This window comes from Pseudoalteromonas sp. Angola-7 (assembly GCF_028599255.1).
GTDB lineage: Bacteria > Pseudomonadota > Gammaproteobacteria > Enterobacterales > Alteromonadaceae > Pseudoalteromonas > Pseudoalteromonas atlantica.
In genome coordinates this window covers 1-115343 of sequence record NZ_JAQREL010000013.1, presented here as the reverse complement: position 1 = coordinate 115343, position 115343 = coordinate 1, and the positions used below count along the sequence as shown (strand labels likewise).

Here is a 115343-nt window from a genome sequence, read left to right as displayed (position 1 = left end):
TTTAGAGCGAATTTCTTCTTCTTCCTCATCCGACAGCTCATCAGTAGATAGGCCGAACAGGTAAGTGTTTAAGTCGGTTTCTTTTAACATCATTTTGGTGTGGAACAGGTTTTCTTGATACACGTTCACGTCCATCATTTGGTACGCTTCTTTGGTATCTTCTGTCATGAAGTTTTGAATCGAGTTAATTGCATGGTCAATGTAGTGTTTAACACCGTTTACGTCGCGGGTAAAACCACGTACGCGGTAGTCAATGGTTACTACGTCTGACTCAAGGCTATGAATTAAGAAGTTTAACGCTTTAAGTGGCGAAATAATGCCACAGGTAGATACTTCAATATCAGCACGGAATGTACAAATACCATCATCAGGGTGCGCTTCTGGGTAGGTATGTACACAAATGTGGCTTTTATCTAGGTGCGCAACAACAGAATCTGGTAATGGGCCTGGCGCTTCATCAGCATCGTAATTTTGCTGCTCTTCTACCGGCTCTTCCGAAACCAAAATAGTCACACTTGCGCCTTGTGGTTCATAATCTTGGCGCGCCACATTTAAAATGTTAGCACCAATAATATCAACAACATCACCTAGTATGTCGGTTAGTCTATCTGCACTGTACTGCTCGTCGATATATTCAATATATTCTTTACGTTGTTGCTCGGTCTTTGCGTAGCAAATGTCGTAAATACTAAAGCTTAAACTTTTGGTTAAATTATTAAAGCCATGAAGTTTAAGTTTATCGAAGGGTTTGTTCATGATAAACCAACCTATAAATTAGTGAAATCTGCACCTGCAGAATGAAAAGTTCGCGGATTTTATACGAATTTTCCTCACGGAAAAAGCGTTATTTTACCTGTTCTTGCACAACTTCGTGGCTATGGGTAATTTCTACTGTTTTATCAAGCATTAAAGCAACAGAACAATACTTTTCAGCAGAGAGCGAAACCGCACGCGCAAGGTGTTTTTCCGAGACATTATTGCCTGTAACAACAAAGTGTAAATTAATTTTAGTAAATACACGAGGCGCTGTTTCGGCGCGCTCTGAGCTTAGTTGTACTTGCACATCAGAAAAATCTTGTTTGGCTTTTTTTAAAATACTTACAACATCTACCGACGAGCAACAACCTACCGACATAAGTACCATTTCCATTGGACTTGGTGCAGCGCTGTCGTTGCCGGCATCAAAAACTACATTGTGATTAGAATTAGAACGGCCAATAAAGGTGTCGCCTTCAACCCATTTTACATTTGCTTGCATGTGTTTATCTCTAAAAAAATTTTGTTGATTGTATAACAATCTGCAACGATACGTGAGCGCTGAGATTAAATTTAGTGGTGTTATTAATAAGGCGAGAAGTAATAGGAGCGCAGTTATTAGGTCATACTGCGCTGTGTTAACGGGTAACGTTAAGAGGTTTGTGTTACCGCGTTATCAAATAAGTTTTTAATAAGCCCAGCAAACTCATCTATAAATGCGTGTTGTTCAACCGTAACGGGTTGTGAGGTTATGCTGCTTAGCACTTCTTGTAAGTCGTAAACAATACCGTCTACCTCGCGCACTATTTGGCTGCGTTGTTCGGTATTAAGATTGGTATGTTGTTCACAAATTAGCATAACGTTATGCGCTATTACGTCTTCTATGAGTTCCATAACGGTAGGGGCACCGGGTTTGATTTCGCCTGGCTTCTCAAATAACGCTAAATTTTGAGTTAGATACATGATCAAGTCATCGTACCCTTGCCTGTCTAAAACCATTGTGATTTTCACCTTTGAATAACTAATTGCATAGATTTAAGCAGAAAGCGCCACTAATTACTAGCTTTGCGCGTTACCAATACAAAAAAAGCAGCCTAAGCTGCTTTTCTCATTCTTTATAACTATAAATAGAACAGTAATTAATCTATTTTTAAGCCTGGGCTTAGTGTTGCTGGCATCGTTACTTTTTCAAGTTCTACCGAAGCAACAGGGTATGCACAGTAGTCGGCTGCGTAATATGCGCTTGCTCTGTGATTTCCTGATGCGCCAATACCACCAAATGGGGCTGCACTTGATGCGCCTGTAATTGGGCGGTTCCAGTTAACAATACCGGCACGAATACGACGTAAAAAGTGATTGTAGTCGGCTTCGCTGTCGCTTAATAAACCTGCTGATAAACCAAAGCTGGTATCGTTTGCTTTATCTATAGCGTGGTCAAAGTCATCAAAGCGGAACACTTTTAATAATGGGCCAAAGTGCTCTTCATCTGGGAAGTCGCTAATCGCTGAACACTCAATAATACCCGGTGTTACAAAACCAGTATTGGCTGTGTGCTCAAGCTCTACTAGTACTTCACCGCCAAGCTCAACAAGCTCGTTTTGTGCTTTTACCATGCCTGCTGCAGCCGCAGATGAGATCATAGAGCCCATAAATGGCTGATCTTCATCATCGTAGTTGCCTACTTTAATAGCTTTAGTTGCAGTGATAAGGCGCGCTAAAATGTCATCGCCTTGCTGGCCTTTAGGTAAAAATACTTTACGAGCACAAGTACAACGTTGGCCGCTTGAAATAAACGCCGATTGAATAATATCGTGTACCGCGGCTTTAGTATCTGCCACATCTTTAATAATCAGTGGGTTATTGCCACCCATTTCAAGCGCTAAAATTTTACCTGGCTGGCCTGCAAACTGCTCATGTAAAATATGACCAGTACGCGAAGAACCTGTAAAGAATAAACCATCTATGCCTTTATGCGCAGCAAGGGCTTTACCTGTTTCTACTTCACCTTGAACAAGGTTAATTACACCTGCAGGTAAACCGGCTTTTTCCCATAGTTTAAGCGTAAGCTCTGCCACCATTGGCGTAAGCTCTGATGGCTTAAATACCACGGTGTTACCAGCTAAAAGCGCTGGCACAATGTGCCCATTAGGTAAGTGCCCAGGGAAGTTATATGGGCCAAATACGGCAACTACACCATGTGGTTTATGACGGATCATCGCACGCCCTACTGGCATAGCGTTTTCAACGTCGCCAGTGCGCTCTAAAAATGCTTTTTCAGAAATGGTAATTTTACCTACCATTGCGCCCGCTTCTGTACGCGTTTCCCACAGTGGCTTGCCGGTTTCTTGGGCAATCGCAACAGCAAGTTCTTCGCTGTGCTCTTTAAGTGTTGCTGCAAAGGTTTTAACTATCTCTAGGCGCTCGTTAAAGCTTTTATCTGCCCAGCTGTAAAATGCTTCGCGCGCCGAATTTACCGCGCTATCTACTTGCTCTGCAGTCGCTGAAGATGCCTGCCAAATAACGTCGTTATTTGCAGGGTTTACTGAATTAAATGCGTTGCCTTGGCCTTGTGACCACTGACCATTAATAAATTGTGCAGGATGAGTCATTATACTTCCTCCTTAATTAAACTGGGGTTGCGCTTACGGTGTCGCCCGATTGTAGCTGTAGGGCATCGGCTATTTGTTGCGATAAAATAAGGCTGCTTGCACGCTCATCAAAGCTAAGCGCTGCAACCGTTGCACGGTAATCTTCTAACTTGCCGTTAGCAAGCAGTACCATGGTATCGCCCGATGCTTCGCCTATTTCTACTTTAAAGTCTTTTGCATTACGAATAGTGGCAATGTTATCTACTTTTGCTTCTACTGTAGGGCCCGCATCAAAAATATCGACGTAACCGTTGAAGGTAAATCCTTCATTTTTTAATAGCTCAATAGCTGGGCGTGTGTTGTCGTGTACTTTACCAATCACCGCTTGAGCGTCTTTGCTAAGCAAGTTTACGTAAATTGGGTACTTTGGCATTAGTTCAGCAATAAACACTTTTTGGCCTATACCTGTTAGGTAATCGGCGGTAGGAAAGTCCATTGAGAAAAAATGCTCTTCTAGCCACTGCCAAAACGGGCTGCTTCCGTTTTCGTCAGACACGCCGCGCATTTCTGCTATTACTGTTTGTGCAAAACGCTGCTCATGTTGTTTTATAAACATAAAGCGCGCTTTTGAAAGAAGTTTACCGTTACAATTTTTACGATAGCCATCTTTCAAAAATAAGGTACATAGTTCTGTCGCGCCGGTGTAGTCGTTACATAGGGTTAAAATATCAACCGCTTTGTATACATCTAACGTGCGTGATGAGTGAATTACTTTACTTAAGTGGTAATGATAAAACGCATCATCAAGCCCTACTGCAGCTTCAATAGCTGAAGTACCGACTACTTCACCGGTTTCGGTATCTTCAAGAACAAACAGGTAGCCTTCGTCACCAGGTTGTGACGTTTGTTTAGCAAATGAACTTACAGAATGGTCAATTTTCTTTTGCAGTAACTCTTCGTTTAACGGCAAAGATGTAAAACCATGGCCCGATTCGTGGGCAATTTTTAATAACGCTGCGTAATCATTTTGCTGGATTGGGCGAAGGATCATCATGAGTCCGCTTGCTCCCTTATCAATAACGGTAAATAGAATATGCAGGGCAAGCAGGCTTGCCCTTAATAAGGTGGTTTAACGCGCTTAAGCGTTTACTACGCTTGCTACTGCTTTTTCAAAACGCGCCATACCTTCGCGAATATCCGCTTCGGTGATTACTAACGATGGCGTAAAGCGTACTACATCAGCACCCGCTACAAGCGACATAAGCCCTTGCTCGGTAGCTGCTACTAAAAACTCTTTAGCACGGCCTTTGTATTGCTCGTTAACGGCTGCACCAATTAATAAACCTTGGCCACGAATTTCGCTAAATACGTTGTATTTTTCGTTTACCGCGTTAAGAAGCTCGTTAAATAATGCTGCTTTTTCTTTTACGCCCGCCAGTACTTCAGGGGTATTTACAGTATCAAATGCGGCTTCAGCTACTGCACACGCCAGTGGGTTACCACCGTAAGTAGAACCGTGAGTCCCTACTTTTAAGTGCTGTGCAATCTCAGTAGTAGTTAGCATAGCGCCAATAGGGAAACCGCCGCCAAGTGCTTTAGCTGACGTTAAAATATCAGGCACTACGTTTAAACCTTGGTATGCGTATAGCTCACCAGTACGGCCTACACCTGTTTGTACTTCATCAAAAATAAGCAGTGCATTGTGTTTAGTACATAGCTCACGAACGCCTTGTGCAAATTCGTCAGTTGGCGAAATAATACCGCCCTCACCTTGCAGTGGCTCCATCATTACGGCACATGTCTTGTCGCTAATTAGCGCTTCAAATGCAGCTAGGTCATTGTAATCACAATGTACGATGTCGCCTGGCTTAGGACCAAAACCATCTGAGTATGCAGCTTGCCCGCCTACGGTTACGGTAAAGAACGTACGACCGTGAAAGCCTTTGTTAAATGAGATAATTTGTGATTTTTCAGCACCAAATTTATCAAGTGCAAAACGACGAGCTAATTTAAGTGCTGCTTCGTTTGCTTCTGCGCCTGAGTTTGCAAAGTAAACTTTTTCAGCAAAGGTCGCATCGACCATTTTTTTAGCTAAACGCAGCGCAGGCTCGTTAGTCATTACGTTTGATAGGTGCCAAATTTTTTCGCCTTGCTCTTTTAATGCACCTACTAATGCAGGATGGCAATGGCCAAGACAGTTAACAGCAATACCACCGGCAAAGTCGATAAATTCTTTACCTTGTTGATCCCATACGCGAGAGCCTTCGCCTCGAACAGGAATAACGCTTGAAGGCGCGTAGTTAGGAACCATTACGTGATCAAATAATTCGCGATTGACTGTCATTTTTTTTCCTCTTAATTGTGAGCAACACAAAACATCAAAATAGGTGTTTGGTTATAAATGTAACCAAGATATTTACGCACTAAATAGCAAAAGGTTGAGCGTAAAACTGCCTTGTGGTTCAATTTTCAGGCGCTCATTATTTCAGATATTTGTGGTGCTGTCTCGTTAAAAACTTTCATGCAGGCCTTTAAAATAAAGGCCTTGGGATATTATTTCATAGATAGTGAATAACTATCTGCATAGAAAATAAATGTCATTTTTTAATACTTATGCGCCTGCGCAGTGAGTCGCGCCTTACATTAAGTGCTTAAAGCGAGGTGTGCTTGGGGAGATGTTAATGAATGAATAGTCGCAAAAAAATTAACAAAAAATTCAATAGTTAATGAAAATTTGCCGCCACCAGCGGCAAATTACCGATATAAGGACCGGCGAGTAAGCTGCTTTTTAGTCAATTTGAATAGCAAGGTTGGTAAAATTGCTTGTTTCGAGGGCTTTTAGCTCATTTTTAGTGAATTGGTGATACGAAAACCATGCCTGCACTTCATCTTGTTCAATAAGTTGGTGTTGTTTTAGATTTAAATACTGCGAATAGCATCGCGCTTTAAGCATGACTTCACTCATAGGGAAAACATCACTACTTTGCTCAATACCATGAACAAGTTGCGCCATAACATGATTAAACGGCAAAAACTTAAAAGCCATTTTTCGAATAACTTTAGCACTTAACTCAAGCGACTTATTACTTAACAACGTGGTTAAAAATAGGGGATCTGGCTTTAGCTCCATCAATGCCGTGTGTAAATCTTTTTGCTGTGCTTCGCGCGCTATTTGCACTTTGCGTTGCCATACCTGTTCAAAGGTTTTTAAGTACAAACGTACTAAGGCAATACGCCCAACATCTATAAGCATGCCCAGTGTAAACGCATGTACGGGGTTTACATCGTTAAGCTCTGCAATTTTTTGCGCCGCAATTGCATTGGCCATGGCGGCATCGCGCAAGCGGCGCTTTAATAATGGAAATGGCTCTGTGCTGTGTGGCATCCAATGGCGCATAGCAAAAGTAGGAATTACCAATTGTAAGTTATCAAGGCCAATATAGCGCAGTGCAAGTGCGGGGCTGTCTACTTTGACTGAGGTACTTTTGCTGCGCTGCTTTCGGTAGTAAGGCAGGTTTACCAATGAGACTAATTCGCGGCCAAGCCAACTAGAATCATTTACCAATGGCTCTAAACGCCCAACACTTGCCGACTTAACCGCCAGTATATCTAGCATGGTAGCAACGCTATCTTCTATGCCTATGGTGTTTTGAATAACAGCATCCATATCTTCTAATTGCTTAAATATGGCTGTTTCTATTACTTTATGGAGTTGTTTGCTCGCTTGTGCTCGGTACTTATGATGCGCGGTGCTACTTTGCTGGCGTTTATGCTGTGCGGCAACTTCTACTTCTAATAAAGTGCGTTGCTTCATTGGTTCGCCATAATCAATTTCCAGCGTATGAATAAAGCCAATTTGTTGATGTGCAAAACTATGGCCAAGCAGCAAGTCGTGAGCACGCTGGTCAAGCATTGAGGCTATTCGCTTTTGCGACGCAAGTTCAGTCATAAAGTCCATTCAGTATAAGTATTACCATTCGGTGGTTACTGTAAGGTTAGAAGCGAGATAAAAAGTTAGCAAGCAATTCGAGCCCTTGAGTTGTTAAAATAGCCTCGGGATGAAATTGCACGCCTTCAAGAGCAAGCTCTGTGTGAAGTAGCCCCATAATTTCGTCAAACTCACCTTGCTCGGTTTGGCTCCATGCGGTAATAGCTAACTCACTCGGTAAACTGTGTTTTTCTACCACCAGCGAGTGATAACGACACACAGTAAGCGGGTTTTCTAAACCGGTAAATACCCCCTTATTATTATGAACAATAGGTGAGGTTTTACCATGCATGACTTGCTTAGCACGTATAACCTTGCCCCCTAGCGCTTGCGCTATAGTTTGATGCCCTAAGCAAATACCCAAAATAGGGTAAATGCCTTTTAGCTGCTTAACGACATTGAGTGACACACCCGCTTCGTTTGGCGTACATGGCCCCGGAGAAATAACAATATGCTTGGGGTTAAGTTGCTTAATTTGCGCAACAGATATTTCGTCATTACGCTTTACCAGCACCTCTTGGTTTAAGCGCTGAAAGTATTGTACTAGGTTATAAGTAAACGAATCGTAGTTGTCGATCATCAACAGCATTACACAACGACCTTATTTAATAATGTAGTGCTCTTTGCTCACATGTGTGGCTTGTAAAATGAGCGATAGAAGCTTTTATAGGGCCATTCTATCACTAATAATTACCCAACATACATTAGCAAAACGCCTTAAAAACTTACGCCTTTAGCTAAAAATGCTTCAAATTCGTTTGCTGGTATTGGCCGGCTTAACAAGTACCCTTGAATTAGGTCGCAGTTATACTCTTTTAGTTTTTCAAGTTGGGCATGCTCTTCTACGCCTTCGGCGATAATATCGAGCCCCAAGTTTTTAGCTAATTGGCAAATACTCAGTACTAAAGCCTGATCCCGTGTGTCAGTGGCCATATTGCGCACAAACGACTGATCTATTTTTAATTTATTAACCGGAAAACGCTGTAAGTAACCCAGCGACGAATAGCCCGTACCAAAGTCATCAATTGATAAGCTAATACCCAGTGCACTCAGCGCCTGCAGTACTGAAATACCAAACTCTTCATCGTCCATAATGGCGGTTTCGGTAATTTCTAGCTCAATTAAATGCGCGGGCACGTTAAAGTGCGCCAACCGCTGTTTTATGCTTTGCACAAAGTCTTGCTGTGTAAATTGCCTTGCCGATATATTAATAGCCAAGCGGATATTTAAGTTTTGCTGATGCCATTTTGTAGCTTGGGCAAAGGCACTATCGAGTATCCATTCGCCTAATGGCAATATAAACCCGCTGTGCTCGGCAATAGGAATAAACTGCGCCGGAGAGACAAACTTCCCATCATCAAACCACCTAATTAAACATTCGCAGCTGTTTATGGTTTGCGATTTAAGATGCATTTTAGGCTGAAAATAAAGCTCAAACTGCTGCTTTTCAATCGCGGTATCAAGGCGCCGAGCAATATGCAGCTGCTGGGCGTGCTTAACTCCGCTTTCGGTATCAAAATGAGCGTAGGGAATATTACGTTTCACCGCCTCTTCTAAGGCAATATTGGCGTGCAATAGCAGCGTTTTATAGTTATTACTAGTTGGGTAGCGAGTTACACCGCAGTTAAAGCTCATGCGCATTTCACCGTACGGTGTGCTAATAGCTTGGCTTAAACGGCTTTGGACGCCTTTGAGTAAGTCATCTAGGGTTGTTGAGCAATCTTGCTCGGTATAAATAACCACAAAGTTTGCATCGCCAATGTGATAAAAGGTCAGTTTGTTTTTGCTTTTTAACTGCTGAGAAAATTTATTAGCGCTGCGCGATAAGTGCATAGCAAAGGCATTTATACACTCGTTAGCGCCCGATAAACCATATTGCTCAAGCAATAGCTTAAAGTGGCTTACATCAATCAGCATTAAACTAAAAGGCTGCTCAAGCGAAATTAGCTCATTGGTGTATGTTTCTAAACTGGCTTGGTTAGGCAACTTTGAATACGGGTGATGAAAGGCTAAATACTCTAATGAGCGCTCTGCCTCAAATTGCTCTGTTACATCGCGTATGTGTATATCAAAGGCATCTATTTCTTGCAGCCAATGTATTTGGTAAGTGAGGTAATGGTTATCTAGCTGTGTATAAAAACGCTCAACATGACTAGCCGACTGCTTAGTGTCTATTAGTTGCTGCTTTATATTAGGGCTTAGTAATGCAATGGGCGTACTGTGTTTATCGCTTACATACGCTTTATGCATAGCAATAGCGGCAGGGTTACAGTAGTTAAGCTCAAGGTTGGCGCTTAAACTCACAATTGGGTTAGGGTTGCGCGTTGGAAATAGCGCTAAACGTTCGTTACGGGCACTAAGCTTTATAAATTTAGATGCGTAACGCCCTGTATAAATGCTTACCAGCACTATGGCAAACGTAAACAAAAACACAATATTGACTGTGGTGTGCAGGTTGCTTTCGGTGTCTTTGTAGCCGCTATCAACCGCATTTGAAATAACCGTTTCTGCATTTGTTAAGTGCCCCATCACTTGGGCTTGCAGTTCGGTGAGTTGCTCTAGTTGCTCTCTGGCTAAATCCCAACTAGTGCGGCTGCTTGATAAGTTTTCGTGTAATTTAAGTGCTAAGTCTAAACCACTTTTAAACTCATCACTTAAGCTGCTTTCTAGCGCTAATGTGCTGTGGTTTTGATCTAGGTTTTTTATCAGCGCAAGTATACGTACATGGTTTTCTAAAAAGTCGATTAAATAAAGTTCACGCTTACTCGTTGCGTAATACTCATATAATAAGCGCTCTTGCTTTACTAGGTAGGTTTCGATTAATCGAATATCGCGTAGCGCCGGAATTTGTTGTTCCATTAAGGTCGATGAGGTGCGCTTAATGGTTTCTGCCTGATAATAAACCATCGCAGACAGTACACAGCCTACCAGCACAATACCGATATAAAACTGCTTAGCTTTACTGGCAAATTTATTAGTGAATATTTTCATATAAACGCTTGATCTGACCCTAAAATATTAACAACTCATTTTAAAGCGTAATTATATACGATTAATAAAAGCACTATTGTTTATATTTGGTTATAAAAAAGGGTGCGCAAACGTTAATCAGGCGGGCATAAAAAAGAAAGAGGCCGGCGAGAATGCCGGCCTTAATGATACCAATCCGCAATAATACTTAATCATTTTCAGGGGCTAAACGTGTCGCTATCTACGTTAAAAAATTCTCATTTAGAGCAACTAAATAGCGAATTTTTTGCCTTGCTATCAACACGCTTTTCCATCCTCAAAATAGATCACTTAATTATGCGGATTGGTATAATTTATTGTACAGAAATAACAACTTTACCCATAGCTTGGCCACTTGCTAAGCGGTCATGCGCTTTAGCTGCTTCTTCTAAACTAAAGTCTTGCTCATCAAGTACTGGGCGCATACCGCCTGCTTCAACAATTTGTGCCAGTTTAGTAAGTTTGTCGCCGTGGTCTTGACGGTTAAAGTCGTGGATCATTGGAATAAGCATAAAGATTACGTTTAACGATAACCCTTTAAAGTGTACTGGGCTTAAATCTACTTCTAATAAAGAAAGCGTTGTAGATACCTGTGCATTTAGCTTTGCTGCAGCAAATGAGTTAGTCAGGTTACCACCACCTACAGTGTCAAATACCATGTCAAAACCAACGTTGCTTGTGTGTTTTTCAACGTACTGCTCTACGGTTTCGTCTTTAAAGTTTATGCCTGTAGCGCCAAAGCTTTCTATTAGTGCTAGTTGCTCTGCGTTACCGCCAGTTGAGTAAACATCAGCGCCAAAATGCTTAGCTAGTTGTACTGCTAAATGGCCTACACCACCTGCGCCGCCGTGTACTAATACTTTTTGGCCTGCACTTACACTTGCACGTGTTAAGCCTTCAAGTGCTGTAATACCTACAAGTGGAATAGCGGCTGCTTCTTTCATGCTTAGGTTTTTAGGTTTGTGAGCGATTAAGCGCTTATCAGCAAGAATAAACTCAGCAAGTGCACCTGGTAAATCGCCTAGGCCACCAGCACAACCATATACTTCATCACCTACTGCAAAGTCTGTTACGCCTTCGCCAACAGCTTCAACGGTGCCTGCAAAGTCCATCCCTAAAATGCCCGGTAGCTTTGGAGCAAAGGGTAAGTCAGCACCCATTTGACGAATCATCATATCAATTGTATTTACGCTTGTTGCGGCAATACGAACTAACACATTACCTGCTGTTACTTGTGGTTTTGCAACCTCAGCTGCTACAAACTCTTCAGTGCCACCAAAATTATTAATTGTCATTGCTTTCATGGGTATTGCCTCTGTTATCTGTTGATAAGTAATTGTGTAATGAAGCTTCATTGTAGACACACCCTTTACAAATGATAATAAGGCTAAACATACAATCAGTTTCAAAATAATATTTATAATAGAGTTTAAAAATCACTCCATCACTGTTTAAAAGTAGGCGTTAAACAACATCCTACTAGTCGCTGCGCTATATCAATTTAAACTAGCTATGGTTGATTTATTATTGCCTAAACCCCAGAGTAATATATGAAAAGGTAGTAATTCACTTAAGTAACTCATTTATCCTACTAAGGAGCGAATATGTTAGGCGAAGACCACTCACTTACCAATGACTTTCCACAGTACCTAAATACCATTGCAGAGCTAAATAAAAGCGACACAGAATTTGCCAAAAAGGCAGATAAATACGACAAGCTAGATAAAGAGATTCGTGTTTTAGAGCTTAAAGATGCGCCCATTAGCGATGAGCAAATGAATCAACTAAAACATGAGCGTTCAGAATTAAAAGATTGGTTGTACGAGCGTTTACAACAAGAGTAATGTTGCACACAAAAAAAAGAGTTCACCGTTAGGTGAACTCTTTGACGATCAACAAAGGGTAAAACATTTAAAGCACATATCGGCTTTATAAAAAACAACTAGGCCTTATAAGGCATGAGTAAAATCTTTTCGCGTTAAATTGCTACTAGCTATCAGCATTTAGCTGAGCAAGCAGGCTATCTAACGTATCAACTAACTGCTGATTTTTAGCAGGGTTAAGCGCATCTGGATGTGGCGGTGCAAAGCGCTCTGCATCGTTATCGAAATAAAGGCCAGTGGCATCTTTAAATTCGTCACTTAATGCGGCGCGGCAAAAAATATCAGCGCCTAGTTTTAAGTCGCCACCAGCAAGCCCGTAGGCATCTTTTACCATTTTACTACCTAGTAAGGACTTAGGGTTTACCGCAACAACTAACGGCCCACTGCCTTTAAGTGCTAAACCTAAATGACGCGACCACATAGTAATAGCCAATTTGCTTTGCGCGTAGGCTGCGCTATCTGATAGTGGCTTGTTGCCCACTAACGAGTCAAAGTTAACGCTGGTTTGTGCAGCCGATGACACGTTAACCACACGTGATTGCGTGTTCATTACAGGCAGTAACGCTTTAGTAAGTAAATAAGGCGCTAACGTATTAACTGCAAACCGTGCATCTAGCCCATCTACAGTAGTGATATTTGCCAATTTATAAACACCGGCGTTATTAATAATTACATCAAGTATTTTATTCGCGTTTTGTAAGTCGGCTAACACTGACTGAGCCAAGGTATTTACTTGCGCCATATCGCTTAAATCGGCAATGTAGGTGGCTGTGCTTGCTTGCGGGTAATCAGCGTTTAAGCTTGCTTGTACAGTATTTAACTTGTCCTGGTTGCGGCCATGTAATAATACAGTATGCCCTTGCGCTAACAACATTTTAGCGGTCTCTAGGCCAATACCGTCGGTGGCACCGGTTAATAAAATTGTTTTTTTCATGTTGAACGTTCCTTTTTGTATTAAGACTTTGGCCATTGCATTAACGACAAATTACACACGCATTAGCTCACTGCTATTTATTAATAGTACCACCACTTTTAGCGACTAATAATTAGTGGCTCAGTAGAATCAGTTTATAGAATTAATTGATAAACCTATGCGCCCTTATTAAGTAGGTATAGCCATTGTGCCTTTGCTTGGGTGAATTTTAAGCTTTTATTTGAAATAACGGGCAATCATAACTATTGTTTTTAAATTACCTTAATAGTAGTATTTATCATATAAATACACTTTTCGAGAAAACACATGAAAGTTTTAGTTACAGGCGGTATGGGTTATATAGGTAGCCACACATGTATTGCCCTTCATGAGGCAGGCATTACCCCAGTTATTTACGACAACTTATCTAACGCAAGCCCCCGTGTGCTTGATCAACTCGAAAAAATTACCGGCACCCGTTTTGAGTTTATTTTAGGTGACATTCAAGACGAGCAGCAGTTTAAACTTGCCCTTAAACACAGCCAAGCTGAGGCTGTATTTCACTTTGCAGCACTTAAAGCGGTAGGTGAATCAACCGAGCAACCACTGCGTTATTACCAAAACAATGTGTCGGGCACATTAAGCATGCTACAAAACATGCAAGAGGTAGGCGTTAACCATATTATATTTAGCTCATCGGCCACTGTGTACGGCGAGCCAGACTACCTACCTATTGATGAAAAACACCCTATACGCGCTACTAACCCATATGGTTGGACTAAAGTGATGGTTGAACAAGCCATGCAAGACGTATGCAATGCTAACAGCCAATTTATGGGCATTGCTCTTCGCTACTTTAACCCTGTTGGTGCACACCCAAGCGGCTTATTAGGCGAAAGCCCAAATGGTATCCCAAATAACTTAATGCCGTTTATTGCTCAAACTGCGGTAGGTAAACGCGAAGTGGTTAATATTTTTGGTGACGACTACGACACCAAAGATGGCACCGGCGTGCGCGACTATATTCACGTTTTAGATTTAGCTAAAGGCCATGTAGCGGCCTTTATGCAACACAAAACAGATACCGCCTTTCATGCTTACAACTTAGGCACAGGCCAAGGGTATTCGGTGCTTGATATGATCAAAGCATTTAGCGCATCAGCCAATAAAGATATTCCGTATAAAAGTGCACCGCGCCGAGCAGGCGATATTGCCTGTAATTACGCCGATGCCACAAAAGCGCAAACCACCCTTAACTGGCACGCAGAACTAACACTGAGCGACATGACTAACGACACATGGCGCTGGCAAACTAATTACCCAAGTGGGTTGGAGAGTTAACATGGCTTTATTAGAAAGTACTCACAGACGTAAAAACCCGCTAACGGGACGCTGGGTATTAGTATCACCGCATCGTAATAACCGCCCGTGGTTAGGCGCTACAGAAGCAGTAAACGAGAGCGTACTACCAAAACACGATGAAAGCTGCCCACTTTGCCCAAGCAACACCCGTGCAAATGGCGACAGCAACCCAGATTACAAATACACCCATGTATTTAGAAATGACTTTGGCGCACTTACCCCTAATGAGAGCGAGCAATCGCAAAGCTTGGACTCAGACAGCGACTTATTTATTGCTGATGAAGCAAGCGGCGAATGCCGTGTAATTTGTTTTTCGCCAGAGCATAACAAAACACTGCCAGAGCTTGAGCACGATGCCCTACACGAAGTAGTAAAAACCTGGAAAGACAACTACACAGAACTTGCACAACACTATGAATGTGTTCAGGTATTTGAAAATAAAGGCGAGATCATGGGTTGCTCGCAACCTCATCCACATGGCCAAGTATGGGCGCATTCGCACTTATCAACCGAAATAGAAGCCGAAGATACGCAGCAGCTTGCTTATTATAAAAAGCATGGCAGCGCGATGCTTGCCGATTACGTGCAAAAAGAGCAAGCAGATAAAACCCGCGTCGTATTTGAAAACGAGCACTGGCTTGTTGTAGTGCCTTTTTGGGCAGCGTGGCCGTTTGAAACACTGCTTGTAACTAAAGATAACATTCAAAACTTTAGCCAGCTAAACGATGCGCAAACAGACGCCTTAGCACACGCGCTTAAAGTATTAACCACTAAATACGACAACGTATTTAATTGTAGCTTCCCGTATTCTATGGGATGGCACAATGCACCGGCTAATCGTGGCTCAGATGAGCAACATTGGCGCTTACATGCCCATTTTTACCCGCCGCTACTTCGCTCTGCCACCGTTAAAAAACACATGGTTGGCTACGAAATGCTAGGCGAAAGCCAGCGCGATTTAAGCGCAGAAACAGCTGCCTCTATTTTACAAGCAGCCAGTACCACACACTACAAAAAAACAGCAGGACACACAGATGACGCTTAACGATTTTCAACAACAATTTTTATCACTGTACGGTGCGCCTGCTCAAGGTATTGCTGCAGCTCCTGGGCGTGTAAACCTAATTGGCGAATTTACCGATTATAACGACGGCTTTGTATTTCCGTGCTCGTTAGAGTTTCGTACTCAAGTTATGTTTAAAGAGCGCGACGACAACATCATTACTGTGCATTCGTTAAATTACCCAGGCGAAAAAGACAGCTTTAGTGTTGATGAAGACATCAGCGAAGGACAATCGCAATGGGGTAACTATATCCGTGCCGTGTCATTTGTTTTAAAGCGCGCGGGCCATACTTTACGCGGCGCCGATTTACTTATTGACAGTAACTTACCGCAAGGCAGTGGCTTATCTTCATCGGCGGCATTAGAAGTGGCCATTGGTGGTATGTTTAACCATATTGCACAGCTTGGTTTAAGCGAAGAAAAAATTGCCTTACTAGGCCAAGAAGCCGAAAACGACTTTATGCATTGCCAATCGGGCATTATGGATCAGCTTATTTCGGCAAAAGGCGAAAACGGCCATGCGCTTTTAATTGACTGTGAAAACCTAGCAACTGAATCAGTAAAAGTACCCGATGATTTAAACATTGTTATTGTTAACTCTAACTACCCACGTAAATTGGTAGATAGCGAGTACAACCAACGTCGTGTTGACTGTGAGCAAGCAGCTGCAAAAATGAATGTAGCCACGCTTCGTAAAGCCACCATGGACACGCTTGAAGCAACTAAAGATGCACTAAGCGAAAACGAATACAAACGTGCACACCATGTAATTAGCGAAAACGAGCGTGTAATTGCAGCAACTAAAGCGCTGCAAAATAACGACATTGATACGCTGCGCGAGCTAATGGCGGCATCGCACCAATCGCTTAAGCATTACTTTGAAGTAACCGTACCAGCAACCGACGGCCTAGTAGAAATTTGTAAAGAAGCGATGGGCGAACGCGGTGCAGTACGTATGACCGGTGGCGGTTTTGGCGGTGCGATTGTGTGTTTATGCCGTGATGCAGAAGTACCACTTATCAAAGCAGCGGTTGAGCAGCACTACTTTGAACGTTTTAATTTAAATGCCGACATTTACGTATGTTCAGCAGGTTCAGGATTACAAATTACGTCTTTTTAAACATCATTAAGGAATAAGCATGGCAAAGGTTAATTGGGGTATTATTGGGTGTGGCAATATTGCTCACACCTTTGCTAAAAGCATTGCGCATTGCGCTAATGCACAGCTTATTGGCGCTGCATCGACCAGCGAGCAACGCGCAAAAGAATTTGCCACACACTATTCAGTTAAAGGCTATGAGAGCTACCAGGCCCTTATGCAATGCCCACACATTGACGCCATATATATTGCTAATACCCACGAGCAACACTTTAAAACTATTGCGCAATGCTTAGTGCACGATAAGCATGTACTCAGCGAAAAGCCCATTACTGTTAATGCACAGCAACTCATAACCCTTAGCCAGTTAGCCGAGCAACAAAACTGCTTTTTAATGGAAGGTGTATGGATGCGCTTTTTACCTGCCATAGTAAAACTGCAGCAGTTATTAAGCGAGGGCGTAATAGGCAAAGTACACAGTGTTAATGCCAACTTTAGCCTAGCGGGCAACTTTGCTGACTCACACCGTTTAATGAACCCTGCGACTGCAGGTGGCGCATTGCTTGATTTAGGTATTTACCCTATATCAATTGCCGATGTGGTATTTAATAAAGCCCCTGAACAAATTAAATCATTAGTACACAAAAGCACGACCGGCGTAGATGAGCGCAGTGTAACCCTTATAAATTACGGCCAAGGGCAATTTGCGCAGCTTAGTAGCGCGTTACAACAAAATGGCCCTACCGAAGCCTGTATTTTAGGGGAGCATGGGTATATTCGCATTGCTGAATTTGTTGGTGCACAGTCGCTAGAGCTTCATTTAAACACCCAGCAAGTGCAGCAGTTTGATTTTAGCTTTAATGACGATGAAAACTTTAAATTTGAAATTGCTCACGTTAGCGAATGTATTTTACAACAACAAACACAAAGCAATGTATTACCGCTCAGCACAAGCCTGCGGGTAATGCACATAATGGATACGCTTCGGGCGCAGTGGCAGCTTAAATACAGCGATAGCGTTGAAGCCCATCAGCTAGATTAATAATAAAAAATACACAACAAGGATACACAATGACAACCACACACACGTTAAAGGCGCTTTCAAAAGCCTTGCTGCTAGCAACGGGCTGCTTAACAGCAAGTACTGTTTTTGCAGATCAAACAACGCCAGAGCAACTCTACCCACCTTTAACCAGCGAAGTACTTCCTGAACTTGCTGCTAAAGGTAGTTACAGCGTTGGCGTACAAACGCTTGATTTAATAAATCCCGCGCAGTTTGACCCTGCAACCCAAGGGGAAAAAGATCGCCCTTTAAAAGTAGAAGTGTGGTACCCAGCAGCAGACAGTGCAAACGTACCCTTAACCAGCTACAGCGACATAACCCGTACAGGTAAAGCGTTTACCTTACAAGCCGATGCCATGCACGATGTAGCCATTAATAACAAAGAGCACTACCCTGTTATTGTGCTCTCACACGGTTATACCGGCTATCGTACAATTATGTATTACTTGGGCGAACATTTAGCATCGCATGGGTACATTGTGGCAGCCATAGATCATACCGACTCAACCAATGCAGATGTTGATTTTAAAAATGCGCCGTTTTCGGGCTTTTTTAGTACCCTTATAAACCGCTCACGCGATCAACAATTTGTACTTAACTACTTTAACGAACAAAACAACTTTGCCAGCAAGCAAGTAGATAACAAAAGCGCAGGCATAATTGGTTACTCTATGGGTGGTTTTGGCGCGGTTAATACAATTGGTGGCTGTTATGACTTTAACGAGCAAACCACTGCAATGTTTACCGGTATAAAAGATTCGGCGCAAACTAAACAAGTGCAGCAATTACTTAATAGCTGTGCGGGTGGGCAATATAAAAACCCACAAGTAGATACACGCATTAAAGCCATGGTGGCCTTTGCGCCTTGGGGCGGGCAACATAACTTATTTAATGCCAGTGCTATGCAAAACATTAAAGTGCCTTCGCTTTATGTAGCGGGTAGCTTAGATGATATATCCGGTTATGAAGGCATTAAAAACCTATATAACCAAACGGGCAGCCCCGACAAGTACCTGCTTACTTACAAAAATGCGCGCCATAATATTGCGCCGCACCCTGCTCCTGCTATTGCCAAACGTAGCAGCGAATTAGATATAGGCCATTACTACGAGCCATCGTGGTCAATGCGCACCCTAAACGAGACCAACAAACACTTTGTACTTGCTATGATGGACTGCCACGTAAAAGGCATTACCAGCCAATGTGAATACCTAGACTTACCACAAAATGGCGACCAAGCTGTGGTTAATGGTAAGCCACTACCAGCATGGCATGGGTTTGATAATCGTTTTTCTACTGGTATGGATTGGCAACAAGCTAAACCGCGCACCAAGTAACACAAACTTTGGCGGCTATTTTTATATTTAGCCGCATACGCACTTAAAATAATGCTGCTATAAAACACCTGTTATTTAAAAGAGTTAGCAAATAAAAACAGCGTGCTTATTTTTTAAACGGCTATTTTAAGAAAAAATCATTGCCATTAATGTAAGTTAAAGGCAATCTAGTCATATATAAGATAAGATAAATAACACAAATATCATGTCAAAATACATACTCTCAATTGATCAAGGAACCACAAGCTCTCGGGCCATCTTGTTTACAAAAGATGCAGACGTTTTTGGCTCAGCACAACAAGAATTTTCGCAGCATTTTCCACAAAATGGTTGGGTAGAACACGACCCTAACGATATTTGGCAAACCGTGCTAAGTACCAGCCGCGAAGTATTAGCAGATAAAAACGTTAAGCCTGAAGAAATTATTGCCATTGGTATCACCAACCAACGTGAAACCACTTTAGTGTGGAACAAAAAAACCGGCAAACCTATTTATAACGCCATTGTGTGGCAAGACCGCCGCACCAGCGATTACTGCGAAAGCCTAAGCACTGACGAGCTTTGCCAAACCATAAGCGATAAAACCGGCTTACTGCTAGACCCGTATTTTTCGGCCACTAAAGTGCGCTGGATTTTAGACAACGTTGAAGGCGCACGCGAACAAGCCCTTGCAGGTGAACTGGCGTTTGGTACCGTTGATACCTACTTACTATGGCAGTTAACCGGTGGTAAAGAGCACCGCACTGACGCCACCAATGCATCACGCACTATGTTATTTAATATTCATACTCAGCAATGGGATCAAGAACTACTCGATTTATTCGAAATTCCTGAATCTATGCTGCCCCAAGTGATGGACTCAGCCGACGAATTTGGCTCAACCTGCGATGATATTTTTGGCGCACCAATACGCGTATGTGGTATTGCCGGCGATCAGCAAGCAGCCCTTGTAGGACATGCATGTTTTGAGCAAGGTATGGCAAAAAGTACTTACGGTACGGGCTGTTTTTTAATGCTGAATACCGGCGAAAAAGCACTTACCTCTGAAAACCGCTTACTAACCACCGTGGCTTATAGGCTAAATGGCAAACCAACATATGCCATTGAAGGCAGCATTTTTATGGCAGGCGCCACGATGCAGTGGATTGTTGAAGGCTTAAAACTATTAAGCCATGCCGGAGAGAGCGAATCGTTAGTAAAAGATGTGCCGCTTGATCATGGGGTATTTTTAGTGCCTTCGTTTACAGGTTTAGGCGCGCCCTACTGGGACCCAAATGCACGTGGCGCTATTTTAGGTTTAACCCGCGACTCGGGCATTAGCACCATTGTTGCTGCTGCGCTGCAATCGGTTGGGTATCAAACCAAAGACTTACAAAAAGCAATGGAGCGTGATGGCTTACGCCCAAGCGTGTTACGGGTAGATGGCGGTATGGTTAAAAATAACTGGGTACTGACCTTTTTATCAAACATTTTAGGCGCAACGGTAGAGCGCCCAACAGTGACCGAAACCACCTCTTTAGGCGTAGCATACTTAGCAGGCTTACAAACCGGTGTGTATGAGTCAACTGAGCAATTAGCAAAAATGTGGACCTGCGACCGTCGCTTTGAGCCAACAATGAGCGCTGACGAACGTAACGATTTATACGCAAAGTGGCAGCACTGTGTAGCGCAAGTTTGTCTCTCTAGTGACGATAGCAAACAAGCGTAATACGCCTAGCCGCTAATTAAAATTAGCGGCTTACAAAACACCGGCAACAGCGCTTAAATGGCGCGTTGTACGCTGTATGTTTTAAAAGATCAGGATTAAAAATTAACAAGCAAAAAGCGCGGTTATCTATTGTCAAATAAGAGCCACAGCTTTATGATGCTATATGTCTTATTTATATTACAAATAAAAAGGTTAGCTCGGTGGAATTAGCAGATAACGAATACGACCTACTCGTCGTCGGTGGCGGTGTAAACGGCACTGGAATAGCAGCTGATGCAGCAGGCAGAGGATTAAAAGTTCTATTGTGTGAACAATCAGACCTTGCCAGTGCAACGTCTTCAAATAGTTCTAAGCTGATCCACGGCGGTTTACGCTACCTTGAACATTACGAATTTAGATTAGTAAAAGAAGCCTTGGCTGAGCGCGAAGTGCTGCTTAAAAATGCCCCGCATATTATGTGGCCGCTTACCTTTAGGCTACCGCACCAATCGCACCTACGCCCAGCATGGATGATCCGCATTGGCTTATTTATGTACGACAACCTAGCTAAGCGCGAAACACTTGCTGGCTCGCGTGGCATTAAGTTTGGTGAAAACAGCGTATTAGAACCTTCAATTACCAAAGGGTTTGAATACTCAGATGGCTGGGTTGATGATTCACGTTTGGTAATTTTAAACGCCTTAGCTGCCCAAAACAAAGGCGCGACCATTGCTACGCAAACCAAGTGCGTAAGTGCAAAACGCATCGATAACCAATGGCAGGTAACGCTTGAGCAACAACAAACTAAGGCACAACAAACTATTAAAGCCAAAGGTATTGTTAATGCAGCAGGCCCGTGGGTTGCAAAATTATTTGACGAAGCACTGATAGAAAAGTCACCACAAAATATTCGCCTTGTTAAAGGCAGCCATATTGTGGTGCCGCGTATTCACGATGAAAAACAAGCCTACATTTTACAAAATAAAGATCAGCGCATTGTGTTTGTTATACCGTTTGAAGATGACTACTCGCTAGTAGGCACCACCGATGTTGAACACAAAGGCGCAGCGCAAGATGTAAAAATTAGTGATGAAGAAATCGATTACTTAATCGATATTACTAACAGCTACTTTAAAAACCACATTAAACGCGAAGACATAGTGCATACCTTTTCGGGTGTGCGCCCACTGCTTGATGACGAATCAGTGAATGCACAAAAAGTAACGCGTGATTACAAGTTAGAGCTTTCAAGTGAAGGCAAACACACACCACTGTTAAGTGTGTTTGGTGGCAAAATTACCACCTACCGTAAACTTGCCGAAGCTGCGGTAAATAAACTTGAAGAATTTTACCCGCAAATGAGTGAAGCGTGGACCAAACACAGCGCCTTACCTGGTGGCGATTTTAGCTCCGTAGAAGCGCTGACCAATGAGCTTAAAGCAACTTATAGTTGGTTACCAGAAATCACTCTTAAACGCTTTGTACGTACCTACGGGACTCGTGCAAAGCTAATATTAGGCAGTGCAACCCAGCTCAGTGATTTAGGCCAAGACTTCGGTCATGGCTTATTTGCAGCAGAAGTCGATTACTTACTAAATGAAGAGTGGGCAGGTAACGCTTACAATATTTTATGGCGCAGAAGTAAACTAGGGCTGCGCTTTAATGAAGCACAAGTGGCAACGCTTAATCATTATATTACGCAAAGCCAAGCGGCTAAAACAGCTTAACAGCAGCTTTAACTCTTACTTAATTTAAGAACTAGCCCCCAATAATTGCACAATCAATATTGGGGGCTTTTTTATGTTTGCTTGGTTTTATTACTATTAAATAAGTAGTTAAAACCACTTAACGTAGCCTCTTTCACGTCAAACTCTAAACATTGCACACCAATGCAATTTAACGCATGGGTAAAGCAGGTATTTAGTTGCTCTGTGCCAATAACCACTACTTTAGAATTATTCACTAATTGCCACTCACTGGCATGGCGTGCAGCGCGTACATCGCTACCAATAAGCACGCCCGACAAGTATGCCTTGGCTTGCACTGGTGTTAACTCTTTTGAAAGCTGGCGCGTACGGACACTAAAAATACCGTGCGCCAAATTACCGCTGTCACTGCCTAACGTGAGTTCACAGCCTTGCTCAAATGCATGCCAATCAAATTCCCCTGCTTCACAGTCGTTAGGAATAAGTACACTTTGATGACATAGCAAGTCGTATAATTCGCCGGTCATTGCGGTTTTAAAACAGATAATTTGGCCATCTTTTAACAGCACCCATTTAGTATGGGTACCGGGTAAACAAATGAGTACGTTGCCGTGCTGATAGGCCGGATTTTGCTTTAAAAAACCTAAAATTTGCAGCTCTTCGCCGCGCATTACATCAAATAAATTGTTTTGTAATGTGCATTTTGTACCAGGCAAAGCACTGACTTTATTACCTGCACAATCAAAATTAATTGCGCCACTAAGCAGGCTTTCGGGGTTTATGGGGCACGCTAAATAAGGGGTTTCTTTCCAGCCAATACTTGAGGTGATTTGCCCTGCCATATAAATAGGTAAAACGCCGTATTCGCTGGTCCATGGTGCAACGACACCAATTAAAGTATGTTCAAAGTTTTGTTTATCTCTAATCACACCTGGGCCGTCGCGCTGAGCAATTAAAGTTAATTGCCCTGTGGTATTTACGCTGCATAAATAGGCGCGTAAATGACTCGTGCCCCAATCTACGGCTATAAAAAGGTTTAAGTGCTGCAACTTAGAGCCTCCCACCGTCAATTTTAATACCTTGGCCGGTGATCATACTGCTTTCGTCGGCAGCTAAAAAAAGTGCCAAATTAGCTACATCTTCAGGGGTTACTAACTTTTTAAGTGCCATGGCTTCCATCCACTTCACTTGCTCTTGCTCGGTAAACCAACTGGCTAATTGGCGGTCGGTGGCAACCCAACCCGGTAAAATAGCATTCACCCGAATACCAAACTCACCATAATCGCGTGCCAGTGCTTTAGTCATGCCGATTAAACCGGCCTTTGCCGTTACATAACCCGCCATTTGTGGCTGCCCCATGATGGCATTGATAGAGCTAAAATTAATAATGCTCCCCGCGCCTTCGCTTTTCATAAAAGACATAGCGACTTGCGAGGCAAAAAACGCCGGATTTAAGTTAATTTGTAGGCATTGATCCCAATCTTGTACTGTAACGTCTTCACTGGCTTGGCGGCGGTCATTGGCTACATTGTTTACCAGTACATTAATAGCGCCTAGTTCAGCACATGCATCTACCAAAGATTGCTGTAAAGCATTTGAGTCGGTTACATCAACCTGCCTAAACCATAATTTAGCATTAGGCAGTGAGGCTATAAGAGATTGGGCAGCCTCGTTATTAATATCTATAAAGGCAATTTTGGCAGCTTGAGCGGCGAACGCCTTTACCATTGCACGGCCAATGCCTGAAGCGCCCCCGGTAATAAAAACAACTTTGCCAGAAATACTGGGGTAGTGAGCGTGATTATTCAAATGCGTTTCTCCATAATACAGACTGCCCCTCTTAATATTTATAATTATTTGCTAAAGAGGATTACTGTTACAGCTGTGTTAAAATACTTGCCTTTAACAAAGTTTATAACATATCCTTTCGTACATTAATATGATATATGATATATAATAAAGCAATAACTCATTCGGATAACGCTCAATGAAAAGCCAACCTCGTCAAAATTTAACACAACAATTAACCCATGATTTAGGCTTTGCAATTGTGCGTGGCGTTTACCCTGTTAACGAAGGCCTGCCCTCAGAAGCTGACCTATGCGTAAAATACGATGTGAGCCGCAGTGCAACACGCGAAGCTGTAAAAATGCTCTCTGCTAAGGGCTTAATATCTTCTCGCCCTAAGCAAGGGATCCGCGTACTGCCAGAAAGTAGCTGGAATATGTTTGACACAGATGTACTGCGCTGGATTTTAAGCAGTAAACCGTCGCTTTCTTTATTAAAAGAGTTTACGCAAGTACGTGTCGCACTTGAGCCACAAGCCGCTGCCCTAGCAGCTGAAAATGCCAGCGCCGAACAACTTGCTGAAATAGACAACGCACTTGCCCGCATGGCCGATGCAGACCAAGGCTTAGACGATCCGCTTGAAGCCGATATTGCCTTTCATACCAGTATTTTAGTAGCCAGTAATAACCGCTTTTTTGTACAGCTCACTGAATTTATTAGCACCGCGCTGCGCGTAAGTATTCGTTACACCAACCACATTAAAGGTGTGCCAGGGGCCGACGTTGCAAAGCATGCTGATATTTTAGATACGATTAAATCGCGCAATCCAGAGCGCGCTAAAAAAGCAGTAGAAACCATTTTAGAAGAAGCGCTTGAGTTGATTGAGTCTAAACTCGACTAATAGCTTAAAAAACATTATTAAAAAAGGGAGCTAATTAGCTCCCTTTTTACTGCTTGCTATATTTTAAGCTTTGTTAAGCTCAAAAATAAGCGATGTTTGCGGGAATGAAATTGGCATTTGTAGGCCAAATTCCATCAACGCTTCACCCGTAAAGGTTTGCCCGTTAACGGCGGCAATAGACGAAGGTCGGTATTCTTCAAATTTAACAGGCCACACTAAATTAAGTGTGTACTGCGTATCTGCATCTAAACCAACAAAACGAAGCTTATTAGGCGCAGTACGCGGTGTTTCGCGTACACTGTTATACGCAAATAACGCTTTTGATTTTTGCTCGTCGATTAAACCAAAGTTAATTGATAAATCGTCGCTATCGAGGCGGTACAAATCGGCAGCATGAATAAATTCACGGTGCTCTTTGTGCAGCGCAATAGCCGCTTTAAGCGCATTGTATTCGTGATCGGTCAGCTCGCGTGGGTCCATTTCAATACCCATATGGCCAAACATAGATACCGCAGCACGCATTTCAATACTGACATTACGACCTGTGATATGACAATCACGAGGGCCTACGTGTGCACCCATAACCGACGATGGGAAGAAGAACGAACAGCCGCGTTGAATTTCAAGACGGTCAAGTGCATCGTTAGAATCTGACGTCCATACACGGTCTGTGTGTGCAAGAACACCATAATCTACACGGGCACCACCTGACGAACAGCTTTCTATTTCAAGGCCAGGATGCGCCGCTTTAATACGGTCGATTAAGCGATACAGTGCCAGTGTTTGCTGATGCACCGCAGGCTTGCCTGAGAAGTTACCCGCGTGGTTTATATCGCGGTTCATATCCCATTTAATGTACTTAATTGTTGGGTATTCAACTAAAATGTCATCAATCGCTTTGTATAGGTATTCAACAACCTCAGTGCGCGTTAAATCAAGCACTAGCTGGTTTCTAAAGCTAAGTTGCTCGTTATTTTCTGAGCCTAATACCCAATCAGGATGAGCGCGGTATAAGTCACTATCTGGGTTTACCATTTCAGGTTCAAACCAAATACCAAACTCCATACCTAAGCTGCTTACATGGTCAATCACTGGCGATAGGCCGTCTGGGTAAATTTCGTAATCTACGGTCCAATCACCTAGGCCTGCATAATCACCACGGCGACCTTTAAACCAACCGTCGTCCAGTACAAAACGCTCAATACCTAATGGCGCTACTTTATCGGCTAACTGCTTTAGCGTATCTACATCGTGATCGAAGTAAATACCTTCCCATGTGTTGTAATGCACTGGGCGTGTTTTTTCGCGCTGCGCCTGGCTAAGTAAGTTAGCTTTAACAAAACGATGAAAATTACGCGACAGTGCACTAAAGCCATCGCTCGAAAACGAGCCATAAATACTTGGGCTTTGATACGTTTGGCCTTTAGCAAGGGTTAGCTCGCCCGGTAATAATAACTCACCCATTTGCACATAACGGCGCCCTTCTGGTAGTAGCTCAGCGCGTAGCTTGTTGTTACCGCTCCAACCTAAATGAAAGCCATAACACTCGCCTTGTTGCTCGCCTGCGCCTTCGCTATGAACTAATAAACCAGGGAATACGTCGTGCGATGTTTTACCTTTGCGGTTTTCGCGTACAAAGCTGCCTAATACTAAATCAACCGATTGGCGTTGAAACTCGTTAGACCAACGTCCTTCAAAGCTCACTAGCTTGTTCATGCTATCGGGTAGTTGGAACGTGGGTGCGGCGCAAAAATTAACGCTTAGCGGTGCATCACTTAAATTAGTTAATACGGTATGCGCACTTAGCACATCGGTGTTGCTATCAAGTGTGATGCTGTGCACTACTTCAATACCACGCAGCTCATCAACACTTACAAATTCTAAACTAGAAGGGGTTGGCTGACGAACATCTTGAAGAGCAGGCCCAACTGACCAAGCTATGGTGTCGTTTGACAGCTCTAGCCCTGGCGCGCCTGTAAAGCCTTCACCTAATAGCGGAGAAAGAGAAATAGGTGCTTCTTCAACCACGGCACATTTTACTTCCTGACGAGTCGCAAGCTGAGTTAGCATTGTTTCAGTTGTTTGCTCAGATAGGCGCTTACCAAAATAAAGTAACGCTGGGGTTTTGCTCTGGCAGTCGAAAATAACGGTGCTGTTTGCGCTGTCTAATCGAAAGAATGGTTTAATATCAGCCATGATTCTCCTGTCCTCTTTAATGAAGATGAGTTTAATACGCGAGTACATTATATGTGTGCTTACTCGCCGCTTACTGCATCAAATTGCAGTCAGTGATTTTAAAATAATAGTATATATCATACAAATTACTTTTAGATAGTGTTTACGGTGTAATTTAGCCAATATTATTACTGGCTATACCAGTAATTAACTCAAACAGCGGATAAAAAATTTAATACCACCTTGAGCAATATTATATTTAGTGGGCTTTTAGTCTGGGGTAGCCTGCAAAACCCCAGCAGGTAGTCACACGTTTAGCCACGCAAAATGATTAAGTATTATTGCTCATGGGTGTTATCTGCAGTGTCGGTTAATTGAATAAATAAAAATCGGCCTAAGTTACCTTAGGCCGATTTAGTAATGTGTTAACTGGCTAATAAAAAGTGACTTAACTTTTTATTGCTGGTTATTTTGGTGCGTGCACTGGTGGCGTATCTTCAATAGCAGGTGTTTTGCCTGCCCACTGTGCATTTAAACCAAACACTACTTTATTAACGATTAACGCAAAGGCTACACATACAATAAGTGTAATTGGCATTAAGTGAATATAGTGTAGTTCAGTATGTAGCGGCGAATTTTCAAACGTCAGCATGCCATACATAACCACGCCTAAAATTACCGCGGCAATACCTGCACGCGCATCCACATTTTTAAACAATAAGCCCACTACAAAAATTGAGAATATAGGCATACTTAATAAGCCGTTTAACTGTTGTAGTAAGTTAATAATGCTGTCGGCTTGCTGATAAATTGGCACAAGCACAAGCGTTAAGCTAGTAAGTAACAACGTAACGTAACCACTTAGCTTTACTACACTTGGCTCTTTATTAAAGTAAGCTTCGTGAATATCACACACGTAAAGTGCCGTAGCCGAGTTTAACAAGCTGTTATAAGTAGAAAGCACTGCTGCCGCCATTGCTGCGGCAAATACACCTGTTAACCATGCAGGCATTACATCACCTACAATTCGACCATAAGCTGCATCGCCAATGTCGCCATACAATTTGTACGAAATAATACCCGGTAGCACCACAATCGCCGGTACAATTAAAAAGCGAATACCTGCTGCTGCAAATATCCCTTTTTGTGCTTCTTTAACGTTTGGCGCAGCCATTGCACGCTGGGTAATGGTTTGGTTAGTACCCCAGTAATACATTTGAATAAAGATCATACCGGTTAAAAGCGTAGGCCAAGGGATTGGCGAGTCAGCGTCACCAATTAATGTTAAGCGCTCTTGTGGAATACCGCTAAAGTCGTAATCAATCGCGTTAAGCGCTAAAAATACGACCAGTATTGCCATACCTAACACTAATAAACCATTGTAGGTATCGGATACGGCAACCGCTCGTAAGCCACCAAAAAATGCATAAATAGCGCCTACTAAAGCGAATGCGGTCGCTATGTACATTAGCGGAATATCAACTTTAAACATGGTTTGCATAAATAGCGCACCAGAATAAATAACCGCAGGCATGTAAATTAGCGCATTACCTAAAAAGAATAAGCCACCAATAACAGCGCGAATGTGCTTGTTGTTGTAGCGTTTTTCTAACAGCTCCGTGGTGGTTGTACAGTTGTACTTGTAATAAACAGGAATAAATACTTTGGCTAAAATAATAAGCCCTAAAATAGCCGCCAATTCCCACCACACAAGCAGGGCCATTTGATTGCCATTCATGCCCACCAGCTGGTCGGTACTTAAATTTGTGAGCGTAATTGAGCCTGCTACAAACATCCAAGTAAGGCCACCGCCCGCTAAAAAATACTCTTTTGTTTGATTATCACCACTATTACGGTTTTGGCCTCGGCACTTCCAATATGTAAGTCCACCAATTAAAGCGGTTACAAAGAAAAAAACCACCAACTGCAAAATGTTGTCTGACATGTGTGTGTCTCCAGCGCGTTAAACGCAATGTCTATCTATGTGAACGTATTAACCTATAAAGGCTAATTAATAAATTGCACCTTACAGTGCGTGTGCATCTCGACTTAGTTCTAACTTAATTTGCTTTAATGGCATAAGTTCAGGATGCTGGTTGTGACGCTTTACTAACGCATTTAACTGAAACAACGAAATAAGCATGCTGTTAAGTACGCTCAGGTAACCTTGTTTGTGTAAATTGGCAATGGTATCGCTGTCTAAAGTTTGCAGTTTATCTTCATCAACAGTGCTCAAACCTTGAATAGTTTGCGCCTCGCCTTGTTCAAACTGCAAAACAATATCTATGTTTTTAATAAGCCCTAAGCGGGCAATTTCTTGGGTAAATTGGTACGTTTGGTAATCATTTTTTAAATCGCTTTCTAGTAGCTTTTGCTGCGTACTTAAATACAGGCTTGGGTTGCCTTTGGCATCAAATAACGGCTCGCCTTGCTGGGTATTAACGGCTGAGCTTTGCTCATCAATAGCAATAAAGTAATCACTGCTATTTGCCTCACGAGTGAGTAAATAAAGCGGCTGGGTTTGCATGCACACAGGCGTGTACAGCGCTTGCCATTGATTGTTACTCACAAATAAACTTTGCTGAGCACTAAAGCTGGTTAAACCCGAAATGGTGTAGCTGCCGTTGTGTGCGTTACGCGCTAAAAAAATAGGTAAATCGCAGGCCGCTTTTGCTACTTCGTTTGCACGTAGATTAACTAAATGCTGTGTTTTTGCGTATTCAACACCCGCATTAGGGTTAATTTTTATTGCTTGGTGTTGAGTATTTGATAGTTCACTAATTGCCATAGTTACACATCCTTAAACTGGGTTAGCCGCAAGCCACTGTTCAATATAAGCACGGTGAGGCGGCAACGTTTGCAACATCTGCTGTGTAAGCTGGCTGTTACGTTCAATTATTTGATTTGCTTGCGCATCGTTTGAGTACAAATACGCTTGCTTAGTAAAGTCGGGCTTAAAGCCCATACCGTATAAAACATACTGGTAACTGGCGGCAGGAAATAACTCTAATGCGCCATGAAAATCTTGAATAAGTGGGCCACGCGTCCCCCAAAGCAGTAAATCTTCTTGTAAACTTTGCGGAATGCTTTGCGGTTGTACGTGCGCTTGCCAATAAGGCTCTGGGCGCTTAGTTAACATGTAATGTAGTTTTAAAAAGTCGATAATACGCTGCCAGCGATAATCCATTTGCTCATTAAAGCGCTTTGCAACAATGGACATTACTTGGGTATCGGCTGGCATATGCTCTGCAACAAAGCGAGACGAAATTTCAACCAACATAATGGCGGTTGCCTCAAGGGGCTCTACAAAACCTGCCGACATTCCCACTGCAACACAGTTTTTGTGCCAAAATTTTTCGCGATAGCCTGACTCAAAACTTATTTTTCGGGCAGTTAAGCCTTTAGCGGCATCACCTAAATAGTTACGTAAGTTTTGCTCGGCTTCTTCATCTGATAAAAACTTGCTTGAATATACATGCCCTACACCACGGCGATGCGTTAGGCCTATATCCCAAATCCACCCAGCATTTTGTGCGGTGGCAATGGTATGACTGGCCAGTGACTCATCACCTTCGTCGTAGGGGACTTGCATAGCTAGGGCGCTGTCGTTAAATAATACGTGATCCATTTTTTTAAATGGCACGTTAAGGGCTTGGCCTAGTAACAGCGATGAAAAACCCGTGCAGTCTATGTATAAATCAGCGTTTATGGTGCGGGTTTGATCGGTTAAGGTAAGGGTGTCTATAGCCCCGCTTTCATCAAGCTTTACCTGATCAACGGTGCCAATAATGTGCTCAATGCCGAGTTTGCTCTTACAATGTTGCTTTAATAGCTCAGCAAAGGCACCGGCATCTAAATGGTATGCGTAATTACAATTTGCTTGATACTCGCCTTGCGCAATGCCTCTCGGGGCTAGGTTTGCTTCGCAAATATCGTGCTGAAAATTAGTTTGCTGAGCAAAGCTTTCAACATTATCTAAATAGGGGGCTAAATCTATACGGCCGTAGCCTAGCGGTACCGTAAAGGGATGGTAGTAAAAATCGTTGTTGCCATGCGTCCAGTTTACAAATTTACCGCCTTGTTTAAAGGTGGCATTACAGGCTTTAAATACATCCACTTCCCGCAAACCAATTTGCTGAAGCGTGTTTTTCATAGTGGGCCAGGTACCTTCACCTACACCAATTGTTGGAATATCAGATGATTCTACCAACATCACTTTTAAGCCATCACCCTTATTACCTTGGTGATACGAAGCGATAATTGCAGCGCTCAGCCATCCTGCTGTGCCGCCACCAATTACGGCGATTGTTTTTATTGCTTTATTCATAACGGACTACTCTTTGAGTACTTTATTGATAACCGGTTAGACAACAAATGCCCTTTCGGGCATTTGTTTAAATTAGTCTCATTTTGTGCAAATTAGCTACTAACTTTATTAGTAACAGTACTTATAATGCACTGCAATGAAAACTAAGAGGCAATCGCTGCCTCTGCTATCAATTAAAACGTACCGCGAATACCAAACGCGTAACGTGAGCCATTATCTTCTACAGAGTAGATTTGATTAGCAAAACGGCCCGTTTGCACTAGCTCTTCTTCAGTAATGTTGATGCCTTCGGCAAAAATAGTGAAGTTTTCGTTGATATCGTAGCTTGCACTAATATCCCATTGACCGTACGTTTCTACGTTCACTGGTTCGCCGTTAAAGCCGTTATCAACTAAGCGTAAAAAGCCCTCACGGTTGTTAAATGCAACACGTGCCTGCCAGTTATCTTGCTCGTAAAACAGCACTAAGTTTTGTGAATCACCTAACCCTTCAAGCGCAAATGTTTGGCTTGTATCGCCATCAACACTAATGTCGCTATCTACTACCGTGGCATTAGCAATAAAACCAAAGCCGTTTTCAAACATATGAGTTACACCGATTTCGTAACCCGTTACCGTTGCAGACTCGCCATTTTGCGGGCGGCTTACAGTGTAAACTTCTGAGCTACCGTTAAGTTCGGCATCGGTTTGATCAGTACAGGTTGTACACGCAAAATCAGGGCCTGTACGGTCAGTCATGTCGAATGTTTCGTCGCCGGTTAGGGTAACAATAAAGTCATCCACTTCTTTACTAAATACGGCAAAGCTAAATAAGTTAGCGTCGTTGTAGTACCACTCGTAAGAGATATCCCAGTTTTCAGATTGGAATGGCTTAAGTGCAGGGTTACCACCACTTGCTGTTAAGTTTTGACGACGAGGCTCGTTAAACGTGGTCGCAGGTGATAACTGTGACATAGTAGGACGAGTAATACTGTCGTACGCTGCAAAGCGTAAAATCATGTTGTCTTGCAGTTCAAGCTTAACGTTAAAAGAAGGAAGTAAGTTTGAGTAGCTCGTCCCTTCTTGAATGTCTGTTGCCGGGCCAAATACGTTTTGGAATAAAGTGGCATCAGAGGTAGGAATAACATCGCTGATAAAGCTTTGTACAGCCGCTACTTCAATATCAGTTTCTGAGTAACGTGCGCCCATGTTAACCGTAACTGGCATATCAGCTAGGTCAAAACCAATGGTAAAGTCCATGTAAAGGCTAGTGATATCTTCATTAATTGTGTAACGGTTATTTTGTAGTGTTGGCTCTACAGGGAAACCTTGGTCAGCAAGGTAATCAAGCATTTTGTCGCCGTCGTAGCTATAAAATGTATCGATTAAACCTGGGAAGTAGTTACTTGCTGAGTAAGCTTCAAAATCAATTTCATCAAGTGGTGCTTCAGTGCCGTAACCACAAAATTGACATTGGCTACCAAAAATTTGGAAGCTTGATTTTTCACGTTCTTGACGATAAGCACCAAAGTTAATGCGATCAACTGGGCCTTTATCTGGTACGTATTCAAAATCAGCTTTGATTTCGGTAATTTCATCTTCATCTGTAAACTGGTTACCAATTTCGTTGTAGTGAAGACGCGCAAGGCTTGCATCTGGCAGCGAGCCATTTTCAAAACCATCATGCTGTACGGTAGGAACGCTACCGGTGCCGTCAAAGCTGTAGCTGTTAATAATACCCACTACGTTAAAGCGGTCATTACCAGCACGGTCGTTTTCAGCTGTTGAGCGAGATACGTCAAATTTTGCTTTTAATGACTCGTTTACTTGCCAGTCAACGTTAATACCAAATGCTTTGTTAGTTACATCACGCGAGTTACGTGTGTGTGATACAAAGTCGGTTGCAGGGTTGCCACTGGCGTTACCTAAACCTACTTCTTGCGTAAAGGTAAGCAAGGTACCCGTTTCTGGATCGATTGTTGCGCTACCTACGCGGTCTGGTTCAAACCAAGAAGCTAAATCGCGTACTGATGAGTCCACTTCAAATTTTGAAATTAAACCATCTACGGTAATAGTAATATCGTCAGACGGTGCATATTGTAATACTAAACTTGCATTAGTACGTTCACGGTCTTGCTCATCTACAACTTGGTCCCAGTTACGTGGGATGTATGCATTGTCGTACAATACGCCATCTTGTGGATTTGAAATAGTTTGTCCACCGCGCCAACCAGCCGTTAAAATTTGGTTATTTTGCAGCTTACGTTGTTGGTTAGTGATGGCAAAAAGCACACCGAGCTTGTCGTCGTTAAACGTATTACTTACTAAAAATGAAGCCGATGGCGATACTTCTTCAGAAAGGCTTTCGTACATACCTTTTACTGAACCAATCACATGTAAGCCACCAAAATCGAATGGACGAGCTGTGGTTACGTTAACCGTACCACCAATGCCGCCTTCTTGAAGCGTTGCACTGTTACTTTTATAAATATCAGCGCCGGTGATTTGGTCTGCCGCTAATACATCAAAATTAAATTCACGCCCTGCACTGTCAGTCGCAATTTGACGACCATTTACAAGTACCGTGTTAAATTGTGGACCAAAACCACGAATTGTTACTGCTTGCCCTTCACCGCCACTACGGTCAATGGCTACACCTGTAATACGTTGCAGAGACTCTGCTACGTTTAAATCAGGAAATTTACCAAGATCTTCTGCTTTAATCCCATCGGTTACAACATTAGATGCTTTTTTATCTAACATTGATGAACGTAAGCTGCTGCGAATACCCGTTACTGCGATAACCTCAACATCTTTATCTACTACTGTCGGTGTGTCGCCTTCAGCGCCTTGAGCTGCAACGTGGCCGCTTGCCAATATGCCTGTAATAGCAATACTGAGTGCGGTTTTCTTGTTGAACGATAACTTATTGTTAATTATCATTTTTTAAAAACTCCTGATTGTGTGTAGTCATTTTGTCGTTGTGTGGTGTGTATAGCTTCAAATACTATTTATAATATAAATACTTTAAATTGAGCAAGAGTGCAACCTTTTCCTTAATTATGGCTATCTTTTTGTTACGTGTATTTTTCTTTTTGTTTTCTTTAATTTAACAGTGGAATTAGTACGTTATTGCGAAAACACAAAAATTATTTGCTGATTATATTCTTCATCCGGCAATAAATTAGCTTTTGGATAATCGCTTCTATTTGCTGCATTGGGCCAGTTTTGAGCTTCTAAACACACCGCTTGGCGTGCTTTAAAAGGAGAACCTACAAAATTTGCCGTATAAAGCTGCATACCAGGTTGGGTACTTTTAAGGGTTAAATTAACGCCCGTGTGTGGCGAGGTTAATGTAGCCATTGTTTTTAAACGATTGTCATCACTAAAAATATAGCAATGATCAAAGCCACTACCGGCATCAAGTTGTGCATGCTGTGCGCACAGTGCATCGCCAATGGGCTTAGGGTGAGTAAAATCAAAGCAGCTGCCCGAGCCATCTTCATGATGGGCAAGCGGTATACTGTTACTATCGATAGGTAAATACGTTGCGGTATTTATTTGCAGCAGGTGATTATTAATGCTCTCACTGCCTTCAAGATTAAAATAGCAGTGGTTGGTAAAGTTAACGAGGGTTTCTTTATCAGTAATGGCTTTGTAACTGAGGATTAGCTCGCCATTGCGTGCAATGATTGTTTGCCAAACTTGTAACTGCCCAGGAAAGCCTTCTTCTCCATCTGCCGAGCAGTAATAGAGCTCCACTTCATTATTGCTTTGTTTAGTGACTTGCCACAGTACTTTATTAAAGCCTTTTTCGCCGCCGTGTAAGCTATTTGGGCCATTATTTGCTTTAAGTTGGTACTCTGTGCCTGATAATACAAAACGTCCGTTTTCAATACGATTTGCGTAGCGCCCGACTGTTGCCCCTAAATAAAATGGGTTTTCTAAATAATAAGCAGGTTCGTTAACGCACAGTGTCATCTCTTGGTTATTAAACTTTATACTTTTGATAATAGCGCCAAATGGCAATATTTCTGCAGTTAAGCTTTTACCATCGCTAAGCGTTATTACCTCTAACGGTTTATTGCCAGTTGTAGATGCCACATTCATTCTCCATAAACTACCAGCTCAACAGTACCTGTCATAGCGGTGTAACAATATATAATATAAATAGTATATAAGTGAGAAGCGTAACTCAATCAAAATGCGTTAAAATAACGCTATAAAAATTCACAGCTGTCGCTTGTGGTTTACATCAACGCTCCTCGTTGCTTGGAGTAAATGCACCTAGTTAAACTAGGTGTTCGCTGAGTGCTGCGACTTCTGCTTCGCTTAAATTTTGTTTAGCTTTGTTTTTAAAGTTATAACGCACTAATACAGTTTTACCCACAACACAGCATTTACCTTGCTGCCACGCCTCTTGCTTAATGGTAAAAGAGCTATTTCCTACATGCTCAACAGCTGTTTTAATCGTCACTTCGTGAGCATAAAATAATTCCCCTACAAACGATGCTTCTATTTTAGCAATGATCAGTTTCCAGTCGTGTGGGTTTAGATCGGGGGTAAAAAATTTAAAAATAGGGACGCGTGCGGCTTCAAACCACACAGGTAGTACGGTATTGTTGATGTGTCCGAGTGCATCTGTTTCGCTAAAGCGCGGCATCACTTTTTCAATAAACATAAAAATCCAAATAATAACTAAATAAAAAGGTAAATCATGACGGACTTTATCCACGTTATTGATAACGCGTTAAGCGATGATTTTTGCGATAACTTTATTACCACATTCTCTAACAGCCCGCATGTAAAACAAGGTGTAACCTCTGGTGGTGTGGACTTAAAAAAGAAAGACAGCCACGACCTGCAATTAAACAGTTACCCAGAATACGCCCAACAATTAAAGCATATTCAGCAAACCACTGCACAGCATGTTTTTAACTATGTAGAAGCACACTTTTTTATGCTAATTGGCGCATTTGGCTTAAAAGTTTATCACCCAAAAACGGGGGATGTGGTGGATTTAACACAGGATAACTTTGACGAAGTGGGCAAACCACAGCTCTCTGTGCTGGTGCAGCAAATATTTAGACTTGGGAACATTCAGGCGCAAAAGTACGAGGTAAATAAAGGCGGCTACCCTTACTGGCATAGTGAAGTGTATCCACAGCTACAACACAATGAAGCGCTGCACCGTGTATTATTATTTATGTTTTATTTAAACGATGTAGAGGAAGGTGGCGAAACAGAGTTTTACTATCAAAAACGTAAAATTGCGCCTAAAAAAGGCACTATGGTCATTGCCCCTGGCTACTTTACGCATACCCATCGAGGTAATAAGCCAGTATCAAACGATAAATATATATTAACTTCATGGGTGCTCTTTAATCGCGCAGAGCACATATACGGCACACCTAAAAGCTAAAACAGTCAGCGGGCAAAAACTAACTAACCGCTGACAACTTTAATGCATTTGAGCTTTAAAAAGAGTTATTCAAAAGCGCAGATTTGTATTCATACCAATCCGCGATAATACTTAATTATGCGGATTGGTATAATCTGTCAGTTTCAAAGAAGTTGATCAAACAAATCAAATAACTTATCTAGCTCTTCGGTGGTGTTGTAATGCATACAACCAATGCGCACTACACCGCCTTTATCAAGTACGCCTAACTGCTCACATAAGCCTTGTGCATAAAAATTACCATCCCACACACAAATATGCTGTTTGCCTAAAAACTCAGACACCTCACGCGGCTCTAGTCCTTCAAAGGTTAAAGCAAATGTAGGCGTACGCTCGTTTAAGCGCTCTAGGTCATCAATGCCAAATAGCTTAATGCGCGGGTAATTAACTAAACGCGTTAAAAAGTACTCACTAAGCGCCATTTCGTGCTGCTTTGTTTTAGCAAAAGCCGCAGTTAACTTTTCACGGCGCGTGTGGCCTTCATCAAGCCCGCTAATTGCAGCAATGTAATCAACAGCGGCAATAAAACCAGCTAAGGCTTCGAAGCTTTGCGTGCCTGTTTCCCATCGACCAGGTGCTACATCTTTAGCTGGTTCTACTTTGTAAGGCCTAAAACCTTCAAGATGCTGTGTTTTACCGTACACCATGCCTAAGTGAGGACCAAAAAACTTATAGGCAGAACAAGCCAAAAAGTCGCAATCAAGGGCCTGAACATCAACAAGCTCATGCGGTGCATAATGCACGGCATCAACGTACACTAATGCGCCTACAGCATGGGCGAGCTCTATAATACGTTTTATATCGTTAATAGAACCTGTGGTATTTGAAGCGTAAGTTACCGCAACCAGTTTAGTATTGCTGTTTAATAAACTTTCAAACTGCGCCATATCTAAGCTGCAATCAGCCTCGTTAATTAAAGCTGTTTGAACTTTAACACCTTTATCTTGCGCTGCTTGCTGCCATGACGATACATTTGAGAAGTGATCAGCGTTAGTCACAACAATCTCATCACCGGCTTGCCAATCGCGTGAAATAGCACGGCTAAAGCTAAAGGTAAGGCTGGTCATGTTAGGGCCAAACACTATATTTTGTGCACTTGGCGCATTAAGCAAATCGGCTGCTGCTTGGCGCGCATTTGCCATTAACTCAACGGTTTTATCACTTGAAAAAAACGCACCGCCTAAGTTTGAGTTGTAGTGCCCTAAATAAGCAGTCATTGCATTTAGTACAGACTGCGGCACTTGAGAGCCACCAGGGCCATCTAAAAATATTGGCGATTTACCATCAACGGTTTGTATTAATGCAGGAAACTGCTCACGTAGTTGCGCTATGTTCATGAGCATTCCTTAAGAGGTAAGTACAAAACAATCCAGGTAACCTGGCTTGTTTGTATCTACTTTGTTCATTGGCGTTGCATTGTGCCAAACTTGACGGTCGTTTATTAGTGCAAACATTCCGTCTTTAATTTCCATTTTAAAACACGGTTCTGCTTGCTTGTTTTCGTATACAAGCAGCTCGCCGCCTTCTAAGTTTTCGTGAGAAACACCACATACACAAACATGGTCAAACCCATCTTGATGCACACCTTCAGGTGCTGCGGGCGTATCGCTATCAATGGCAAGCATTCTAAATTGGTGAATTTCAATATCACGGCCTTCATCAATGCCGGTAAGCTCACAAAACTCACTTACAATGCTTTTCATACCTTCGGACTCAAGTAAGCTTTGCTCTAAGTTTTCATAAGTACGCTCAACATTACCCTGAAAGGTATTAATAGAATCGTCTTGAACAAACGCTTTGGCAGCTTGTAGTTTTAGCTCACCATTTTGAAATTTAATTACCGAGTAACGACGCTTACGAAATTCACCATCTGCATACGGATTAGCAGGTAGGTTATCAAAAGAAGGCTTAACCAAGTCAATATTTGCTTGGTTAATAAAACGAAGTTGCAGTAAATTCTGGTTGTTTAATGCAGTCATAAAATCTCGCTTAAAATAATGAGAATATTGAAAGAGATTTTAATGCATGTAGAAAGGAATATTTGCTTTATTATTTATATAAAAAGTGGGTAATGGTTATATTTAATTCATTTAAAACTTATTACAGCATGAAATATTCAATTTTATTTTAGCCAATAAAAAACCCGCCTAAGCGGGTTTTTTTAAAACAGCTTTAAATTATACAGCTTGCTGAATAATTACGTTGTCTGCTTTTTTAGTGTACTGAGGCATACGGTGGAAGTTCAAGTAACGGTATGTATCTGCAGCCGTTGCATTGATTTTCTCTGCGTATTCTTGGTACTCAGCTGGTGTAGGTAATTTACCTAAAATTGCCGCTACTGCAGCAAGCTCAGCTGATGCTAAGAATACATTTGCGCCTGTACCTAAACGGTTAGGGAAGTTACGTGTTGAAGTAGAAACAACCGTTGCTTTATCAGCAACACGTGCTTGGTTACCCATACACAGTGAACACCCTGGCGTTTCGATACGCGCACCAACACGACCAAAGATACCGTAGTAACCTTCGTCAGTTAGTTGGTCTTTATCCATCTTCGTTGGTGGAGCTACCCAAAGTTGAGTTGGGATACGACCAGTAAAGCCATCTAGTAATTTACCCGCAGCACGGAAGTGACCAATGTTAGTCATACAAGAACCGATGAATACTTCGTCGATTTTCTCGCCAGTAACATCAGAAAGTAAACGCGCATCATCTGGGTCATTTGGAGCACAAAGGATTGGCTCTTTAATTTCTGCTAGGTCGATTTCTACAACGTGCTTGTACTCTGCATCAGCGTCAGCTTCCATAAGTTCTGGGTTAGCTAACCACTCTTGCATTGCATTAATACGACGTTCGATTGTACGTACATCGCCGTAACCTTCAGAGATCATCCACTTAAGCATAACAATGTTAGACTCAAGGTATTCGCTGATAGACTCTTTAGAAAGCTTAACAGTACAACCTGCTGCTGAACGCTCTGCTGATGCATCTGATAATTCAAACGCTTGCTCAACAGTTAAGTGCTCAACACCTTCAATTTCTAGTACGCGACCAGAGAATTCGTTGATTTTACCTTTTTTCTCTACTGTTAATAAGCCTTGCTTAATACCGTAGTAAGGGATTGCGTGTACTAGGTCACGTAAAGTGATACCTGGTTGCATTTCACCTTTAAAGCGAACCAAAATAGACTCAGGCATATCAAGTGGCATAACACCTGTTGCTGCTGCGAACGCTACTGCACCTGAACCCGCAGGGAACGAAATACCTAATGGGAAACGTGTATGTGAATCACCACCAGTACCTACAGTATCTGGTAATAACATACGGTTTAACCAAGAGTGAATTACACCATCACCAGGGCGAAGTGAAACACCGCCACGGTTCATGATGAAATCAGGAAGCGTATGGTGGGTGTTTACGTCAATTGGTTTAGGGTAAGCAGAGGTATGACAGAATGACTGCATTGTTAAATCTGCAGAGAAACCTAAGCATGCTAAGTCTTTAAGCTCATCACGTGTCATAGGACCTGTAGTATCTTGCGAACCTACAGTGGTCATTTTTGGCTCACAGTATTGGCCAGGGCGAATACCTGCTACGTTACATGCTTTACCAACCATTTTTTGCGCTAGTGTAAAGCCTTTATCAGACACTTCTGTTACTGCTGGTACTTTAAATACGTCAGTAGCACCTAAACCTAAAGAGGTACGTGCTTTGTCTGTTAAACCACGACCAATGATTAGAGGAATACGGCCGCCGGCACGTACTTCATCTAAAATTACGTCTGATTTAAGCTCAAAAGTAGAGATAACGTCATCAGTACCGTGGCGCTTAACTACACCTTCGTATGGGTAAATATCAATTTGATCACCCATGTTGAACTCATCAACATTTAACTCGATTGGTAACGCACCTGAATCTTCCATTGTGTTGAAGAAGATAGGCGCAATTTTGTTACCTAAACATACACCACCAACGCGCTTATTAGGTACGTATGGGATATCATCACCCATAAACCAAAGCACAGAGTTAGTTGCAGATTTACGAGAAGAACCAGTACCTACAACGTCACCTACGTATGCAAGCGGTAAACCTTGAGTTTTTAATTCTTCAAGTTTAGTGATTGGACCTACTTCACCCGCTTTGTCAGGAGTGATACCGTCGCGCTCATTTTTTAGCATTGCTAAAGCATGAAGTGGGATATCTGGACGTGACCATGCATCTGGTGCAGGTGATAAATCATCAGTGTTTGTCTCGCCGGTTACTTTAAATACAGTAACAGAGATTTTTTCAGCAACAGCTGGCTTGTTAGTAAACCATTCAGCGTCTGCCCAAGATTGAATAATCTTTTTAGCGTGCTCGTTACCTGCTTTTGCTTTTTCTTCTACGTCGTAAAATGCATCAAACATTAATAATGTGTTTGATAGACCTTTTACAGCGATAGGCGCAAGGGTTTCGTCATCAAGTAGCTCAATCATTGGGGCGATGTTGTAACCACCTAACATTGTACCTAATAATTCTGCTGCTTTTTCTTTAGATACTAATGGAGATTGTGCTTCGCCTTTAGCAACTGCCGCTAAAAAGCCTGCTTTGATGTATGCTGCATCATCAACGCCTGGTGGTACGCGGTTGATTAGTAAATCTAAGATGAACTCTTCTTCACCCGCTGGTGGGTTTTTAATTAGTTCAATAAGATCAGCCGTTTGCTGAGCATCTAATGGCGCTGGTACGATACCTAACGCGGCACGTTCTTCTACGTGTTTACGATATTCTTGTAGCACAATATTGCCCTCTTGGTGACGTGAAAGTATTCGGTAGCGCCTCATGCGCAAAAAAAGTAACCCAATACTTATAGTATTCTAACGCGGGATTATAAAGCTTTTATGTATAGATGAAAATCCATCCAGCTAAGCAACTGATTATACCGACTATAAATGTTATGAATAGTGGTAAGCGTAAATTCTATTTTCGTGAATGTTTGTTAAGTAATAATCATTCTTGTTTAATCAAATTAATACTGCATATGCTGTTTTAAAGGCATAAAAAAACCCAGCACTAAGCTGGGTTTTTAAAATAAAGTAAGTAACTATTAACGCTTAACTTTTACACGTTCAATAGATTTTACATGTGCTTCTACACGACGGTTTTCAGCGTGAGCTTCTTTCGTGTTAGCTGTGTTTTTAAGACGTTCTTCACCTAGACCAACAGTTGTAATGCGATCTTCAGCAATGCCATCTTTAATTAGCTCTTGTGCTACATCATCAGCACGCTTTTTAGAAAGCATCTTGTTGTAGTTTGCGTTACCTACCGCTGACGCGTGGCCTTCAAGTAGTACAGTTGTATCTTCGTGCTCTTTTAAGAACTCAGATACTGATGCAATGTCGTCAAAGTAACGTTGACCAACTTGTGCAGAATCATGTGGGAAAGTAACTAATAAGCTTGTTGTTACTTCACGGTCTTCGTATAAAGTACAGCCATCGCCATCAACAGCGTCTGTCATTGGCGTGTTAGGACATTTATCATCTTTATCTAGGATGTTGTCGTTGTCGCTGTCTTTAGGTTCTACAGGTACTTCTACTACTGCTGTAGGCGCTGGCTCTACAGGCTGTGCAGGCATAGAGTTTTGGCCAAATAAGTAGTTAATACCAATTTTAGCACCTACATCTGTGTAACCTTTATCAAGACCTTGGTATACCGCAGTTTCAGCGTTTACGAAAAAGCCATCAGTAATAAAGTGTTGGTAACCAACACCTGCGTTTAAGAATGTGTTGTCATCTACTACGTCCATTTCTTTAATACCGAATAGACCGTAGAAAGGACCGCCGTCAAGGTGGTAAAGCGCATCAATACCGTAACGCTCGCCGTCGATATTATTACGATTGCCCGCAGCTTTATCGAACGCGTTAAAGTCCATATCTGCATACTCAAGGCGTGCGCTCCAGTAATCGCTGAAACGGTAACCTGCTTCTACACCCCAACCAGTTGACTCGTTTACGTCAAGGCCAGCTTGAGCGCGCATGTTTTCCCATGACGCATCATAGTAGTCACCAAATGCACCAATGTAGAAACCTTCTTCTTTATCGGCAGCGAATGTAGACGCGCTAGTTGCAGCTAACGCAATTGCAATTGTAAGTGATTTTAATTTCATTGTTTTCTTCCCATTTTAACAACTTAGAAAATTGTAGCTAATCAATACTAGCTCAACCAGTTTTGTACACACTACCCGAGCTTTTGTTAATCGATACTTAACGAAAAATAAAGTTTATAAATTTTTTCAACGATCTACAGGCATTCCAACCACCAATTGTAGGTTAAGTAAAAATTTTTACCTAATCTGCAATTAATAAATTATGGTAATTTATAAATAGTTACTTTTTATGAATGCGCACAATAACACCGAGCGAGTAACTGCTCAATCATTGTACACTGCATTATTTAAAAATGACTATTTATAATCAAAAACTTACAATTAATTACAATACTTAAGTACCGCAAAAAGTTTGATAGCCCTTGTCATCTTTACCTGTCTCTTGAAAGCGGGCTAAGTTAGCTGTTTTATCATATGGGTTACTCATCACCATTAAAAAGTCGCTTAGCAGCTCGCTCTCGCCGTGCTGATTATATTGCGCAAGTATTTCTTCGACGATGTGATTACGCGGTATAACCCTTGGGTTAGCCGCTCTCATTAGGTTATAGCTGTTTTCATCACATCTTTTTTGCCATAACTGGGCCCATTGCGTTAATTCATCTGGCACTTTGCCACCCTCTAGTGACTCGGTTAGGGCATCAAAGGTATTGGTGTAATCGAGCTTATGCTCTTGAAATAACAATAATAACTTACTTACAAGCTCTACATCGTCTTCTTTATAACCTGCTAAGCCTAATTTTTGTGCCCACATTTGATTATATTGCGCGTTAAATAACGTAGAAAACTGATTAATTAGCGGCGTCATTAAACTTACAGCTTGTTCGTCATCTTCATCTATTAGCGGGATTAGGCTCTCAGCTAAACGCGCGCAGTTCCAACTTACAATATTTGGCTGATTACCATAGGCATAGCGACCTTGCTTATCAATTGAGCTAAACACGGTATCAAAATCAAAGGTATTCATCATTGCACACGGGCCGTAGTCGATAGTTTCGCCGCTTATCAAGGTATTATCAGTATTCATAACGCCATGAATAAAGCCTACTCGCATCCAGCTAATAACCAGCGCTAGCTGACTATTTATAACGGCTTCTAAAAAGTCTAAATAGCGCTGAGCCCCTGTTGATTGAATACTTGGGTAATGGCGTTCAATGGCTACATCAGCTAATTTTTTTAATCCCTCTACATCACCTTGAGTTGCTAAATACTGAAACGAGCCAACGCGAATATGACTACTTGCTAAGCGGGTAACAATTGCGCCTGGTTGCGGCGGATTACGATAAACAGCTTCGCCTGTGCCGACAACAGCTAAACACCGCGTGGTTTTAATTCCTAAGCCATGCATAGCTTCGCTCATAATATACTCGCGAATAGCGGGGCCTAGTGCACATCGTCCATCGCCTCCTCTTGAAAAAGGCGTGGCGCCTGAGCCTTTTAACTGAATATCCCACAGCTGATTTTTATCATCGCTGATAGCACCCAGTAAGTGCGCTCGCCCATCCCCCAAGCGCGGCGAAAAGTGCCCAAACTGATGCCCAGAATAGCCAAGCGCTACAGCATTTACCGGTTGTGGCTCGTTACCAGCAAAAGTACTGGCCCGCAGCGCTGGCTCAACATCTATATTAAACTGCTGTGCTAACGCTTCGTTCCACAAAAGTAATTGCGGGGCTGCAACGCTTGAAGGACTGTCCTCTATTGCGAAGTTATCTGCTATGTCAGTGTATCTTGGCACTAGTTTCATGGTTAATCCTCTGTTTGTTGGCTTATGCCTACGCGATTGTCGCCCACGCTGTAAGCCACAATTAAGCTAAGTTCTTGCAGGCTCAAACCACTTTGCTTTTGCATTTCGTTAAAAAACGCCTGTGCGGCAGTGAGTGATTTTTTAGTTTGCAGGCCGCCATCGATAATTTTGTGCGCTCTTAGGTAACTTTCTACATCTCGCGAAAGTAAAAAAGTATCTTTACCAAGCGCTCTTAAGGCATACGGGCCTGTATTGCCGCCCAAACGGGCGCCGTGTTTTTTTAAATGCGCCCATAAACCAATAATGTCATCGTTTGGCCAGTTAGCTACAAACTTGCTAAAACTGCCATGTTGCTGTGCTATTTCGTGGATCATGTAGGCATTTTCAGGAATTGTTTTTACCTTTTTATAATTACGAATAATACGCTCATCAGTTGCTTTTTGCTCGAGCATATCGGGCGGCATCATAAGTAATTTATCAACACTAAATTGCCAAAAAACCTCTCTGAAACCGGGCCATTTACTGTTTATTACCGACCAGTAAAACCCGCTTTGAAATACTTTTCGGGTAAACTCTTCAAGCCAGTCGTCGTCACTTAATGCGCTTAATGCTTTTTTAGATAAGGGTTTTGCGAGTAATAACTTAAGCATTTTTTCAGAACCTTTTCGCTCTACTGCTCGCTTATAAATATCGCTAAATTTTTCCATACTTATTAAATACCTCATCACTGCTCATAGGGTTAGTTTACGAGAAAAGCAGCTAATACGTAACCACCCACATTTTCGATGAACTAATCTGTATCCTGCAACTTGACACCTAGACGGCTAAAATGTTTTAATCGCCGCAATTACCCTATTTAAATTGTATTTTGTTAAACCTTTTGCGGTTAAACAAAATACAAAGGGCTAGAAGAGGTGCGTTATTCAGGTAGCGTATGTTAGGAGCGCAAACTCCAGTGAGCATATGTGAGGGGAATACCGCCGAGAGGTAAACGCTTTTGCGAAGCAATTACTTCGGGCGACTAGGTTGAATCCTAGCGACTGTCACCAATAGCTGTTTTAGAGCAGCTTATTAGTTTGGTGGAGAGCTTCTGGTCTTAAATAATAAGGCCGTGCGCCCTATTATTTTAAGCCCATTCGCTCTTCGAATACTGTTCGAACGACGTTAATGCGGCTCACATCATACAGCCTCCTTAATATCTCGAACACCTTATAGGTTCGTAAGAGATGATTCACAACTTCAATTTAGACGACTACGCACTGTGGACAGCGCTTGTTACGCCGTTTGATCAACAAGGTAATGTTGACTACGACACGCTCACAACACTTGTTAGCGAACAAGAAGCGGCACACAACGGTATTTTACTGCTCGGTAGCACAGGTGAAGGCTTAGCCCTTACACTTAAAGAGCAGCAAGGCATTGTTGAGCACGTGTGCCAATTAAAACCAAGTGTACCGCTTATGGTTGCTGTTGGTGGTAGTAACTTGGCCCAACAAAAAGAGTGGGTTAGCTACTGTAACCAATTACCTATTCACAGCTACTTATTAGGCTCGCCTCTTTATGCAAAACCAGGGGCTGTAGGTCAAACACATTGGTACGAAAGCTTATTAAACGAAAGCGCGCATCCGTGTATGTTGTACAACGTACCTGGGCGCAGCGGTGTAAGCATTCCTATCGAAACCATTGAAAACTTAAAAGCGCATCCAAAACTGTGGGCTTTAAAAGAAGCCAGTGGCAACATCACCCAATTTGAAGCATACCGACAAGCCGCGCCTAATTTAGCGCTATACAGTGGCGACGATGCACTTATGCCCTACTTTGCCCAAGCAGGTGCAAAAGGCTTAGTTTCGGTTGCGGCCAATGCATGGCCTTTGCAAACACACGAATTTGTAAAGCGCAGCCTAAGCGGTCAACACCCCAATTTATTTGCTCAGTGGACTCGCGCTATTAATAGCCTATTTGCTGTAGCAAACCCTATTCCCGTTAAAGTGCTAATGCACCAGCAAGGGCGTTTAAATAGCCCACTGTTGCGTCCACCTTTAACGCATCTTGAGTTAACGCAAACCGATTGCATTACCACTGCAAACGACACCATTTTATCTTGGCATTAAACACAGGTTTTTATAATGAGCTGGTTAGAACTACTAAATAATTTAGAATCGGGCGCAGTACGCGCAGCATCACAAAACGAAAGCGGCCAATGGGAAGCTAACGTAGAAGTAAAGCAAGGCATTTTAGAAGCCTTTAAAAATGGCACTAACACCGAGTTTGCAGGCGGGTTTGTAGATAAACACAACCTTGCACCACAAGAATTTAGCACTGAAGATGGCGTGCGTATGGTACCAGGTGGTACCAGTGTTCGCCGCGGTGCCTACGTAGCTAAAGGCACTATTATTATGCCACCAGCGTACGTAAATATTGGCGCATACATCGACGAAGGGACTATGGTTGATAGCCACGCATTAGTGGGTTCGTGTGCACAAGTTGGTAAAAATGTACATTTAAGTGCAGCTGTTCAACTTGGTGGTGTACTTGAGCCAATTGGGGCAAGCCCAGTCGTGGTTGAAGACGATGCGTTTATTGGCGCAGGTTGCGTGATTGTTGAAGGCGTAGTTGTTAAAAAAGGTGCAGTACTGGCACCAGGCGTACGTTTATCTGCAACCATTCCGGTATACGACTGCGTTAACGAGCGTCAGCTAGATAAAGGCGAACCAATCCCAGAGTACGCTATTGTAATACCAGGCTCTCGCCCTGCGTCTAACGAATGGGCTCGTGAGCAAGGCCTAAGCATGTCGTGTGCACTCATTGTTAAATACCGCGACGAGCAAAGCGATGCATCGTTATTGCTAGAAGAGGTTTTACGATAATGAGCTTTTTGAGCACGCCTATCAAGGCCGCCGTAAATACACTTACTCAGCAACTTGATACACCTTTTTTTGTTTACGACTTAGACAAACTAAACGCACACCTTACCCGTTTAGTTGCGCAAACCGATGTAAAGCTTTGGTATGCGGTAAAAGCCAATCCGCTTTCTAAGGTTATTCAATGCCTAGACAGCGCCGGATTTAACTTTGACGTAGCAAGTAAAGGTGAGCTTGAACAAGTCCTTGCACAAGGTATTAGTTCACAGCGCGTGCTCAACACAGGGCCTGCAAAGAGCCCTAAACAAATTAAACACTTTATTGAGCGCGGCGTGCGTATTTTTGTTGCCGAAAGCCTCAATCAAGTACGTTGGTTAAACCAGCAAGCGCAGCTGCAAAATACGCAGCTGCAAGTATTACTGCGTGTGCAATTACGCTGGCCAGAAGGTGAAAAAAACCCATTAGGGGGTGACAGCCTTACACCGTTTGGGCTTGGTTGCGATGAATGGCAAGCGCTCAATACTGGCGATTACCCAGCACTTAATTTTGATGGCCTACATATTTTTCAGTGGGGCAACATGCTTAGCACGCAAAAGCTAAGCGAGCTGTGGTCGCAAATGATTGCACCGCTTACCACCTTGGCTAATAACTTAAATATAAACCTGAAAATTTTAGACTTAGGCGGCGGTTTAGGTATTCCTTACACACCAAACGATGCAACACTTGAGTGGGATGGATTAATCACCGCGCTGGCAAAAATTAAAAAAGATGCGGGTGTAGACGAGCTTTGGATGGAGCTTGGCCGTTACGCTGTAGGCGAATGCGGTCATTACGCTAACCCCGTCGTTGAGTGCAAACAAAACTACGGCCAACAGCAAGTTATTTTAACCGGTGGTATTAACCACTTATTGCGCCCTGCTGTTACAAGCCAAGATTTTCCTGCGGCGTTACTGCGCGAATCAACAGCGCCAGAACAAGCAATGAGCTTATATGGCCCATTATGTACTGCCCTTGATTGCTTAGGCGAGCATACCCTACCAAGCGATTTAAACGAGCAAGACTGGCTGGTGTTTAGCCAATGTGGTGCCTATGGTTTTACCGAAAGCATGCCCTATTTTTTATGCCATGAACTAGCTGCAGAATACGTGTTACAAAATGGCGAGCTCACGTGTGTGCGCCAAGCAGAAGATGCCAGTCACTACTTAAGGTAATAAACATGAGCATAACAACACCCATTAGCCAAGAAAACATTGTAGTAGGGGAAGTAGCAAACGGCTTACCCCTAACTATTCCGGTGTATCGCTTAAAAGGCGATGGCAGCGGGCCAAGCGTGTATATTCAAGCCAATATGCATGGCGCCGAGGTACAAGGTAACGCGGTTATTTTTCAGCTGCTAGAGCAGTTAAAACAGCTCAATTTAAAAGGCGACATTACCTTAGTACCTTATGCTAACCCTATAGGTTGTAATCAAAAGTCAGGGGAATTTACCCTTGGCCGATTCGACCCTATTACTGGCACTAACTGGAACCGTATGTATCACTACAATAGTGATTTAGTTACCCAGTTTGCACACGAGCATAGCCAGTACGACGATGCAGCTTTAAAAAGTAATTTTAAAAAAGCCCTGCTTGATGAAATAGATGCCAAACTTAACGGCCCAGCTTATTTACTCAATACCGGTAAACGCATTGCGCTTAACCTACAAAAGCTGGCGCATCAAGCCGATATCGTGCTCGACTTACATACGGGCCCTATTTCAAGTAAGCATCTTTACTGTCCAACGTATGCCAGCGACAGCGCACGTTATTTTAATATTGAACACGTACTGCTTATTCCAAGCGACTTTGATGGCGCAATGGATGAAGCTAGCTTTTGCCCATGGTGGCATCTAAGTGATGCACTTAGTGCGCAAGGCAGGGACTTTAATGTACAGGTTGAGGCCTTTACAGTAGAGCTAGGCAGCCAAGAAAAAATAGATTTAGCAGCCGCCTTTGACGATGCAAACAGCATTTTAAGCTATTTGAACCATAAAAATGTATTGGTAGATGCAGCGTATCAACCTAAGCAGATGACTCGTTATGCGTGCCATTTAGATGACTACTTTGCTTATTATGCGCCGATTGGCGGCATGGTTGAATATGTTGCCCCGTTAGGCGCACACATAAAGGCAGGTGAGCCAATAGCCCATATATTACGCATGGAGCGCTATTTAACTGAGCAACCCCTACAAACATTAAGCCTTGATTGCGATGCAATTGCTATTTTGCATTTTGCCTCAGCAAGCGTAAACCAAGGCACTGAACTTTATAAGTTTTTTACTAACGTATTTGAGTTATAACGCACCGCGCTATAACTCCCCCTTCTCATTGCGTGAGAGTAAGTTAACTAACTTACAATATAAGCGGCTATATGCCGCTTTTTTTGATCTGTGATAACGGTGTAAACGTAAGGTAATCAAATAAGTGTAAATTCAGTGAAAGTTCACCGTTACAAATGTAAAAACACGTTATAATTTATAAATCTACCTTACTCTCAAAGGAATAAACAATGAGCTGGCGTTATTGGATTGCAGTTACGGCTTTACTAAGCACACCCTCTTTTGCCCAACAAGAGGTTAAAAAAAATGAACAAGACAACGACATAGAGCTAGTTAAGCAATGTATTTTAAATGAAGTAATTGGTGGCGATGGTAAGCAAACCTTAGACGAGCTGCGCACAAAGTGCTCCGCCCTTGAAGAAAACAAACAACTTACCGCACTTGATAAACGCAAGGCTCGCGAAGAGGTAAGCAAAAAAAATCGTAACGTAATTACGCCGCATAAACGTAACTACATTTTACCTTTATCGTATGTCTCGCACCCTAACGATCGCCCGTTTGATGGCTTTGACGAGCTAACAGATGAAGAAAATGGCGAACCCCTTGATAACCTAGAGGCTAAATATCAGCTTTCTATTAAAGTGCCACTGTACGATGATTTTGCAGATGACGACCAAGCCATATTTTTTGGCTTTACCTTGCAGTCGTATTGGCAAATTTATAACTCAGAGATTTCTTCTCCGTTTCGTGAAACCAACTACGAACCAGAAATATTTTGGGTAAACTACCTAGACCAAGAAAACGTACTTTGGGGCGACGAAATGGCCATAGCGCTGGGTATTTCGCACCAATCTAATGGCCGCAGCCAGCCAAACTCTCGTTCATGGAACCGAATTTACGCCGATTTTATATGGGAAAAGAGCGGTTTTGTATTTAGCTTTAAACCTTGGTATCGCATTGCCGAGGATGAAAAAGACAATATATTAGAAGCCGATGGCGACGACAATCCAGATATTTACAAATACATGGGTTACTTTGAATTTGGCGGGGCGTATCGTTATCACGATCACGAGTTTAGCTTTATGACTCGTAATAATTTAAATTCAGATAACCGTGGTGCACTTCAACTAGATTGGTCATTCCCGCTTTGGGGTCGTTTGCGTGGCTACGCGCAGTACTTTAACGGTTACGGTGAGAGCCTAATTGATTATAACGCCGATGTAGAGCGTATTGGTGTAGGTATATTACTTACCGATTTACTATAATTTATTAATACACCATAAAAAAAGCCAAGCCCTTTTATAAAGTGCTTGGCTTTTTTATTAAAGCGTTACTCGTTATTTTTTAACGGCAAACACCCCTTCAAACTCTGCAACAACATCGCTGCCATCAAATATAGTAACAGGTACTACGTAGCTTGCTTTGCCTGTTGTTTCCAGCTCACTGAGCTTACCTTTACAGGTTTGCACATCAACACAACCGCGTGGGTCGGTATTAAGTGGTTTTAAGTATTTTATAGTGGCATCGGCTAATACAATATTGCCCTCAAGCCCTGCCTCTTTAAGCGCTAAGTACGTTGCGCCCCAACCTGTTAAGGTTGCTAAGCTGTATATAGAGCCTGCAAACATGGTGTTGTGTAGGTTTAAGTTAGCGTCTAAATCAGCACGCGTTGTAAACTGCCAATCAGTGTAGCTTTCTACTTTTATACCCATTGCATCACTAATTGGGATTGATTCACGCCAAATATTTTGCAGTACTTGCGTCCAATCAGGGTGGCGAAACCAACCCGGCTCACTAGGCTTTTGCTTAATCATTTTGAAATGTTGTACATCGCCATACGCTAAGTGGGCTTTTTCTTTTAGCTCGTAGCCGTGGCGCTTATAAAACTCAAGCGCACGCTCGCGAGCAAATAACACTAATTCGCCTGCGTTTTGCGTCCATGCTATTTTTTCAAGCTCGTGTAATAAACGGCTACCAATATGCTGGTTACGGTTGCCTTCGGCTACGGCCATGTAACGTACTTGCGCTTGTTCATGGTTGTTAAAGTGTAAACGGGCCACACCAAGCACATCACCGTTGTTATTTTTAATAAAGCGATGCTCTGAGTCTTGTTCCATATCATCTTGTTCAGAGCCACGAGGCTCATTCCAAGGCGCACGTAGTACTTCCCAACGTAATTGATAGTACGCTTGCCAGTCTTCGCTGCTCTGCGGTGTCGTTACTTGAAACATATATACTCCTGTTGTTTTGCCGTAAATAAAAAATAAAGGCTACGGCATGTAATCCAACTGAATAACTCTTTAACCTGCACATTGGTTTTTACATTAGAAAATTAAAGATTAAGTTGGTTGGAATTATTATGGCAAATACCATACTCCATCTTTTAAACACTGCCAATACGACTTTGGTAAGCAAGCGAAAAAATAACTGTTTTACCCATAGCATCAGCTAGTTTATGCTGGGCCTTTAGAGATTGAACATGCACTGAGCGAAGAGTTCTGCCTAGAGGAAATTAACTCTTTGTTGCCTACATGGGTGTAAGCCAGTAGAGTAACGCAGGAGCAGTTACCGAGCCCACTAGGTTACAAATCTCGCGCCGCGATTAAATCGCCCCTAGATTGAACAAACTTTAATCCTGAAAGGTCAACAGGCCCTTAATGTTATGAGCGATTTTATAAACCCTTTAACGGGTGTAGTGAGTAGCCACTTTATTAGTCACAGCCAAGAAATTGGGCAACTAGTTTACTGGCATAAATATGCAGGCGATCACATACAGGTTCGCCAATTCGGGCAGCTTCGCTGGCTGCTGATTAACGATACGTTGCAATCGGTGATAGAGCTTAACAATCCACAGCGCTTACTATTTCCACATTTAACCTATTTAGCTAAGCAGTGGCAAACCTTAGCACCGCCAAATCATGTGTTAGAACTTGGTCTTGGCGGTGGCGCTATACGTAATTACTTACAATACACTTACCCGCAGGCACACGTAACATCAGTTGAAAAAAATGCAGATATAATTGCCTGCTATACAGATTTTTTCGCTCTTAAAAACCAAAGTGACGTGCAGTGTGATGACGCGCAAAATGTACTTAGCAAGGCACATAGCCATGACTGGATTATTCTTGATTTATTTAGCCAGATAGATGCACCACGATTTTTGTTTGAACGCGCTTTTTATCAAAAAATATACGATGCGCTAAACGCAGGTGGCACGTTATTTATTAACTTTTTATCGCAACATGAGTCGCAGTTAATTCAGTTACAGCAATTACTATTTAATGTGTTTGGCGTAAAAGTAAGCCCGCATAAAATTGCGGGCTTTGTGAATCATATTATTATTGTTACTAAAGCTGGTAATTAAACCGATAAGTTAAACGTAACAGGCCCATCGTTACACAAGCTCACTTGCATATCGGCGCCAAACTCTCCCGTTGCCACACTAATACCTTGCGCTTTAGCTTGAGTTACAAAATACTCGTAAAGCGCGTTAGCTTGGCTAGGTGTGGCTGCCGATGAAAAGCTTGGGCGCATGCCTTTTTTAGTATCAGCCGCTAATGTAAATTGCGACACCACGAGTAACTCACCGCCTATATCTTTTAGGCTTAAGTTCATTTTGTCGTTTTCATCGGTAAATATTCGGTAATTACTTACCTTATGCAATAGTTTGTCGGCGGTTTGCTCATCATCTGGTTTTTCAACACCGAGTAACAATAATATACCTTGGCCAATTTCACCTATAACTTGGTTATCAACTTCTACTTTGGCACTTTTTACACGTTGTATTAAGCCCTGCATTTAACTGCGTTCCTCTGTTTTTAGTTCTTCATCAATGTCTATTTCTGGTGTTTGTGGTACATGATTAGGGCTTATACAGGCGGTAAATTCGGCCCCTAATAGCACCACCACCCACGACAAATACACCCACACAAATAAAATAGGAATAGTCGCAACAGCGCCATAAATTACTTCGTACGATGGAAAGTGGCTAATATAAAGCGCAAAGCCTTTTTTAGTCAGCTCAAATAATACTGCCGCAAAAAGAGCCCCCGGTAGCGCAGCCCGAATAGATACAGGCGTGTTAGGCACTAAAGTGTATAACATTAAAAAGCCAATCATCGAAAAGCCATAAGGCACCAGCTTTAACAAAAAGCCACTAAACCCAGGAATGCCCTGATCGGCAAACGACACTAACGAAACAATATACGATGTAACACCAATACTTGCGCCTAGCAGTACGGGGCCTAAGCTCAATACCATCCAATAAACCGCAAAAGAGATCATCATGGGGCGTTTTTTCTTAATACGCCAAATGCGATTAAGCGTGGCATCAACATTACGTATAAGCAGCAATGCAATCGCCGCTAAAAAGCCAATACCCACGGCGGTCATTTGGTTCGCATTGCCAGCAAAGGAGCTTATATGCTCTTTAATAACATCAGATGAGGTAGGTACAAAGTTAGTAAACAAAAAGCTTTCTATGGCTATGCGGGTCGACTCAAACCCCGGGAAGGCCGAAAATATTGCCACGCCTACCGCTATCAAAGGCACTAAAGAAAGCAAAGTAACATAGGCAAGGTAGCCTGCATTCACTGTAATTTGATCGTCTATACAGCGGTTAACGTACTGCATCCACCAGCTTGGCTGTTGCCTTAAAAAGGAGATAGCTTGCTGTTTATAAAGGGAGAGCTTATCATTCATACAATTGACTTGTGCTAATCGAATTTTGATTATGATAGCAATCAGCACCATAATTTACAGCACTTACTGGTAAATAGGGATCCAAATGAAAAAACAAACATTACTTAGCGCCTCGGTACTGGCCATTACGCTTACTTTATCGGGCTGTCAGTCGGCCTATTATTCTGCAATGGAAAAAGTAGGTGTACATAAGCGCGACATTCTTATTGACCGCGTAGAAGAAACCAAAGATTCACAAGAAGAGTCGCAAGAAGAATTTCAATCAGCACTTGAGCGCCTAACAACTTTAATTAATTTTGATGGCGGCGAGTTACAAGATGCCTACAATCAACTTAACGATGATTATGAGTCGAGCTTAGCAGCCGCTAATGAAGTGTCGAGCAATATTAATAAAGTTGAAGATGTAGCAGAAGCTTTATTTGACGAATGGAGCGATGAGCTTGAGCAATACAAAAGCGCGTCGCTTAAACGCGAAAGCAGTAAAAAGCTAGCGGCTACACAACGCCAATTTAGCCAGTTACTTCGCTCTATGCGCAGTGCAGAAAGCAAAATGGAACCAGTGCTATCGTCGTTACAAGATAACGTACTGTACTTAAAGCATAACTTAAACGCACAAGCGGTTGCCGCTATTAAAGGCGAATTCACTAATTTAAAGCGTGATATTCAAGTGCTGATGAACGACATGAATAAATCAATTGCCGATTCAAACAAGTTTATAGAGCAAATGAATAGCGCTGGCTAATCAATTAAAATCTGCCTAACAAAGCCTGCTTATTGCAGGCTTTTTTGTTGTTACGTTTTGTTACCTTTGAACTATTTGTTAATCTTTTGATGTTGTTATACTTTTATAAAAATAATAATAGATAGCAACAATGAAACTAAAAACCACCAGCCTTGTATTTATTTGTGGATTGCTTAGCGCTTGCGAAACCGCTAATCGCATTGAGGTGATTGCAGGGGAAAGCACGCTTACCCCGCAACATCAAACAGGCGAGCGAAAAGGACGCTTTTATAACCTCTACCCTGGCAAAAAAACCTACCCCACCACCTGCGAAACCGGCTGCTACCCGCCAAGCCCTAAATTACAATGCAAACAAGACGCTGAAGATTGCCAATTTATTGCTGAGCAAAAGCCAATTAATTTAAATACGGGCTTTACCGTGCGCTGGTTAGGGCACGCTGGGTTTATGATCCGCACACCTAACGGACAACACGTGCTATTTGACCCTGTAAAAGAGCAGTTCGACTCACCTGTTGATTTAGCCTTTAGGTTAGCATCAGGGTTTTACAGGCAACCCGGCGATTGGCTTACACAAAACGAGCTTAAAAACCTAAGTGCAGTGATGTACTCGCATATTCATTACGATCACTTTAATAAAGCCGATATAGAAGAGCTTGGTAATCAACCTCGCTACTTAACGCCATTAGGTATGGCCGACAACTTCCCTACTGGTGGCTATAACATTAGCGAAATGGCCTGGTATGCAAAAACACAGCTTGATGATTTAACGATTCATGCCCTACCAGCGCACCACTTTAGTAGCCGTGTATTGGTGCCCTTTATTTACGAAGATAACGATAAAGACCTATGGAATGGCTGGTTGCTTGAGCAAAACGGCAGTACCGTGTTTTTTGCAGGCGATACCGGCTACTCAAAACACTTTAAAGACATTCAGCAAAAGTATGGCGATATAGACATATGCCTACTGCCCATAGCCTCGTATTACAGTGAAGACAGCCCTACTTGGTATCGTTATGTACACACCACACCAGAGGATGCTGTAAATGCAGCTAGTGACCTTAACTGTAAAGTAATGATACCGTGGGGCTATGGTAACTCAAGCTGGAAAATGGGCGACCGGACAAGTCATTCAGCACTGCTAAGGTTACTACATATGCACAATAAAATGGCTTCAACCACACCTTTATATATTTTAAACGAAGGCGAAAGTATTTCACTGTAACTCATTGCTGAACTGTTTTAGGATGATTGTAATATCTAAATACATATTAACATTGAGAAATTAATGAAAAAACACGCATTAGCTTTAAGCTGTTTATTAAGCGCCCCAGTAATGGCCATTGATGTAGCGCACACATCGACCCCTATTACTATTGATGGCGTATCTGAAAGCGCATGGGATAAAGCAACGTGGCATGATATGCCGCATTTAATGGATGGCACCTTGCCCTCATCAGATGCCGACTTTAAAGGCCGCTACCGCCTGCTGTGGGATAAAAACTACCTGTATTTACAAGCTGATATAACTGACGATGTACTTATTGATACGCACCCAGACCCGACCGTAAAATATTGGGATGACGATGCGCTGGAAATTTTTATCGATAGCGACGCCTCAGGTGGTATTCACCAGTTTAACCATACCGCGTTGGCATATCATATTGGCCTTGATAACCAAGCCGCCGATTACGGCCCCGATAAAAAAGCCCATTTATACACCGACCACTTAACAAGTAACTGGAAGCGTAATACCCAAGCCCCTTATAACATCACCTGGGAAGTTGCTATAAAGCTCTACCCTAACGATTACCAAGAAGGCGCTGTAAACACGCCCATTACGCTTAATGAAAAACAAGTCATTGGCTTTATGCTCGCGTATTGCGATAACGATGGCAGCGAAGTACGCGAGCACTTTATGGGCTCTCACGAAGTACAACCAGTCAATGGCGACAGAAACCGTGGTTTTATAGACGCAGATGTCTTTGGCAAAATTACCCTGCTGCCAAAAAGTAACCACTAATAAATAGTTGAGAAGTAGGTTGGGTTGAGCGTAGCGAAACCCAACGAAAAAATACCCTACCAACAATGACAGATGCTTTGCGTTATCGATTGATTAAGCTTTGACTCTTTTACTTCTCTTTGTGCAAATATTTTTTAAGTGAATTATTCACAAAGAGGATAAGAGGCGCTGCGCTTTTAGAGATAAATACATTGCTGCAGTTTCACTATAGAACGAACTATAAACACAGACGTATTTGGAAAAGCCGCTCTACTGCCAAAAAGTAACCACTAATAAATAGTTGAGATGTAGGTTGGGTTGAGCGTAGCGAAACCCAACGAAAAAATACCCTACCAACAATGACAGATGCTTTGCATTATCGATTGTTTAAGCTTTAACTCTTTTGCTTCTCATTCCCTCCTCCTTGTGCAAATATTTTTTAAGTGAATTATTCACAAAGAGGATAAGAGGCGCTGCGCTTTTAAAGATAAATACATTGTGGCAGTTGTTTCACCATAGAACGAACTATAAACACTGACGTATTTGGAAAAGCCACTCTACTGCCAAAAAGTAAGTACTAATAAATAGTTGAGAAGTAGGTTGGGTTGAGCGTAGCGAAACCCAACGAAAAAATACCCAACCAACAATGACAGATGCTTTGCGTTATCGATTGATTAAGCTTTGACTCTTTTACTTCTCATTCCCTTCTCATTCCCTTCTCATTCCCTTCTCCTTGTGCAAATATTTTTTAAGTAAATTATTCACAAAGAGAATAAGAGGCGCTGCGCTTTTAGAGATAAATACATTGTGGCAGTTTCACTATAGAACGAACTATAAACACTGAGGTATTTGGAAAAACCACTCAACCGCCAAAAAGTAACTACTAATAAATAGTTGAGAAGTAGGTTGGGTTGAGCGTAGCGAAACCCAACGAAAAAATACCCTACCAACAATTATGATGCTTTGCGTTATCGATTGTTTAAGATCTGACTCTTTTACTTCTCATTCCCTTCTCCTTGTGCAAATATTTTTTAAGTGAATTATTCACAAAGAGAATAAGAGGCGCTGCGCTTTTAGCGGTATGATCACAGTTCGTACAACTTACAACTCTTGTTTTAACCCACAAAAAAGCCGCTGTATTTTGCAATACAGCGGCTTTTAAACCATTACTCTAAATTAATAGATTATGATTTTGGAGCACGACCCGCACGCTTACGCTCACTTTCAGTTAAGTGACGCTTACGAATACGAATGTTCTCAGGTGTTACTTCTACTAACTCGTCATCATCGATGAACTCAAGCGCTTGCTCTAGTGTGTAGTTCAATGGTGGCGTCAATGTTTGTGCTTCATCTGTACCAGATGCACGAACGTTAGTAAGTTGCTTACCTTTAAGGGCGTTAACTGTAAGGTCATTATCACGGCTATGAATACCGATAACCATACCTTCGTAAACTTCAACACCGTGACCGATGAATAATTTACCACGCTCTTGTAAGTTAAATAATGCGTTAGTAAGTGCTTTACCTGTAGCATTTGCAATCATTACACCGTTCTTACGAACACCTAGCTCGCCACCTTTGTGCGGACCGTAGTGATCGAATGTATGGTAAAGTAAACCAGAACCTGAAGTTAACGTCATGAACTCAGTTTGGAAACCGATTAAGCCACGGCTTGGGATCATAAAGTCTAAACGCATACGGCCCTTACCATCTGGTGCCATATCAGTAAGCTCACCTTTACGAAGACCAATTTGCTCCATGATAGAACCTTGGTGCTCTTCTTCACAGTCAATTGTTAGTGTTTCATACGGTTCTTCTAATACGCCATCAACAGTACGTAAGATTACTTCTGGACGAGATACAGCTAGCTCGTAACCTTCACGACGCATGTTTTCGATTAAGATACCAAGGTGTAATTCACCACGGCCCGATACGCGGAAGCTATCTGGGTTGTCAGTATCTGCAACACGAAGTGCAACGTTATGTACTAATTCTTTGTCTAAACGCTCACGAATATTACGTGATGTTACAAACTTACCTTCTTTACCACAGAACGGAGAGTTATTTACAGAGAACGTCATCGTTACTGTTGGCTCATCAACACTTAGTGGTGGTAATGCTTCAACGTTGTTAGGACAACAAACAGTATCTGAAATCTTAAGCTCGCCAAGACCTGTTACCGTCACAATGTTACCAGCGTAAGCTTTATCTGTTTCGATACGCTCAAGACCTAGGTAGCTTTGTACTGAACCGATTTTGCCGTTACGCGTAGAGCCATCAGCACTAACAATCGTTACTTGCTGGTTAGGCACAACAGAACCACGTTTGATACGGCCAATACCGATTACACCTTTATAAGAGTTGTAATCAAGCTGAGAAATCTGCATTTGGAAGTCACCTTCAGGATCTGCATCCGGTGGTGATACTTCGTCAACGATCATTTGGAACATAGGTTCCATGTTGTCAGACGGCTCGTCTAAATCTAGTGTAGCCCAACCGTTGATTGCTGAAGCGTAGATTACTTTAAAGTCTAGCTGTTCGTCAGTTGCACCAAGGTTGTCGAATAAATCAAAGATTTGATCCATAACCCAATCAGGACGTGCACCTGGCTTGTCGATTTTGTTGATAACAACAATTGGCTTTAAGCCTTGCGCGAATGCTTTTTGCGTTACGAAACGCGTTTGCGGCATTGGACCTTCTTGAGCATCAACAAGTAATAATACTGAGTCAGCCATCGAAAGTACGCGTTCAACTTCACCACCAAAATCGGCGTGTCCCGGGGTATCTACGATATTGATATGGTAGTCTTTCCAAGAAATGGCTGTGTTTTTAGCCAAAATGGTAATACCACGTTCTTTCTCAATGTCGTTTGAGTCCATCACACGCTCTTCGTTACCGCCGCGTGTTTCTAATGTACCTGATTGCTCAAGTAGTTTGTCAACCAATGTCGTTTTACCGTGGTCAACGTGCGCGATAATCGCTATATTTCTTAACTGTTCGATGCTCATATTTTTACTCAGAGAAGTTTATTCTCATTGATCCTGCAAGATCTACGCACTCATCTGCGTTTTCACCAGATGTCCCAGCATAGGATTTAAAAGGGCGCATATTATCCCTCATTAATGACATGGATGAAAGTTTATCCAATACAATTTTAAAAACTTTCTTAATACTTTTACTAAGTATCTGTTTTTTATATGACAATTATATGAAATAAATTTCGACAAATTACATAAATTGTCGTTTTTTAGCTAATTTGTTGATTGCTTTGGCACTATTTACTATTTAAGTTAAGCTGATTTAGGTGATTAAAATACGTGCAGAATCGAGCGTGAAATTTTTGCACCAATGTGGATATTTTACGCACCACAAAAGTGCAAAGCCCGTGACCACTTTTGTGCAACCATAATTTTTAACTTAATAAACAGCAAGTTAAAATAATGGCATAAAATCGGCTTACTAAAAAACCAAAGCATTTAATGCAGCAATAATAAAACCCAACAGTTGGAGGACACATGTCACAATCGGTTTTAGATTTTATTAAAGAAAATGACGTTAAGTTCATTGATTTACGCTTTACTGATACTAGAGGTAAAGAACAACATGTTTCTATTCCTCATCACCAAGTAGATGAAGATTTTTTTGAAGACGGCAAAATGTTCGACGGCTCTTCAATTGCAGGTTGGAAAGGCATTAACGAATCAGACATGGTACTTATGCCAGTAGCTGATTCAGTAAAATTAGACCCATTCACAGAAGAAGCTACGCTAATCGTACGTTGTGATGTTGTAGAGCCATCTACACTACAAGGTTACGAGCGTGACCCTCGTTCAGTTGCTAAACGCGCTGAAGAGTACATGAAATCTACCGGTATCGCAGATACAGTTTTATTTGGCCCTGAGCCAGAATTCTTCCTATTTGATGATGTTAAATACAAGTCAGATATGTCAGGTTCTATGTACAAAATTGATGCTGTTGAAGCAGCATGGAACTCAGATAAAGACTACGAAGGCGGTAACACAGGTCATCGCCCAGGTGTTAAAGGTGGTTACTTCCCATGTTCACCAGTTGACTCTTCACAAGATTGGCGTTCAGCTACTTGTTTAGTACTTGAAGAACTAGGCCAAGTAGTAGAAGCGCATCACCACGAAGTTGCAACAGCGGGTCAAAACGAAATCGCAACTCGCTTTAATACAATGGTATTAAAAGCGGATGAAATCCAAGAGATGAAATATGTTATTCATAACATGGCTCACCTTTACGGAAAAACGGCCACATTTATGCCTAAGCCTGTTGTAGGCGATAACGGTTCTGGTATGCACTGTCACCAATCTTTAGCAAAAGACGGTGTTAACCTTTTTGCTGGTGATAAGTACGGTGGTCTTTCTGAAGATGCACTTTACTACATTGGCGGTATTATTAAGCACGCTAAAGCAATCAATGCGTTTGCAAATGCCTCAACTAACTCGTACAAACGTTTAGTACCAGGTTTTGAAGCACCGGTAATGCTTGCATACTCTGCACGTAACCGTTCTGCATCAATCCGTATTCCAGTTGTACCATCTGAAAAAGGTCGTCGTATCGAAGTACGCTTCCCAGATCCAACTGCTAACCCATACCTTGCTTTCTCTGCAATGCTTATGGCTGGCCTTGACGGTATCAAAAACAAGATCCACCCTGGCGATGCTATGGATAAGGATTTATACGACCTACCAGCAGAAGAAGCAGCAGAAATTCCACAAGTTGCATCTTCACTAGATGAAGCGCTAGAAGCACTTAGTGCTGACCGTGAATTCTTAACGCAAGGTGGCGTATTCACTGATGATTTAATCGATGCATACATTGCACTTAAATCTCAAGAAGTTGAAAAACTTAACATGACAACTCACCCAGTTGAGTTTGAAATGTACTACAGCGTTTAATACGCCGTAGACAAAATTATCGATAAGATAATAAATGTGTGTTCTCAAGCCCGCTTAGCGGGCTTTTTTTTATGGTAAATTAGGGTTATCTCCACTAAAGTTATGTAATTACAAAATATGCAGGGTAGCAATGTGAATTACAGGATATTATTACTATTTTTTGCTTTAGGATTAAGCATTTATAGTTATGCAGGCAATAAGAAAATTTATGCTTGGAAAGATAAAAATGGTGTTTTAGTGTTCTCAGATACACCACGTAGTGGCGCGCACGAAATAAAACTAAGCAGCCAAGATCTTACCCTGTCTGAGACCGATAAACACCCCCCTGGTTCACCACAACCAACACACCCTAACCGTTTTCAAATTATGATATCGTCGCCTACACATAACCAAACCGTACGCGAAAACACCGGCTCGGTGTACGTAACAAGCCGCATAACACCGCGTTTTGAAGCTGGCTTTACCATACAGCTATTTTTAAACGGTAACGCTTATGGGCCCGCAAGCGATTTATCAACGTTTGCTATACGGGATGTAGAAAACGGAGCTCATACTTTGTATCTCAAACTTTATAATAAACAAAATCAAGCCATTGCTATCAGTCAGCCCAGTACCTTTGTGATGCAAAGAAAGGCTGTAAACTAAGTACAATGTCTCATGAAGCAAAATTAGCGCAGCAGTATTTACTGATTAAAACTTGCTTGCAAATATTAACGCACTAAAGTGGTGCAAAGATGTCAAACGAACAAAATTTTAGCCCTGAACTTCTCAATGCCATTTGGCAAAATCAAACTACATCGGTCATGTTACTTGATAAAAGTTTTACCCTTGTTTATGCCAACACCAGCACCAGCGAACTACTCGGCTTGGGTAAAAAGCGCATTATTGGGCAAACCTTTAACAGCTTATTTAATTACCATTCTGTGGATTTAGAGCGCATAGCCCAGTACTCACTTGTGGATGGTGTAGATTGCAGCCAGCACAGAGCTGACGTGGTCTTTATAGATTCTCGCCATGCAAAAATAGCCATTACATCGCGCCAAGTTAAGTTTAAAAACGAACGCTATATTTTACTTGAGTGTCGTAAAACCGATGAAGAAATAAAACACGACAAAGCCTCTAACCAAATGCATCAATATCAAGCTGCACGAAATTTAATTAGAGGGCTTGCTCACGAAATTAAAAATCCTTTAGGGGGAATACGCGGAGCGGCGCAGTTATTGCAGTATGAGGTAGATCAACAAGAAAGGGACGAATGCGCTGAGCTTATAATTGAGCAAGCCGACCGATTACGCGAATTAGTTGATAGGCTACTTGGGCCAAATCAGCTTCCGCAAAAGTCGTATGGCAATATTCACCAAACACTTGAGTCGGTTGTTAAATTAAGCACATTAGATAATTGTAAAAATATTAGTCTAGTTAAAGATTACGACCCAAGTATCCCTGATGTGTTTATTGACCAAGGCAAAGTTCAGCAAGTTGTACTTAATATTGTACGCAATGCTCAACAGGCGTTAGTTGATGGCGGTGAAATAAAAATAAAAACCCGCATTAATCATCAGTATCGCCGCCCCGGAAAAGCCCCTAAAAAAGCCTTGTTGATCCAGGTTTCTGATAATGGACCAGGCATAGACCCAAGCGTTCGCGAAACATTGTTTTACCCGATGATCACCAACAAGGAAGGTGGCTCAGGGCTAGGGCTTTCAATCGCACAAACGCTCATAGATCAGCACGACGGTTATATAGACTGCGATAGCTGGCCTGGCCATACTGAATTTAATATCTATCTGCCTTTTGCAGATTAATGTTTTGGAGTTGGCATGAAAACAGTTTGGCTTGTAGATGATGACGCATCAATTCGCTTTGTATTAGAAAAAGCGCTGACACGCGCAGGGTTTGAAGCAGAAAGCTTTGCAAATGCGCAAGACGTGTTAAGCGCGCTAAAATTTAGCCAGCCAACCGTGTTGGTATCTGACGTACGGATGCCAGGCATGGACGGCATGGCATTGCTTGAACTCATAGCAGAGCAAAACCCAGGGCTGCCGGTTATTATAATGACCGCCCACTCAGATTTAGACTCAGCAGTTAACGCATTTCAAAAAGGCGCGTTTGAGTACTTAGCCAAGCCATTTGATTTAAACGAAGCCGTGGCATTAATCGAAAGTGCCTGTAGAGCAAATTCAACTAAAAAGACTAAGCGTAAACAAGTTCCACCTAAAAGCGCGCACATTATTGGCGAAGCCCCTGCGATGCAGGAAGTGTTTAGAGCGATAGGTAAACTGTCGGCTTCAAGTATGAGCGTACTAATTAATGGTGAGTCTGGCACAGGTAAAGAGCTTGTTGCCAGCGCTTTGCATAACCACAGCCCACGTAAAGAAAACCAGTTTATTGCATTAAACATGGCCGCTATTCCAAAAGAGCTTGTGGAGTCTGAGCTATTTGGCCACGAAAAAGGCGCATTTACTGGTGCCGATAGCGTTCGTAAAGGCCGCTTTGAACAAGCCAATGGCGGCACACTGTTTTTAGATGAAATTGGCGATATGCCACTGGATGTGCAAACACGTTTATTACGTGTACTCGCCGATGGTGAGTTTTACCGTGTGGGCGGGCACCAGAGTATTAAAGTAGATGTACGCATTATCGCTGCAACGCATCAAAATTTAGAAGATTTAGTAAAACAGGGTAAATTTAGGGACGATTTATTTCATCGTTTAAACGTTGTGCGCCTTCGTTTACCGGCTCTTAGAGAAAGAACTGAAGACATTGAACGCCTAGCGCAGCACTTTTTACACAAAAGCGCAAAAGATCTGCAAGTAGAAAGTAAAGTGCTAAGCCCAAAAGCCACAGAGCAGCTTAGGCTATTTAGCTGGCCTGGTAATGTGCGCCAGCTTGAAAACACCTGTCGCTGGTTAACCGTTATGGCCCCTGGTGAATTAGTAAGTGAGCAAGACCTACCACCAGAGATCATTGATGCAGCACCTGTTCAACAAGAAGGTGATTGGCTTGATGCGTTTCAGCAATGGCTCAATCAAGAGCTTAAGCAAGGTAAAGAAAACATTTGGCCTGATATTCAAGCTCAGCTTGAAACTCGCCTTATAAAAACAGCACTGGCTAATTGCTCTGGCCATAAACAAGATGCAGCCATAAAAATTGGCTGGGGGCGCAACACGTTGACCCGCAAATTAAAAGAGCGCAATATTAGCTAGTTTCTAACCGTTACTCGTTGGCCCTAGGATGAAATTAATAGAACACATTCCATTATTTAAACAAATGGAAATAGTGAATAGATTGCACTTTTTTAAAGACTTCACCCTTGCTGAACGCCAAGTGCTACTAGAGTCGTTTGGGTTATTGTATTTAGTTAACCAGCATCAGTTTTTATTTAAACAATACGATAACGACAAACGCTTATACATTGTATTAAGCGGTGCGTTACTTGTTTTTAAACATAACCACTTGCTGGAGCTTGGCACTATAGAGCCCGGTGAGTTTATCGGTGAAGGCGCATTTATTAATAACCGCGAGCGTAGTACGAGCGCTCGCGCTAAAACCGACACCATAGTACTTGCCATTACCCCAGAGGCACTTACTCGCTTGCCTAATGTAATACGCGAAAAAATTAAAGATAGAATCATAGAAGGTATGAGCCTGCGTATTGCAAAGCTGAGTGAGCACATAGAAACCCACGGTTAGCTCTATCACTCAGTCCATATAAACAATTTGTAGTGAGCAATCAAGCCAGCTGGGGTGATTAACATGCGCCGTAAATGTATACGTATCGGATGGCTTGGCGCCAAAGGGCGTCGCTACAAGCGGCTGTGAGTGGCTATATGTTTGCGAGTAGGTTTTATAATAAATAACAACATAACCATATAAAAACTCCCAACCTAACCTTACAACAGCGCCACTGGGTAAGGTAAAGTCAGCGTGTTCATTTGAAAATCTAACCGCTAAATCATTGTATTTATCTTCGCTGCAATGGGTTGTTCTTAGCCGAGACGGCATAGTAAAAGCGTCTTCTCCATCAGTGCTCTTTAAATAAAAGCCTATATTGCCATCACCATAAAAATGATTTGATCGTGTCGTGTAGTTAATTTCGGGCTGATAACCTAGCTCTTGCATAATAATAGCTAACTGCTCAGTCTCTTTTGGGTAAATTTTATCGCTTGATAAGAGTAACGTAGCCTCACCAAAGGTAGATGGGATTTCTAGCGCTACGTATTCATAAGGAAGATTTTGTGCTTTTAGCGCAGCATCGAGCTGCTTGCGCTGCTCATCTTGCAAGTTTTCACTAAAAACATAAACGGTAGGTTGTTGGCACGCAGTTAATAATAGCGCCCACATACAGATTAAAATGCCATTTTTCATAGTTACCCCCAATGATTACAATTGTAGTCTATTGGAGGTAACTATCTATAGCAACTTAATACTCATGTGCTTAATTAAGTATTATTGTACGTTGGTATAATTTGTTTGGCTGTCTAACCAGGCATCTACACTTTGGCGCGTATATAAAACTTCATTAAATAAGCGATGACGTTCAAATTCCAGTTTTGATTTTTTAAGTGGATCACCACTAATTAGCCGACTGTGCGTATCGTTAAACTTAGAAATAACCGAAAAGCCGCGTTCATCTTGCTCTTTTTGTGTTTTTACCGAGTTAGCTAAGTGAGCTCTTACATCATCTGCTGTCAGCATATCTGAATTATCTAAGCCCATTAGCTCTTTTTTCATTGCTAATCTTATGCCCATTTACTGCTCCAATTATATGCAGACCTAAACAATTAAAACGGTGAAATAATTACCATGTTTTAGGTACGATTTTTTATTTGCCAAAGCAATAGCAAATAGCACACCAAATTTTTGCTAGAGCATACGCATCAAATGCTGCAGTTTTTTTAAAGTTGAAAAAAGTTTTATATTTATCACTCTTTTTTATCCCACTCGGGCGAGCTTGCTAGGTGCAAAAAACAGTGCAAGCCTTTATACTTGCTGCTTATGCGCCACCAACAGAGATAACCATGTCAGAAGAATACATTGAAATTGAACTTGAAGAAGAACCTATAGAGCTTTGTAAATTACTAAAAGTACTCGATTTAGTAGAAGGTGGCGGCCAAGCTAAAAACCTAATAGCGCAAGGCTATGTTGGGGTTAACCATGAAATATGTACAATAAAACGGAAAAAATTATACAGTGGCGATGTACTTGAATTTGATGGCGAGCTTTTTCAACTCACTTTAAGTGAAGATGCGACTCCTGTAGAGCGCCCAGTGGCAACAACCCAGCCACAGCCAGAAAAAACACCTAATGAAACAGCTCAAAAGCCGGCAAAAAATAAAAGAAAGCGCACTAAAAAGCCAAAGGTTGATGAAAATACAGGGCGTCGCCCTATCTCATTTGGCTAGCCATTAGCGCTTTGTGCCATTTTTATTATATGTATAGGCTAGCTTGAACAGTTAGCCTTTTTGCTCTTTAATTACCTCGTAAAATACAATAAAAACAAGGTAATAATATGACAACCTCAGCCACACCCAATTGGTTTAAACCCGCCCTGTGGGCAGCACTTATCTGGAATTTATTAGGTGTGTTTGCATTTATAATGCACCTTATGATGACCCCCGAGATGATAAGTAAACTTCCGTTAGATCAACAAGCTGCATATTCAGACGTGCCTTTGTGGTCTACCATTGCATTTGCTGTAGCGGTATTTGGTGGCACCCTTGGCTGCATACTACTATTGGCCAAAAATGCATTTGCAACGCCTACCTTTGCGTTATCGTTGGTAGCGATATTTATTCAGCAATTTTATAATTTCATTGTGATAAATAGCATTAAAATGCTGGGGATAAGCGCGGTGTTTATGCCTATTTTAGTGATTGTTATTGCGTTTTTGCTTTTATATTTAAGTATAAAAAGCAAACAACAAGGTTGGTTGAACTAACTTCCCCCCCTTTTGTAAACTCATTATTTTGCTACTTGAAAAAACAATTTTAGGTAGCACTTCTATACTTAGTACTGTCTAAAAAACATGCATTGCGCTACCTGCTTTTTAGCCTGATTTGTCATATTTATTATCTCTGGTATGCACTTTGCAAACTATTGGCAAATAAACACGTTATTTTATCAAGGACATAATCCTAACTATCAAAGGGGCAAAAAATGAATAGTTTCGACACCCAACAACAATTAACGATTAATGGCGAGCAATACCATATTCACTCACTTAAAGGATTAGGCGACAAAGCAAAGCGATTGCCCTTTTCTCTCAAAGTATTACTAGAAAACCTATTACGCAATGAAGATGGCGTAAATATTAAAGAACAAGACATTCAAGCCCTTCTTGATTGGGACCCTAAAGCAAAGCCCTCAGCTGAGGTGGCCTTTACGCCGGCACGTGTTGTAATGCAAGACTTTACAGGTGTTCCCGCCATTGTTGATTTAGCTGCCATGCGTGATGCAATGGAAAAGCTAGGTGGCGATCCTGCAAAAATAAACCCGCTTTCTCCTGCTGAACTTGTAATTGACCACTCAGTACAAGTAGATGGCTACGGTGACGATGGTGCGTTTGATTTAAATGCCAAGCTAGAATACGAACGAAATAAAGAACGCTACGAATTTTTACGCTGGGGGCAAACTGCTTTTGATAATTTAAAAGTAGTGCCACCAGCTACAGGTATTGTGCACCAAGTAAACTTAGAGTTTTTAGCGCGTGTTGTTTTTAACGACAGTGAAAACGGAAAATCAATAGCCTACCCAGACACCCTTGTAGGGACTGATTCGCACACCACCATGATTAATGGTTTAGGTGTGTTAGGCTGGGGCGTAGGTGGTATTGAAGCCGAAGCAGCCATGCTTGGGCAACCAATTAGCTTGCTTATTCCTCAGGTAGTGGGCTTTAAATTAAATGGCCGCTTACCCGAGGGCACTACAGCTACCGATTTAGTGCTCACCGTTACCGAAATGCTACGTAACCACGGAGTAGTGGGTAAATTTGTTGAGTTTTATGGTGACGGCCTAGCTGATTTACCGCTCGCCGATAGAGCAACCATTGCCAACATGGCGCCAGAGTACGGTGCAACATGTGGTATTTTCCCAATTGATGATGAAACAATTAACTACCTGCGTTTAACGAACCGCGATGAAGATCACCTCAAACTGATTGAAGACTACGCTAAACACCAAGGCTTATGGCGCCATGAAGGCGACGAAGCGCATTACACAGACACCCTTGAGCTTAAATTAGACGATGTAGTACCTAGCCTTGCAGGCCCTAAACGCCCACAAGACAGAATTACACTTGATAAAGCCGGTGATGTGATAGGCCAGCACCTAAAAGGTTTCCAAGATGAGCGTATGGCTCGTCGTGATAAAAGCGATATTGAAGAAGCGCGCATTGAAAGTGAAGGCCCAACAACCAACCCAGATGAACCGGTAGACGAAGCGCAGTTTATGGGTGCAGCCAAAGTGAAGTTTAAAGGCCAAGAATTTGAACTAAACGATGGCGCCTGTGTTATTGCCGCTATTACAAGCTGTACAAATACCTCTAACCCCAGTGTTATTTTAGCCGCAGGCTTAGTGGCTCAAAAAGCTAAACAGCTGGGTATTAATGTAAAACCATGGGTTAAAACATCGCTTGCACCCGGTTCGCAAGTGGTAACCGACTACCTTGAAAAAGCAGGCCTAATGGATGACCTAGAAAGCTTAGGCTTTAACTTGGTCGGTTATGGTTGTACCACGTGTATAGGTAACTCAGGCCCGCTTGCAGATGAAATTAGCGAAGCTATTCAAAAGCATAAGCTAGTTGTAAGCTCTATTTTATCGGGTAACCGTAATTTTGAAGGGCGTATACACCAAGACGTTAAAATGAACTTTTTAGCCTCGCCTCCACTTGTGGTAGCGTATGCCATTGCAGGACGTACAGACATAGATGTATACAACGAGCCATTAGCGCAAGATGAAAACGGTAACGATATTTACCTGAAAAATATTTGGCCAAGCGTGAGCGAAGTCAGCGAACTAGTACAGAAAACGGTAACCAGAGAAATGTTCGAAAAAAGCTATGCCAACGTATACGAAGGCGACAGCCGTTGGCAAAAAATTCAAATTCCTGATGGTAAGCTCTATGATTGGGATGATGGCTCAACTTACATTAAAAAAGCACCATTCTTTGAGGGCATGAGCGTTGAACCACCAGGCGTGCCAACAATTGAAGGGGCGCGTTGTTTAGCTAAACTTGGCGACTCAGTAACCACTGACCATATTTCTCCTGCGGGGGCCATTAAAGCTGAAGCGCCAGCCGGTATTTACTTACAGGAAAAAGGCGTAGAAAAAGCGCAGTTTAACTCGTACGGTTCACGCCGTGGTAACCACGAAGTGATGATGCGAGGCACATTTGCGAACGTTAGGCTTAAAAACTTACTCGCACCAGGTACAGAAGGTGGCGTTACTCGCACCCAACCTGATGACAAGCTTGCCAGCATTTACGATGCCGCAATGGAATATGAAAAGAGTAACACACCATTAATTGTGTTAGCTGGTAAAGAATACGGTACCGGTTCATCACGCGACTGGGCAGCAAAAGGCTCACTCTTATTAGGTGTAAAAGCGGTGGTTGCACAAAGTTATGAGCGTATTCACCGCTCTAACCTTATTGGTATGGGTGTGCTGCCTTTACAGTTTAAAGAAGGTGAGAGCCACGAATCATTAAATTTAACTGGCCAAGAGCAGTTTGATATTGAAGGTTTGTACGACAAAACGAATGAAGTGAGCATTATTGCCACGAATGCTGAGGGCAAAAAAGTCAGCTTTAGCGCCGATGTACGCATAGATACCCCTAAAGAGTGGGATTACTACAAGCACGGCGGTATTCTGCAATACGTTTTACGTAATATGCTTGACTAATCATACACTTAAAAATAAAAAGCCTAGCAGTCGCTAGGCTTTTTTATGCGCTAAATAATTAACGAGTATTGCAACTTGGTATTGCTTTTAACTGGCTGTAAGCCCTTAGCATAACGAAGGCGCAGTAACTCAGCTCACAAATTACAAACCCCGCACGATTAAAACCCCTCATATTGAGTAAGTTTTAATGCTAAGCGCACAATAAAATTTAGTACCCACCTATACTTTGCATCTCTTTACTGCGCTGCTCTAATTTTTGCTTTGCCTTTTCGGCATCTTCAAACAGTTTTTGAATAGATTCAGCGTTGTAAACGGTAGGCGTAGGTGGTTGAAAACTCTTTTTTGAGGTACTTGCACTGCTACTCAAAATTGAGGTGTCTTCTGCGGCTACAACAGTGACATCACGGGCATCAAGTTTTACCTCAATACTTTTGCCATCTGCATTAGGCGTATCTGAAAAATGCCATTGGCCGTTTTTATCTTGCCACTTATAAATTTTGCTACCTGGTTTAATTGTCGCCGCATCATTGTTTACACTCTGCGCAATTTTATCGCCTGCTTGTTTTGCGCCTTGCACTGCCTGATTAAGCGTATTGCTAGATAACGCGACCATTTTTTCTTTAATTTTGTGAGATTCAGCACTAATAGATGAACTAGAAAGCCATGTTTGGCCATCTGGCTTTTTTAGGTAAAACAAAGAGATAACAGCAATGATCATGACTGATATTGCCAAGTAGGTGAAGTATTTCATAGCGTTCCTGCTTAAAAATGAATCCTTGAAAGGCAAGTCTAATAAAAAATACTTAATCAGGCAATTTTTTTGCAATAAAAAACGCAACCTAAGTTGCGTTTAAATAGTTGTTTAGCATTCGCTTTTTTTAAATACCATCGCCGTCAATATGCAGCCCGCATTCGCGGTTTAAACCAAAAAAGCGCGTTTCTTCTTCGCTCATACCTGGCTCAAGTTTACGCGTAGTATGCACATCACCCATCGACACATAACCTTGCTCCCATAATGGGTGGTAAGGTAAATCATGCTTGGTAAGGTATTGATATACATCGCGGTTTGACCATTCAATAATCGGGTACACTTTTACCGTACCTCGGCTTATCTCAACAAACCGTTTATCTGCACGGGTCGACGATTGGTCACGGCGCAGGCCGCTAAACCAGGTACCGGCACCAATTTCTTTTAATGCGCGGGTCATGGGCTCTACTTTATTAAGCTGATTATATTGCTTAATACCGTCCTCGCCTTGTTCCCATAACTTACCGTATTTAGCTTCTTGCCATGCAGGGCTTAGCTCAGCTTTATACACCTGTAAATTAAGTGATAGGCGCGCTGTCATTTGCTCAATAAACTGATACGTTTCTGGAAATAAATAACCCGTATCGGTTAATACCACAGGAATATCAGGACGCTGAGATGTTACTAAATGCAGCATGACCGCCGCTTGAATACCAAAGCTTGATGATAAAAAAGCTGTATCGGGTAAGTTCTCTAGTGCCCATGCAACACGCTGCTCCGCACTCATTGGTGCAAGTATGCCGTTTGCATCTGCAAGCAATGCCGCTTGGCTTTGCTTATCAAGCTGTAATATGTTTTTAAATTCACTCATGGTCAATTTTAAACCTCACCCACGCTCCGCGTGGGTATTTAATTAAGCGTGAAAATCGGTTACTGATACTTTTACTTCAGCAACAATGCCTTTGCGAATAACAAAGTCACCAAAACATTCACCGTCGTTTCGCTCACTTGCCCACTGGCCAATCAGCTTATCAAACGCGTCTAGGTAAACATCTTCACCTACGTTTTCTAGGTACAGTTTAGGAATGCGTGTACCTTCTAAATTACCACCTAGGTAAACGTTGTATTTACCAGGGCCTTTACCTACTAAACCAGCTTCTGCAAGCATTGCGCGGCCACAACCGTTAGGACAACCTACAACACGCATAATAATGCTGTCATCAGGTATGCCATGCTTAGCAAGTAGTGCTTCGGTTTTTTCAATTAAGCTTGGTAAGTAACGCTCAGCTTCGGCCATAGCAAGCGGACACGTTGGCAATGCTACACACGCCATTGAGTTTTTACGTTGCTCAGTGTCTTTGTCATCAATTAGGCCGTGGTTACGGGCAATTTCTTCAATGACTGCTTTTTGATCGGCAGGCACACCGGCAATAATTAAGTTTTGGTTAGCCGTCATGCGCATATCGCCTTGGTGCACTTCTGCAATTTTACGACAACCTGTTTTTAATGGCTTACCTGGGTAGTCTAAAATACGGCCGCTTTGTATAAATAGCGTAAGGTGGTGCTTGCCATCAATGCCTTCTACCCAACCGATACGATCGCCACGGTGAGTAAACTCATAAGGGCGGCTTGGTGCAAAGCTTACACCGGCACGTTTTTCTACTTCCGCTTTAAATACGTCAGACCCAACACGGTCTAGGGTGTATTTAGTTTTTGCATTTTTACGGTTAGAACGGTTACCCCAATCGCGCTGCACTGATACAACGTGCTCAGCAATTTTTAAGGTGTCTTCTAGGGCAATAAAACCAAAGTCGTCAGCTTTACGCGGATACGTAGCCGTATCACCGTGGGTCATAGCTAGGCCACCACCTACAAGTACGTTAAAGCCAACAAGCTTGCCATCTTCAGCAATAGCAACAAAGTTTAAGTCATTCGCATGCACATCAACTTCGTTGTTAGGCGGAATGGTAACCGTGGTTTTAAACTTACGCGGTAGGTAGTTAGAACCTAAAATTGGCTCTTCTGTAGTTTCTGCTTTTTCGCCATTTAACCAAATTTCAGCGTATGCTTTCGTTTTTGGAAGTAAATGCTCAGATATTTTTGCCGCCCACTCATACGCTTCTTGATGTAACTCTGACTCAACAGGGTTAGTCGTACATAGTACGTTACGGTTTACATCGCCTGCGGTGGCAATAGAGTCAATGCCAACGCTATTAAGCATTTGGTGCATGCCTTTAATATTTGGCTTTAATACACCATGAAATTGAAACGTTTGACGTGTTGTTAAACGAATACTGCCGTAGCTTGTTTTTTCATCGGCAAATTTATCAATTGCTAGCCATTGCTCAGGCTTGATAATACCACCAGGCATACGTGCACGTAGCATTACATTGTGCAGCGGCTCTAGCTTTTGCTTTGCACGCTCAGGGCGTATATCGCGGTCATCTTGCTGGTACATACCGTGAAAACGTATAAGTTGGAAGTTATCGGCTGTAAAACCGCCGGTAATTTCATCTTTTAAATCTTGCTCTATGGTGCCACGTAAAAAGTTACTTTCTCTTTTCAAACGTTCGTTATCAGAAAGTTTTACGTTTTTATCTTGTTCGCTCATTTTAAATCCTAAATTTGTTACAGTGACGGCTGCTAGCTGTTAATAAAATAAGAAACGTGATTAATACACGTCTTTCTGATAGCGGTTAGCGCTACGTAAGTCTTTTAAATATTGCTCTGCGTCTTCGTAGCTTTTACCGGTGTTTTCGCTGATGATATCAACTAAGGCGTTGTGTACATCTTTTGCCATGCGGTTTGCATCACCACACACATAAAAATGCGCTCCTGCTTCTAGCCACTCAAAAATTTCTTTTGAGTTTTTGCGTAGTTTGTCTTGTACGTATACTTTTTCGGCTTGGTCACGGCTAAATGCAACGTCAACTTTGCTTAATAGGCCTGATTTTAAATAACCCTGAATTTCTACTTGATACAAGAAGTCTTGTGTAAAGTGTGGGTTACCGAAAAACAGCCAATTTTTGCCTTGTGCTTCTCGCGAGTCACGCTCTTGTAAAAATGCACGGAATGGCGCAATACCGGTACCTGGGCCAACCATAATAATGGGGGTATTATCATCGCTAGGTAAACGGAAGTTGTCGTTGTGCTCACTAAATACTTTAACTTTACACCCTTCTTCAGCACGGCGTGCTAAATAACCAGAGCAGCCACCTAAATGTTCGCTGCCAAAGGCGTCAAACTCAACTAAACCTACCGTTAAGTGCACTTCCTCTTCAACCTCGCTTTGGCTTGAAGCGATTGAGTATAAGCGCGCTTGTAGTTTACGTAGGCAATCAACTAAGGTTTGTGCGTCTATTTTTGCAGGGTTTTGTGCCACTACATCAAAAATTTGACGAGGCTCAATGTACTCACGCATAGCGGCTTTATCTTCTACAAGCTTTAGTAGCTCTGGCGTGCCCGTTGCAACTGCGTATTTTTCTACAAAGCCTGGGTATGACTGAGTAAGCTCTAACTTTTCGATTAATGCATCGCGAATAGGCAATGACTCTTCGCCCACTTTTACAAGTGTGCCTGAATCGATTTGCGTGTGTGTTAGTAGCTCATCTACGCGGGCTTCATCATTTAAAAAGTACACGCCTAATGAATCACCAGGTAAGTAGGTGATGTCTGAGCCTTCAAGCGAAATCTCAACATGGCGTACATCTTTAGTAGAATCGCGCCCTGTAATTTTTTGTACGGTAACAAGCTCTGCCGCAAATGGGTTTTGCTTAGTGTATTGGCTTGCTGCCGCTGTTGGCGCGCCAAATGGCATTGATACAACTTGGCCGCCCGCAGCATCTTGCTGCGCTTTTAGATCAGGTTCGAATGCATCAAGTGCACCGGTGATCCAAGTGGCTGCTTCATCATCGTAATCAACATCTAGGTCGGCACGTTGGAAAATAGTTTCTGCGCCAAGTTTGTTTAAACGCTCTTCAAAGTCTTTTGCTGTTTGGCAGAAAAACTCATAGCTAGAGTCGCCTAAACCCAGTACCGCGACTTTAACGCCATCTAACTTAGGTGCTTTTTTGGTAGTTAAAAATTCATACAGTGTTTCAGCATCTTCAGGTGGCTCACCTTCACCGTAGGTAGATACAACAACGGTTAAAAACTTTTCTTTTTTCAGGGCTGTAGGTTTGTAGTCAGACATGCTCACAAGTTTTACAGCTAGACCGCGCGACTCTGCTTGCTCTTTAAGCTTAGTCGCCACACCTTTTGCATTACCTGTTTGCGAACCATACAAAATAGTAAGTGGCGCAGCATCGCTTGCAGCCGCTGTAGGCGCTTGCCCACCAAGAGCCGCAGAATTAGCATTTGCAGCTAAGTAACCACTTACCCACGCTTGCTGAATCGGATTAAGTTCTGCTACTAAGCCTTGCAGCTTTTGTACTTGCTCTTGCGATAGCGGGCTTGCCGCTGCGTTAAGTTGACCTAACAACATGAATTTGTTCCCCATAACCCTGAAAATTACATACAGCCCACATGATGCGCTGTTCAAAATGAGTTTTACCTCACCCAGAGTAACTCTGCTGAGGTTTTATTAGTGTGCAGGATAGCGGGCTATGCGGTGAGAAAAAAAGAATAGAATCTGCTTTGTTATTCCATTTAGTTATTAATTTATATAAAGACCTTCAAAAACAGCTTAAAGGCTTATTATTGCTATTTTATTAATTTTGTATTTAACAAATTTGTAACCTTGTGCAGATAGTGTATGTTATTTACTCAACTATAAAAAATAGGAACAATCATGTCACACGGGACATACAAAAATAAGTTACTTAGCACGGCATTACTGATTGCCGCCACCCCAGCAATGGCCAATGTCGCTAATGGCGGCTTTGAGCAGTGGACAGGCAATACGCCTGACGCGTGGACCACAATTGATAGCGGTATTAATGTATCGCGCTCAACCAGTATCGTAAATAACGCAAGCAGCGCGGCGGCTATTAATGTGACCACCGGCTCGCAAAGCAATACCGACTTATTACAACAAGTCAGTGTGGAGGCTGGCAAAACATATGATTTTTCAGTGGATGTATATCACACTGAAGGAGGCATAAGGGCCCGCCTGTATGTAGATGGCTACCAAGGGTACTCTAACCAAGCGCAAACTAACCAGTGGCAAACAATTAGCCACAGTTATACGCCTAGCAGTAATAAAACCATTAATGTTGGTTTACGTTTTTACGATATGAGCGGCTTTGATGGCAATGAAACCGTTTATGTAGATAATTTTTTGCCTAATACAGACGGCGGCGCTTCAGGCAGCTGTAACGGCCATAGCCTTACTTTAACACTTAATACCGATAACTACGGCAGCGAAACCAGCTGGGTGGTTAACAACAGCCAAGGTAGCAGCGTAGCCAGTGGTAGTGGTTATGCCTCTAACACACAATATAATGAGCAACTCTGTTTAACTGATGGCGCATACACCCTAGTTATAAGTGACAGCTATGGCGACGGTATGTGCTGTAACGTAGGTAATGGTAATTATGCGCTCACTCAGGGCAGCACCACACTTGCCAGTGGCGCAAGTTTTAATAACACAGATAGTACAACTTTTGAATTAGGCGATAGCTCTGGTGGTGATACTGGCGGTGGCACTAACCCAACACCAACAGGTTATTACGTAACAACTCAGGGTTTATCTGGCTATGCATTAAAAACTGAGCTTTATAACATTATCAAAAATCACAGCTCGCAAGGTTACTCGGCTATTTGGAACTTTTACGATTCTTCAGCACGCGATAAATACTTTGAAAACGATAACAGTATTTTAGATATGTATAGTGAAAAGCCAAATGGTAGCGACAGCTATACTTACACCGCGGTGAGCGATCAGTGTGGTACTTATAACAGTGAAGCAGATTGCTATAACCGTGAGCATTCGTTCCCTAAAAGCTGGTTTGGCGGCACAAATGAGCCAATGAATTCAGACGTGCACCACATTTATGCAACCGACGGTTATGTAAACTCAAAACGTAGCAACTACCCTTTTGGTGAAGTGGCTAGCGCATCATTCACATCAACAAACGGTAGTAAAGTCGGTTCAGCAGCAAGCTCTATTAATTACTCAGGTACGGTGTTTGAGCCAATTGATGAGTTTAAAGGTGACTTTGCCCGCGCTTATTTTTACATGGCAACCCGCTACGAGAATGTAATAGGCTCGTGGCAAAATAACACAACTGCCAGTAATGCAGTCCTCAATGGTACAAGCAATCAAGTATTCGAAAACTGGGTAGTAGCTATGCTACTTAACTGGCATAACGCCGACCCTGTTAGCCAAATGGAACTTGACCGTAACCAAGCAGCTTATGAGTTTCAAGGTAATCGTAACCCGTATATCGATCACCCTGAATTTGTTGAGATGATTTGGTAATAGCTTGGTTATAACTTTTTAGCCCCAGCATTAACTGGGGCTTTTTAATAACTGTACTTTTTGTTTGGCAATAAGTGACGCTACATACTGCTTTTCTAAATCCCACGGATGACGCTTCCAGCCCTTAAAACCAAAACCGATAATATGCACTTGTGCTTGCTGCTTTAAAAAGTGCTCAATGGCTAACATTCCCGAACTGGGTGTTTTAGCTTTAAAAGCAGGTTTGCCAAACGTATATAAGTGTTTTAATAATGCTGTTTTATCGTGCTGGGCGATTCGACTCACGTTTGCATACGGGCTATATTTACGTATTATTTCATCGCCATGGTCAATACAGCCCCTGCGGTTAATTAGCTTATAAAAAGGTTGAGTAAATAAGTTAGGTTTTGGGTCAGTGATCATGACATTTTTCAGCTGTGTTATATCTATATCTGGAAACGCTGCGCAAAGCATTGCGCCTTGCTTACCTCGTCCCACTAGCCATAAATCAGTACATTTACGGCCTAAGTATGCAGGCATGTTTGCACACATATTGAAGCGCACCACTCTATCAAAGCTATTTAGGGCTTTACTTACATCCTTTTCGACGGGGCCATTACCTATAATTAACACTGTTTGCTTAGCCATACTACGCTCCTTGTACCTTTATTAGCGCATACTAACGTGCCCGCCACACTTTACCAGCAAACTTATATTAAACTTTTTTTGCAGCCACACACTGTACGGTAAATTAACAGGCGTTACTTTTGATTTAAGGCCTGCTCTGCACGCTCTATTGATTCGTAGCGTTTACCTGTAATTTTTATCAGCCATACTTTATCTGTAAAGGTGCGACTTAAATACACTGTTTGCCCATTTGGGATTTGCGGCATAAAGGAAGAAATAGATTCCCACTTGCCATCAACCTGCTCTTTTAGCTTCAAACTAGCGTTAAAGTGCGACCCCTCTGCGTTAGGCTTTACTTCAAGCGCCGTCATTTGCGTATCATCACCAATTTCTATCATTGCACTTTTATTTAATAGCGTGAGTAGCTGAGGTTGATGCGTAGGGCTTAGATTTTTTAAAGCCTGCTCTATTTTACTATCTACGGTAATCTCATTCTGTAATTTATAAATACTGGCCTTAATTGCAAAAACAGGCTCTGCGTAACTGGGGTTTATAAAAAACAGTGAACTGATAAGCACTAACATAGCGCTAGTAAATTTATTCGACATATTATATCTCCTTATTAAAATCGAATTGAGCATACCTTATATTTTCTTAAATTGAATATAAGCTATTAATATTCATAATATTCTTTATATTAATAAGCATGAATATACGCTTTTAGACTATTTATAAATACTAATTTTAGCGATAATAAAACGCTTAACTAATCAAATAAGAGCAGAGGGTATGCAAGCGTTAGGAATGGAGTTAAAACGCCTTAGAGCAAATAAAAAGTGGACTCAGGCTTATGCAGCGCGTGAAATTGGAATTCAACAGTCGTACCTTTCAAAGCTTGAAAATGGACAGTTTATCCCCTCAACTGAGGTAATTGAAAAGCTTAAACTTTGCTATGGCGAAGACTGTATTGATAAATGCCTACCTATAAATACAGCTATACATAAGCCCTCAAACATCACTTTAATTATGAGCCTGACTTTATTTATATGTGGGCTGATAGCGTGGTTATGTGCAACATATGAAATTTTTTATCCACAAACCTACTTTACCTATCAAGCAAAGCTAGGTGACTTTTTAGCATTTAACGTCACTCAGCAATACCAAGGCGAACGCTTTATTGAGGGGGATGTGACCTATCAAATTGTAGGTGAAAGGCAAGTCAGTCGAATCGAGAACCGCTTCCTAGTGGTAGGCTCTGCCGTGTGCATATTAATATCTATTGTTGCAGCTTTACTCTCGCAAAGGCATAGGTTTGGTAAATTATAGAGCTGTTATTTAGTTGTTCTTGGCAATTACTCCAGTATTACTCTACCTTAAACATCTATACAGTCGTACATCAGAAATTTGTATCTGTCGCTATAAATGCCTAATAACTTAACACGATTGGTATTATTTTCGATTAGAATTAGGACTATTACGTATTCGTGGCGTGCTTTTTTCTCAAGTGCTCTAGTCTCAACCCAAGCTACGGCGCTTCACTCCACTGCGAGCAGCTGAGGACTGAAAGCTTCAAACTTACAGCTTTTTTAAACGTAAACAAAAAGCCCCGGCTAATGCCAGGGCTTTTTTTACAAAACTTACTTAATTTAAAAATTAAGCTTGTTTTGGACTAGAAACAACGTCTACTAAAGTCCAAGATTTATTCTTAGAAATTGGTGCGCATTCACGGATAGTAACTACGTCACCCGCTTTTGCTGTGTTGTTTTCGTCATGTACGTGTAGCTTAGTAGTACGTTTGATGAATTTCCCATAGATTGGGTGCTTCACGTAACGTGCGATAGCAACAGTGAAAGATTTTTCCATCTTGTCGCTTACTACACGGCCTTGAAGAGTACGAATTTTATCGCTCATTATTGACCTGCCTTCTGGTTAATAATTGTTTTTACACGCGCGATATCGCGACGTACTGTTCTTAGCGTGTGTGTCTGAGCTAACTGACCAGTGCTTGCTTGCATGCGCAGGTTAAACTGCTCACGAAGAAGTCCTAGAAGTTCAGCATTTAGCTCTTCTACGCTTTTGTCTTTTAGTTCGCTTGCTTTCATCACATTACCGTCCGAGTTACGAAAGTTGTTTTGAATGGCAGTTTACGAGCTGCAAGGTCAAACGCTTCACGAGCAAGCTCTTCAGAAACACCTTCCATTTCGTAAAGTACTTTACCAGGCTGAATTTCAGCAACCCAATATTCAACAGAACCTTTACCTTTACCCATACGAACTTCAAGAGGCTTTTCTGTGATCGGCTTGTCAGGGAAGACACGGATCCAGATTTTACCTTGACGTTTCACGTGACGCGTCATAGCACGACGAGCTGCTTCGATTTGACGAGCAGTCATGCGGCCACGACCAGTAGCTTTCAAACCGAAAGTACCGAAGCTTACTTTGTTACCGTTTTGCGCTAAACCGCGGTTGCGGCCTTTGTGCATTTTACGGAATTTTGTACGTTTTGGCTGTAACATTACTCGCTACCTCTACTTAGCACTTTTCTTGGCTTTCTTTGGTGCGCGTTTAGCTGGCTTCTCTTGCTCTTGTACTAGTGGTAAACCACCAATAACTTCGCCTTTGAAGATCCAAACTTTAACACCAATGATACCATAAGTGGTTAAGGCTTCAGAAGTTGCGTAGTCGATATCAGCACGAAGAGTATGTAGAGGTACACGACCTTCACGATACCATTCTGAACGTGCGATTTCTGCGCCGCCAAGACGACCGCTAACTTCAACTTTGATCCCTTTAGAACCGATGCGCATTGCATTTTGTACCGAACGCTTCATAGCGCGACGGAACATAACACGACGCTCTAGCTGAGAGGCAATGCCGTCTGCTACTAGTTGTGCATCTAACTCTGGTTTACGTACTTCAGAAATATTAATCTGAGCAGGTACACCTGCGATCTTAGTTACCGCTTGACGTAGCTTTTCAACGTCTTCGCCTTTTTTACCGATAACAACACCCGGACGAGCCGTGTGAATTGTTACGCGGATCGATTTTGCTGGACGCTCAATAACGATTTTAGACACAGAAGCCGCTTTTAATTCCTTTGTAAGGAAAGTACGTACTTTGTGATCGCCAAAAAGCTGATCAGAGAAATCTTTAGAACTCGCGTACCAGGTAGAAACCCAAGGTTTAGATATACCTAGGCGAATACCAGTAGGATGAACTTTTTGTCCCATTACTTATACTCCTAGCTATCTGAAACCACAACAGTGATGTGGCTTGTACGCTTAAGGATGCGGTCTGCGCGTCCTTTAGCACGTGGCATAATACGTTTCATTGTAGGACCATCGTCCACAAAAATCGTAGTTACACGAAGCTCATCAATGTCAGCACCTTCGTTATGCTCTGCGTTAGCAATAGCAGACTCAAGTACTTTTTTAACTAATACAGCCGCTTTTTTCGGGCTGTACGCCAGGATTTCTAGAGCGCGATCGACAGGTAGTCCGCGGATCTGATCTGCAACTAGACGAGCTTTTTGCGCCGAACCAGAGGCGAATTTATGTTTAGCTAATGCTTGCATTTATCATTCCCCTCTTAGCGTTTCTTCGCTTTCTTATCCGCAGCATGGCCACGGTAAGTGCGAGTTGGTGCAAATTCACCTAGTTTGTGACCGATCATTTCGTCAGAAACGAAAACTGGTACATGCTGGCGACCATTATGGACAGCAATGGTCAATCCGATCATGTTAGGTATGATCATTGAACGACGGCTCCAAGTTTTAATTGGCTTCTTTTCACCGCTTTCCAAAGCTTTCTCTACCTTCTTCAGCAAGTGTAGGTCTATAAAAGGACCCTTCTTGAGAGAGCGTGGCATGGCTATTCCTCAATATTACTTAGTACGACGACGTACTATAAATTTATCCGTACGCTTGTTCTTACGCGTCTTAGCACCTTTAGTAGGCTTACCCCATGGAGACACAGGATGACGACCACCAGATGTACGACCTTCACCACCACCGTGTGGGTGATCTACCGGGTTCATGGCAACACCACGAACTGTCGGACGAATACCACGCCAGCGATTTGCACCTGCTTTACCAAGTGAACGAAGCATATGCTCAGCATTGCCTACTTCACCTAGCGTTGCACGACAATCAGATTGTACTTTACGTACTTCGCCAGAACGAAGACGTAATGTTACGTATTGACCATCACGCGCAAGGATTTGAACGTATGCACCAGCAGAACGTGCGATTTGAGCACCTTTACCTGGTTTTAATTCTACGTTGTGAACAGTCGAACCTACAGGCATGTTACGCATAGGTAATGCATTACCAGGCTTGATTGGTGCATCAACACCAGACTGGATTGCATCGCCAGCTTTTAAGCCTTTAGGTGCGATAATGTAACGACGCTCACCGTCTGCATATAATACAAGAGCGATGTTTGCGCTACGGTTTGGATCATATTCCAAACGCTCAACAGTGGCTGGAATGCCATCTTTAGTACGTTTAAAATCGATTAAACGGTAATGATGCTTATGACCACCACCGATATGACGAACCGTAATACGACCATTGTTATTACGACCACCTGATTTAGAATTTTTCTCTAATAGTGGTGCGTAAGGTTTACCCTTATGTAAATCTGGGTTAACCACTTTAACTAGGTGACGACGACCCGCAGAAGTTGGTTTACACTTTTGAAGTGCCATAATTCTAACTCCCCTTATTACTCGGCGCCGCCGACAAAGTCTAGCTCGCTACCTTCTTTAAGAGTAACGTAAGCTTTCTTCCAGTCGCTACGACGACCGAAACGCATGCCAGTACGTTTTGTTTTACCCTTAACGTTAAGTGTGCGAACACCCGTTACTTCTACTTCAAAAAGCTTCTCAACTGCTGCTTTAATTTCAGCTTTAGTTGCGTCATTTGTTACTTTAAAAACAATAGTATTGTTTTCTTCAGCAGCAATTGTGCTTTTTTCAGAGATATGTGGAGCAAGGATCACTTTTAAAAGACGTTCTTCACGGATCATGCTAGCGCCTCCTCAAGTTGCTTAACAGCAGCAGCTGTAATAAGTACCTTGTCGAAAGCAATTAAGCTTACAGGATCGATACCAGCTACATCACGCGTGTCAACCTTGTACAGGTTACGTGCCGATAAGAAAAGATTTTCATCTACTTCTTCAGTCACGATAAGAACATCTTTAAGCTCAAGTTCTTTAAGCTTAGAAACTAGTTCTTTAGTCTTTGGTGCTTCAAGACCAAAGCTTTCAACAACGATTAAACGCTCTTGACGAACTAATTCAGATAAGATGCTTTTGATCGCACCGCGGTACATTTTACGGTTTACTTTTTGGCTGTGGTCTTGTGGTTTAGCTGCGAAGCTAACGCCACCTGAACGCCAAATTGGACTACGGATTGTACCAGCACGTGCACGGCCAGTACCTTTTTGAGCCCATGGTTTTTTACCACCACCGCTTACTTCAGAACGTGTCTTCTGAGCACGAGTACCTTGACGAGCACCTGCTGCGTATGCAACAACTACTTGGTGTACTAATGCTTCGTTAAACTCACGTCCAAAAGTAGCTTCAGAAACTTCAAGAGCGCCAGAAGCGTCTTTAATTGCTAATTCCATCACTAAATCTCCAGGACTTATGCTTTAACAGCTGGTTTAACGATAACGTCACCGCCGATAGCGCCAGGTACTGCACCTTTAACTAAAAGCAAGTTACGCTCAGCGTCAACGCGAACTAGTTCTAAGTTTTGAGTCGTTACACGCTCAGCACCCATATGACCGGCCATTTTCTTACCTTTAAACACCTTACCAGGTGATTGGTTTTGACCGATTGAACCAGGAGCACGGTGAGATAGAGAGTTACCGTGAGTAGCGTCTTGCATGCTGAAATTCCAGCGCTTAACACCACCTTGGAAACCTTTACCTTTAGAAGTACCGGTTACGTCAACTTTGTTGATTTCGTTGAATAATTCAACAGTAAGCTCAGCGCCTACTTCAAAATCGCCTTCACCACCATTTAGGCGGAATTCCCACAGACCGCGACCCGCTTCAACACCAGCTTTAGCGAAATGACCCGCTGCTGCTTTGTTTACACGGCTTGCTTTTTTAGTGCCTGCGGTTACTTGAAGCGCGTTATAACCGTCTGTTGCGTCAGATTTGATCTGAGCAATGCGGTTAGGAGTCGCTTCGATAACTGTCACAGGGATAGATACACCATCTTCAGTGAAGATACGTGTCATACCCACTTTACGACCGACTAGACCTAATGCCATTTTCCTATAACCTCTCTAATCTTTCGATTAACCCAGGCTGATTTGAACATCAACACCAGCAGCAAGATCTAAACGCATTAATGCGTCAACAGTCTTGTCAGTTGGTTCTACGATGTCGATCAGACGTTTATGGGTGCGGATCTCGTACTGATCACGCGCATCTTTGTTTACGTGCGGTGAAGTTAGTACAGTAAAACGTTCAAAGCGTGTAGGTAGTGGGATTGGACCACGTACTTGTGCGCCTGTGCGTTTCGCAGTTTCCACGATTTCCGCCGTTGATTGGTCAATCAAACGGTGGTCAAAAGCTTTTAGGCGAATACGAATGCGTTGATTTGACATTCTTAAACCTCAATATAAAGAGCATTTAAAGAGCATAAAAAAACGACCGAAACAATCTTAATAATTAAGATGCCGGTTGTTGATTTATATCTACGATGAGTTCCAAATCGGAACTCCTGTTTATTAGCTTGAAATCCAAGCTTAATTTATCCCTTCAAGTTCCAGAGGAATCTTGAAAGCCTGCGTATTATAGTGATATTGGTGATAAATGCAACAACTAATTGCAAATTAATTACGGGTGTAAGGCTGCCCAAATAACCGCCACTGGTTATTTATAGCTATAATTGAACTGCTCAGCGCCAAATTAGTCTTATGTTTATAATTTAACCGATTACGCAAATTACAGGATTTTATAGATATTATGGTATCCTATGCGCTAATTTTGCTTTTAATACTCTCAATATGGTGAGTCGATGCGTTTATTAAATTATTGTTTGAATTTTCTTACTAGCTGCGTAAGCCGTGTTTTGGTAAAAAGTAAGGTCCTTCCCCAAAGCCCAATAGAACAATATGACCTTAATCCTGAACACCCTACTTTTTATATAGTACGTTTAAATTCGCGTTTCGATTTAGCTGCGCTTACTAATGTATGTAAAAAGCATGGTTTGCCTAACCCATGCGAATATCAAACGTTAGGAAACCAAGAGCTGGCACGCTTTATTGGTATTAAAAATCCGCCACCTTTATTTGGCGATACCGCGAAACCGACCGCCGCTTTATCACAGGGTAAGCAAATAGTTGAACATTTATTAAATAGCGGGCAAAAGAATGTACAAGTGGTGCCGGTAACTATTTTATGGGGGCGCGACCCAGGTAAAGAAAAGCCAGGTATTCGTACCTTAATTACCCACTCTCTTACGCCTAGTTGGTTTAGAAAATTTTTCGTTGTGCTTTTTTCTGGGCGCGATAACTTTATTCGCTTTAGCCAGCCACTCGATTTATCACTTATCGTGAACGAAAAAGCCGACGTAAATGAGCTACCACAAAAACTATTGCGTGTTGCTCGGGTGCACTTTAAACGTCAAAAACTGGCCGCTACGGGCCCTAAAATGCCCTCGCGCGAGCAATTATTTAACTCACTTTTGGCTTCGCCGACAATAAAAAAAGCAATTCAAGATGAAGCAAAGTCAAAAGGAATAAGCCAAACAGAAGCCCGCCAAAACGCGTTAAAACTACTAGATGAAATTGCCGCTAATTACTCTGAGGCAATGATACGTGTAGGCGACAGAATTTTAACCTGGCTGTGGACTAAGCTTTATAACGGTATAGATATAAAATACACCGAGCAGATTCATGAGCTAACAAATAAAGGCCACGAGATAATCTATATGCCGTGTCATCGCAGCCACATGGATTACTTGTTACTTACCTATGCTATATACCATCAAGGTTTGGTGCCGCCGCATATTGCCGCGGGCATTAATCTTAACTTTTTCCCTGCCGGTGGTATTTTTCGCCGCTCAGGGGCGTTTTTTATCCGCCGCTCGTTTGCCGGTAATAAACTTTACTCAGCCGTATTTAAAGAGTATTTAAGCCAGCTATTTATTAAAGGTTACTCAGTTAAGTTTTACACTGAAGGCGGGCGCAGCCGTACAGGCCGATTACTACCGCCAAAAACCGGTATGCTCGCCATGACGTTGCAAGCAATGCTACGCGGCATAGACCGCCCGGTTTCTATTGTGCCGGTATACATTGGCTATGAGCATGTAATGGAAATCAATACCTACTTAAAAGAGCTTGCCGGTAAAGATAAAAAAGGCGAGTCCATTTTTGGTATTTTTAAAGCCATTAAAAACCTTAAAAATTACGGCCGTGGTTACTTAAACTTTGGCGACCCTATTTCTATAAACCAATACTTAAACGACAACCAACCTGATTGGCGCGATGCAATACACCCTACCGATGTGCAAAAGCCGCAATGGCTAGGCCCTCAAGTAGCCGCATTGGCCGACCAAGTAATGGTAAAAATTAATAATGCCGCAGCACTTAACGCTGTGAATTTACTGGCTATGATTTTGCTAGTTAACGACAAACACGCGTTAAGTAAGCCTAAGCTATTAGCGCAACTAGATTTTTACTTACGCCTACAACGCGATGCAAGCTATAGCGATAAAGTCACGGCCCCCGATGAAACACCAGAGCAACTATTAACACACGCCATTAAGCTTAATAAATTTGATGTTATTAGCGATGAATTTGGCGAAATTATTGCAATTAACGATAAAGAAAAAACCCTGTTTAACTATTATCGTAATAATATTTTGCACTTATTTGCTGTGCCAAGTCTTATTGCTTTGCACTTATTTAAGCAACACAGTAGTACGGTTGAGCAATGCCAAAAGCTTGTTTCTGCTTTTTACCCTCTGTTTGCAAAAGAATGGTATTTACAGCCGCTAGATGAAAACTACATAAGCCGTATTTTGGCTAACTTTAGCGATCAAAACTTAATTGAGCTTGATGGCGATACCATTCATGTTACTAACACGAATGATTCGTTAGCCAAACTTGAAATGCTAGGAAGGTCGCTTAGCTTTACGTTGCAACGTTATGCCATTGTTGTGGGCTTTATTCAAACCAGTAACGGAATTGAAAAAGCCGAACTAGAGCGTGAAAGCCAAGTACTGGCGAACCGTTTAGGCACCTTACACGGCATTAAAACCCCGGAGTTTTTTGATAAAAAAGTACTGGTAAGCTTTATTGATAATTTACGCGGTGAGCTGCTAATTACTGAAGGTGAAAATGGTATTCACGGTAGTACACAACTGTGTGAAATATACATGTACTTAAAAACCTTATTACCTGCGCGTATATGGCAATCGGTTAGCGACATAGTGCAAGATCAATGTAATTAGCCGAGCTGTTATAATTTAAGCTTTAATTAAACACCATTAAAAAAGCTTCAACATTTAACATGTTGAGGCTTTTTTGTACGTTTAGTTATTAAACAGCAACGCTACATAGAGGCGCTTATCTCTTGGTAAAACCTTTAGCGAAAGCACTGCTAATTTGCGCTTAACAGCCAGTCTGTTGCCAGCAAGTCTAATCAAATTAACGCTGGCGCATCACCCCTTCTTGAATCGTTGATGCGACTAAATTACCTTGGCGGTCAAAAAACTGGCCTCTTACCAAGCCTCGCCCAGAACTAGCACTTGGGCTGTCTATGGTATATAAAATCCAATCGTCCATTCTAAATGGGCGGTGGAACCACATAGCATGGTCAATCGTTGCCACTTGCATATTTGGCTGCATAAACGATACGCCATGAGGCTGTAATGCCGTAGGTAAAAACTCAAAGTCAGAGGCATACGCTAATAAGTAATTATGAATGCGTTGATCGTCGGGCATATCGCCATTGGCTTTAATCCAAATGTGCTTTACGGGCTCAATAACCTCTGGCTTAAACGGGTTATGAAAAGTAACCGGGCGCATTTCAATGGGCATTTCGCGTATAAACTTATTACGGATCACCTCGGGTATGTGGTGGGCGTTTTCTTGATAAAACTCAAGCGACGAGCGAAGCTCCTCTGGTGGCGGTACATTAGGCATGGTTGCTTGATGCGATAAGCCTTCTTCTTCACCCTGAAACGACGCAGTCATATAAAAAATAGGTTTACCGTATTGAATAGCGCTTACTCGGCGGGTGCTAAAGCTTTTACCATCGCGGATGGTTTCTACGTCGTAAACAATCGGTTTTGCGGCGTCGCCGGGGCGTAAAAAGTAAGAGTGTAATGAATGAACAACACGTCCTTTTGGTAGCGTTTCTTTTGCAGCAGACAACGCCTGCCCCATTACTTGACCACCAAATACCGCTCTAAACCCTAGATCTTGGCTTTGCCCACGATATAAACCTTGTTCAATTTCTTCAAGTGACAATAACGATAATAAATCATCTAATACTTGGCTCATTTGCTGTTCTCTCAATCCCCAGATAAGCTAATGATACTATACAATGCAGCTATGTAAATCTAACTAAATGAGTAACGCTATGAATTATTGGCTATTTAAAACTGAGCCCGATGCTTTTTCGATTGATGATTTAAAAACAGCGCCGCAACAAACCACCCTGTGGGAAGGCGTGCGTAACTATCAGGCACGTAACTTTATGCGTGACGATATAAAATTGGGTGACTTAGTATTTATTTACCACTCTAGCTGCAAACAAGTAGGCGTTGTGGGTATAGCCACTGTTACTAAAGAAGCCTACCCCGACCCAACTCAGTTTGATTTAAATAGTGACTATTACGATGCGAAAGCCACGCCCGACAAGCCACGCTGGTTTGTAGTTGAAGTAACCTATAAAAGCCATTTAAACAAACGCGTAAGCTTAAAAGACATTAAAGCTAACGAGGCGATTAACGAATTAGCCCTTAAAAAAGCAGGTCGCCTTTCGGTAATGCCTGTCACACAAAACGACTGGGAGCAAATAATAGCCATGAGCAATTAAGCTCATTAAGCAAATATCAAGCTGTAATAGTAGCTAATCATTAACGGGCTAAAGCTTGGCTATGTTTGACCTCATTTGGCCGTGTTTGATACGATCCCCCGCGAGTTATAATTGGGGGATTAATGAAACTACTGTATTGGTTAGATGAATGGTTAACGCTTTGCCGTGATGAACAACAAACTAAGCTGCCTATGTGTGGCGGCGACCTACTCGGCGATGTGTATGTAAAATACGAATTTGTTGATTTAAATAAGCCCCTGCTTTTTACTTTTTCCCCCGCGGGCACCAACGTCCAAGAACACGACCTAACCGATGACTTTGCCCCTTGGGGCTATCACTTAGCGCAAAAACAAAATGTTAATGTAATTTCGTTCCAACATTTAGGCAAAAGCAATTGGTTTAGAAGCCGTAATTTAATCTTCTTTTTGGAGCAGTTATCAAGCTTACTTTCACCATTTAAGTGCCGCTTAGGCTATGGCCTTAGTCGCGGTGGTTTTGCTGTTGGTGCGTTTGCAAAATTACTTAAATTAGATCAGGTTTTATTTTTTCATCCTGTTAGCACCAAAAACACCGAAACAGTTCCGTGGGACACCCGCTCCAGCACAGAGCTTGCGCAGCAATTTGATTGGCAAAGTGAGTATAACGACCTCGATTTAGGCCATGCTAAGGGGTATATAATTTATGACCCCACCAATAAAATAGACCGCCTACATGCTAAGCGGTACCCACAACTGACTCATTTAAGAGTGTTTGGCATGGGCCACGGTACCCACGCAAGTTACCTCACCAAATTTGGCTTTTACAAACAAGTGGCTGTTGACTTTATACGCCACCAGCAAATTGATATAGCGCAGTTTCGTTTGCAAACCAAAACCTTGCGCTTAAAAGAAGAGTATTATCAAAGCCTAAATAAGGCAAATGCGAGTTCGCCTCACCGCTTGGCATTATTAAGTACAGCACATCAAATTTTAGCAGATGAAAAAGAAGTGCATGTGCAAGAACATCAGGCCAAAATAGATATTCAGCCGTTAATAGATGTCGCACTTAAACATCAAGATGAACACCCAAATGATGCTATTCAGTTATTAGAAGTTGCCCAACAAATAGTGCCAGATGATCCGCTGGTTGAGCACAAGCTCAAGCAGCTAGAATAGACCTATGACGGTTTATTCTTCTTTCTTTTTTTGTGACCATGCTTGGGCACAATCGTAAAATACATAAAAAGCCCCAGCCACGAAAAAATAATTACGCCTAATAACCAGCCGTTTTTTTCGTGGCCTTGGGTGCGCTTACTATTAACCACTATCACCACGGGTAATATATAAGCGCTTAAAATAATTATTAAAAATACTACTTCATTCATTATTTAACCTAAGCCTTGGTTATTTGGCCAAGCTTTGCCAATCTACTTCATTTGTTAGCACACGCTCAAGGGCAATGTAGTGCAGGATATCGCCCGCATTTACCTTGTAATCAAGTGGCGGATTTAAATCCATATTTTGTGCACTTAAGTTATGCGCCACCCCTAACAAAATAGCATTATAGTCATGCTTAAAATGGTGAAATAAAGTGCCAAACTCCATCTCTTCGCATTCACTTGGAATAGCTAGGCTAAACTGCGTGTCGCCGTGCAATGTAGATAATAGCTCTTCTTGTACTCGACTCGAGCCTGGATCTTGCATTGAGCGTACTAAAATCTCAGCCGACTTAGCGCTACTACACTCTACATTTTGGCAATGCTCAAGCAACATATCGACCTTGGTTTCATCTAAAAAATGCGCGCTAATGTGGCACTCATCTTTAACTAAACGGCTAATACGCAGTGCAGTTGTAAGTGTTTGGTCGTCATCTTGCCCATCAATAATAACTTTGTCGGCACGGCTTATAGCTACGCGCTCAAGCTCTTCTAAATCGGTAAAACTTGTTAGGCGGGCAAAGTCGACATTTTCGTTAGTTAAAAATGGGTGATCCATTTGCTCGGTCACCGCCAACAAAATACGGCGGTCGGTACGTTTGGTATCGGCAAGGATATAATCAATCATTTTTTTTGTTCGGGTATCGTGCCAACCAAAAATAATAATGTGGTTGTTACTGTGAGCAAAGTTTTTATCACCAGTCATAGCGCGCCTAATTAAGTAAGTCACTGTTTGCCCTGTTTTTCCTAACAGAACGCCAAATAAAGCTAATCCAAACGGAATTTGTATTAAAGCCACAACCCAACGCCCCAGCTCGCTGGTTGGGCTAAAATCGCCGTAACCCACTGTTGAGGTAGTTACTGTGTAGTAGTAAAAAAAGGTCGTAAACGAGGTAAGCGCTTGCTCATTTGCAATAAATAGCAGCCCCCAAGTCACTAACATATGAGCAAGTATTGCAAGCACCACGGCTTGCCAGCTCAGCTGATCGATATGAGCACGAACAAGTAGCGCTAGCCTCTTAAATATTACCGGCATGATACAAAATCTTTGTTAGTAAATTATCTATAAACAGTACGTTACTGTAAGCCATGCTTTTAAGCAACGTTTAAGCCTTTAAGTAAGGCCTGTTACCCTTTTAGGATTAAATTTTGTTCAACCTATAAGATGCTCAGGCCTTAAAATATAAGACTAAATGCGGGTTTGCTAATGTGCTAAGAGCATGATTAATTATAATAAGACTAAAAAACACACAGACACATTATGCTTAATAAAATTGCCACACCGTTTACCAAATTAGTAGAGCGCTACTTACCTGACCCTTTTATATTTGTCATATTGCTGAGCTTAATTACTTTACTCTCTGCCAGTATTTTTACCCCCGCAACACATATTGAAGTTATTAACGCATGGGGGAGTGGTTTTTGGAACCTGCTTAGCTTTGCCATGCAAATGCTGTTGGTGCTGATTACAGGTTACATGCTAGCAAGCACGCCCATTATCAATTCGTTATTAAACAAACTGGCGGCGCTTGCTAATTCAGCGCCAAAAGCGATTATTTTAGTCACGCTTATTTCGCTATTAGCCAGCTGGCTTAATTGGGGGTTTGGCTTAGTTATTGGGGCTTTATTTGCCAAAGCAATTGCAAGGCAGACACAGGTTGATTACCGCCTATTAGTTGCCAGTGCCTATTCTGGCTTTGTGGTGTGGCATGGCGGCTTAGCAGGCTCAATTCCGCTTACGATTGCTACCGAAGGGCACTTTTCACAAAATAGCATTGGCATAATTAGTACCGAGCAAACCCTATTTGCTGGTTTTAACATAGCAATATTAATTGGCTTATTTATTATTATGCCGTTGGTTAACCGCTACATGCTACCCAGTGATAAAAACAGCGTATATGTAGACCCAGCACTTATTAAAGAGCCCCCGCCCGCACATGAAAAAATTACTCGCCCTGCTCAGCATTTAGAACACACAAAGCTGCTTGGCATTTCGATTGGTTTACTTGGCCTTTGCTATTTAGGGTATTACTTTATAGTTGCAGGCGGTAGCCTAAACCTAAACAGCATTATTGCTGTGTTTTTGTTTTTAGCCATTACCTTGCACCAAACACCCTATAACTTGCTTAATAGCTTGCAACAAGCAATTCCCAGCGGTGCGGGTATTGTCATTCAATTTCCGTTTTACGCGGGCATAATGGCAGTCATGGTCGACAGCGGTTTAGCACAACAAATATCGCGTGGTTTTATAGCTGTTGCTGACGCCGATAGCTTGCCATTTTTTAGCTTTATAAGTGCAGGACTCGTTAATATGTTTGTACCTTCTGGCGGCGGCCAATGGGCAGTACAAGCACCTATTGTTATACCCGCAGCGCAAGAGCTGGGCGCCGATATATCACGTGTTGCTATGGCGGTTGCCTGGGGTGATGCGTGGACCAATTTAATTCAACCCTTTTGGGCTTTACCGGTATTAGCCATTGCAGGGTTAAAAGCGAAAGACATTATGGGGTTTTGTGTAGTGCAGTTATTTGTAACGGGGGTATTTATATCGCTAGTGCTGAGCTTTTACTAACCCTTAATTACGCGCAGTATTTAAGTATACTGCGCGTATAGCGATTAGCTCGATAAAATCGTCATCGGTAAACTAAGTATTGGGTTTTCTGAATCTGCAAAGTGCATCATAACCGCTACATGCCCAGCTACTACAATGGCGTACATAGCGGCTGAAAAGCCTTGGCCGTATTTATCAAGCGGCAATAAATGCGAGTAATGTCGGCCGCGCCATTCAAATACAATTTCCAGTGCGCCAACAAACAAAAAGAACACCAGCAACATTAAGCCAAATGTATAACTAAGCCATAATCCAAATAGCACGCCCAATAAGCACACACTTAAACCGACCCAAGAGCGCATTGAAAAGCTGATACTTTTTAAAACATGCCCACCATCAAGCGGTAAAATGGGTAGTAGATTAAATAAGTTAAGTAGTGCGCTTAATACCGCAACACCTGCAAATATATCCATTTCAGTGGCGTAATATAAAACCACACCCAGCACTGAGGTAAATAAACCAAACGCTGGCCCCATGAGGGATATAACTACATCTTGCCAGCGCGTTGTTATTTTATCGTCACTTACAGCCAATCCACCTACAAAGGGGATAAGGTAAATCCCTTTGGTTTTTATGCCAAAGTATTTCATGGCTCTAACGTGTCCGTATTCATGTACCACTAAACAGGCAATTAGCATTAGTGCAAATTCAATACTAAATAGCCATGCATAGCCGGCAACCGATGCACTCGCTAAAGCCACCTTAATTACTTTTGCACTTTTAAATAATTTAAAACCCAATGCCGCTAGCCCTAAAAAGCCTTTTTTGGGCTGGCTATTTACCGGCGCAGGTAAAGCTAGTTCAGTAGCAAACACACCATCAACAAATAACGATAAAGACTGCTCATGAACATGTGAGCTATCAATCCCTATTTGCTTATTATCTAAAGTAAATTCGGCGTAATGCTCTTTGGGTGTTGTAAAGCTTATGGCCTGTTGATTATGAAATATTTGTACTATTTTATGCCCAGATACCATTAGCATTAATGGTTGCTCTGCAAGCATGAGATCGATTTTTATCATGACTAAAACCAGTTAAAACAATGGCGCTAGTATACCGATGAATTTAAAAAACACGAATTGCCTTAAATCATAAGCGCAAAAGCACTTAGAAGATAAAAAATAATATAAAACTAAGCTGACAAAAGGCTGATCAGGCGCTATTTTTACAGTACTAATATATTAAGCAGTTACAAGGATAGAGCATGTCGATTTCGGTACCCAATATTTTAGTTGTGGATGACTCAAAGGCGATTTTAATTGTTATGGAGGCCATTTTATATGAGCTAGGAGTCTCGAATAAAGTTACAAAATGCCTGAGTGCTCAGCAAGCGCTAACTCATGTAACCGACGATATAAACTTTTACGATATTGTATTTACAGACTTAAACATGCCTGAAATGGATGGTATGGAGTTTATAAGAAAACTAGGCGAGCTTAATTTTACAGGCGCAGTAGTTATAATTTCGGAGATGGATCATAAGGTTATTAACCTAGCTGCCAATTTAGCGCGCCATAGCAATATTCATTTAGTCGCAAATTTAGCTAAACCCGTGCAACTTAGGCAAGTAAAAACCGTTTTACAAAAAGCAAAGCACTTAGCAGTACATAACGACCTTTCTCATGCCTCTATTTCAGAAAAAGCATTGCATGAGGCAATCAATTTAAACGAGATAATCCCTTACTATCAGCCAAAAATAAATTCTCAAACCAGTGAAATAGAAAGTATTGAGGTGCTAGCGCGCATCGTTAAAACGCATACTGGCGAAATCATCTCGCCCAATCGGTTCATTTCGTTATCGGAGCAATCGGGGTTAATTAATCAAATTACCTTTAGCTTATTTGAGCAAGCCACCAGCGATTTAAAAGCTATACGTACAAACATTACGGCGCATCTAAAACTGGCTTTTAACCTATCTCCCACTCAACTAGATGATTTAAGCTGCCCCAACAAGCTGATGCTTATATTGCAGCTCAATGAGCTATCACCTAGTGATATAATTTTAGAGATTACCGAGCAACATGCGCTGTCTAGCCTTTCTCAGCTAGAAACCTTAAACAGATTAAGAATGCATGGCTTTGGCATATCATTGGATGACTTTGGTGTTGGCTTTACCAACATGAACCAGATTAAGCGCCTGCCTTTTACTGAAATAAAAATTGACCGTACACTTATTAGTAATATTGAAACAGATCAGTTTTCGCAAGTGGTGGTCAGCTCACTGGTTGATATTGCCAGTCAAGAGCAACTAGCCCTTGTGGCCGAAGGCGTAGAGCGCGCCGAAGAATCGCTCTACTTAAAAAACTACCGCACTAATTTAGCCATGCAAGGATTTTTGTTTACCTGCCCTAAAGCCAAAGACGATTTTATAGAGTGGGCACTAAACTGGGTAAATACGACGGGGGGCACAATTAAACGCTAACCTTCAACCCCGTCGTAATTATTTATTATCTCAGGGCGTGTCGTCATCTTCACTAACTATGTGCTCGCTGCTTGCTAAACGCTGGCGCCAGCGCTGCTTGGCAACCATACGCATATTGGTCGATTGGTCGCGCTCATCAACAATTTCAAGCCCCATAAGGGCTTCTATCATATCCTCGAGGGTTACAATGCCTTGAACATCACCGTATTCATCAACAATTAAACATATGTGAGTACGTTGTTTAAGTAAGGTTTGTAGTAGCGATGACACATTATGCCTTTCGGGTACCGTATGAATAGGCTTAACTAATTTGCTAATTTTATAATCGGTACCTAAGCGGTGATAAGCCAACATAATGTCGTTTTTATGCACAAAGCCAATTATGTCATCGGCGTCTTTATCAAACACTAACACGCGCGAAAATGATGACGAGCCGTGCTCGCTCATGTACTGATCGACCGTTAACCCTTTATGTACTTTATACAGCACAGTGCGCGGCGTCATTAAGTCGGTTAATTTCGCATGCCTAAAATGTAAAAGGTTGCGGATTATTTCTGACTCATCGGCATGGATTGCCCCTGTTTCGGTGCCTATATCTGCCATGGCTTCTATTTCTTGGCGAATATAAAAAGCCTCATCGTGCTTGGCCCCCATTAAATTAGTAAGCTTTTGAGCAAGCCACACAAATGGTTTTAGCGATATCACTAAAAAGCGTAAAGAATAGGTCACGCTAGGGGTTAAGGCACGCCAATAATTGGCCCCTAAGGTTTTTGGAATAATCTCTGAAAGTACTAATACTAAAAGTGTCATTATGGCAGAGGCAATTCCTACTGCCGCATCTGAAAAAACCACAGCGGCTTGTGCACCCACACCTGCAGCGCCAGCGGTATGGGCCACTGTGTTAAGCGTTAGTATTGCAGCAAGCGGTTGATCTACATTATTTTTTAGTTTTTCGAGCTGCTTTGCAAGTTCAGGCTGTTTTTTGCGTAATAGCGCCACATAGCTGGGCGAAATACTTAACAGTACAGCTTCCATTACAGAGCATAAAAAAGAAATAACGATGGCAGCAACCATGTACACAATCAGTAAAGTCACTTTTTCTCCGATGAGTTGAACATATGGGCATGGTAACAATACATGCTATATTTGGCCAAATAACTATCAATAATAGGCACAAATATGAGAATTAGCTCACCTTGGACCACAAAAAATAAATTACTAAAACAAGCAGCTACCTTTTTTGCTCTTGGCAGCTTGAGTTTGACAGCAATAGCAGCCCCGCTTGATAAATCAAATATCGAGTTTATTGGCCCTTTAGGCGAAAACATGCAAGTTAAGCCATTTCAAACACCACACGGCCAAGTCATTATTAATAACTTATTAGAGCAGTTGCAACGTAATACGCAAAGTGTGTCTGTATTTGGTAAAAAGCATAGCTGGCAGCCGTTTAATAAAGTAAACGCACTTACTTTAGGTGGCCTACAAGCGCTTAAGTTCAATATTGAAACAACCCGCTATAGCCAAGGCACATTAACTATAAAAGGGATAGAAAACGCTCAGTTGTTTATTGATGCCAAGCTTCAAAAAGGCGATAACCACACATACTCTTTATCGTTAACTAATGGCTCTCATAGTGTGATTGTAGTGGCGCAACAAGTGGCTAACTGGAACAACGTTTCTCTCGATTTTGAACCCAAAGCCGACACTGACAACATTACAATTAACACCTCTACAACTAAGCGACTTTCAGCCGAGCAACTTTTTGATGCACCCACCATTAGTGGACTTTCTTTAGCGCCCGATGCTAAGCAATACGTTACCAGCACACGCAGCTATTCAAATAAAACGGCCAACCAAGCAAACGTGGTAACTGAGCTTAAAAATAGCCAAAATCAAACCTTGTATCGCTTTGAAGGCCAGCAACCAAGCAATATGGTATGGAGCCCCAATAATCAATTTTTAGTTTATATGTTAGGGAGTGAACTAAAACAGCTAAACCGTAAAAACCTCAGCATTAAAACATTGGCCAGAGAGCTTGAAGGCGCAAGTAACTTTAATTTTTATAATAATAACAGCCTTATTTTTAGCTGGTCTAAAACCCCCGAAGACAACAACAGCTTAACTAAGCACTACAAAGGTCTTCAAGATAGATGGTCATACGCACGCAACGTAAGTCAGCTCTATATGTTAGACACCCACAGCGGTTTAACCAAAGCGCTTAGCCAAGGCCCTATTTCGCATAGCTTTGAAGATGCAAACACTAATCGTGGCAAAGTATTAATGAGCCGCCAAGTTATGGTTATGCAAGCCACCACCCACCCAGAAACTGAACTGGTGGAACTTGACTTACAATCGAATAAAATAACGTCTTTTGGTAAATTTAAAACCTTTAACCATGCAAAGTACGCCAACAAAGATGTGTACGTTGTTGCTGGCCCAGATTTTAAAAATGGCGCAGGCCGTGCACTTCCAAAAGGGATGTTAGCTAATAATTACGACGGCCAATTGTACTTACTTAGCGATAACGGTAAGAATGTAAAAGCGCTTAGTAAGCAGTTTGACCCCGCTATAGGTGAATTACATGTGCTTGATAATGGCGATGCGCTTATAAAAGTAACCGAGCAAGATACCCAACCTTTGTATTTATATGACTTGAGCAAACAGCGCTTTAAAAAACTTAATACGGGTTTAGATATCGTTGAGCAATTTAGCTACTCGCACGAGAGAAACCCGCAAGTGCTACTAAGCGGTACCACAGCATCCACCCCTCAGCAGCTTAAACGCTTAAATATAAGTAAAAATAAAACAGACCTAATCTGGGACTCTAAGCCGCTTGCCTACGCTAATACACAAATACCGACTCTGGAAGAGTTTAACTTTACAAATAAAGACGGCGTAGAAATTACAGGCCGTGTGTACATACCTACCAACTTAGATAAAACTAAAAAACACCCTGCACTTGTCTATTACTACGGTGGCACCTCACCGGTTACCCGTGGTTTTACAGGGCGCTACCCATTTAACTTGTGGGCAGCAAATGGCTATGTTGTTTATGTATTGCAGCCAACAGGGGCAACTGGTTTTGGGCAAACATTTTCTGCTCAGCACGTTAACGCCTGGGGCGATTATACCGCTAGCGATATAATGCAAGGTACACACGCCTTTTTAAAAAAATACGATTTTGTTGATAGCAAAAAAGTGGGTAATTTAGGCGCCTCATACGGAGGCTTCATGACCATGCTACTTGCCACCAAAACAGACATGTTTAGTGCATCTATTGCGCATGCGGGTATATCAAACTTAACCTCGTATTGGGGCGAAGGTTGGTGGGGGTATTTATACTCAGGCGAAGCATCAAAAAATAGCTTTCCGTGGAATAACGCTTCGCTTTATAGCGATCACAGCCCTGTATTTCATGCCGATAAAGTAACGACCCCTTTACTGCTGTTACACGGCGATAGCGATACCAATGTACCTGTTGGCGAAAGCTTAACCATGTATACCGCCTTAAAGCTTTTAAATAAAGACGTAGAGCTTATTGAATATAAAGGCGCCGACCATCAAATTTTTGCTCGTGATAAACGCTTTGATTGGTGGAACACCATGCTCGCTTATTTTGATAAACAACTAAAAGGCGAACCACAGTGGTGGGACGCAATGTATTCAGATAAGTAACACAGCGCTCAGCACATTTTTAGCTAAATGTGCTGAGCTTACTCACATAAACAGCAACCTTAGGTAAGCCGCCTTTTATATCTGAAACATAAAGTTACCGAAAAGTTACACCGCCCCCTTCTCAGCATTTAACGATTGGTGCTACCATACAGAGCTATAAATATACAAAAATAAGTCCTATGGCAATTAACGTTTTATTGGTTGAAGACGACGAGCTACTCGTTAAGCGCATCCAAAATCACTTTACAGACACCGAATTTTCGATAGAAATAGACCCCACAGGTGCCGATGCCCTAAACATAGTTAGGCAACGCGTAAACCTGCGCAGTGCTATTTCTCTTGCCATTATTGATATTGTATTACCCAAGCGTGATGGGTTGCAGCTTGCCAAAGAGCTCAACACTTTGACCGATATTGGCGTGATTGTTTTATCTAGCCGCGACTCTCAAGCCGATCGTATTGCCGGGCTTGCACAAGGTGCTGATGACTATATTTGTAAGCCTGTTGATTTATTAGAACTTGAGCTGCGCATGCGCGCACTTTATAAACGTATTGCAATTAATCAAGACGATGATGAAAGCGAAGAGTTTATAGAATACGCCGACTTTAAGCTCCACCCCGATAACCGCACATTAATTACCTCATCAGGTATTGAATCGCGCTTAACCGAAGCCGAGCACAAAGTGCTAATTTGTTTAATTAGCAACGCAGGTAAAGCAACCTCGCGAGAAAAAATATCAGAAGAAATAGGCCAACCAGATTGGAGCCCAAATGACCGTACCGTGGATGTTTTAATTGGCCGTTTGCGTAAAAAACTATACGATGAAAAAGACCAAAAACGCATTGTAACCGTGCGCGGCAAAGGTTACATGCTCTCAATTTAGCGCATTAAAATTTTAAACACAGAAAAACGCAGCAGGCTCCGAGCTTGGCACCTTAAAATAATTAAGCATTGTTGCGGTTCGGTATTATTTCCAGCAGCGTTTAGTTTATTTAGTTAACTGCGCTAGTAACCGCTCAAAAGCGCGATAATTTAGCGCCTCTTTTAGCTCTTCTAAACTAATATGCTCTGCACCTTTTAAGTCACTAATAGTACGCGCCACTTTAATAACCCTATGGTAAGAGCGCGGCGATAACGACAGCTTTTCGCTAGCGCGTGCTAAAAACTGCAACTCAGCCGGAGCTAAAGTGCAATGTATATTCATTTCTTTATTATTTAATCGTGCATTAACCTTACCTTGGCGCTTTAGCTGTGCACTGTAGGCCGCTTCTACTCGGGCTCTTACTTGGGCGCTGGTTTCTTCAGGCTCGGTACTTTGTAGTTCAACACTTGTTAGTCGCGGTAGCTCTATTTGTAAATCGATACGATCGATAAACGGGCCTGATACGCGCGATAAATAGCGCATCACTTGGTCAGGTGTTGCTCGCTTATCATTATGACACCCGGTAGGGCTTGGGTTTAGTGCGGCTATAAGCTGAAACTGCGCCGGAAACTCCATTTGCCTTGCTGCCCGCGAAATAACCACCGAGCCGGTTTCCATGGGTTCACGCAGCGAATCAAGTACCTTACGTTCAAATTCCGGAAGCTCGTCCAAAAATAACACCCCGTTATGCGCAAGTGAAATTTCACCCGGTTTAGGGTTTGAAGAGCCACCAACTAAAGCGACTGCCGAGCATGTGTGGTGTGGGTTTCGAAAAGGCCGCTGGCGCCAATTATTTAAATCAATTGATTGGCCAATAATAGAATACAGTGCAGCCGTTGATATTGCTTCATCGTCTGACATGGTTGGCATTATCGTCGCCATACGCTGCGCTAGCATAGATTTACCCGTACCAGGTGGACCTAAAAAAAGTAGGTTATGGCCTCCAGCGGCGGCTATTTCTAGCACTCGCTTAGCACCGGGTTGGCCTTTAACATCACTTAAATCGAGTAAAAAGTCGGGAGACTGGGCGCAATCTGGGTATTCAATATTTAAAGGTAGTGGCTGCTGATTTAATAAATCCCCCCATACTTCTTGTAACGAGTTAACCGCTTTACGCTTAACGCCGTTCACCAAACTTGCGAGGCTATCGTTGGTAAAAGGTAAAAAGCAGCAACGGTTTTGCTCTTTTGCAGCAAGTACAGAAGGCAAAATGGCATTAACTCCCCGCACTTCACCATTAAGGGCAAGCTCACCGTAAAATTCATATTTATGTATATCTGGACACACTACCTGCCCCGAGGCCACTAAAATACCTACGGCAATGGCTAAGTCAAAACGCCCGCCATCTTTAGGTAAATCGGCAGGAGCTAAATTTACGGTAATACGTTGATCAGGGAAACCAAATTGAGAGTTTTCTAGGGCGCTACGCACCCTGTCTTTTGATTCTTTAACTGAGGCCTCTGGCAGCCCAACAATATTAAATGCCGGTAAACCATTACCTAGGTGTACTTCTACAATAACCTCGGGGGCGTTTATACCCACTTGGGCACGAGAGTAAATGCGAGCTAGCGACATTCCTTATCCTAATTAATGGTTTAATTAAGTAGTTTAGTCAGAATATTTAAAAACGTGTACTGTGATTTGCCATTTAATAGCCGCAATACGAAGCAATAAGGTAGTTAGCATTGCCATTACCATGGCAAGTTCGGTCGCGAACGCAAAATGAATTCCCAGCGTATAAACTACACCGCCAGCAATACAGGTAATAGCGTATAACTCACCTTTTAGCAGCATAGGAATTTCGCGAGCAAGCACATCACGGAGCATGCCCCCGAAGCAACCGGTAATTACACCCATAATAATTGCGGTCATATTTGGCATGCCGGCTAGTAAGGCTTTTTGGGTGCCCATTACCGCAAAAAATGCTAAACCAAATGCATCGGCAATTTGTAATGTGTAGTGCGGAATCGACTTTTGCTTGTTAATAAGCCGCGTGGTAATAAATACCGCGGCTAAAATAGCATAAAAAAAACTTTGATCGTGTAGCCAAAATACCGGAACATCTAATATGAGATCGCGAACCGTACCGCCCCCAATCGCTGTTACCGCTGCTAATACTACAACCCCAAAACCATCCATTTTCTTTTCGTGTGCGACCAAAGTACCTGTAACAGCAAACACAGCAATGCCGATTAAATCAAACCAGTGATAAAGTTCAGTCATGAGGAACAACCCAAAATTATTTGTGCCGTTTTAACACAAACTATACAAAGTTTTAAGTAATAACGTATTTTTAGAGAAGTTTATAATATTTATAGATATTACTTGGGGTATAAATCTAAGAGTGTTTTATAGGGAAAGAAATATAAATTTTAGGCATAAAAAAACACGCCTTAAGCGTGTCGTTTCATTTTATGTATTTCAGTGGTTGCGGGAGCCAGAGCTTATGAAAGGTGAACCGACGACCTTTGCTGGCTTATGCAGAGCTGAGCCCGACGAGCTATTCATTTCACTTAATTTTAGGCATAAAAAAACACGCTTTAAGCGTGTCGTTTCATTTTATGTATTTCAGTGGTTGCGGGAGCCGGATTTGAACCGACGACCTTCGGGTTATGAGCCCGACGAGCTACCAGGCTGCTCCATCCCGCGCCTGAAATATGTATACTTATTTAGCGTTGCTTACATTACAACGTGGCTGCCAACTCCCTAAAGGAAATTGGTTGCGGGAGCCGAATTTAAAACGACTACCTTTGCTGGCTAATGAAGAGCTGAGACCGACAAGCTTTTCTTTAACTAACATTTTACAGTAACCTCAAACCCCTAAAGGAAATTGGTTGCGGGAGCCGGATTTGAACCGACGACCTTCGGGTTATGAGCCCGACGAGCTACCAGGCTGCTCCATCCCGCGCCTGTATATTTTAAGTCTATCGACTACTTAATTTAATCTCTTAAGTTAGAGTTTACAGTAACCAAGCTTTTAAAAAAATTGGTTGCGGGAGCCGGATTTGAACCGACGACCTTCGGGTTATGAGCCCGACGAGCTACCAGGCTGCTCCATCCCGCGCCTGTAATTTCTTTGAAATAGTTTCGTGTTAATAACGAGCCTGTTTCGAAGAGAGCGCTATAATATAGGAATAAACTTATATTGCAAGGCTTTAACTAGTTAATTGTGTTCAACCGAACAAAAAGCAATCAACAAGCACTATAAATAGCTATCTCTGGTGTGGGCTTATCATTTTTTGAAACTCCCAATCTGGGTGTCCCATTACAATAAAGTCAGGATTTTCAGTGCTCTCACGCTGGTTATAAGTAAGCGGATTAAATTCTGCATCGGTTATACACCCGCCCGCTTCTTCTACAATAACTTGTGACGCGCCGGTATCCCACTCGCCTGTAGGGCCAATTCGTAAAAAGCAGTCGGCTTTACCCTCGGCAACTATACATGCTTTTAGCGAGCACGAGCCTACTGCAATAGTGGCAAACTGCGTATTTAAATACTGACTGACCGCTTCAATTTTTTGTCTACGGCTTACTGCCAACGTTAGGTTATCGGGTGTTGCTACCGACATTTTTGTGTCACTACCATTTTCTCGTTTAAATGCCCCCTGATTAGCAGTAGCAAAGTAAGTGATCCCTTTTGCTGGCCAATGAATCACACCTAAAACGGGGTGATTATTTTCAATAAGTGCAATGTTAACGGCAAAGTCACCACTTTCTAAAATAAACTCCCCAGTGCCATCCATCGGATCTAATAACCAATAGCGCTGCCAGTTCTTTCTTTGGGCAAGTGCCGGAATAGGCGTTTCTTCCGACATGATAGGAATGTCGGGCGCAAGCGCTTTTAAACCAGCAACAAGCACATCGTTAGACGCTAAGTCTGCTTTTGTAACAGGCGTAGAGTCTGATTTTTCTTGCTGGCCAATATCGTCTTTTTTATAAATAGCCATAATGGCATCGCCTGCATTTTGTGCAAGTTCAATACAAGGCTCTAGTAATTTATTCATTTGCAGCTCCAGACGCTAAATACTTATTTAATAATAGCAAAGCGGCAACACTGCGAGCTTCGGTAAAATCGTCTTGCTCTAATAATGACTGCCAATCTGTTAATGGCCACTTAACAACCACTAAAGGTTCGGGCTCATCACCTTCTAACGTTTGCGGATATAGTTGCTTAGCAAATAAAATATGCATGGTCGCGTTAAAGTAACTTGGCGCCATTGATACTACTTTGAGCGGCTCAAAAAATTCAGCACCAAAACCCACTTCTTCTTTAAGCTCTCTGTTTGCAGCTTGCTGTGGTGTTTCGCCTGGGTCTATCAAGCCTTTAGGAAAGCCTAATTGGTAGTCGTTTGTGCCCGCGCAATACTCACGTACCAGTAGCATTTCGTTATCGGCAGTTATTGGTACAATCATTACAGCCCCGCGGCCACCGCCACGTATGCGCTCATACTGGCGCTCTTCGTCATTAGAAAACTTAAGCTCTAACGATTCAACAGTAAATAAACGGCTTTTAGCAACTACATTGTTACTAATAATTTGAGGCGGAGTTGGGTGCTTTTTCTGTGTCATTGGCGTTATTTTGCTATCATGGCAGTTGTGCTTAATCATAAACTTTTCACAAGGAAAAGCCCATGCTAAATTGGTCAAAAATCGATACCGTTTTACTCGATATGGACGGAACATTACTCGATTTACATTTCGATAGTCACTTTTGGCTTAACGTTGTACCAGAGCAACTTGCGCTCACTCGCAATATTACCCTTGATGAAGCAAAAGCCGATATGCACAAACGCTATCAAGCGGTAAGTGGTCAAATACAGTGGTATTGCTTAGATTATTGGCAAGAGCAACTCAATTTACCAATAATGGAATTAAAACGCCAAACCCAGCACTTAATAAAAGTACGCGAAGATGTGCCCCACTTTTTAACAGAGTTAAAAAAAGCAGGTAAAGAGCTAATTCTTTTAACTAACGCCCACCCTGAAAACGTCATGCTTAAATTTGAACATACCGCGATAGATAATTATTTAGATGGCGTGGTGTCTACTCATCAATACGGAGTGAGTAAAGAGCAGCAAAGTTTATGGCATCAAGTACAAAAAGACTTAGGGTTTAATAAGCAGCGCACTTTGTTTGTTGATGACAGTGTGCCAGTTTTAAATGCTGCTCGAGAATACGGCATTGAACATTTACTTGCGGTGGCTAACCCAGATAGCCAGCAACCACATAATGTAATAGCCGATTACTTAAACGTAACCGACTACAGAAACATAATCTAGCAGCTAGATTATTGTTGCGGGTAACGCGCCACTAGGCCTTGATATACTAACTTTGCAAAGTCGGCATGTTCGGTATCAAGGCTTTTAACGACTTCGACTAAATGCTCGTTATCCTCTTGGCCATTCCATACTTTGATGTAGCTGCCATCTTTGTAGCCATGATCTTGGCGAAAAAAGTTTAACGTGTTTTTACCTACGTAACCGCGGTATAAATCGTCAATATCCATCCCTATTTGCGCCATACACCCTGCAAACGCGGCCGCGTTAAAGGTTTTATTTGCAACTGCTGAAGCTGCTAATATTTCAAGAGTTTGTTTAAAGTCATCTGCGGCCTGTGGTGCGCTAAGTTCTTGTTCTAGCTGCTTAGCTAACTCTTCGTAAGAGGTTGTTCCGTCAATTCTTAACGACAAACCAAAATGAAATATATCAACCAATTCTAGAATGACTTGCTCGGTGTCTGGGGTTTGTTTTTTCCACCACTTCCAACCGTAATGATCTAGCATTTCTGCACACTCTACCCAAATGGCTCTGTACCACTCAAAGCCTTGGCTAAACCATTGATCATGAACTTTAGTGTTCATGGCATTTTGCATTTCTAGCATTACTACTAGCTTATTTAAGTTGGCTGACATATCGTTTCCACTTGAGCTTTTAAATTACGCTTATGATACAGGCAAATAATAAAAAGTGCATTTTTGATCTATTATAAACAGCACATAAAAACAGGGCAGGAAATAATGATGAGTAAAGTGTTACTGCACACCTTGGCGACTATTGTAATGGCTGCTTTTTTAGTAACGAATGCGCAAGCAAGTACAGAAGGAATTGCTGCAGCCCCCGAGCAAGTATCACCATTATTACCGGGCTTAAGCGTGCCTAATATAACGCTCAAAGATCAACATGGTAATAATGTAGAGTTACAAAAGCGCTTTGCTGAAAAAACAACGGTGCTTATTATTTACCGCGGAGGTTGGTGTCCTTATTGCTCAAAGCAACTGGCTAATATACAAAAAATTGAGCAGCAACTCGCTAATTTAAATGCGCAAATTATTGCAGTATCACCAGATAGTCCAGAAAAACTAGCCCAAAGTAAAATAAGTTCGCCAAATTATTTACTGCTTTCAGATGATAGCTTAACCCTAGCAAAAGCCTTAGGTTTAGCTTATTTTTTAGATGATAAAACAGCTGCTATCTATCGCAATAAGCGCGGTGTTAACTTTGTTGATGCCCAAGGCAAGGTAAACGTCGCCTTACCTGTACCGGCTGTATTTGTAATTGATAAAAGCGGCGTTGTTTATTTTCAGTACGCAAACCCTAATTACAAAGTACGTTTAACAGAGGAGCTATTATTAGCTGGCGTTAAATCAATAGAAAATCAATAATCTGTAGTTATACCAATCGACTTAAATATTTAATCATTCTAGGGTGCTAAATAGAGCGCTATAAATGCCTAATAACTTAACACCATTGATATTACAAAAAAGGCCAACTAGGTTGGCCTTTTAAACGTTTAACGCGAGCCACTAAACTCAGCCCACGACTCTATTAAATCTATAAAATCTTCAAAGCCACAACCACTCACTAGGCCATTTTCTTCAAGCATTAAGTCATCATCTTGATAGGCGACTAAATCTTCGCTGTCTTGGTGTAGAGCATGGGCTTCAAATAAGGCTTCGTCTTTAGAGAGTATTAAGTCTATCTCTTGGCCTTTTAACGTTATTGGCTCGTAACTTGTTTTTACCGAGCTAATAAGTGCTTGTACCATCGCGACTTTTTCTTTGCCAATTTCTTCGTTTAACCAGCGGCCAATTAGGGCATGCTCGCTGCTTATTTTAATGCGCAGCCCACTAATAGGGTCACGTATAAATTGATATTCCATAATTTTTACTTTTAGAACGCTAATGCACTAATTATACCCATAAATAGCCTTAAACACCGACCCTAAAACGCAAAATAGCGCCAATGGGCGCTATTACTTATTTTATGATCACTAATCTCTGGAGCGGTATCTCGCGGCGTCAATTATTGCCCAAACGTATACTATCGCGGCAATAATCCCTGGCACAACTAAAAACCACAGTGCGGCACCGCCAAAAAAGAAAATAGCAAATAGTAAAGCAGCTAAAATACGCCCTTGTACTAATTGACCTAAACCGGGGAAAAATATATTACATAGTGCTGCAATTACATTACCACCTGAACCTTGTCCTGACATACTCACCTCTGTAGTTAATTAATTTTAAGTTTTAGTTATTTACTTACTATCACACTTTATGCCAATTTATTAAAGCTTAAAAATCAAATAGTTAAATTACTACTAAATAACTGCTTTAGTATTTTTTACTAAATATAGGTCAATTTGATTATTTTTATTATTAATTATCGTTACTTAAGAGTACACAAAAGCGACTAAGGGATTAGTTTTACAAGTATTTTTAGAATAGCTGTTCATAAAAACAGTATTTTATTTAGCCTAACAAAAACACCTGTTATACTGCCCTCATTATTGATTGAAAAGGCGTAACGATGGACGTTTCTGAATTACTCGATGGCTTAAATGACAAACAACGCGATGCCGTTGCAGCCCCACTACAAAACATGCTGGTATTAGCAGGTGCTGGTTCGGGTAAAACACGTGTTTTAGTTCATCGTATCGCGTGGTTAATGCAGGTTGAGCAAGCATCGCCTTATAGTATTTTTGCGGTTACCTTTACTAATAAAGCCGCTAAAGAAATGCGCACCCGTGTTGAAGAAACCCTTAAAGCCCCTGTCGGTGGCATGTGGATTGGTACATTCCATGGTTTATCACACCGTATTTTGCGCGCTCATCACCGTGAAGCAAACCTGCCAGAAGCCTTTCAAATTTTAGACTCTGACGATCAACTTAGAATGATCAAGCGCTTATTAAAATCAATGAATATTGATGACAAAAAATGGCCCGCCAAACAATTTGGCTGGTACATCAGCGCTAAAAAAGATGAAGCCCTGCGCCCTAAAGATATTCAAGCCTACGATATAAACGAGCAAATGATGCTGCGTGTATATGCCGCCTATCAAGAGGCGTGTGACCGTGCAGGTTTAGTCGATTTTGCAGAAATACTGCTACGTAGCTACGAGGTTCTTAAAAATAACCCTACGCTACTACGCCATTACCAGCAGCGCTTTGCCCACATGCTGGTAGACGAGTTCCAAGATACCAATACCATTCAATACGCATGGTTAAAGCTACTTGCTGGTGATACACAAAGCATTATGATTGTAGGCGACGATGACCAGAGTATTTACGGCTGGCGCGGCGCTAAAATAGAAAACATTAAACGCTTTTTAACTGATTTTGACGCCGAAACTATTCGTCTTGAGCAAAACTACCGCTCAACCGCGACCATTCTAAAAGCATCTAATGCGCTAATTAAAAACAATTCAGAGCGCATGGGTAAAAGCCTTTGGACCGATGGTAACGAAGGCGAGCCTATATCAATTTATGCCGCCTTTAACGAGCTAGACGAAGCCCGCTTTGTAAGCAGCAAGCTACGCAGCTGGTTAAATGCTGGTAATGCGTTGCAAGACGCCGCTATTTTATACCGTAGTAACGCGCAATCTCGTGTACTCGAAGAAGCCATGCTGCAAGAAGGCTTAAAGTACCGTATTTACGGTGGTATGCGATTCTTCGAGCGCCAAGAAATTAAAGATGCGCTATCGTACTTACGATTAGTAGGAAACCGCCAAGATGACGCCGCATTTGAGCGTGTAATTAACACCCCTGCGCGTGGTATTGGCGATAAAACATTAAGTCATATACGTGATTGTGCACGTGCTGAGTCTCTGCCTCTTTGGTACGCAGCTAAAGCTATTGTTGAACAACAGCATTTATCTGGCCGCGCGGCAGGTGCAGTATCTAAATTTGTAGAGCTGGTTGAGCACATAGAAGACAAAATTAGTGACCTTACACTGCAAGAGCAAGCCAAATACGCTATTCAAACCTCTGGCCTTATGGCTATGTACCAAGCTGAAAAAGGTGAAAAAGGCCGAGCTCGCGTAGAAAACTTAGAAGAGCTTATCAGTGCCTGCGATCAGTATGAACTCCCCGAAGAAGAAGAGTTTAGCTCACCACTACAAGGCTTTTTAGCTTATACATCGCTTGAGTCTGGTGAAGGCCAAGCCGATGAACACGAAGACGCTGTGCAAATGATGACTCTTCACTCTGCTAAGGGCTTAGAGTTTCCACTTGTGTTTATGGTAGGCGTTGAAGAAGGCATGTTCCCATCGCAGCAAAGTAATGAAGAGTCAGGGCGCTTGGAGGAAGAACGCCGCCTTTGTTACGTGGGTATGACCCGTGCCATGGACAAACTTTACATAAGCCATGCCGAAAGCCGTCGTTTATACGGCCAAGAAAAGTACCATAGCCCGTCGCGGTTTTTACGCGAAATACCCGAAGATTGCGTAGAAGAAATTCGTATTAAAACACAGGTATCACGACCGCCTGCTGCAGGACGTTTTAGCGCATCAGTAAGCCATGCTGTATTTGAAGAAAGTGGTTTTAACTTAGGCCAACGTGTACTGCACGCTAAATTTGGTATTGGCACTGTGCTTAATTACGAAGGCAGCGGCGCGCAATCGCGTGTGCAAGTAAACTTTGATGACCTTGGTAGCAAATGGTTAGTAACCGCATATGCACGACTTCAAGCTGTATAAGCACTGTGTTGAGCAATTAACGCAGCAACTAACTGGCGCTAAGCATCGTCAGTTAGTGCTTATTACAGGCCAGCCTACTTGGTGCTATGAACTATTAAGCGCGTTAACCCGTTCGGATGATGTAAAGCTACTTTCAAGCAGCCTTGCCAATGCAAGTTGGCCTGAGCATACTCATCAACTACTTGGGCAAGAGTTTCCTCACGCCGTTTATGATGGCTTTAGTGGCATTTACCCCGATAAACTCGCTGCATTAGCCGGCACCGTAAAAGCCGGCGGGCTTTTATTTTTATTACTACCTGATTTACAACGTCTAGCCTCATGGCAAGACCCTGCGCTGCAAAGCGTGCAGTCTTATGGGTGTAGTAATCAACAAAGCTATTTTAATTTACGTTTTTCTCGCCTTTTACAAACCCTACCCGCCATACACTTTGATGAACACACTGTTTTTAAACAGCCGCCGCTCAAAAGCAATGTAACAAATAAAATTGAGTATCAGGCGCAGCAACACTGCGTTGAGCAAATAATTAAGGTGGCCACAGGACGTGCGAACAGGCCTTTAATTATTAATGCCGACAGAGGGCGAGGAAAATCAGCCGCGCTAGGTCTTGCAGCCGCAGCATTACATGATAAAAAAATCATTGTATGCGCAACACAATTTAGAGCCACCCATAGCTGTTTTAAGCATTTAGCTAAAACCTTACAGGTGGAATACAAGGCTCAGCAAAAACATTTAGCTAATTTACAATACATGGCGTCCGATGCACTGCTTAATCAGTTGCCGCAATGTGATTTATTACTGGTCGATGAAGCCGCCGCAATACCTGTCCCACTACTGTTAACCATGTTAAAGCACTACCCGCGTATAGTCTTTGCAAGCACCTTGGTAGGCTACGAGGGTAATGGCCGAGGCTATACCATTCGCTTTACGCAACATATTAAAGCAAATTACAAAGCGGCAAAAATTGTAAACTTAGAAGAGCCTTTACGCTTTGCCAAGGGCGACCCTCTTGAGCAACATGTACGCACACTCTTTGCTTTAGATGCACAATATAACGAATACCCACCCGCTTTAAATAGCATTGAGCACGTTGAAGTCACTCAACAGCAACTCGTTGACAATGAGCCTTTACTGCAGCAAATAGTTGCGTTGCTAGCACTTGCCCATTACCAGAGCAGTGTTAACGATTTACGCCAATTACTTGATGCCCCAGCGCAAAGGCTGTTTATTAGTAGATGCGACATGCATGTTGTGGGTGTATGTTTAATAGCAGTTGAAGGCGGTATGGATGCAGAGCTAGCTAAGCAAGTAATCAGTGGTGAGCGCCGCCCACAAGGGCATTTAATGGCGCAATCGCTCGCGCAATTAAGCGCACAGCCAAGCTATTTAACAAAACAAAGCGCACGCGTTATTCGTATAGCTGTTGCACCTAACCTGCACCAACAAGGCGTAGGTAAAGCATTGCTAGCGCATTGCCAACATCAGCTAACCCCCACCTGTAGTTATATAGGTGCAAGTTTTGGGGCTACAGCAGGGCTTTTACGTTTTTGGCAATCTCAGCAGTTTTGTGCTGTAAAGCTAGGTTATCAGCGAGATAAAAGCACGGGTGAGCACTCAGCCCTCGTTATTAAAGCATTAGACACTTCCACGCAGGGCTTACATACCTTAGCTCAGCAATTTAAAAGTGATTTGTTTTATGGTTTATTAACGCACTTTAGCCAACTCGACAGTGAGTTAGTCAGTGAGCTAATAAGTAAATTTATCGATGAATCTAGCGTGCCCAGCCCACCTATAAACACTGCAATTAGTACAATAAATCGCTTTAATACCGCGCCAAAACTATGGTATTTATTTAACCACTCCCCATCCAGCCTAATGGCAACTAAAAGTGAAGATCGCCACTTGCTGATACAAATGGTATTACAAAACCACAGTAATGAGCAGCTAATCAAGCAACATTGCTTAAGTGGAAAAAAAGCCTTAGAGCAACAATTTAAACTCGCAGTTAAGTCACTAATTAAAAAACCACACAACCTTTAAGCTATTTATCTATTTTGTTCTATCCTTAAAGCATTACAAGGCAATTAAAGATAAAGGTATGGAATTCATAAACTTTCAAGTGGGCTGTAAAACCATTTCACTTAAAATTCTCGATATTTTACTCACCGAGCGGTTTGATAATAACCTCACTACATTGCCAAATAACAATAAGAGCTTTATTGGTGTAAAAGACTACATGGAAACACCCACGCCGGTGTTCGACCTAGGTGTTATTTTAAATGGCAGCTCTACAGAGCAAGGTAATAAAAAAGCACTTAATGAGCTAAGAACCTGGCAAGCCTCGCTTAATGATTGGTTTAGCCAATTTGAAAAAAGCATCGCGCAACAGAGCCACGTAATAACAAACGATAAAACTCAGCTGCACAACATCGCCGTATTTTATAAAGAGTTTAAAACTGACAACAGTGACCTAAAAACTATCATAGAAAAACTTGATGAGCCTTTTCAAGCGCTAGTAACAGCTACAGATCGCACAGTTAGTACTCATAACGAGCAAGACTATAAACAAGCCAGTAAATATTTAGCGAGTATAAAGCGCAACAGCTTTATGCAATTACAACGACTGTTTGATGCGGCAAAAGAGCAAATAACACTCGATTATAAACCTATTATTGTTTTTACTACTAAAGATGGGCTCAACCCGCATATCGGATTACTAGTAGATAAAGTAGAGGACAATATAGATTATAAAAAAGAAGACATTAAGCCACTCGATAAATTAACCGAAGTAGGCTTTGATATAGACCCGCAAACCAAAGGCATGATGCGAGGGCTAATAAAGTTAGCCGATAAACACAGTGTTTTAATAGACCCTAGCGCAATATTTAGACCTGATCATTTAGCACAACAGGAAGACGAAGAAACACAAGCGTATGGTTTATTCTAAAAATAAAAAAGCCGAGAAGGCTCTCGGCTAATTAACTTATAGCAACACGTTATACAGTAGCTATAATATCTTCAACTGGTAAACGCGCTTTAGGTTTGCCAAAGTTCCAATCTTCTTCTTCAACTGGGTAACCCATTGCAAGTGCCACTTCACAAATATGACCATCAAGCTCTTCGCTAAACTTCTCACCGATTAACTCTGGGTCAACACCTTCCATAGGCGTAGATGCAATATTTAAACGTGCCAGTGTATGCATAATGTTACCCAGTGCTAGGTAAACTTGTGCTTTAGTCCAGCTGCCATTGTAGCCATTTTCATCCGTATTCATTTCAGCAAAAGCGTAGGCACCCATAAAGCTTTCACGCAGTTGCGCTGGTAAGTGACCAGAGCTCACTTCAACATCCACACGTTTAACAAACTTCTCTTTAGTAAACTTAGGATCGTAAGCTAATAACAGCGTATGCGACGCTTCTTTAGCGTGTAATTGATTAAACTGGTGCTTGTTAGCAAATGTATCGTGCAAACGCTGCTTAGCTTCATCACTTTCTACCAATACAAACTTCCAAGGTTGAGAGTTGATTGAAGAAGCAGACAAGCGAATAGCTTCTTTAATTACGTCAAGATCCGCCGATGAAATACGTTTGCTCGTATCGTATTTTTTAGCCGTGTAACGGTTATGTAAGTCTTTAATAATTTGATGAGACATGCTCTTCTCCCCTTTGGTAAGGTATGTAAATACAAGATGGGGCAAGTTTATAGGGTTTGCTATCAATTGATAATTAGCAAAATACTTAAAAGACTTTCTAAAAAAATTTGATAATAGATCAAGCCCATACCTTTTGGGATAACAGTGTTATTGGTGCGGGATCTGTAGTAACTAAAAATGTAGAGGCGGATACTGTTGTTGCTGGTAATCCAACTCGTGAGATAAGAACACTATATTTACCGTACAAAGATGTGCAGCGAGCCTTATCCGCGGGTTTCGTGATACTCAACCCACGCTACAGAGGTGGTGGAGATTGTGAGAATAATATCTGGAATGTATTTTTACTTTTCTGCAGACGTAAAAAAGCCCAGCTCTTTCGAGTCGGGCTTTCTTGTATTTGGAGCCTAGCGATGTCGTAGTGCCCACA

The 115343-nt window shown here is 42.1% G+C and carries 103 protein-coding genes, 3 tRNA genes, 1 pseudogene and 1 riboswitch (1 of these 108 running past the window's edge); of the genes and pseudogenes, 42 read left to right on the top strand and 65 right to left on the bottom strand.

Going from position 1 to position 115343, the window contains the following annotated elements; all coding sequences use genetic code 11:
• The 10 genes from speD to PSH50_RS16160 all read right to left on the bottom strand — a co-directional run.
• On the bottom strand, positions 1-756 hold the 5' portion of the coding sequence (gene speD / locus PSH50_RS16205; protein ID WP_004588193.1) for an adenosylmethionine decarboxylase. Its footprint begins 57 nt before the window's first position; the window shows 756 of its 813 coding nt (coding positions 1-756); its start codon is at positions 754-756; its stop codon lies beyond the left edge, outside the window.
• A gap of 88 nt (positions 757-844) precedes the next feature.
• Positions 845-1258 (bottom strand): OsmC family protein, encoded by a 414-nt coding sequence (locus PSH50_RS16200; RefSeq protein ID WP_273609838.1) that lies wholly within the window; start codon positions 1256-1258, stop codon positions 845-847.
• A gap of 149 nt (positions 1259-1407) precedes the next feature.
• Entirely contained in the window at positions 1408-1755 is a 348-nt protein-coding gene (locus tag PSH50_RS16195; protein WP_004588191.1) for a DUF3802 family protein, read from the bottom strand.
• A 140-nt stretch (positions 1756-1895) separates the two neighbouring features.
• Positions 1896-3365, bottom strand: a complete 1470-nt coding sequence (gene astD, locus PSH50_RS16190) for a succinylglutamate-semialdehyde dehydrogenase (RefSeq protein WP_273609837.1) — start codon at positions 3363-3365, stop codon at positions 1896-1898.
• Between the two features lie 16 nt (positions 3366-3381).
• Positions 3382-4398 carry an arginine N-succinyltransferase gene (gene astA / locus PSH50_RS16185; protein ID WP_004588189.1) on the bottom strand — a complete coding sequence of 339 codons (1017 nt, stop codon included), beginning with the start codon at positions 4396-4398 and terminating at the stop codon, positions 3382-3384.
• Positions 4399-4482: 84 nt separating this feature from the next.
• The gene (locus tag PSH50_RS16180) at positions 4483-5688 is read right to left on the bottom strand and encodes an aspartate aminotransferase family protein (RefSeq protein ID WP_004588188.1); all 1206 of its coding nucleotides are present in this window, start codon (positions 5686-5688) and stop codon (positions 4483-4485) included.
• Between the two features lie 444 nt (positions 5689-6132).
• Complete coding sequence (locus tag PSH50_RS16175; RefSeq protein ID WP_273609836.1) at positions 6133-7293, bottom strand: HDOD domain-containing protein; 1161 nt, start codon at positions 7291-7293, stop codon at positions 6133-6135.
• A 46-nt stretch (positions 7294-7339) separates the two neighbouring features.
• A complete protein-coding gene (locus PSH50_RS16170; RefSeq protein ID WP_273587781.1) occupies positions 7340-7921 on the bottom strand; it encodes an aminodeoxychorismate/anthranilate synthase component II in 582 nt (193 codons plus the stop codon).
• Between the two features lie 128 nt (positions 7922-8049).
• Positions 8050-10323 carry a bifunctional diguanylate cyclase/phosphodiesterase gene (locus tag PSH50_RS16165; protein ID WP_273587782.1) on the bottom strand — a complete coding sequence of 758 codons (2274 nt, stop codon included), beginning with the start codon at positions 10321-10323 and terminating at the stop codon, positions 8050-8052.
• 332 nt (positions 10324-10655) lie between these two features.
• Positions 10656-11645 carry a zinc-dependent alcohol dehydrogenase family protein gene (locus PSH50_RS16160; protein ID WP_054983394.1) on the bottom strand — a complete coding sequence of 330 codons (990 nt, stop codon included), beginning with the start codon at positions 11643-11645 and terminating at the stop codon, positions 10656-10658.
• 300 nt (positions 11646-11945) lie between these two features.
• On the opposite strand from PSH50_RS16160, the gene PSH50_RS16155 reads away from it, so the two are divergent.
• On the top strand, positions 11946-12185 hold the full coding sequence (locus PSH50_RS16155) for a YdcH family protein (RefSeq protein ID WP_004588182.1): 240 nt from the start codon (positions 11946-11948) through the stop codon (positions 12183-12185).
• 145 nt (positions 12186-12330) lie between these two features.
• Here the strand turns inward: PSH50_RS16155 and PSH50_RS16150 are convergent, their stop codons facing one another.
• Positions 12331-13158 (bottom strand): SDR family NAD(P)-dependent oxidoreductase, encoded by an 828-nt coding sequence (locus PSH50_RS16150; RefSeq protein ID WP_248451520.1) that lies wholly within the window; start codon positions 13156-13158, stop codon positions 12331-12333.
• 306 nt (positions 13159-13464) lie between these two features.
• Between PSH50_RS16150 and galE the strand changes: the two genes are divergently transcribed.
• The 7 genes from galE (at position 13465) to glpD (ending at position 22475) form a co-directional block, all read left to right on the top strand.
• Positions 13465-14478, top strand: coding sequence for a UDP-glucose 4-epimerase GalE (gene galE / locus PSH50_RS16145; RefSeq protein ID WP_004588180.1), 1014 nt, complete (start codon positions 13465-13467; stop codon positions 14476-14478).
• A 1-nt stretch (position 14479) separates the two neighbouring features.
• A complete protein-coding gene (locus PSH50_RS16140; protein WP_273587783.1) occupies positions 14480-15544 on the top strand; it encodes a UDP-glucose--hexose-1-phosphate uridylyltransferase in 1065 nt (354 codons plus the stop codon).
• Complete coding sequence (galK, locus tag PSH50_RS16135) at positions 15534-16682, top strand: galactokinase (RefSeq protein ID WP_024032028.1); 1149 nt, start codon at positions 15534-15536, stop codon at positions 16680-16682. Before PSH50_RS16140 ends, galK begins: the two co-directional genes overlap by 11 nt.
• A gap of 19 nt (positions 16683-16701) precedes the next feature.
• Positions 16702-17703 carry a Gfo/Idh/MocA family protein gene (locus PSH50_RS16130; RefSeq protein WP_273587784.1) on the top strand — a complete coding sequence of 334 codons (1002 nt, stop codon included), beginning with the start codon at positions 16702-16704 and terminating at the stop codon, positions 17701-17703.
• 29 nt (positions 17704-17732) lie between these two features.
• Positions 17733-19061, top strand: coding sequence for a dienelactone hydrolase family protein (locus PSH50_RS16125; RefSeq protein WP_273587785.1), 1329 nt, complete (start codon positions 17733-17735; stop codon positions 19059-19061).
• A 205-nt stretch (positions 19062-19266) separates the two neighbouring features.
• Positions 19267-20769, top strand: a complete 1503-nt coding sequence (gene glpK, locus PSH50_RS16120; protein WP_273587786.1) for a glycerol kinase GlpK — start codon at positions 19267-19269, stop codon at positions 20767-20769.
• 200 nt (positions 20770-20969) lie between these two features.
• On the top strand, positions 20970-22475 hold the full coding sequence (gene glpD, locus PSH50_RS16115; protein ID WP_004588174.1) for a glycerol-3-phosphate dehydrogenase: 1506 nt from the start codon (positions 20970-20972) through the stop codon (positions 22473-22475).
• Positions 22476-22546: 71 nt separating this feature from the next.
• On the opposite strand, the gene PSH50_RS16110 is transcribed toward glpD, so the two are convergent.
• Positions 22547-23503, bottom strand: coding sequence for a 2-dehydro-3-deoxygalactonokinase (locus PSH50_RS16110; RefSeq protein ID WP_039972272.1), 957 nt, complete (start codon positions 23501-23503; stop codon positions 22547-22549).
• 1 nt (position 23504) lies between these two features.
• Positions 23505-24263, bottom strand: coding sequence for an SDR family NAD(P)-dependent oxidoreductase (locus tag PSH50_RS16105; protein WP_024032022.1), 759 nt, complete (start codon positions 24261-24263; stop codon positions 23505-23507).
• Positions 24264-24441: 178 nt separating this feature from the next.
• Between PSH50_RS16105 and PSH50_RS16100 the strand changes: the two genes are divergently transcribed.
• Positions 24442-25143, top strand: a complete 702-nt coding sequence (locus PSH50_RS16100) for a FadR/GntR family transcriptional regulator (protein ID WP_004588172.1) — start codon at positions 24442-24444, stop codon at positions 25141-25143.
• A gap of 63 nt (positions 25144-25206) precedes the next feature.
• On the opposite strand, the gene PSH50_RS16095 is transcribed toward PSH50_RS16100, so the two are convergent.
• From PSH50_RS16095 to PSH50_RS16065, 7 genes are all read right to left on the bottom strand, one after another.
• Positions 25207-27339 (bottom strand): alpha-galactosidase, encoded by a 2133-nt coding sequence (locus PSH50_RS16095; RefSeq protein WP_273587787.1) that lies wholly within the window; start codon positions 27337-27339, stop codon positions 25207-25209.
• A gap of 445 nt (positions 27340-27784) precedes the next feature.
• A complete protein-coding gene (locus PSH50_RS16090; RefSeq protein WP_024032020.1) occupies positions 27785-29263 on the bottom strand; it encodes an SLC5 family protein in 1479 nt (492 codons plus the stop codon).
• An 81-nt stretch (positions 29264-29344) separates the two neighbouring features.
• A complete protein-coding gene (locus PSH50_RS16085; protein ID WP_273587788.1) occupies positions 29345-30106 on the bottom strand; it encodes a SapC family protein in 762 nt (253 codons plus the stop codon).
• Positions 30107-30118: 12 nt separating this feature from the next.
• Positions 30119-31645: a tryptophan halogenase family protein gene (locus PSH50_RS16080; protein WP_273609835.1), complete on the bottom strand. Its 1527-nt coding sequence runs from the start codon at positions 31643-31645 to the stop codon at positions 30119-30121.
• A 173-nt stretch (positions 31646-31818) separates the two neighbouring features.
• Positions 31819-34566 (bottom strand): TonB-dependent receptor, encoded by a 2748-nt coding sequence (locus PSH50_RS16075; protein WP_273587789.1) that lies wholly within the window; start codon positions 34564-34566, stop codon positions 31819-31821.
• A gap of 186 nt (positions 34567-34752) precedes the next feature.
• Positions 34753-35733 (bottom strand): aldose epimerase family protein, encoded by a 981-nt coding sequence (locus tag PSH50_RS16070; RefSeq protein ID WP_273609834.1) that lies wholly within the window; start codon positions 35731-35733, stop codon positions 34753-34755.
• Between the two features lie 181 nt (positions 35734-35914).
• Complete coding sequence (locus PSH50_RS16065) at positions 35915-36304, bottom strand: thioesterase family protein (RefSeq protein WP_024032015.1); 390 nt, start codon at positions 36302-36304, stop codon at positions 35915-35917.
• Between the two features lie 36 nt (positions 36305-36340).
• On the opposite strand from PSH50_RS16065, the gene PSH50_RS16060 reads away from it, so the two are divergent.
• Positions 36341-37045 carry a 2OG-Fe(II) oxygenase gene (locus tag PSH50_RS16060; protein WP_004588165.1) on the top strand — a complete coding sequence of 235 codons (705 nt, stop codon included), beginning with the start codon at positions 36341-36343 and terminating at the stop codon, positions 37043-37045.
• 143 nt (positions 37046-37188) lie between these two features.
• On the opposite strand, the gene PSH50_RS16055 is transcribed toward PSH50_RS16060, so the two are convergent.
• From PSH50_RS16055 to PSH50_RS16030, 6 genes are all read right to left on the bottom strand, one after another.
• Positions 37189-38421, bottom strand: a complete 1233-nt coding sequence (locus PSH50_RS16055; protein ID WP_273609833.1) for a cysteine desulfurase-like protein — start codon at positions 38419-38421, stop codon at positions 37189-37191.
• A 9-nt stretch (positions 38422-38430) separates the two neighbouring features.
• Positions 38431-39063 carry a 2OG-Fe dioxygenase family protein gene (locus PSH50_RS16050; protein ID WP_004588163.1) on the bottom strand — a complete coding sequence of 211 codons (633 nt, stop codon included), beginning with the start codon at positions 39061-39063 and terminating at the stop codon, positions 38431-38433.
• Positions 39064-39261: 198 nt separating this feature from the next.
• Positions 39262-41859 (bottom strand): bifunctional aconitate hydratase 2/2-methylisocitrate dehydratase, encoded by a 2598-nt coding sequence (acnB, locus tag PSH50_RS16045; RefSeq protein WP_004588162.1) that lies wholly within the window; start codon positions 41857-41859, stop codon positions 39262-39264.
• Positions 41860-42167: 308 nt separating this feature from the next.
• Positions 42168-43226, bottom strand: a complete 1059-nt coding sequence (locus tag PSH50_RS16040; RefSeq protein WP_004588161.1) for an OmpA family protein — start codon at positions 43224-43226, stop codon at positions 42168-42170.
• Positions 43227-43560: 334 nt separating this feature from the next.
• Positions 43561-44967 carry a YdiU family protein gene (locus tag PSH50_RS16035; RefSeq protein WP_273609832.1) on the bottom strand — a complete coding sequence of 469 codons (1407 nt, stop codon included), beginning with the start codon at positions 44965-44967 and terminating at the stop codon, positions 43561-43563.
• 2 nt (positions 44968-44969) lie between these two features.
• The gene (locus tag PSH50_RS16030) at positions 44970-45674 is read right to left on the bottom strand and encodes a DNA-3-methyladenine glycosylase I (protein WP_273609831.1); all 705 of its coding nucleotides are present in this window, start codon (positions 45672-45674) and stop codon (positions 44970-44972) included.
• 194 nt (positions 45675-45868) lie between these two features.
• A riboswitch (Lysine riboswitch) is annotated at positions 45869-46065 on the top strand.
• 128 nt (positions 46066-46193) lie between these two features.
• On the opposite strand from PSH50_RS16030, the gene dapA reads away from it, so the two are divergent.
• The 5 genes from dapA (at position 46194) to PSH50_RS16005 (ending at position 51410) form a co-directional block, all read left to right on the top strand.
• Entirely contained in the window at positions 46194-47078 is an 885-nt protein-coding gene (gene dapA, locus PSH50_RS16025) for a 4-hydroxy-tetrahydrodipicolinate synthase (protein WP_029773500.1), read from the top strand.
• Between the two features lie 15 nt (positions 47079-47093).
• Positions 47094-47834, top strand: a complete 741-nt coding sequence (locus PSH50_RS16020; protein WP_054983375.1) for a 2,3,4,5-tetrahydropyridine-2,6-dicarboxylate N-succinyltransferase — start codon at positions 47094-47096, stop codon at positions 47832-47834.
• Entirely contained in the window at positions 47834-49039 is a 1206-nt protein-coding gene (locus tag PSH50_RS16015; RefSeq protein WP_273609830.1) for a PLP-dependent decarboxylase, read from the top strand. Before PSH50_RS16020 ends, PSH50_RS16015 begins: the two co-directional genes overlap by 1 nt.
• A gap of 5 nt (positions 49040-49044) precedes the next feature.
• Positions 49045-50166, top strand: a complete 1122-nt coding sequence (locus PSH50_RS16010; protein WP_055255163.1) for a succinylglutamate desuccinylase/aspartoacylase family protein — start codon at positions 49045-49047, stop codon at positions 50164-50166.
• A 209-nt stretch (positions 50167-50375) separates the two neighbouring features.
• Entirely contained in the window at positions 50376-51410 is a 1035-nt protein-coding gene (locus PSH50_RS16005) for a phospholipase A (RefSeq protein WP_004588421.1), read from the top strand.
• 72 nt (positions 51411-51482) lie between these two features.
• Here the strand turns inward: PSH50_RS16005 and PSH50_RS16000 are convergent, their stop codons facing one another.
• Positions 51483-52376, bottom strand: a complete 894-nt coding sequence (locus PSH50_RS16000) for a bifunctional GNAT family N-acetyltransferase/hotdog fold thioesterase (RefSeq protein ID WP_024032005.1) — start codon at positions 52374-52376, stop codon at positions 51483-51485.
• A gap of 431 nt (positions 52377-52807) precedes the next feature.
• On the opposite strand from PSH50_RS16000, the gene PSH50_RS15995 reads away from it, so the two are divergent.
• Positions 52808-53509, top strand: a complete 702-nt coding sequence (locus tag PSH50_RS15995; RefSeq protein WP_273609829.1) for a spermidine synthase — start codon at positions 52808-52810, stop codon at positions 53507-53509.
• Here PSH50_RS15995 and dtd read toward each other — a convergent pair.
• Both dtd and PSH50_RS15985 read right to left on the bottom strand, forming a co-directional pair.
• Entirely contained in the window at positions 53506-53943 is a 438-nt protein-coding gene (dtd, locus tag PSH50_RS15990) for a D-aminoacyl-tRNA deacylase (RefSeq protein ID WP_096040994.1), read from the bottom strand. The two genes, PSH50_RS15995 and dtd, sit on opposite strands and share 4 nt — an antisense overlap.
• Positions 53944-54846 carry a virulence factor BrkB family protein gene (locus tag PSH50_RS15985; protein ID WP_029773504.1) on the bottom strand — a complete coding sequence of 301 codons (903 nt, stop codon included), beginning with the start codon at positions 54844-54846 and terminating at the stop codon, positions 53944-53946. It lies immediately after the preceding gene.
• A gap of 85 nt (positions 54847-54931) precedes the next feature.
• Here PSH50_RS15985 and PSH50_RS15980 point away from each other — a divergent pair, with 85 nt between their 5' ends.
• The 3 genes from PSH50_RS15980 to PSH50_RS15970 all read left to right on the top strand — a co-directional run bounded on the left by PSH50_RS15980 (position 54932) and on the right by PSH50_RS15970 (position 57608).
• On the top strand, positions 54932-55588 hold the full coding sequence (locus tag PSH50_RS15980) for a DUF2959 domain-containing protein (protein WP_004588426.1): 657 nt from the start codon (positions 54932-54934) through the stop codon (positions 55586-55588).
• A 130-nt stretch (positions 55589-55718) separates the two neighbouring features.
• Positions 55719-56810 carry an MBL fold metallo-hydrolase gene (locus tag PSH50_RS15975; RefSeq protein ID WP_273609828.1) on the top strand — a complete coding sequence of 364 codons (1092 nt, stop codon included), beginning with the start codon at positions 55719-55721 and terminating at the stop codon, positions 56808-56810.
• A gap of 63 nt (positions 56811-56873) precedes the next feature.
• Positions 56874-57608, top strand: a complete 735-nt coding sequence (locus tag PSH50_RS15970) for a CBM9 family sugar-binding protein (protein WP_024032000.1) — start codon at positions 56874-56876, stop codon at positions 57606-57608.
• A 1163-nt stretch (positions 57609-58771) separates the two neighbouring features.
• Here PSH50_RS15970 and typA read toward each other — a convergent pair.
• Entirely contained in the window at positions 58772-60595 is a 1824-nt protein-coding gene (gene typA, locus PSH50_RS15965; RefSeq protein WP_004589455.1) for a translational GTPase TypA, read from the bottom strand.
• A gap of 507 nt (positions 60596-61102) precedes the next feature.
• Here typA and glnA point away from each other — a divergent pair.
• From glnA to PSH50_RS15940, 5 genes are all read left to right on the top strand, one after another.
• Entirely contained in the window at positions 61103-62509 is a 1407-nt protein-coding gene (gene glnA, locus PSH50_RS15960; RefSeq protein ID WP_024031998.1) for a glutamate--ammonia ligase, read from the top strand.
• A gap of 132 nt (positions 62510-62641) precedes the next feature.
• The gene (locus tag PSH50_RS15955) at positions 62642-63154 is read left to right on the top strand and encodes a DUF4124 domain-containing protein (RefSeq protein ID WP_138685779.1); all 513 of its coding nucleotides are present in this window, start codon (positions 62642-62644) and stop codon (positions 63152-63154) included.
• Between the two features lie 89 nt (positions 63155-63243).
• Positions 63244-64314: a nitrogen regulation protein NR(II) gene (gene glnL / locus PSH50_RS15950; protein ID WP_004589452.1), complete on the top strand. Its 1071-nt coding sequence runs from the start codon at positions 63244-63246 to the stop codon at positions 64312-64314.
• Positions 64315-64329: 15 nt separating this feature from the next.
• Complete coding sequence (gene glnG, locus PSH50_RS15945; RefSeq protein ID WP_004589451.1) at positions 64330-65715, top strand: nitrogen regulation protein NR(I); 1386 nt, start codon at positions 64330-64332, stop codon at positions 65713-65715.
• Positions 65716-65743: 28 nt separating this feature from the next.
• Positions 65744-66202, top strand: coding sequence for a cyclic nucleotide-binding domain-containing protein (locus tag PSH50_RS15940; RefSeq protein WP_004589450.1), 459 nt, complete (start codon positions 65744-65746; stop codon positions 66200-66202).
• A 9-nt stretch (positions 66203-66211) separates the two neighbouring features.
• Here the strand turns inward: PSH50_RS15940 and PSH50_RS15935 are convergent, their stop codons facing one another.
• Positions 66212-66877 carry a hypothetical protein gene (locus PSH50_RS15935; RefSeq protein WP_273587797.1) on the bottom strand — a complete coding sequence of 222 codons (666 nt, stop codon included), beginning with the start codon at positions 66875-66877 and terminating at the stop codon, positions 66212-66214.
• Between the two features lie 81 nt (positions 66878-66958).
• On the bottom strand, positions 66959-67261 hold the full coding sequence (locus PSH50_RS15930) for a hypothetical protein (RefSeq protein WP_004589447.1): 303 nt from the start codon (positions 67259-67261) through the stop codon (positions 66959-66961).
• A 269-nt stretch (positions 67262-67530) separates the two neighbouring features.
• Between PSH50_RS15930 and PSH50_RS15925 the strand changes: the two genes are divergently transcribed.
• The 3 genes from PSH50_RS15925 to acnA all read left to right on the top strand — a co-directional run bounded on the left by PSH50_RS15925 (position 67531) and on the right by acnA (position 71410).
• Positions 67531-67914, top strand: a complete 384-nt coding sequence (locus tag PSH50_RS15925; RefSeq protein WP_024031994.1) for an RNA-binding S4 domain-containing protein — start codon at positions 67531-67533, stop codon at positions 67912-67914.
• A 107-nt stretch (positions 67915-68021) separates the two neighbouring features.
• Entirely contained in the window at positions 68022-68450 is a 429-nt protein-coding gene (locus tag PSH50_RS15920; protein ID WP_273587798.1) for a hypothetical protein, read from the top strand.
• Between the two features lie 218 nt (positions 68451-68668).
• Positions 68669-71410, top strand: coding sequence for an aconitate hydratase AcnA (acnA, locus tag PSH50_RS15915; RefSeq protein WP_024031992.1), 2742 nt, complete (start codon positions 68669-68671; stop codon positions 71408-71410).
• A gap of 208 nt (positions 71411-71618) precedes the next feature.
• Here the strand turns inward: acnA and PSH50_RS15910 are convergent, their stop codons facing one another.
• The 4 genes from PSH50_RS15910 to PSH50_RS15895 form a co-directional block, all read right to left on the bottom strand.
• Positions 71619-72161 carry a DUF4124 domain-containing protein gene (locus tag PSH50_RS15910; protein WP_273609827.1) on the bottom strand — a complete coding sequence of 181 codons (543 nt, stop codon included), beginning with the start codon at positions 72159-72161 and terminating at the stop codon, positions 71619-71621.
• 127 nt (positions 72162-72288) lie between these two features.
• Complete coding sequence (locus PSH50_RS15905) at positions 72289-73029, bottom strand: phosphoadenylyl-sulfate reductase (protein ID WP_273609826.1); 741 nt, start codon at positions 73027-73029, stop codon at positions 72289-72291.
• Positions 73030-73071: 42 nt separating this feature from the next.
• Complete coding sequence (gene cysI, locus PSH50_RS15900; RefSeq protein ID WP_024031990.1) at positions 73072-74769, bottom strand: assimilatory sulfite reductase (NADPH) hemoprotein subunit; 1698 nt, start codon at positions 74767-74769, stop codon at positions 73072-73074.
• Between the two features lie 60 nt (positions 74770-74829).
• Complete coding sequence (locus PSH50_RS15895) at positions 74830-76641, bottom strand: assimilatory sulfite reductase (NADPH) flavoprotein subunit (RefSeq protein ID WP_054983363.1); 1812 nt, start codon at positions 76639-76641, stop codon at positions 74830-74832.
• A gap of 306 nt (positions 76642-76947) precedes the next feature.
• Here PSH50_RS15895 and PSH50_RS15890 point away from each other — a divergent pair, with 306 nt between their 5' ends.
• On the top strand, positions 76948-78579 hold the full coding sequence (locus tag PSH50_RS15890) for an endonuclease (protein ID WP_055255156.1): 1632 nt from the start codon (positions 76948-76950) through the stop codon (positions 78577-78579).
• Positions 78580-78609: 30 nt separating this feature from the next.
• Here the strand turns inward: PSH50_RS15890 and PSH50_RS15885 are convergent, their stop codons facing one another.
• A complete protein-coding gene (locus PSH50_RS15885) occupies positions 78610-79206 on the bottom strand; it encodes a hypothetical protein (protein ID WP_273609825.1) in 597 nt (198 codons plus the stop codon).
• A 113-nt stretch (positions 79207-79319) separates the two neighbouring features.
• On the bottom strand, positions 79320-79793 hold the full coding sequence (locus PSH50_RS15880; protein WP_055255154.1) for a hypothetical protein: 474 nt from the start codon (positions 79791-79793) through the stop codon (positions 79320-79322).
• 181 nt (positions 79794-79974) lie between these two features.
• Here PSH50_RS15880 and PSH50_RS15875 point away from each other — a divergent pair, with 181 nt between their 5' ends.
• Positions 79975-80511: a helix-turn-helix domain-containing protein gene (locus tag PSH50_RS15875; protein ID WP_273609824.1), complete on the top strand. Its 537-nt coding sequence runs from the start codon at positions 79975-79977 to the stop codon at positions 80509-80511.
• Positions 80512-80838: 327 nt separating this feature from the next.
• Here the strand turns inward: PSH50_RS15875 and rpsQ are convergent, their stop codons facing one another.
• From rpsQ to rpsJ, 11 genes are read right to left on the bottom strand one after another with little or no spacing between them, the layout of a single operon-like run.
• The gene (rpsQ, locus tag PSH50_RS15870; protein ID WP_004588693.1) at positions 80839-81096 is read right to left on the bottom strand and encodes a 30S ribosomal protein S17; all 258 of its coding nucleotides are present in this window, start codon (positions 81094-81096) and stop codon (positions 80839-80841) included.
• Positions 81096-81287 carry a 50S ribosomal protein L29 gene (rpmC, locus tag PSH50_RS15865; protein ID WP_004588692.1) on the bottom strand — a complete coding sequence of 64 codons (192 nt, stop codon included), beginning with the start codon at positions 81285-81287 and terminating at the stop codon, positions 81096-81098. Before rpmC ends, rpsQ begins: the two co-directional genes overlap by 1 nt.
• Positions 81287-81700 carry a 50S ribosomal protein L16 gene (rplP, locus tag PSH50_RS15860; RefSeq protein ID WP_002957890.1) on the bottom strand — a complete coding sequence of 138 codons (414 nt, stop codon included), beginning with the start codon at positions 81698-81700 and terminating at the stop codon, positions 81287-81289. The genes rpmC and rplP overlap by 1 nt, the downstream gene beginning before the upstream one ends.
• Before the next feature lie 12 nt (positions 81701-81712).
• A complete protein-coding gene (gene rpsC, locus PSH50_RS15855; protein ID WP_004588691.1) occupies positions 81713-82414 on the bottom strand; it encodes a 30S ribosomal protein S3 in 702 nt (233 codons plus the stop codon).
• An 11-nt stretch (positions 82415-82425) separates the two neighbouring features.
• Positions 82426-82758, bottom strand: coding sequence for a 50S ribosomal protein L22 (gene rplV / locus PSH50_RS15850; RefSeq protein WP_004588690.1), 333 nt, complete (start codon positions 82756-82758; stop codon positions 82426-82428).
• A 14-nt stretch (positions 82759-82772) separates the two neighbouring features.
• Positions 82773-83051, bottom strand: a complete 279-nt coding sequence (rpsS, locus tag PSH50_RS15845) for a 30S ribosomal protein S19 (RefSeq protein WP_004588689.1) — start codon at positions 83049-83051, stop codon at positions 82773-82775.
• Positions 83052-83066: 15 nt separating this feature from the next.
• Positions 83067-83891 (bottom strand): 50S ribosomal protein L2, encoded by an 825-nt coding sequence (rplB, locus tag PSH50_RS15840; protein WP_004588688.1) that lies wholly within the window; start codon positions 83889-83891, stop codon positions 83067-83069.
• A gap of 17 nt (positions 83892-83908) precedes the next feature.
• Positions 83909-84211, bottom strand: coding sequence for a 50S ribosomal protein L23 (gene rplW / locus PSH50_RS15835; RefSeq protein ID WP_004588687.1), 303 nt, complete (start codon positions 84209-84211; stop codon positions 83909-83911).
• Entirely contained in the window at positions 84208-84813 is a 606-nt protein-coding gene (gene rplD / locus PSH50_RS15830) for a 50S ribosomal protein L4 (RefSeq protein WP_004588686.1), read from the bottom strand. Before rplD ends, rplW begins: the two co-directional genes overlap by 4 nt.
• A gap of 17 nt (positions 84814-84830) precedes the next feature.
• Entirely contained in the window at positions 84831-85466 is a 636-nt protein-coding gene (rplC, locus tag PSH50_RS15825) for a 50S ribosomal protein L3 (RefSeq protein WP_004588685.1), read from the bottom strand.
• A gap of 27 nt (positions 85467-85493) precedes the next feature.
• Complete coding sequence (rpsJ, locus tag PSH50_RS15820; protein WP_002957900.1) at positions 85494-85805, bottom strand: 30S ribosomal protein S10; 312 nt, start codon at positions 85803-85805, stop codon at positions 85494-85496.
• Between the two features lie 413 nt (positions 85806-86218).
• Here rpsJ and plsB point away from each other — a divergent pair, with 413 nt between their 5' ends.
• Positions 86219-88657: a glycerol-3-phosphate 1-O-acyltransferase PlsB gene (gene plsB, locus PSH50_RS15815; protein WP_029773518.1), complete on the top strand. Its 2439-nt coding sequence runs from the start codon at positions 86219-86221 to the stop codon at positions 88655-88657.
• A 196-nt stretch (positions 88658-88853) separates the two neighbouring features.
• On the opposite strand, the gene tesB is transcribed toward plsB, so the two are convergent.
• The gene (tesB, locus tag PSH50_RS15810) at positions 88854-89711 is read right to left on the bottom strand and encodes an acyl-CoA thioesterase II (protein WP_004588683.1); all 858 of its coding nucleotides are present in this window, start codon (positions 89709-89711) and stop codon (positions 88854-88856) included.
• 79 nt (positions 89712-89790) lie between these two features.
• Here tesB and PSH50_RS15805 point away from each other — a divergent pair, with 79 nt between their 5' ends.
• Positions 89791-90249, top strand: a complete 459-nt coding sequence (locus tag PSH50_RS15805; protein ID WP_138578075.1) for an EVE domain-containing protein — start codon at positions 89791-89793, stop codon at positions 90247-90249.
• Positions 90250-90371: 122 nt separating this feature from the next.
• Positions 90372-91403: a cytosolic protein gene (locus tag PSH50_RS15800; protein ID WP_273587806.1), complete on the top strand. Its 1032-nt coding sequence runs from the start codon at positions 90372-90374 to the stop codon at positions 91401-91403.
• Positions 91404-91405: 2 nt separating this feature from the next.
• Here the strand turns inward: PSH50_RS15800 and PSH50_RS15795 are convergent, their stop codons facing one another.
• Together PSH50_RS15795 and PSH50_RS15790 are read right to left on the bottom strand one after the other, a co-directional pair.
• On the bottom strand, positions 91406-91612 hold the full coding sequence (locus PSH50_RS15795; RefSeq protein ID WP_004588680.1) for a hypothetical protein: 207 nt from the start codon (positions 91610-91612) through the stop codon (positions 91406-91408).
• 19 nt (positions 91613-91631) lie between these two features.
• Complete coding sequence (locus PSH50_RS15790) at positions 91632-92699, bottom strand: potassium channel family protein (RefSeq protein ID WP_273609823.1); 1068 nt, start codon at positions 92697-92699, stop codon at positions 91632-91634.
• A gap of 225 nt (positions 92700-92924) precedes the next feature.
• Between PSH50_RS15790 and PSH50_RS15785 the strand changes: the two genes are divergently transcribed.
• The gene (locus PSH50_RS15785; protein WP_273587807.1) at positions 92925-94235 is read left to right on the top strand and encodes a short-chain fatty acid transporter; all 1311 of its coding nucleotides are present in this window, start codon (positions 92925-92927) and stop codon (positions 94233-94235) included.
• 44 nt (positions 94236-94279) lie between these two features.
• Here the strand turns inward: PSH50_RS15785 and PSH50_RS15780 are convergent, their stop codons facing one another.
• Positions 94280-95296 (bottom strand): metalloprotease, encoded by a 1017-nt coding sequence (locus tag PSH50_RS15780; protein ID WP_264390858.1) that lies wholly within the window; start codon positions 95294-95296, stop codon positions 94280-94282.
• Positions 95297-95478: 182 nt separating this feature from the next.
• Here PSH50_RS15780 and PSH50_RS15775 point away from each other — a divergent pair, with 182 nt between their 5' ends.
• Positions 95479-96696 carry an EAL domain-containing protein gene (locus PSH50_RS15775; RefSeq protein ID WP_273587809.1) on the top strand — a complete coding sequence of 406 codons (1218 nt, stop codon included), beginning with the start codon at positions 95479-95481 and terminating at the stop codon, positions 96694-96696.
• 30 nt (positions 96697-96726) lie between these two features.
• Here PSH50_RS15775 and PSH50_RS15770 read toward each other — a convergent pair whose 3' ends face one another.
• Positions 96727-97791 (bottom strand): CNNM domain-containing protein, encoded by a 1065-nt coding sequence (locus tag PSH50_RS15770; RefSeq protein ID WP_273587810.1) that lies wholly within the window; start codon positions 97789-97791, stop codon positions 96727-96729.
• Positions 97792-97875: 84 nt separating this feature from the next.
• Here PSH50_RS15770 and PSH50_RS15765 point away from each other — a divergent pair, with 84 nt between their 5' ends.
• Positions 97876-100371 (top strand): S9 family peptidase, encoded by a 2496-nt coding sequence (locus PSH50_RS15765; protein ID WP_273587811.1) that lies wholly within the window; start codon positions 97876-97878, stop codon positions 100369-100371.
• Between the two features lie 179 nt (positions 100372-100550).
• The gene (locus PSH50_RS15760; protein ID WP_004588673.1) at positions 100551-101255 is read left to right on the top strand and encodes a response regulator transcription factor; all 705 of its coding nucleotides are present in this window, start codon (positions 100551-100553) and stop codon (positions 101253-101255) included.
• A gap of 105 nt (positions 101256-101360) precedes the next feature.
• Here PSH50_RS15760 and PSH50_RS15755 read toward each other — a convergent pair whose 3' ends face one another.
• The 7 genes from PSH50_RS15755 to nudE all read right to left on the bottom strand — a co-directional run bounded on the left by PSH50_RS15755 (position 101361) and on the right by nudE (position 105863).
• Positions 101361-102869 carry a YifB family Mg chelatase-like AAA ATPase gene (locus PSH50_RS15755; protein WP_004588672.1) on the bottom strand — a complete coding sequence of 503 codons (1509 nt, stop codon included), beginning with the start codon at positions 102867-102869 and terminating at the stop codon, positions 101361-101363.
• A gap of 33 nt (positions 102870-102902) precedes the next feature.
• Positions 102903-103517, bottom strand: coding sequence for a trimeric intracellular cation channel family protein (locus PSH50_RS15750; RefSeq protein ID WP_055255143.1), 615 nt, complete (start codon positions 103515-103517; stop codon positions 102903-102905).
• A 349-nt stretch (positions 103518-103866) separates the two neighbouring features.
• Positions 103867-103943: transfer RNA gene (locus tag PSH50_RS15745), tRNA-Met, on the bottom strand.
• A 182-nt stretch (positions 103944-104125) separates the two neighbouring features.
• Positions 104126-104202: transfer RNA gene (locus PSH50_RS15740), tRNA-Met, on the bottom strand.
• A 79-nt stretch (positions 104203-104281) separates the two neighbouring features.
• A tRNA-Met gene (locus PSH50_RS15735) sits at positions 104282-104358 on the bottom strand.
• Positions 104359-104506: 148 nt separating this feature from the next.
• Complete coding sequence (gene cysQ / locus PSH50_RS15730; protein WP_273587812.1) at positions 104507-105298, bottom strand: 3'(2'),5'-bisphosphate nucleotidase CysQ; 792 nt, start codon at positions 105296-105298, stop codon at positions 104507-104509.
• On the bottom strand, positions 105291-105863 hold the full coding sequence (gene nudE, locus PSH50_RS15725) for an ADP compounds hydrolase NudE (RefSeq protein WP_029772216.1): 573 nt from the start codon (positions 105861-105863) through the stop codon (positions 105291-105293). Before nudE ends, cysQ begins: the two co-directional genes overlap by 8 nt.
• Positions 105864-105925: 62 nt before the next feature.
• On the opposite strand from nudE, the gene yrfG reads away from it, so the two are divergent.
• Positions 105926-106573 (top strand): GMP/IMP nucleotidase, encoded by a 648-nt coding sequence (gene yrfG / locus PSH50_RS15720; protein WP_004588668.1) that lies wholly within the window; start codon positions 105926-105928, stop codon positions 106571-106573.
• A gap of 8 nt (positions 106574-106581) precedes the next feature.
• Here yrfG and PSH50_RS15715 read toward each other — a convergent pair whose 3' ends face one another.
• A complete protein-coding gene (locus PSH50_RS15715) occupies positions 106582-107205 on the bottom strand; it encodes a dUTP diphosphatase (protein WP_004588667.1) in 624 nt (207 codons plus the stop codon).
• A gap of 63 nt (positions 107206-107268) precedes the next feature.
• Here PSH50_RS15715 and PSH50_RS15710 point away from each other — a divergent pair, with 63 nt between their 5' ends.
• Complete coding sequence (locus tag PSH50_RS15710) at positions 107269-107955, top strand: peroxiredoxin-like family protein (protein ID WP_273609822.1); 687 nt, start codon at positions 107269-107271, stop codon at positions 107953-107955.
• Between the two features lie 128 nt (positions 107956-108083).
• On the opposite strand, the gene PSH50_RS15705 is transcribed toward PSH50_RS15710, so the two are convergent.
• The gene (locus PSH50_RS15705) at positions 108084-108452 is read right to left on the bottom strand and encodes a YacL family protein (protein ID WP_054983969.1); all 369 of its coding nucleotides are present in this window, start codon (positions 108450-108452) and stop codon (positions 108084-108086) included.
• A 111-nt stretch (positions 108453-108563) separates the two neighbouring features.
• The gene (locus PSH50_RS15700; protein WP_024031970.1) at positions 108564-108788 is read right to left on the bottom strand and encodes a hypothetical protein; all 225 of its coding nucleotides are present in this window, start codon (positions 108786-108788) and stop codon (positions 108564-108566) included.
• 311 nt (positions 108789-109099) lie between these two features.
• Here PSH50_RS15700 and uvrD point away from each other — a divergent pair, with 311 nt between their 5' ends.
• From uvrD to PSH50_RS15685, 3 genes are read left to right on the top strand one after another with little or no spacing between them, the layout of a single operon-like run.
• Positions 109100-111265 (top strand): DNA helicase II, encoded by a 2166-nt coding sequence (uvrD, locus tag PSH50_RS15695; RefSeq protein WP_273587813.1) that lies wholly within the window; start codon positions 109100-109102, stop codon positions 111263-111265.
• On the top strand, positions 111243-113303 hold the full coding sequence (locus PSH50_RS15690; protein ID WP_273587814.1) for a GNAT family N-acetyltransferase: 2061 nt from the start codon (positions 111243-111245) through the stop codon (positions 113301-113303). The genes uvrD and PSH50_RS15690 overlap by 23 nt, the downstream gene beginning before the upstream one ends.
• Positions 113304-113361: 58 nt before the next feature.
• Positions 113362-114210 carry a chemotaxis protein gene (locus PSH50_RS15685; protein ID WP_273587815.1) on the top strand — a complete coding sequence of 283 codons (849 nt, stop codon included), beginning with the start codon at positions 113362-113364 and terminating at the stop codon, positions 114208-114210.
• 49 nt (positions 114211-114259) lie between these two features.
• Here PSH50_RS15685 and PSH50_RS15680 read toward each other — a convergent pair whose 3' ends face one another.
• A complete protein-coding gene (locus PSH50_RS15680; RefSeq protein WP_024031966.1) occupies positions 114260-114916 on the bottom strand; it encodes an NAD(P)H-dependent oxidoreductase in 657 nt (218 codons plus the stop codon).
• Between the two features lie 137 nt (positions 114917-115053).
• Between PSH50_RS15680 and PSH50_RS15675 the strand changes: the two are divergent.
• A pseudogene (locus PSH50_RS15675) lies at positions 115054-115149 on the top strand (sugar O-acetyltransferase); the annotation flags it as partial.
• Positions 115150-115343 lie beyond the last annotated feature (194 nt).

Excerpts from the sequence above, each read along its gene's own strand:
- PSH50_RS16130 (WP_273587784.1), top strand. The coding sequence starts at position 16,702 with ATGGCAAAGGTTAATTGGGGTATTATTGGGTGTGGCAATATTGCTCAC.
- typA (WP_004589455.1), bottom strand. The coding sequence starts at position 60,595 with ATGAGCATCGAACAGTTAAGAAATATAGCGATTATCGCGCACGTTGAC.
- PSH50_RS16155 (WP_004588182.1), top strand. The coding sequence starts at position 11,946 with ATGTTAGGCGAAGACCACTCACTTACCAATGACTTTCCACAGTACCTA.
- PSH50_RS16080 (WP_273609835.1), bottom strand. The coding sequence starts at position 31,645 with ATGAATAAAGCAATAAAAACAATCGCCGTAATTGGTGGCGGCACAGCA.
- PSH50_RS16070 (WP_273609834.1), bottom strand. The coding sequence starts at position 35,733 with ATGAATGTGGCATCTACAACTGGCAATAAACCGTTAGAGGTAATAACG.
- yrfG (WP_004588668.1), top strand. The coding sequence starts at position 105,926 with ATGCTAAATTGGTCAAAAATCGATACCGTTTTACTCGATATGGACGGA.
- PSH50_RS16140 (WP_273587783.1), top strand. The coding sequence starts at position 14,480 with ATGGCTTTATTAGAAAGTACTCACAGACGTAAAAACCCGCTAACGGGA.
- PSH50_RS16150 (WP_248451520.1), bottom strand. The coding sequence starts at position 13,158 with ATGAAAAAAACAATTTTATTAACCGGTGCCACCGACGGTATTGGCCTA.
- PSH50_RS16180 (WP_004588188.1), bottom strand. The coding sequence starts at position 5,688 with ATGACAGTCAATCGCGAATTATTTGATCACGTAATGGTTCCTAACTAC.
- PSH50_RS16075 (WP_273587789.1), bottom strand. The coding sequence starts at position 34,566 with ATGATAATTAACAATAAGTTATCGTTCAACAAGAAAACCGCACTCAGT.
- PSH50_RS16020 (WP_054983375.1), top strand. The coding sequence starts at position 47,094 with ATGAGCTGGTTAGAACTACTAAATAATTTAGAATCGGGCGCAGTACGC.
- PSH50_RS15985 (WP_029773504.1), bottom strand. The coding sequence starts at position 54,846 with ATGAATGATAAGCTCTCCCTTTATAAACAGCAAGCTATCTCCTTTTTA.
- PSH50_RS15935 (WP_273587797.1), bottom strand. The coding sequence starts at position 66,877 with ATGAAAAATGGCATTTTAATCTGTATGTGGGCGCTATTATTAACTGCG.
- PSH50_RS15765 (WP_273587811.1), top strand. The coding sequence starts at position 97,876 with ATGAGAATTAGCTCACCTTGGACCACAAAAAATAAATTACTAAAACAA.
- PSH50_RS15790 (WP_273609823.1), bottom strand. The coding sequence starts at position 92,699 with ATGCCGGTAATATTTAAGAGGCTAGCGCTACTTGTTCGTGCTCATATC.
- dtd (WP_096040994.1), bottom strand. The coding sequence starts at position 53,943 with ATGCAGGGCTTAATACAACGTGTAAAAAGTGCCAAAGTAGAAGTTGAT.
- PSH50_RS15890 (WP_055255156.1), top strand. The coding sequence starts at position 76,948 with ATGTCACACGGGACATACAAAAATAAGTTACTTAGCACGGCATTACTG.
- glnL (WP_004589452.1), top strand. The coding sequence starts at position 63,244 with ATGTCAAACGAACAAAATTTTAGCCCTGAACTTCTCAATGCCATTTGG.
- PSH50_RS16040 (WP_004588161.1), bottom strand. The coding sequence starts at position 43,226 with ATGAAATTAAAATCACTTACAATTGCAATTGCGTTAGCTGCAACTAGC.
- PSH50_RS16170 (WP_273587781.1), bottom strand. The coding sequence starts at position 7,921 with ATGCTGTTGATGATCGACAACTACGATTCGTTTACTTATAACCTAGTA.
- tesB (WP_004588683.1), bottom strand. The coding sequence starts at position 89,711 with ATGAGCCAAGTATTAGATGATTTATTATCGTTATTGTCACTTGAAGAA.
- PSH50_RS15980 (WP_004588426.1), top strand. The coding sequence starts at position 54,932 with ATGAAAAAACAAACATTACTTAGCGCCTCGGTACTGGCCATTACGCTT.
- PSH50_RS16060 (WP_004588165.1), top strand. The coding sequence starts at position 36,341 with ATGACGGACTTTATCCACGTTATTGATAACGCGTTAAGCGATGATTTT.
- PSH50_RS16200 (WP_273609838.1), bottom strand. The coding sequence starts at position 1,258 with ATGCAAGCAAATGTAAAATGGGTTGAAGGCGACACCTTTATTGGCCGT.
- PSH50_RS16175 (WP_273609836.1), bottom strand. The coding sequence starts at position 7,293 with ATGACTGAACTTGCGTCGCAAAAGCGAATAGCCTCAATGCTTGACCAG.
- PSH50_RS16195 (WP_004588191.1), bottom strand. The coding sequence starts at position 1,755 with ATGGTTTTAGACAGGCAAGGGTACGATGACTTGATCATGTATCTAACT.
- galE (WP_004588180.1), top strand. The coding sequence starts at position 13,465 with ATGAAAGTTTTAGTTACAGGCGGTATGGGTTATATAGGTAGCCACACA.
- PSH50_RS15785 (WP_273587807.1), top strand. The coding sequence starts at position 92,925 with ATGCTTAATAAAATTGCCACACCGTTTACCAAATTAGTAGAGCGCTAC.
- PSH50_RS16095 (WP_273587787.1), bottom strand. The coding sequence starts at position 27,339 with ATGGCTGATATTAAACCATTCTTTCGATTAGACAGCGCAAACAGCACC.
- PSH50_RS16035 (WP_273609832.1), bottom strand. The coding sequence starts at position 44,967 with ATGAAACTAGTGCCAAGATACACTGACATAGCAGATAACTTCGCAATA.
- PSH50_RS15685 (WP_273587815.1), top strand. The coding sequence starts at position 113,362 with ATGGAATTCATAAACTTTCAAGTGGGCTGTAAAACCATTTCACTTAAA.
- galK (WP_024032028.1), top strand. The coding sequence starts at position 15,534 with ATGACGCTTAACGATTTTCAACAACAATTTTTATCACTGTACGGTGCG.
- PSH50_RS15715 (WP_004588667.1), bottom strand. The coding sequence starts at position 107,205 with ATGTCAGCCAACTTAAATAAGCTAGTAGTAATGCTAGAAATGCAAAAT.
- PSH50_RS15700 (WP_024031970.1), bottom strand. The coding sequence starts at position 108,788 with ATGTCAGGACAAGGTTCAGGTGGTAATGTAATTGCAGCACTATGTAAT.
- PSH50_RS15750 (WP_055255143.1), bottom strand. The coding sequence starts at position 103,517 with ATGACTGAACTTTATCACTGGTTTGATTTAATCGGCATTGCTGTGTTT.
- PSH50_RS16010 (WP_055255163.1), top strand. The coding sequence starts at position 49,045 with ATGAGCATAACAACACCCATTAGCCAAGAAAACATTGTAGTAGGGGAA.
- PSH50_RS15690 (WP_273587814.1), top strand. The coding sequence starts at position 111,243 with ATGCACGACTTCAAGCTGTATAAGCACTGTGTTGAGCAATTAACGCAG.
- uvrD (WP_273587813.1), top strand. The coding sequence starts at position 109,100 with ATGGACGTTTCTGAATTACTCGATGGCTTAAATGACAAACAACGCGAT.
- PSH50_RS16005 (WP_004588421.1), top strand. The coding sequence starts at position 50,376 with ATGAGCTGGCGTTATTGGATTGCAGTTACGGCTTTACTAAGCACACCC.
- PSH50_RS15680 (WP_024031966.1), bottom strand. The coding sequence starts at position 114,916 with ATGTCTCATCAAATTATTAAAGACTTACATAACCGTTACACGGCTAAA.
- PSH50_RS16100 (WP_004588172.1), top strand. The coding sequence starts at position 24,442 with ATGAAAAGCCAACCTCGTCAAAATTTAACACAACAATTAACCCATGAT.
- acnA (WP_024031992.1), top strand. The coding sequence starts at position 68,669 with ATGAATAGTTTCGACACCCAACAACAATTAACGATTAATGGCGAGCAA.
- glpK (WP_273587786.1), top strand. The coding sequence starts at position 19,267 with ATGTCAAAATACATACTCTCAATTGATCAAGGAACCACAAGCTCTCGG.
- dapA (WP_029773500.1), top strand. The coding sequence starts at position 46,194 with ATGATTCACAACTTCAATTTAGACGACTACGCACTGTGGACAGCGCTT.
- PSH50_RS15895 (WP_054983363.1), bottom strand. The coding sequence starts at position 76,641 with ATGTTGTTAGGTCAACTTAACGCAGCGGCAAGCCCGCTATCGCAAGAG.
- PSH50_RS16030 (WP_273609831.1), bottom strand. The coding sequence starts at position 45,674 with ATGGAAAAATTTAGCGATATTTATAAGCGAGCAGTAGAGCGAAAAGGT.
- cysI (WP_024031990.1), bottom strand. The coding sequence starts at position 74,769 with ATGAGCGAACAAGATAAAAACGTAAAACTTTCTGATAACGAACGTTTG.
- rplP (WP_002957890.1), bottom strand. The coding sequence starts at position 81,700 with ATGTTACAGCCAAAACGTACAAAATTCCGTAAAATGCACAAAGGCCGC.
- glnG (WP_004589451.1), top strand. The coding sequence starts at position 64,330 with ATGAAAACAGTTTGGCTTGTAGATGATGACGCATCAATTCGCTTTGTA.
- PSH50_RS15880 (WP_055255154.1), bottom strand. The coding sequence starts at position 79,793 with ATGTCGAATAAATTTACTAGCGCTATGTTAGTGCTTATCAGTTCACTG.
- PSH50_RS15705 (WP_054983969.1), bottom strand. The coding sequence starts at position 108,452 with ATGGAATATCAATTTATACGTGACCCTATTAGTGGGCTGCGCATTAAA.
- rpsQ (WP_004588693.1), bottom strand. The coding sequence starts at position 81,096 with ATGAGCGATAAAATTCGTACTCTTCAAGGCCGTGTAGTAAGCGACAAG.
- PSH50_RS16065 (WP_024032015.1), bottom strand. The coding sequence starts at position 36,304 with ATGTTTATTGAAAAAGTGATGCCGCGCTTTAGCGAAACAGATGCACTC.
- PSH50_RS15755 (WP_004588672.1), bottom strand. The coding sequence starts at position 102,869 with ATGTCGCTAGCTCGCATTTACTCTCGTGCCCAAGTGGGTATAAACGCC.
- cysQ (WP_273587812.1), bottom strand. The coding sequence starts at position 105,298 with ATGAATAAATTACTAGAGCCTTGTATTGAACTTGCACAAAATGCAGGC.
- nudE (WP_029772216.1), bottom strand. The coding sequence starts at position 105,863 with ATGACACAGAAAAAGCACCCAACTCCGCCTCAAATTATTAGTAACAAT.
- PSH50_RS15805 (WP_138578075.1), top strand. The coding sequence starts at position 89,791 with ATGAATTATTGGCTATTTAAAACTGAGCCCGATGCTTTTTCGATTGAT.
- astD (WP_273609837.1), bottom strand. The coding sequence starts at position 3,365 with ATGACTCATCCTGCACAATTTATTAATGGTCAGTGGTCACAAGGCCAA.
- PSH50_RS15800 (WP_273587806.1), top strand. The coding sequence starts at position 90,372 with ATGAAACTACTGTATTGGTTAGATGAATGGTTAACGCTTTGCCGTGAT.
- rpmC (WP_004588692.1), bottom strand. The coding sequence starts at position 81,287 with ATGAAAGCAAGCGAACTAAAAGACAAAAGCGTAGAAGAGCTAAATGCT.
- PSH50_RS15885 (WP_273609825.1), bottom strand. The coding sequence starts at position 79,206 with ATGGCTAAGCAAACAGTGTTAATTATAGGTAATGGCCCCGTCGAAAAG.
- PSH50_RS15920 (WP_273587798.1), top strand. The coding sequence starts at position 68,022 with ATGACAACCTCAGCCACACCCAATTGGTTTAAACCCGCCCTGTGGGCA.
- PSH50_RS16050 (WP_004588163.1), bottom strand. The coding sequence starts at position 39,063 with ATGACTGCATTAAACAACCAGAATTTACTGCAACTTCGTTTTATTAAC.
- PSH50_RS15795 (WP_004588680.1), bottom strand. The coding sequence starts at position 91,612 with ATGAATGAAGTAGTATTTTTAATAATTATTTTAAGCGCTTATATATTA.
- glnA (WP_024031998.1), top strand. The coding sequence starts at position 61,103 with ATGTCACAATCGGTTTTAGATTTTATTAAAGAAAATGACGTTAAGTTC.
- PSH50_RS16125 (WP_273587785.1), top strand. The coding sequence starts at position 17,733 with ATGACAACCACACACACGTTAAAGGCGCTTTCAAAAGCCTTGCTGCTA.
- rplB (WP_004588688.1), bottom strand. The coding sequence starts at position 83,891 with ATGGCACTTCAAAAGTGTAAACCAACTTCTGCGGGTCGTCGTCACCTA.
- PSH50_RS16160 (WP_054983394.1), bottom strand. The coding sequence starts at position 11,645 with ATGAAAGCAATGACAATTAATAATTTTGGTGGCACTGAAGAGTTTGTA.
- PSH50_RS15780 (WP_264390858.1), bottom strand. The coding sequence starts at position 95,296 with ATGATAAAAATCGATCTCATGCTTGCAGAGCAACCATTAATGCTAATG.
- astA (WP_004588189.1), bottom strand. The coding sequence starts at position 4,398 with ATGATGATCCTTCGCCCAATCCAGCAAAATGATTACGCAGCGTTATTA.
- PSH50_RS15925 (WP_024031994.1), top strand. The coding sequence starts at position 67,531 with ATGTCAGAAGAATACATTGAAATTGAACTTGAAGAAGAACCTATAGAG.
- PSH50_RS16090 (WP_024032020.1), bottom strand. The coding sequence starts at position 29,263 with ATGTCAGACAACATTTTGCAGTTGGTGGTTTTTTTCTTTGTAACCGCT.
- rpsS (WP_004588689.1), bottom strand. The coding sequence starts at position 83,051 with ATGCCACGCTCTCTCAAGAAGGGTCCTTTTATAGACCTACACTTGCTG.
- PSH50_RS15940 (WP_004589450.1), top strand. The coding sequence starts at position 65,744 with ATGAAATTAATAGAACACATTCCATTATTTAAACAAATGGAAATAGTG.
- rplC (WP_004588685.1), bottom strand. The coding sequence starts at position 85,466 with ATGGCATTAGGTCTAGTCGGTCGTAAAGTGGGTATGACACGTATCTTC.
- PSH50_RS15875 (WP_273609824.1), top strand. The coding sequence starts at position 79,975 with ATGCAAGCGTTAGGAATGGAGTTAAAACGCCTTAGAGCAAATAAAAAG.
- rplW (WP_004588687.1), bottom strand. The coding sequence starts at position 84,211 with ATGATCCGTGAAGAACGTCTTTTAAAAGTGATCCTTGCTCCACATATC.
- PSH50_RS16085 (WP_273587788.1), bottom strand. The coding sequence starts at position 30,106 with ATGGCAATTAGTGAACTATCAAATACTCAACACCAAGCAATAAAAATT.
- PSH50_RS15905 (WP_273609826.1), bottom strand. The coding sequence starts at position 73,029 with ATGAGTGAATTTAAAAACATATTACAGCTTGATAAGCAAAGCCAAGCG.
- PSH50_RS15975 (WP_273609828.1), top strand. The coding sequence starts at position 55,719 with ATGAAACTAAAAACCACCAGCCTTGTATTTATTTGTGGATTGCTTAGC.
- PSH50_RS15760 (WP_004588673.1), top strand. The coding sequence starts at position 100,551 with ATGGCAATTAACGTTTTATTGGTTGAAGACGACGAGCTACTCGTTAAG.
- rpsC (WP_004588691.1), bottom strand. The coding sequence starts at position 82,414 with ATGGGACAAAAAGTTCATCCTACTGGTATTCGCCTAGGTATATCTAAA.
- plsB (WP_029773518.1), top strand. The coding sequence starts at position 86,219 with ATGCGTTTATTAAATTATTGTTTGAATTTTCTTACTAGCTGCGTAAGC.
- rpsJ (WP_002957900.1), bottom strand. The coding sequence starts at position 85,805 with ATGTCAAATCAACGCATTCGTATTCGCCTAAAAGCTTTTGACCACCGT.
- PSH50_RS15930 (WP_004589447.1), bottom strand. The coding sequence starts at position 67,261 with ATGGGCATAAGATTAGCAATGAAAAAAGAGCTAATGGGCTTAGATAAT.
- rplV (WP_004588690.1), bottom strand. The coding sequence starts at position 82,758 with ATGCAAGCATTAGCTAAACATAAATTCGCCTCTGGTTCGGCGCAAAAA.
- PSH50_RS16000 (WP_024032005.1), bottom strand. The coding sequence starts at position 52,376 with ATGTTTCAAGTAACGACACCGCAGAGCAGCGAAGACTGGCAAGCGTAC.
- PSH50_RS16165 (WP_273587782.1), bottom strand. The coding sequence starts at position 10,323 with ATGAAAATATTCACTAATAAATTTGCCAGTAAAGCTAAGCAGTTTTAT.
- PSH50_RS15775 (WP_273587809.1), top strand. The coding sequence starts at position 95,479 with ATGTCGATTTCGGTACCCAATATTTTAGTTGTGGATGACTCAAAGGCG.
- rplD (WP_004588686.1), bottom strand. The coding sequence starts at position 84,813 with ATGGAATTAGCAATTAAAGACGCTTCTGGCGCTCTTGAAGTTTCTGAA.
- PSH50_RS15995 (WP_273609829.1), top strand. The coding sequence starts at position 52,808 with ATGAGCGATTTTATAAACCCTTTAACGGGTGTAGTGAGTAGCCACTTT.
- PSH50_RS15910 (WP_273609827.1), bottom strand. The coding sequence starts at position 72,161 with ATGAAATACTTCACCTACTTGGCAATATCAGTCATGATCATTGCTGTT.
- PSH50_RS16015 (WP_273609830.1), top strand. The coding sequence starts at position 47,834 with ATGAGCTTTTTGAGCACGCCTATCAAGGCCGCCGTAAATACACTTACT.
- PSH50_RS15970 (WP_024032000.1), top strand. The coding sequence starts at position 56,874 with ATGAAAAAACACGCATTAGCTTTAAGCTGTTTATTAAGCGCCCCAGTA.
- PSH50_RS16055 (WP_273609833.1), bottom strand. The coding sequence starts at position 38,421 with ATGAACATAGCGCAACTACGTGAGCAGTTTCCTGCATTAATACAAACC.